The organism is Streptomyces sp. NBC_01465, from assembly GCF_036227325.1.
Classification (GTDB): Bacteria; Actinomycetota; Actinomycetes; order Streptomycetales; family Streptomycetaceae; genus Streptomyces.
Genome location: NZ_CP109467.1, coordinates 1534080 through 1643916, shown reverse-complemented (window position 1 = coordinate 1643916; position 109837 = coordinate 1534080). Strand labels below are relative to the sequence as shown.

Here is a 109837-nt window from a genome sequence, read left to right as displayed (position 1 = left end):
GATCAAGGAAGCCGGCATCTGGACCGTGGTCTGGATCGCCCTGGCCGTGCTCTTCGGCGTCGGGCTGCTGATCTTCGGGAACAGTCAGGCGTCCGGCGAGTTCTTTGCGGGCTTCATCACCGAGAAGTCACTGAGCGTCGACAACCTCTTCGTCTTCATCCTGATCATGGCGAAGTTCTCGGTCCCGAGCCATCTCCAGCAGCGCGTCCTGCTCTTCGGCGTACTGATCGCCCTGGTCCTGCGCGCGATCTTCATCGCCGCCGGCGCCGCGGTCATCGCCAACTTCTCCTGGGTCTTCTACATCTTCGGCGCGTTCCTGATCTACACCGCCTGGAAGCTCATCCAGGAGGCTCGATCGGACGACGAGGAAGAGGAGTTCGAGGAGAACCGCCTCCTGAAGTCCGTCGAGAAGAAGTTCGGCGTCGCCGACCGGTACCACGGCACGAAGCTCTTCATCCAGGAAAACGGCAAGAAGATCATGACGCCGCTCCTGGTCGTGATGCTCGCCATCGGTATGACCGACATCCTGTTCGCGATGGACTCGATCCCCGCGATCTTCGGCCTCACCCAGGACCCGTACATCGTCTTCACCGCCAACGCCTTCGCCCTGATGGGTCTGCGCCAGCTGTACTTCCTGATCGGCGGCCTGCTCAAGAAGCTGGTCCACCTCAGTTACGGACTGTCGGTGATCCTCGGCTTCATCGGCGTGAAGCTCGTCCTGCACGCACTCCACGAGTCCGGAGTGCACGTCCCCGAGATCTCCATCCCCGTCTCCCTCGCGGTGATCTGCGGCGTCCTGATCGTCACGACGATCACCAGCCTCATGGCCTCCAAGAAGCAGGCGGAGGCCGAGGCGGCCCCGAAGGACAGCATCGACGTCTGACGCGGGTGACGGTGCTACGGCGTAGGTCGTAGGGATGTTCAGCACCGGCCGGAGTGAGCGGAGCATTGCCGCCCACTCCGGCCGGTGCTTGCTTGTACGGTGAGCGCTCCCGGACGGCGGGCGTGCCGCGAGCGGGGGAGGACCCCATGAAGTTCGCGCAGATCATCGAATTCGAGACCGAGCGCATCGATGAGATCCGCTCCGTGATCGCGCAGTTCGAGCAGCAGAACCAGGGCAAGCAGGGCCACCCCGTCCACCGGACCGTCCTGCAGGACCGCGCCCACCCGAAGCGCTTCCTCGTCGTGATCGAGTTCAACTCCTACGAAGAGGCCATGATCAACAGCCGGAACCCGGAAGTCGACAAGCTCTCGCAGAAGCTCGCCTCGATGGCGACGAAGAAGCCGACCTTCACCGACTGCGACATCCGCGAACAGGCCGACATCAAGTAACCGCGTCTGACACCTCGACGACCCCGAGCTCCAGGAGGAGCCGCGTGCGGAGCGCGGCGAATTCCGGGGAGGTGCGCGACCGGCCGGCCGGCAGTTCGACGGGCACGTCGAGCGACAGCCGGCCGCCGGTCAGTACCAGCGCCCGGTCCGCCAGGGCGAGCGCCTCGTCCACGTCGTGCGTCACCAGCAGTACGGCGGGCCGGTGGCGCTCGCACAACTGCCGCAGCAGCCCGTGCATCCGCAGCCGCGTCAGCGCGTCGAGCGCCCCGAACGGCTCGTCGAGCAGCAGCAGTTCCGGCGAGCGCACCAGCGCCCTCGCGAGTGCGACCCGCTGCGCCTCGCCGCCCGACAGCGTCCCCGGCCAGGCCCGCTCCTTCTCCGCGAGCCCGACCTCCGCCAGTGCCTCCCGCGCCCGTACGGCAGCATCGCCGCCGCGCAGTCCGAGCGTCACGTTCTCCAGCACCCGCGCCCACGGCAGCAGTCGCGGATCCTGGAAGACCACCGACCGCGCCTCGGGTACGTCGACCGTCCCCGTGACCCCCTGGTCCAGCCGCGCGGCGGCCCGCAGCAGCGTCGACTTGCCCGACCCGCTGTGCCCGAGCAGGGCCACGAACTCCCCGGGGCGCAGCGACAGTTCGACCCCGTCGAGCACGGCCCGCCCGTCGAAGACCCGCTGCAGCCCCTCGATCCGTACGCTCAGCCCAGTGTCGTACGCCATGCCAGCACCCTCCGCTCCACCAGCCGCACCAGCGTGTCCGAGGCCAGCCCCAGCACCCCGTAGACGACCAGGCCGACCACGATCACATCCGTACGGGCGAACGTCCGCGCCTGCGTCATCAGATATCCGATCCCACTGGACGCGTTGATCTGCTCGCTCACCACCAGCACCAGCCATGACACGGTCACCGAGATCCGCAGCCCCGTGAAGAACCCGGGAGCCGCCCCCGGCAGCACGATCCGCCGCAGGAACGCCGTGCGCGAGAGCCCCAGCGTCTGCGCCAGCTCCGCGTACCGCACATCGAGCCCGGTCAGCGCGGCGTGCGTATTGATGTAGACGGGGAAGAGCGTGCCGAGCGCCACGAGAATGACCTTGACCTCCTCGCCGATCCCGAACCACAGGATCGCGAGCGGCACCAGCGCCAGGATCGGCAGCGACCGCAGTAGCTGCAGCGTCCCGTCGAGGAGCGCCTCGCCGACCCGGGACAGTCCGGCCGCGAGCGCGAGCAGCACACCCGCCGACACCCCGAACGCAAGCCCCAGCGCGGCCCGTTGGAGCGACACCAGCAGATGCTTCTGCAGCTCACCGCCGGCGATCAGATCCCCGGTGGTGGTGGCGACATCCGACGGCGAGGCGAGCGTCTGCGGATCGAGCCACCCGGCCGCCGACGCCACCCACCACACGGCGAGCAGCACCAGCGGCCCCACGGCCCGGGCGAACGGCACCCGCCGCCCGAGCCGCCCCACCGGCCGCCGTACCCGCGCAGCCTTCGCGGGTACGGCGGCCGGTACCTCGACCGGGGCGGTCTGGACCGACGCGGTCACGCCGCCCCGCCCAGCCGCTCGCGCTCCAGCTCCTCGGCCGGTACGAGACCCGGAACCCGCGGCGCCACGGACGGCTCCACCAGCCGCGAGCGGAACCCGTCGACCCCCTGCGGAACATCCCCGTCGAGCGTGATCCGCCGTACCACGCGCGGCAGTTCGTCGTAGTCGGCGACCGCGTAGTGCTGCGTGGCCCTGTTGTCCCAGATCGCCACGTCGCCGACCTGCCACTGCCAGCGCACCAGGTTCTCGGGGCGCTCGATGTAGCGCTGGAAGAGATCGATCAGCGCCCGGCTGTCGGAGGACGGCAGCCCCGCGATCCGCTGCACAAAATTGCCCAGCAGCAGCGACCGCTCCCCGGTCACCGGATGCACCCGTACCACCGGGTGCTCGGTCTGGAACTTCGTCGACACGAACACCTGCCGGAAGAGCTTGGCGACCTCCTCGCCCAGCTCCGGACGCAGATGCACGCGCTCCGCGTAGTCGTAGTCGTTGCTGTGCACGGCATGCAGCGAGTCCGCCAACACCCGCAAGGGCTCGGGCAGTTCGGCGTACGCGGCCGCCGTATTGGCCCAGATCGTGTGCCCGCCGCGCTCGGGAATCTCCAGCGCCCGCAGGATCGACGCCTTCGGATAGGCGGGCACGAACGTCACATCGGTGTGCCACTGATTGGCGCGCACGCCCTTGGTGGCGTCCAGCTCGAAGACGTACCGCCCGTCGGCGGAGGGAACGGTCGGATGCGAGACCGGGTGCCCGAGGCGGCGCGCGAACGCCTCGTGCGCCGCGTCGTCCAGATGCTGCTGCCCCCGGAAGAACACCACCTTGTGGGCGTACAGCGCCTCTTCGATGGCGGCGACGGTCGCGTCCGGCAGCTCCCCGGACAGCTCCACGCCGTCGACGACAGCGCCGATCCGGCCCGAAATCCGGGTCACATCAAGGGCCTTGGCAGTAGTGGTCATGATGAATCTCCTCGTCCTGGTACGGGGTGGGTTACTTCGCGGCTTCCTGCTGCGCCGCCTCGAAGCGGTGGTCGAACTCGCTGCTCACATCCAGCGGACCTGGCACCGCCCCCGCCTCGATCAGCAGATCGGCCACCTCCTGCTGGGCCTTGGCCGCCTCGTCGTACGTGGGGAAAGTCGCCGTCCCCGTAGCCTTGTTGATCAGCAGGCCGGCCTTCTCGGGGAGCTTCTGGGCATCGACGTAGTACGCCTTGACCCACTCCTGCGGGTGCGCGTTCGCCCACTTCGACGCCTTGGTCCAGCGCGCGGTGAGATCCCGCAGCGCCGCCGCCTTCGCCTTGTCGTCGACGGCCTTGCCCGGGGAGATCAGCAGCTGCAACCCGCTGGTCAAGTCCGTTGCGTCGTCGAGGAGATGGGCGCCCTTCGCCGCGTACGGCACCAGGTACTTGGACCGCAGCGGCTCGGTCAGAACCGCCGCATCGACCTGCTTGGTCTGCAGCGCGGCAGGGATGTCCAGGATCTGCAGATTGACGAGCTGTACGTCGTCCTTCTTCAGCCCCGCGTTCTTCAGCGCCTTGAGCACGGCGGGCTGGAAGGTCGTCCCCTCCGTATAGGCGATCTTCTTGCCCTTGAGGTCGGCGACCGACTTCGCGCTGGATCCGACGGCGGTCACCAGCCGGGACGCGTTACGGCTGCCCTGCTGCACCCCCACCACTGCGACGTCCTGCTTCGACGCCTGCGCGAAGATCGCCGGGGTTTCGGCCACGATCCCGGCGTCCAGCGCACCGCCCCGGAACGCCTCCAGGATCGAGGGCCCGCCCTGGAAGGAGCTGAACTCCAGCTTGTACGGGGTCCCTTGGTCCTGCCCGGACGCCTTCAGCAGCGTCTGCAGTGCCTCGTTCTGGTCCCCGATCCGCAGCACCGTCCCCTTCGGTACGGTGGCGGCCAGGGCTGCGGTGCGCTTCTTCCCTGCCCCCACCGCGTCCTGCGCTGCGGAGGAGCCGCCACAGCCGGTCAGCGCCAGTGTCGACACGGCGATGAGAGCGGTGGCCCACCTGAGCGGGCGTACAGACGCGGACACGGGTCCTCCAGGACTCGGGACGTAACGGTGAAGTGGTGTGTGCGCGGCACCGGTTCGGGCCGCGCACACCATCGTTGCGTCCGGGCATTGCCGCATTGTGGCTGCGGCATGAAACGCCAGGAGGGCCCGTAAAGCTCCCTAATACGTGACGGTGATCCGCCGCCCCGGACCGTCCACGCGGACGGTCCCGCCGTACGGAATGACCTGCTGCGGGTCGGTGTGCCCGAGCGGTACGTCGAAGACGGTCAGCATCTCCGGGGCGTACGCCGCCAGCGCGCGCTCGACCGCCGCGCGCTGCTCGGCCGCGTACCGCGCACCGTCCTCGGGGGAGAGCGGCTGCTCGAACGACCAGGTCTTGGGCCGCGCCATCAGCAGCGCCGAGAATCGCTGGAGCAGCCCCCGCTCGCCCATGTTGCGCAGGATCCGGAAGACTTCCTCGCCGCTCGGCATCTCCTCGGAGGTCTCCAGGAAGAGCACCCCGCCGTCGTACACCGACAGATCGTGCGACACCTCGCGGTCGGCCATCAGCAGCCAGGCGACGATCTCCACGCACCCGCCCCAACTGCGCCCCTCGACGACCCGGTCGGCGTTCACCCAGGACCAGCCGTCGGCGGGCAGGGTCTCGGGCTCGCGGGTGAAGGTCGCCGGGTCCTCCCACCGGCCGCCGCCCGTCGCGAAGCGCTCGGCCGGCCGCAGTTCGTACGGCCCCGACGTGAAGAGCGCCGCGCGCAGCGAGTCGGCGGTCAGCGGATTCATCGCGACGGGGCGGCCGAGCTCCACCATGACCGAGCCGCCGTGGTAGCCGACGATCCCGGTGCTCGACAGGAAGGCCAGCAGATTGGTGTTGTCGCTGTAGCCGAAGAAGGGCTTCGGGTTCGCCCGGATCAACTCCCGGTCCAGGAACGGCAGTACGGTGATCTGGTCGTCCCCGCCGATCGAGGCGATGACCGCCTTGATCTCCGGATCGGCGAACGCCGCGTGGATGTCGTCGGCCCGTTCCTGCGGCGTGGACCCCATCGTCCGGGTCGCCGCGTACTCGACGGGAACGAGCCCGAAGTCCTTCTCCAGCCGCTCAAGGCCGAGTTCGTACGGCAGCGGAAGGACCCCCGGCAGCCCGGCGCCGGGCGAGACGACGGCGACGCGGTCACCGGGACGGGGCTTGGGCGGATACACGGGAGGGGTCATGACGGGACCCTAAGGGCGGTCTCCGCCCTCGGGCACCCGCATTTACCAGCCGCGCTCGCGCCACTCCGCGAGGTGCGGCCGCTCGTCGCCGAGCGTCGTGTCGTCGCCGTGCCCCGGGTAGACCCAGCTCTCGTCCGGCAGGACGGCGAAGAGCTTGGCCTCGACGTCGCCGATCAGCGAGGCGAAGGCCGCCGGGTCGTCCCAGGTGTTGCCGACGCCGCCCGGGAAGAGGCAGTCGCCGGTGAAGACGTGCGGGTGGCCGTGCGGGTCGTCGTACACCAGGGCGATCGACCCCGGCGTGTGGCCGACCAGATGCCGCGCGGTCAGCTCGACGCGCCCCACCCGGACCGTGTCGCCGTCCTCGACGGGCACATCGGTGGCGACGGGGATGCCCTCGGCGTCGTACCGCCCGGCGAAGGTCCGCGCACCGGTCGCCGCGACCACCGCCTCAAGGGCCTGCCAGTGGTCGCCGTGCCGGTGGGTGGTGACGACGGACGCGATGCCGTCGTCACCGATCAGCTGGAGCAGGGTCGCGGCGTCGTTGGCCGCGTCGATCAGCAGCTGCTCGCCGGTGGCCCGGCAGCGCAGCAGATACGCGTTGTTGTTCATCGGGCCGACCGCGACCTTGGAGATCATCAGGTCCGTCAGCTCGTGCACGTCCGCCCCGCCGCCGACCTTCACCGCTCCGCTGTACGTCATACCCGCCAGCCTATAGCGGGGGCAGTACGGGGAGCGGGCCCCCTTCGGCGACCAGTGCTGCCCCGTCGCCCCGCCCCGCGAGCCAGCCGAGCAGCTCCACGGCCGACCCCTTCACGGCGACAGGACCGCCCTCGGCGCCGCCGCCCGTGGTCCACGTGCCGCTGCCGTCGGCAGCCAGCGCGGTCGGCGGAACGTCCTTGTGCCCGGCGAACCGCGCCGTCAGAAAATCGATCTCGCGCTCCACGAATTCCGCCGGCAGATCCTCCAGCTCGTACCCGACCCCCAGATCGACATGGTGCAGCTCGACCTCGATCCACCGCCGGAACGGGATCCGCGCCGCCTCGTCGGTGACGCCGTTCCGCAGCTCCACGTTCCGCGACCAGTCGGCCGCCACACGCCCCCGCTCCTGGAAGCGCTCGGCGCTGGACCGCAGGTCGGCGAGTTGTACGGCGAGATCGCGGCCCGCGTCCCGCGCGATGTCCGCGTCACGGGTCTCGCCGCTCTCGTACATCGGCAGACCGGTGAGGACATTCACCAGGGCGTCGGCATTGCGGGAGAGATGCGCGAGCACATGGCCGCGCGTCCACCCCGGAAGCCGTGACGGCTCGGCCAGTGCCGCGTTGTCCATAGGTGCGACTGCGGCGAGGAGCCGGTCGGTCGCTTCACGTACAGAGTCCAGGTCGCGCGCATGATCCAACATGCTGCCGACGATAGGCCCGCCACTCCTTCGGGTGAAGCTGTCCGGCGATGACCGTAAATCGAATGTGCGTGCTATAGGCTCGTGAGAGACATCCAACAGGTCTTCCCAAGACATCGCTGAGGCGCCCCCCATACCCTGGGAAGGGGGCTCCGCCCCTGCTCCTCCTCTTCAGAAAGGTGCGGACCGGCGTGGCCGACCGTCTCATCGTTCGTGGCGCTCGCGAGCACAACCTCAAGAACGTCTCGCTCGACCTCCCGCGCGACTCCCTCATCGTCTTCACCGGGCTCTCGGGATCGGGCAAGTCCTCCCTCGCGTTCGACACGATCTTCGCCGAGGGGCAGCGCCGCTACGTCGAGTCGCTCTCCTCCTACGCCCGGCAGTTCCTCGGTCAGATGGACAAGCCGGACGTCGACTTCATCGAGGGCCTCTCCCCGGCCGTCTCGATCGACCAGAAGTCGACCTCGCGCAACCCGCGCTCGACGGTCGGCACGATCACCGAGGTCTACGACTACCTCCGTCTGCTCTTCGCGCGCATCGGCAAGCCGCACTGCCCCCAGTGCAGCCGCCCCATCTCGCGCCAGTCGCCGCAGGCCATCGTCGACAAGGTCCTCGAGCTCCCCGAGGGCAGCCGCTTCCAGGTCCTGTCCCCGCTCGTGCGCGAGCGCAAGGGCGAGTTCGTCGACCTCTTCGCCGATCTCCAGACCAAGGGGTACAGCCGGGCGCGCGTCGACGGCGAGACGATCCAGCTCTCCGACCCGCCCAAGCTGAAGAAGCAGGAGAAGCACACCATCGAGGTGGTCATCGACCGCCTCACGGTGAAGGACGGCGCCAAGCGCCGCCTCACCGACTCCGTCGAGACGGCACTCGGTCTCGCCGGCGGCATGGTCGTCCTGGACTTCGTCGACCTGGCGGCGGACGACCCCGAGCGTGAGCGGATGTACTCCGAGCACCTCTACTGCCCGTACGACGACCTCTCCTTCGAAGAGCTGGAGCCCCGCTCCTTCTCCTTCAACTCGCCCTTCGGCGCCTGCCCCGACTGCACCGGTATCGGTACGCGCATGGAGGTCGACCCCGAGCTGATCGTCCCCGACGAGGACAAGTCCCTCGAAGAGGGCGCGGTCTCCCCGTGGTCGCTCGGCCACACCAAGGAGTACTTCAACCGCCTGGTCAACGCCCTGGCCGAAGAGCTCGGATTCCGTACGGACATCCCCTGGGCCGGACTCCCGCAGCGCGCCAAGAAGGCCCTCCTCTACGGTCACAAGACCCAGATCGAGGTCCGCTACCGCAACCGGTACGGCCGCGAGCGCGCCTACACGACCTCCTTCGAAGGCGCGGTCCCCTTCGTCAAGCGCCGGCACGCGGAGTCCGAGAGCGACTCCAGCCGAGAGCGCTTCGAGGGCTATATGCGCGAGGTGCCCTGCCCGACGTGTGACGGCACCCGCCTCAAGCCGATCGTCCTCGCGGTCACGGTGATGGAGAAGTCCATCGCCCAGGTCGCCGCGATGTCGATCAGCGAGTGCGCGGAGTTCCTGGGCGTACTGAAGCTCAACGCCCGCGACAAGAAGATCGCCGAGCGGGTCCTGAAGGAGGTCAACGAGCGCCTGAAGTTCCTGGTGGACGTGGGCCTCGACTACCTCTCCCTGAACCGTGCCGCGGGCACGCTCTCCGGCGGCGAGGCCCAGCGCATCCGTCTCGCCACGCAGATCGGTTCCGGCCTGGTCGGCGTGCTGTACGTACTGGACGAGCCGTCCATCGGCCTGCACCAGCGCGACAACCACCGCCTCATCGAGACCCTGGTGCGGCTGCGCGACATGGGCAACACGCTCATCGTCGTCGAGCACGACGAGGACACCATCAAGGTGGCCGACTGGGTCGTCGACATCGGCCCGGGCGCCGGTGAGCACGGCGGGAAGGTCGTGCACAGCGGCTCGCTCAAGGAGCTGCTGACCAACAAGGAGTCGATCACCGGTCAGTACCTGTCCGGAAAGAGGGCCATCCCGACCCCGGACATCCGCCGCCCGATCGACCCGAACCGCCGGCTCACGGTCCACGGTGCGCGCGAGAACAACCTCCAGGACATCGACGTCGCCTTCCCGCTGGGCGTGCTGACGGCGGTCACGGGTGTCTCGGGGTCCGGCAAGTCGACACTGGTCAACGACATCCTCTACACGCACCTGGCAAGGGAGTTGAACGGCGCCCGCGCCGTCCCCGGCCGGCACACGCGGGTCGACGGCGACGACCTGGTCGACAAGGTGGTCCACGTCGACCAGTCGCCCATCGGCCGCACACCCCGGTCCAACCCGGCGACGTACACCGGAGTCTTCGACCACGTTCGCAAGCTGTTCGCGGAGACGATGGAGGCGAAGGTCCGCGGGTACCTCCCCGGCCGCTTCTCCTTCAACGTCAAGGGCGGCCGCTGCGAGAACTGCTCCGGCGACGGCACCATCAAGATCGAGATGAACTTCCTGCCGGACGTGTACGTCCCGTGCGAGGTCTGCCACGGCGCGCGCTACAACCGGGAGACCCTGGAGGTCCACTACAAGGGCAAGTCCATCGCCGAGGTCCTGGACATGCCGATCGAGGAGGGCCTGGACTTCTTCGAGGCCGTCCCGACGATCGCCCGCCATCTGCGGACGCTCAATGAAGTCGGTCTGGGATACGTACGGTTGGGGCAGTCCGCGCCGACGCTCTCCGGCGGCGAGGCGCAGCGTGTGAAGCTCGCCTCCGAGCTGCAGAAGCGCTCCACGGGCCGCACCGTCTACGTACTGGACGAGCCGACGACCGGTCTGCACTTCGAGGACATCAGCAAGCTCATCAAGGTGCTCTCGGGTCTGGTCGACAAGGGCAACTCGGTGGTCGTCATCGAGCACAACCTGGACGTCATCAAGACGGCGGACTGGGTCATCGACATGGGCCCCGAGGGCGGCAGCGGCGGCGGCCTGGTCATCGCCGAGGGCACACCCGAGCAGGTCGCGGGCGTCCCGGCGAGCCACACGGGCAAGTTCCTGCGGGAGATCCTGGACGCGGACCGGATCAGCGACGCGGGAACGCCTGCGGCGCGCAAGCCGGCGAAGAAGGCGGCGGCCAAGAAGTCGGTGGCCGCGAAGAAGACGGTGGCGGCCAAGTCGACCCCCGCGAAGAAGACGGTGCGCGCCCGCAAGGCGTAGCCAAGCAGGTCCAACTCCCCGCCGCCGCTCCGGATTCCGTCCGGAGCGGCGGCGGTCGTCTGTGGCCAACACGCCTGGTCCCATCTGCAATTGCACGCGGCCAAACGTTTCCGCAGGCAGACTGGCGCCATGAACGACACTGCGGTGACGACCGACGACGGCGCCGGACTCTGGGCCGTACAGGACGGTGAAGGGCCGCCGGTGATCCTCTGCCACGGCGGCCCCGGCCTCTGGGACACCCTCGACGACGTGGCCCAACTCCTCCCCGGCCACACCGTGTTCCGCTGGGACCAGCGCGGCTGCGGCCGCTCCGCACCCTCCGCAGGCCCCTACACCCTGGCCGGCGCGGTCGCGGACCTCGACGCCGTACGCCGCCATTTCGGCCTGGAGCAGGTCGTGCTGCTCGGCCACTCCTGGGGCGCTCAACTCGCCCTGGCCTACGCCCTGGAGCACCCGGACCGCGTCAGCCGCATCGTGTACGTGTCGGGCATGGGCATCGACCCGGTCACCTCCTGGCACCCGCAGTACTCCAAGGCCTTCCGCAAGGCGCTCGGCAAGAACCTGGACCGCTGGCAGGAGGCGACGGGCCGCGAACGCGCCGTACTGCAGTGGTCGGTGGAGTTCCAGGACCGGTCCCGCGCCATGGACCTCGCCGAGCAGATGGCCACCCCTTGGTTCCCGATCAACCAGGCGGCGAACACCGCCCTCAACACCGAGAACAAGCGCAGCTGGGGCCGCCCCCTCCTCCGCAACCGCTGCGAGGTGCTGAAGGTCCCCGTGCTGATCGTCGACGGCGCGAAGGACATCCGCGCCCGCCGCGTCGTGGACTCGCTGGAGGAGGCGCTCCCCGACGTACGCCGCGTCACCCTGCGCGGCGCCGGACATCTGCCCTGGACCGAGGACCCGGACGGCTTCCGTACCGCCGTCGCCGACTTCCTCTGAGCCCTGCGCGGGTCGCGTTGATCTCCACCGGTATCGTCGCTTCTGTCACCGACGCCTCTGACCAGTGGAGACTCCATGTCAGGCCTGCCTGCCGCCCGCCGCTCCGTGCTGAAGGGCGCCGCGCTCGCGGGCGTCGCAGGCGTAGGGCTCACCGCCTGCTCGACCGAGTCCAAGGGCAGCACGTCGGCCACCCCGACCGCCCCGGTCGACCTGGGCGCGGCGGACGCGGTGCCGGTCGGCGGAGCGATGCTCTACCGCGACCAGAAGCTCGTCGTCAGCTGCCCGGCCAAGGGCGAGTACAAGGCCTTCAGCGCGGTCTGCACCCACGCGGGCTGCGTCCTGTCCTCGGTCGAGAAGACCGAGGGCGACTGCACCTGCCACGGCAGCCGCTTCGACGTGACCACGGGCAAGGTCCTCCAGGGCCCGGCCACCAAGCCGCTCCCCGCGGTCCCGGTGAAGGTCACGGACGGCAAGCTCGTCGCCGGCCCGGACAAGTAGAAGCTCACTCCCAGTCCCACCCGATCCCGAGGATCCCGGGCCGTACCCCCTGCTCCACCAGATGTACGGTCCGGTGCAGTCCGCTCAGCGTCAGATCCGCCCGCGCGCCCCGCGCCGCGCCCGCCGACGCCTGAGCGAACCTGCGGCACCGCACCGGCAACGCCCGCTCGTCGAACCGCACTTGCAGGACGTACTGCCCGCCGCCGAAGCTGAACCCCCGCACGTACTCGCCGCTCTCGCCCCCGGTCCCGTCCTCGAACCCGTACCCGAAGAGATACGTCTCCCCGGCGCGCAGCCGCGCGTCGAAGAGCAGTTCGGCGACCAGCACCCCGCTCTCGCGGTCCCAGCGCACCCGCCCGGTGCGGCAGTTCTCCCCGGCGCGCACGACCACCCGGGCGGGATCGCATCCCGGATCGCCGCGGTGGACGGCCAGATAGCGGTCGATCCCGTCGCGATGGGCGCGTACGACATGCTCGGCGTCGCGCCCCCGCAGCTCACGCGCCGCCCCGATTCGTACGCGCTCGTGCTGCCCCACCGTGTGCAGCCCGCCGTCCTTCGGCAGCTCCAGCTCGGCGAGCAGCCGCTCGACGGCCCCGGACGACTCGACCAGCGACCGGTAGGAGCGGGCGGCGGGCCGCTCCACCTCCGCCCGCGCGCCGTCCGCGTCGAGCAGCCGCAGCAGTGACTCGCCCGGCAGCTCCAGTACGTCCTCCAGCGCGCGCACGGCGCGCAGCGACTCGGGCCGCTGCGGGCGGCGCGCACCCTGCTGCCAGTAACTCAGGCTGGTCACACCGACCTTGATGCCACGGCTGGCGAGCCGGTGCTGGACCCGCTGCAGCGGCAGCCCGCGCACCGCGATCGCCGCACGCAGGGCCAGATGGAAAGGCCCGGTGTGCAGCATCTGCGCGAGATCGGCCTCGGGGTGTCCCATACGGGCTCCTCGGGTGAACGTTCACAACGGGGGCGGGGCGGCGGCGCCGGGCGACCGACCGTACCGGCAAGGGCCGTTCACACTCCACCCTCGCCATTCACAGCGCCGACTCACCCCGCATTGAAGCGTGTTGACCTGAACCCGACAACCGCAGATGCTCATCGACAGCGTCCGGACGCGCTCCTCCAATCCACCCCCCGCCTCGGGAGGAACGCGATGCGCAACAAGAAGAGATGGCTGTCCGCAGCCGCCCTGCTGGCCGCGGCGGTCTTCGCCGCACCGGCGACGGCGGCCTCGGCCGACCAGAGCGCTCCGACGGCCGCAGTCGCTGCCGCCAAACGACTGAACATCACCATGCAGTCCCAGCAGAAGACCAACTGGTGCTGGGCCGCGAGCGGCAACACCATCGCCACCTGGTTCGGCCGGAACTACACCCAGAACCAGTTCTGCAACGCCGCCTTCGGCCGGCAGCAGGGCTACGACTGCCCCAATTCCCAGGCCAGCCTGGGCGACGTCCAGAACGGACTCGACTGGGCGGGCATCAACTCCGGTTCGTACGTGACCGGATGGCTCCGCTACACCACCGTCCAGTCCGAGATCGACGCCAACCGCCCGGTCGAGACCCGCATCCAGTGGTCGAGCGGCGGCGGCCACATGCACGTCCTGTACGGCTACGACACCGCCAACAGCTGGGTCTACTGGGGCGACCCGTGGCCCTCCAACGACCGCTACAACTGGGCCTCGCACGCCTGGTACGTGAACAACAACGAGTTCTCCTGGACCCACTCGCTCTACCGGATCGGGGCGTGACACCCATGACCGCACGCCTCACCGCCGCAGCCCTCGCCGGCACCGCGACCACGCTGCTCCTGCTCGCCGCCCCGCACGCCCAGGCCGACACCCCCGCCCAGGACGCGAAGGCGGCCCACGAAGCGGCGACCGCCCCCGCCACCCTCACCACGCTCTCCCGCTTCTTCGCCCGCGACGGCAAGGTGACCATGGCCGCGGCGGCCCCGCACATTCAGGGCAGCTCCGTGCCCGTCTACACCCTCGCCCCGGAATTCGTCGCGGGCCGCCCCGGCGCCGCGGTCGCCCACCTGGACTTCATGGCCAGTACGGCGGTCTCCTCCGACGGCCAGAAGGCCTCCCTGTGGACCGCCCGCCAGGGCTCCGGCTGGCAGGTGGTGAACATCGCCTCCGGCGACGACGAGACGCGCTACAGTGCGGCCGGCGCCCGCAGCCTCCCCGGCGGCACCGTCTTCCGCGAGCCCCAGATCGACGCCTGGTACGTGACGAAGGGCGCCAAGGTCCTGCCCCTGGACGAGGACGCGACCCGCGCGATCGGCGCCAACGGCACGACGCTGACCGCCTACCGGCACCACGTCCAGCAGGCGTACGGCGACAAGCTCCCGGGCTCCGCCTACGCCAAGTCCGGCAAGGCGGGCGGCTACGGCCCGCAGAAGGCCCAGGCGGCCCCGCCCACCAGGGACGGCTCCGCTCTCAACCCCGCCGCCGCGGGCGCGGCCGGAGCCGCCGTACTGGCGCTCGGCACCGTGGCCGTACGCCTGCGCCGCCGCTGATCCACCGGGGCCCGCCCGCCTCCCCGGGCGGGCCTCACTGTCAGCCCCCGCCAGTAGGCTGTCCACCATGGCCGACCCCTCCAGTTACCGCCCGAAGCCGGGACAGATCCCCGACTCGCCGGGGGTCTACAAATTCCGCGACGAACACCGCCGGGTGATCTACGTGGGCAAGGCGAAGAGCCTCCGCCCGCGTCTCTCCTCGTACTTCCAGGACCTGGCCAACCTGCACCCGCGCACGCGCACGATGGTCACGACGGCCGCCTCCGTCGAGTGGACGGTCGTCTCCACCGAAGTCGAGGCGCTCCAGCTCGAATACTCCTGGATCAAGGAGTTCGACCCGCGGTTCAACGTCAAGTACCGCGACGACAAGAGCTATCCGTCGCTCGCGGTCACCCTCAACGAGGAGTTCCCCCGCGTCCAGGTGATGCGCGGCCCCAAGAAGAAGGGCGTGCGCTACTTCGGTCCGTACGGCCACGCCTGGGCGATCCGCGAGACCGTCGACCTGATGCTCCGCGTGTTCCCCGTCCGCACCTGCTCGGCAGGGGTCTTCAAGCGTTCCGCCCAGATCGGCCGCCCCTGCCTCCTCGGCTACATCGGCAAGTGCTCGGCCCCCTGCGTCGGCCGCGTCACCCCCGAGGAGCACCGCGAACTGGCCGAGGAATTCTGCGACTTCATGGCCGGCCGCACGGGGACGTACATCCGCCGCCTGGAGCAGCAGATGCACGAGGCGGCCGAGGAGATGGAGTACGAGAAGGCCGGCCGCCTGCGCGACGACATCGAGGCCCTGCGCCGCGCCCTGGAGAAGAACGCGATCGTCTTCAACGACGCGACCGACGCCGACCTGATCGCGGTCGCCGAGGACGAACTGGAAGCCGCCGTCCAGATCTTCCACGTACGCGGCGGCCGGGTCCGCGGCCAGCGCGGCTGGGTCACCGACAAGGTCGAGGCGGTCGACACCTCCGGCCTGGTCGAGCACGCGCTGCAGCAGTTGTACGGCGAGGAGAAGGGCGACGCCGTCCCCAAGGAGGTCCTCGTCCCGGCCCTCCCCGAGGACGAGAAGTCCGTCGCCGCCTGGCTCGCGGAGCGCCGCGGCTCGAACGTGTCGCTCCGCATCCCGCAGCGCGGCGACAAGAAGGACCTGATGGCGACGGTCCAGCGCAACGCCCAGCAGGCCCTGGTCCTGCACAAGACGAAGCGCGCCTCCGACCTCACGACGCGCTCCCGCGCCCTGGAGGAGATCGCCGAGGCGCTCGATCTGGACTCGGCGCCGCTCCGTATCGAGTGCTACGACATCTCCCACCTCCAGGGCGACGACGTCGTGGCCTCGATGGTGGTCTTCGAGGACGGCCTGGCCCGCAAGAGCGAGTACCGCCGCTTCCAGATCAAGACCTTCGAGGGCCAGGACGACGTCCGCTCGATGCACGAGGTCATCACCCGCCGCTTCAGGCGCTACCTCGCGGACAAGGCGGAGACGGGGGAGTGGGCGGAATCCGACGCCAACCCCGAGGTCCCCGAGACCGCGCCCGAGGAGGACGGCCGCCCCAAGCGCTTCGCCTACCCGCCGCAGCTCCTGGTCGTCGACGGCGGCCAGCCCCAGGTCGCCGCCGCCCAGCGCGCCCTGGACGAGCTCGGTATCGACGACATCGCCGTCTGCGGCCTCGCCAAGCGCCTCGAAGAGGTCTGGCTCCCCGGCGACGACGACCCCGTCGTCCTGCCGCGCTCGAGCGAGGGCCTCTACCTTCTTCAGCGGGTACGTGACGAGGCTCACCGCTTCGCCATCACCTACCAGCGCGCCAAGCGGGCCAAGCGCTTCAAGTCGGGCCCGCTCGACGCGGTGCCCGGCCTCGGCGAGACCCGCAAACAGGCCCTCATCAAGCACTTCGGCTCGGTGAAGAAGCTGAAGCAGGCCACAATTGACCAGATCTGCGAAGTTCCCGGGATAGGCCGCAAGACGGCCGAGACCGTGGCCGCGGCGCTCGCCCAGGCGGCACCGGCCGCACCCGCCGTGAACACGGCAACAGGAGAGATCATGGAAGACGACGGGGGCAGCACACATGAGCAGTGAAGAGCAGGCACAGGACGGAGCAGACGTGAGTACGGGCAGCACGGGCAACGGCGCACCGGCCGAGGCCACCGAAGCAGCCGAGCCGGCCATCCCCGAGCTGGTGATCATCTCCGGGATGTCGGGTGCGGGCCGCTCCACGGCGGCCAAGTGTCTGGAGGACCTCGGCTGGTTCGTCGTCGACAACCTGCCGCCCGCCCTGATCCCCACCATGGTCGAGCTCGGCGCCCGCTCGCAGGGCAATGTGGCCCGTATCGCCGTCGTCGTCGACGTCCGAGGCCGCCGCTTCTTCGACAACCTGCGCGAATCCCTCGCCGACCTGGCGGCCAAGCACGTCACCCGCAGGATCGTCTTCCTCGAGTCCTCCGACGACGCGCTGGTCCGCCGCTTCGAGTCCGTACGCCGCCCGCACCCCCTCCAGGGCGACGGCCGCATCGTCGACGGCATCGCCGCCGAGCGGGACCTGCTGCGCGAGCTGCGCGGCGACGCCGACCTGGTGATCGACACCTCCTCGCTCAACGTCCACGAGCTGCGCGCCAAGATGGACGCCCAGTTCGCGGGCGACGAGGAGCCCGAGCTGCGGGCCACGGTCATGTCGTTCGGCTTCAAGTACGGGCTGCCCGTCGACGCCGACCTCGTCGTCGACATGCGCTTCCTGCCCAACCCGCACTGGGTCCCGGAGCTGCGCCCCTTCACCGGACTCAACGAAGAGGTCTCCAACTACGTCTTCAACCAGCCCGGCGCCAAGGAGTTCCTCGACCGCTACACGGAGCTGCTCCAGCTGATCGCCGCGGGCTACCGCCGCGAGGGCAAGCGGTACGTGACGATCGCGGTCGGCTGCACCGGCGGCAAGCACCGCTCCGTCGCCACCTCCGAGAAGCTCGCCAAGCGGCTCGCCGCCGCCGGGGTGGAGACCGTCATCGTCCACCGGGACATGGGGCGCGAGTGAAGTCGTCCCTGCGGCTGAACCGGCTCAACCGCCTGAACCGCAAGCGCGGCGCCCAGCCCAAGACCGTCGCCCTCGGCGGCGGCATGGGCCTCTCCGCGTCGCTCGCCGCGCTGCGCCGCATCACCGGTGACCTCACCGCGGTGGTCACCGTCGCCGACGACGGCGGCTCCAGCGGCCGGCTCCGCGAGGAGCTGGGCGTCCTGCCGCCCGGCGACCTCCGCAAGGCCCTCGCGGCGCTCTGCGGCGACGACGACTGGGGCCAGACCTGGGCCCGCGTCATCCAGCACCGCTTCGAGTCCAAGGGCGACCTGCACGAACACGCGGTCGGCAATCTCCTCATCGTCGCCCTCTGGGAGCAGCTGGGCGACCATGTCCAGGCCCTGGACCTGGTCGGCAAGCTGCTCGGCGCGCACGGCCGGGTGCTGCCCATGTCGGCGGTCCCCCTGGATCTGGAGGCTCTCGTACGGGGCCACGACCCGGCCCGCCCCGACGACGTGGACACCGTCCGCGGCCAGGCCACGGTCGCCCTCACCCCGGGCGAGGTCCAGTCCGTACACCTCGTGCCGAACGACCCGCCGGCCGTCCCCGAGGCGGTCGCGGCGGTGCTCGACGCGGACTGGGTGGTGCTCGGTCCGGGCTCCTGGTTCTCCTCCGTGATCCCGCACCTTCTCGTGCCGGAACTGCTCGACGCGCTCACCGTCACGAAGGCCCGGAAGGTCCTTTCGCTGAACCTCGCGCCACAACCCGGAGAAACCGATGGCTTCTCACCGCAGCGTCATTTGGAGGTTTTGGCCCGACACGCCCCTAAACTCGCCTTCGACGTGGTGCTGGCCGACGAGGCCGCCGTGCGAGACCGGGAGAGCCTGACCGAAGCCGCCAAGCGGCTCGGGGCGACGGTCGAACTGGCGCCCGTGGCCTCGCCCGACAGCTCGGCAAAGCACGACCCCGAGCTGCTGGCCGCCGCGTACGACCGTATTTTTCGGATGCATGGAAGGATCGGCCCATGGCGATGACGGCAGCGGTGAAGGACGAAATTTCCCGGCTCCCCGTCACCCGGACCTGCTGCAGGAAGGCGGAGGTCTCGGCGATTCTTCGGTTTGCCGGCGGTCTCCACCTGGTGAGTGGCCGGATTGTGATCGAGGCGGAGCTGGACACCGCGATGGCGGCGCGCAGGCTCAAGCGGGACATTCTGGAGATCTTCGGGCACAGCTCGGAGCTGATTGTGATGGCCCCCGGCGGACTGCGCCGAGGTTCGCGTTTTGTTGTACGGGTAGTGGCGGGCGGCGACCAGCTCGCGCGCCAGACCGGGCTCGTGGACGGCCGTGGCCGTCCGATCCGCGGTCTGCCCCCACAGGTGGTCTCGGGGGCCACCTGTGACGCCGAGGCGGCCTGGCGCGGGGCCTTCCTGGCCCACGGCTCGCTCACCGAGCCCGGCCGCTCCTCCTCCCTGGAGGTGACCTGCCCGGGCCCGGAGGCGGCCCTGGCCCTGGTCGGCGCGGCCCGCAGGCTGCAGATCGCGTCCAAGGCGCGCGAGGTGCGCGGCGTGGACCGCGTGGTCGTACGGGACGGAGACGCGATCGGCGCCCTGCTGACCCGGCTCGGCGCGCACGAGTCGGTACTGGCCTGGGAGGAGCGGCGGATGCGCCGCGAGGTCCGCGCCACCGCCAACCGCCTCGCCAACTTCGACGACGCCAACCTGCGCCGCTCGGCGCGCGCCGCGGTCGCCGCGGGCGCCCGGGTCCAGCGCGCGCTGGAGATCCTGGCGGACGAGGTGCCCGAGCACCTGGCCGCCGCGGGCCGGCTGCGCATGGAGCACAAGCAGGCGTCGCTGGAGGAACTGGGCGCGCTCGCCGACCCGCCGCTGACCAAGGACGCGGTCGCGGGCCGTATCCGCCGCCTGCTGGCGATGGCCGACAAGCGGGCCCAGGACCTGGGCATCCCGGGCACGGAGTCCAACCTCAGCGAGGAGCTGGACGACAGCCTCGTCGGCTGAACCGAATCCTCCCCTTTTCCACCGGCCGCTGCCGGGCCCCGCTGGGGCCCGGCAGCGGCTTTCTCGATTCCTGGCGGATACGCCCTTGCGCTCTTGACATGATCATGAGGCGTCACGAGCCTGGCGTCTGTCCACGTACGTGGCAGACAACAGCAAGGGGGGCTCATGAGACGCAGAGCGAGATCGATCCTCGCCGCGGCTTCACTGCTGGTAGCCGGTCTGGCGGCCGCACCCGTCGCCCAGGCCAGTGGCGCGAAGACACCCGATCCGGGGTCCGACGCCATCAAGGTTTTCCATGCTCAGGTCACCAAGGAACAGATACCCCTGCTGCTCGCGGCCGGCCAGGACGGCCAGGAACTGAGTCAGCAGGCACCGAAGCAGGGCAAGGCCGAGGTCGAGGTCTACCTCACCGACAAACAGGCCGGGCAGCTCGAGAAGAAGGGCGTCGACCTCACCGAGCACAAGGTCTCGGCGAAGGCGCTCGGTGCCCAGGAGGCCGCCAGCGACGGTGTGTTCCGCCCGTACAGCGGAAAGGGCAATCTCCAGGAGGAGATCGTCAAGACCGGCCAGGCCAACCCGAACCTCACCAAGGTCGTCTCCATCGGCAAGACCGTCCAGGGCCAGGACATCCTCGCGCTCAAGCTCTCCAAGAACGCAAAGAAGACCAAGGACGGCTCGAAACCCTCCGTGCTGTACATGTCGAACCAGCACGCGCGTGAGTGGATCACCCCGGAGATGACCCGGCGGCTGATGCACTACTACCTGGACAACTACGGCAAGAACAAGCAGATCACGAAGCTCGTCGACTCCACCGAACTCTGGTTCGTGCTCTCCGCCAACCCCGACGGCTACGACTACACCTTCAAGGCCGACGGCGACCGGGAGTGGCGCAAGAACCTGCACGACAACAACGGCGACGGCGTGATCGCCACCGGTGACGGTGTCGACCTCAACCGCAACTTCGCCTACAAGTGGGGCTACGACGACGAGGGTTCGTCCCCCAGCCCCGCCAACGAGACCTACCGCGGCACGGCACCGGGCTCCGAGCCCGAGACCAAGGCGCTCGACGCCTTCGAGAAGCGCGTCGGCTTCAAGTACGCGATCAACTACCACTCCGCCGCAGAGCTGTTGCTGTACGGAGTCGGCTGGCAGGTGGCCACCCCCACCCCCGACGACGTGCTCTACAAGGCGCTCGCCGGCACCCCCGAGAACTCGGCGATCCCCGGCTACCACCCGCAGGTCTCCTCCGAGCTCTACACCACCAACGGCGAGGCCGACGGACACGCGGGCAACGTCAACGGCGTGGCGATGTTCACCCCCGAGATGAGCACCTGCCAGACGGCGTCGGCGATCGACCCCAATGACGCCTGGAAGCCCGAGGACTGCGGGTCCGTCTTCGACTACCCCGACGACGAGAAGCTGATCCAGGACGAGTTCGCCAAGAACATCCCCTTCGCCCTCTCCGTCGCCGAGACCGCGTCCCACCCCGACCAGCCGTCGTCCTCGGTCGGCCTGAGCGCCGCAGACTTCACCCCGGCCACCTTCACCACGTCCTACGCGCGCGGCGGCGACCAGCAGGTCAACGTCGTCGCCCGCAAGTCCGTACGGGACAAGGAGCTCAACTACCGCATCAACGGCGGCCGTACGCACGACGAGGACCTCAAGACCTGGAAGGGCGGTGAGACCTACGGCGGCAAGGACAACCTCTACTTCAACGACTACCGCGCCACCGTCGAGGACGCCGACCCGGGCGACAAGGTCGAGGTCTGGTACACCGGCCGCACCGCACACGGAAAGCGCACCTCCAGCGAGCACTTCACCTACACCGTGGCCTCGATTCCCCGCGCCGACACCCTCGTCGTGGCCGAGGAGGGTGCGACCGCCCAGCAGTCCCAGGCGTACGTCGACGCCCTGAAGGCCAACGGCAAGAAGCCCCTGGTCTGGGACGTCGCCACCCAGGGCGCGCCCGACGCGCTCGCGGTGCTCGACCACTTCCGCACCGTCGTGCACTACACCGGCGCCCCGCGCCCCGGTCTCGCCACCCAACTCGCCCTGCGCGACTACCTCAACGAGGGCGGCAAGCTGATCGAGGCGGGTGAACAGGCGGGCGGATCCGTCAACATCGGCGACACCCGCACCGACGACTTCAGCCAGTACTACCTCGGCGCCTACTCGCGTACGTCCTCGGCGGGAGCCACCGGCTTCACCGGCTCCGGTGCGCTGAACGGCTACACCGGTGCACTCGCCGGCGCGCCCGGCAACCCGCTGGACGCGGCAGGGTCGTACAGCATCACCTCCGACAACCTGCCCGTCGCCACCTATCCGCAGTTCGCGAGCGCGGGAGCGGGCCAGTTCGCCGGGACGATCAACCCCTACGGCCCCTACGAGGGCACCGGGATGGCGGCCGCGATCCACACGGACGACGCCTGGAAGCGCCTCACCCACACCGTCGACCTCACCAACGTCACCGCCGCCGACGCACCCAAGCTCAACTTCCAGCTGCTGTGGGACACCGAGCCCGGCTACGACAACGCGGTGCTCGAAGCCCACACGGCAGGGGCCGAGGACTGGACCACCCTGCCCGACACGGGTGGCGCCACCAGCAACGCCGTTCCCGCCGAGTGCGGGGCCGGCTTCTACATCAAGGAGCACCCCGCCCTCAAGCGCTATCTGACGCAGACCTCCACCGGCTGCACGGCGTCCGGCACCAGCGGCGCCTGGAACAGCTTCACCGGCGCCTCCGCGGGCTGGCAGCCGGTCTCCTTCGACCTCAGCGCCTACGCGGGCAAGAAGGTCGAGGTGTCCCTGAGCTACATCACCGACCCGGGCACCGGCGGCCACGGAGTCCTCGCGGACAACGCCTCGGTCGTCGTCGGCGGCCAGGCCACCGAGACCGAGGGCTTCGAGACCTCCCTCGGCGCCTGGACCGTCCCGGGCCCGCCCGCGGGCAGCCCGCCCGTCACCAACGACTGGGTGCGCACCGGTGAGCTCTTCAAGACGTACGGAGCAGTCACCACCCGCGACACCGTGCTCCTCGGCTTCGGCCTGGAGCACGTACCGAGCGCGGCGGACCGCGCGAAGCTCGTCGGGAAGGCGCTGACGAGCCTGCGCTGACAAAGAGGGGACCTAAGTCCCGGAAGGCCGCGGCGGCCCGTGACCCTACTGATGGGTACGGGTCGCCGTGCCGTGCACGGTCCCCCCGTACGGCCCGCTCGATGTCACCTTGGGGGCTTTGGGGAGGTAGGGTCAGTGGCGGTCGGGGACATCCCTATACAACTCGCCGGCAGTCAAAATCCGGCGTACCAACGAGGAGATCGGTTCGTGACGATCCGCGTAGGCATCAACGGCTTTGGCCGCATCGGGCGCAACTACTTCCGCGCGCTCCTTGAGCAGGGTGCGGACATCGAGATCGTGGCTGTCAACGACCTGGGTGACACTGCGACCACGGCGCACCTGCTCAAGTACGACACCATCCTGGGCCGTCTCAAGGCCGAGGTGACGCACACCGCCGACACCATCACGGTCGACGGCCACACCATCAAGGTGCTCTCGGAGCGCAACCCGGCCGACATCCCCTGGGGTCAGCTGGGCGTCGACATCGTCATCGAGTCGACCGGCATCTTCACCAAGAAGGCCGACGCCGAGAAGCACATCGCGGGTGGCGCCAAGAAGGTCCTCATCTCGGCTCCGGCCAAGGACGAGGACATCACCATCGTGATGGGCGTCAACCAGGACAAGTACGACGCGGCCAACCACCACGTCATCTCCAACGCCTCCTGCACCACCAACTGTGTGGCGCCGATGGCCAAGGTTCTCGACGAGAACTTCGGCATCGTCAAGGGCCTGATGACGACGGTCCACGCGTACACCAACGACCAGCGCATCCTGGACTTCCCGCACTCGGACCTGCGTCGCGCCCGCGCCGCCGCCGAGAACATCATCCCGACCACGACGGGTGCCGCCAAGGCCACCGCCCTGGTCCTCCCGCAGCTGGCGGGCAAGCTCGACGGCATCGCCATGCGCGTGCCGGTCCCGACGGGCTCGGCGACCGACCTGGTCGTCACGCTGCAGCGCGAGGTCACCAAGGACGAGGTCAACGCCGCGTTCAAGAAGGCCGCCGACGACGGCGACCTCAAGGGCTTCCTCACCTACACCGAGGACCCGATCGTCTCCTCGGACATCGTGAGCGACCCGTCGTCCTGCACCTTCGACTCCTCCCTGACCATGGTTCAGGAAGGCACGACGGTGAAGATCCTCGGCTGGTACGACAACGAGTGGGGCTACTCGAACCGCCTGGTCGACCTGACCGTCTTCGTCGGCGGCCAGCTCTAAGCACCACCAAGCAGTGAGCAGCAGGGCTCGGGTCTGGCGCAACGTCGCGCCGTCCGGGCCCTGTTGTATGTGTTGATTAACGTGATCAGGCCTCACGAGGAGGCTCCCTTTTGCGGCTAAACCGCCGCCGCTCTCGCGGATGTGGTTGCTCGCCGTAGGGGTTACTCAATTGACGGTTGCTGTGCGCTTCGCCGAAAGTCGCGCAGCCCTCTAGGAGTCGAAATATGAAGACGATCGACCAACTCCTCAGTGAAGGGGTCGCCGGGAAGCGGGTATTCGTCCGCGCCGACCTCAACGTGCCTCTCGACGGCACCACCATCACCGACGACGGCCGTATCCGCGCCGTCCTCCCGACGGTCAAGGCGCTGCTGGCCGCCGACGCGAAGGTCGTCGTGGCCTCGCACCTCGGCCGCCCCAAGGGCGCCCCGGACCCGGCGTTCTCCCTCCTCCCGGCCGCCGAGCGCCTCGGTGAACTCCTGGGCGCCCCGGTCGCGTTCGCACAGGACACGGTCGGCCCCGCCGCGCACGACGCGGTGAACGGACTCGAGCCCGGCCAGGTCGCCGTCATCGAGAACCTGCGGTTCAACGCCGGCGAGACGTCGAAGGACGACACCGAGCGCGGCGAGTTCGCGGACCAGCTGGCCGCCCTCGCGGACGTGTACGTCGGCGACGGCTTCGGCGCCGTGCACCGCAAGCACGCCTCCGTCTTCGACCTCCCGGCGCGGCTGCCCCACTACGCGGGCTACCTCATCGCCACCGAGGTCGGCGTCCTCAAGAAGCTCACCTCGGACGTCAAGCGCCCGTACGCGGTCGTCCTCGGCGGCGCCAAGGTCTCCGACAAGCTCGGGGTCATCGACCACCTCCTGGAGAAGGCCGACCGGATCCTGATCGGCGGCGGCATGGCGTACACCTTCCTCAAGGCCCTGGGCCACGAGGTCGGCATCTCGCTGCTGCAGGAGGACCAGGTCCCCGTCGTCCTGGAGTACCTGGAGCGCGCCAAGGCCAAGGGTGTGGAGTTCGTGCTCCCCGTCGACGTCCTGGTCTCCACGGAGTTCCCCGACCTCAAGGGCAAGACCCCGGCCAACCCCACCACGGTCGCCGCGGACGCCATCCCGGCCGACCAGGAGGGTCTGGACATCGGTCCCGAGACCCGCAAGCTGTACGCATCGAAGCTCGCCGACGCGGAAACCGTCTTCTGGAACGGTCCGATGGGCGTCTTCGAGCACCCCGACTACGCCGAGGGCACCAAGGCAGTCGCCCAGGCGCTCCTCGACTCCCCGGCGTTCACCGTCGTCGGCGGTGGCGACTCCGCCGCCGCGGTCCGCATCCTGGGCTTCGACGAGAACGCTTTCGGCCACATCTCGACCGGTGGCGGCGCAAGCCTCGAGTACCTCGAGGGCAAGACGCTCCCCGGCCTCGCCGCCCTGGAGGGCTGACTTTCCATGAGCACCACCCGCACCCCGCTGATGGCGGGCAACTGGAAGATGAACCTCAACCACCTCGAGGCCATCGCCCACGTCCAGAAGCTCGCGTTCGCGCTCGCCGACAAGGACTACGACGCCGTAGAGGTCGCGGTCCTGCCGCCCTTCACCGACCTGCGCTCCGTGCAGACCCTGGTCGACGGCGACAAGCTCAAGATCAAGTACGGCGCCCAGGACATCTCGGCGCAGGACTCCGGTGCGTACACCGGTGAGATCTCGGGCCCGATGCTGGCCAAGCTGAAGTGCACGTACGTGGCCGTCGGCCACAGCGAGCGCCGCCAGTACCACGCCGAGAACGACGAGGTCTGCAACGCCAAGGTGAAGGCCGCGTACAAGCACGGCCTGACCCCGATCCTCTGCGTCGGCGAGGGCCTGGACATCCGCAAGGCCGGAAACCAGGTCGCCTACACCCTCGCGCAGCTCGACGGCGGCCTGAAGGACATCCCGGCCGAGCAGGCCGAGTCCATCGTCATCGCCTACGAGCCGGTCTGGGCGATCGGCACCGGCGAGGTCGCCACCCCCGAGGACGCTCAGGAGGTCTGCGGGGCGATCCGCGTCCGTCTTGCCGAGCTGTACTCGCAGGAGCTGGCCGACGCGGTCCGTATCCAGTACGGCGGCAGCGTCAAGTCCGGCAACGTCGCGGCGATCATGGCGCAGCCCGACGTGGACGGCGCCCTGATCGGCGGCGCGGCGCTCGACGCCGAAGAGTTCGTCAAGATCGTCCGCTTCCGCGACCAGTGAGTATGCGGTAGCGCGGATCCGTCGTACCCTTGCGGGGGCCGAGCAGGCTGGACAACAGCCGCCCGGCCCCCGCAGTATTTTTCAGGCACCTGTTACAGCACCTGTCCGAGTCCGAGGAAGTTGGTTCAGCCGTGGTTATGGGCTTCTCGATCGCCCTGATTGTCTTCAGCCTGCTGCTGATGCTGCTCGTGCTGATGCACAAGGGGAAGGGCGGCGGTCTTTCCGACATGTTCGGTGGCGGAATGCAGTCGTCCGTCGGCGGCTCCTCGGTCGCCGAGCGCAACCTCGACCGCATCACCGTGGTGGTGGGTCTGCTCTGGTTCGCGTGCATTGTCGTACTGGGTCTGGTCATGAAGCTCGACAGCTGATGAGCTGCGAGTAACTCCAATCGCTGGACGTGCGTTGGGCCTTACGTAGACTGGGGCATCTTCGAGCACCATCACGCAGGGAGTTACACCGTGGCAAGTGGCAACGCGATCCGGGGCAGCCGGGTCGGCGCGGGGCCGATGGGTGAGGCCGAGCGGGGCGAGTCCGCGCCGCGTCTCCGCATCTCCTTCTGGTGCTCGAACGGGCACGAGACGCAGCCGAGCTTCGCCAGCGACGCACAGGTTCCGGAGACTTGGGACTGCCCGCGCTGCGGGTTCCCGGCCGGCCAGGACCGCGACAACCCGCCGGACCCGCCGCGCACCGAGCCGTACAAGACGCACCTCGCGTACGTACGGGAGCGGCGCAGCGATGCGGACGGCGAGGCGATCCTCGCCGAGGCACTCGCGAAGCTGCGGGGCGAGATCTAACGACGTACCGGTCCGGCCGGACACCTCAAGGGGTGTCCGGCCGGACCGCGTTGAAGGCCGCGTTGTCAGTGGCACCCCTTACGGTCGTGAAGAAGCGGACCGGGAGGGGAAGTTGTGACAACAGCGGTTGCAGAGGTGAGGGCGCCGGCCTGGCGCGGGGGGTTCGGGCGGCTGTGGAGCGCGGCCGTCGTCTCCAAGTTCGGCGACTCGCTGCGCACCGCCGCGATGCCGCTGCTCGCCGCCTCGTTGACGCGCGACCCGGTTCTGGTGTCGTTGGTGACGGTCTGCGGCTATCTGCCCTGGCTGCTGTTCGGGCTGCTCGGCGGTGCGATCGCCGACCGGGTGGACCAGCGGCGGGCCATGTGGTCCGTCGACCTGGTGCGGGGCGCGCTGATGGCCGGCTTCGCGGTGGCGGTGGGTCTGGGCCATGCGTCGATCGCCCTGCTGATCGCGCTGGCCTTCGCGCTCACCACCCTCCAGACGCTCTTCGACAACGCCGCGACCGCCCTGCTGCCCTCCCTGGTGCCCACGGACGCACTGGGCAGCGCCAATGCCCGGCTGATGACCGCACAGCAGATCGTGGGCGGCTTCGTGGCCGCACCGCTGGTGCCGGTGCTCCTGGTGGCGGGCGCGGCCGTGCCGTACGCCGTCGACGCCTCCTCGTACGTCCTGGCGGCCGCCCTGGTCGCCTCCCTGCGCCTCGCGGCCCCCGAGCGGCCGCCCAGGGCCGCGGGAGCCACCCTGCGCGGGGACATCGCCGAGGGGATACGGGTGCTGTGGCACGACAGGACGCTGCGCGCGCTCTGTGTCGCGACCACGCTCTGCAACATCGGCATGGGCGCCCTCATCGCCACGCTGGTCCTCCAGGTCACGGGGTGGCTCGGGGCCGCACAGGCCGGTTATGCGGCGGCCATCACCGGATACGGGGCGGGCAGCCTGCTCGGCGGGCTCCTGGCGCGCAGGCTCGCGGAGCGCATCGGGCGGATGCGGAGCGTCTTCGCCGCAGGGACGGTCCAGTGCTGCTGCCTGGCGGCCATGGGAACCGTCCGCGAGCTCTGGGTAACGATCGCGGCCATGGCGGTGTTCGGAATATGCGGGATGGTGTGGAACGTGAACCAGGTGACGCTGATGCAGCAGCGCAGCCCGGAGGCGATGGTCGGCCGGATCAGCTCGGCCTTTCGTACGCTCTCGACGGGCGGAGCCCCGGTCGGTGCGCTGATCGGCGGCTTCGTGGCCGCCGCCTGGGGACTGAACACACCCGCCCTCATGGCGGCCGGCCTCTTCGTGGCTGCCGTCGCGTCACTTGCACGTCAGATCCTTTAGGTTGGATGTGCAGCGGGGCATGTACGCAGGTTCGAGAAGAATGGACTGATGTCCGAGATGAACGCAGAAGGCCGCACCAAGCTCAACCAGATGCCCGAGTGGACTGCCTTGGGCAAGCACCGGGAGCAGCTGGGCGAGACCCATCTGCGGGAGCTGTTCGACGCCGATCCGGGCCGCGGCAGCGGCTGGACCCTGCAGGTCGGCGACCTGTATCTCGACTACTCCAAGCACCTGGTGACCGACGAGACGCTCGGCCTGCTCCGTGAGCTGGCCGCGGCGACCGGGGTCGCGGAGCTGCGGGACGCCATGTTCCGCGGCGAGAAGATCAACACCACCGAGGACCGTGCCGTCCTGCACACCGCGCTGCGCGCCCCGCGCGGTGCCGTGGTCGAGGTGGACGGGGAGAACGTCGTCCCGGGCGTGCACGCCGTGCTCGACAAGATGGCCGGCTTCTCGGAGCGGGTCAGGTCGGGGGAGTGGACCGGGCACACCGGCAAGCGCATCAAGAACGTCGTCAACATCGGCATCGGGGGCTCCGACCTCGGTCCCGCGATGGCGTACGAGGCGCTGCGCTCCTTCACCGACCGCGGGCTCACGGTCCGCTTCGTCTCCAACGTCGACGGCGCCGATCTCCACGAGGCCGTACGGGACTTGGACGCGGCCGAGACGCTGTTCATCATCGCGTCCAAGACCTTCACCACCATCGAGACCATCACCAACGCCACCTCCGCGCGCAATTGGCTCCTCACCGAGCTGAAGGCCGATCAGGACGCCGTCGCCAAGCACTTCGTGGCGCTGTCGACCAACGCCGAGAAGGTCTCCGACTTCGGCATCGACACGGCGAACATGTTCGAGTTCTGGGACTGGGTCGGCGGGCGGTACTCCTTCGACTCCGCCATCGGCCTCTCGCTGATGATCGCCATCGGCCCGGAGGCCTTCCGCGAGATGCTCGACGGCTTCCACCTCGTCGACGAGCACTTCCGCACCGCCCCCGCCGAGGAGAACGTGCCGCTGCTGCTCGGCCTGCTGGGCGTCTGGTACGGGGCGTTCTTCGACGCCCAGTCGCACGCGGTCCTGCCGTACTCGCACTACCTCTCCAAGTTCACGGCCTACCTCCAGCAGCTCGACATGGAGTCCAACGGCAAGTCCGTCGACCGCGACGGCAACCCGGTCCAGTGGCAGACCGGGCCGGTCGTCTGGGGCACGCCGGGCACCAACGGGCAGCATGCGTACTACCAGTTGATCCACCAGGGCACCAAGGTGATCCCGGCGGACTTCATCGCCTTCGCCCGCCCGGTCGCCGACCTCCAGCCCGGACTGGTCGCCCAGCACGACCTGCTGATGGCCAACTTCTTCGCCCAGACGCAGGCCCTGGCCTTCGGCAAGACGCCCGAGGAGGTACGGGCCGAGGGCGTGGCCGAGGAGCTCGTGCCGCACAAGACGTTCAAGGGCAACCACCCGACGACCACGATCCTGGCGGAGAACCTCACCCCGTCCGTGCTCGGCCAGCTGATCGCACTGTACGAGCACAAGGTGTTCGTCCAGGGCGCCATCTGGAACATCGACTCCTTCGACCAGTGGGGAGTCGAGCTCGGCAAGGTCCTCGCCAAGAAGGTCGAGCCGGTCCTGGTCGAGGGCACCGGCGGCGAGCAGCTGGACAGTTCCACCGCGGCGCTTGTCTCGAAGTACCGCGCTCTGCGCGGCCGTTGACAGGTCCCGCAAACAGAAGACCGGCCCGCACTCCCCTCGGGGAGTGCGGGCCGGTCCGCGTTGCAGCGACCGCTAGGCGGTCGGCGGGTAGAGCTGCGGCGGCAGTTCGGAAGCCGCTGCCGAGTCCAGCAGCCACAGCGTCCTGCTGCGGCCGTACGCACCCGCTGCGGGCGCCTGGATCTCCCCGGCGCCGGACAGGGCGACAGCTGCCGCCCCCGCCTTGTCCGCACCCGCCGCCAGCAGCCATACCTCACGCGCCGCCCGGATGGCGGGCAGCGTCAGCGAGATGCGGACGGGCGGCGGCTTCGGGGCGCCGTGCACACCGACCACGGTGCGCTCGGTCTCCCGTACGGCAGGGAGCTCGGGGAAGAGCGAGGCCACATGCGTGTCCGGGCCGACCCCCAGCATCAGAACATCGAACGTCGGGACCGGACCATGGTCTTCCGGGCCCGCCGCGGCGGCCAGTTCGGCGGCGTACGCGGCGGCCGCGGCCTCCACGTCGTTGCCGAACTCGCCGTCGGAGGCCGCCATCGCGTGCACCCGCTTCGGGTCGAGCGGAACGGCGTCCAGCAGGGCCTCACGGGCCTGCGTGACATTGCGCTCCGGATCGCCCTCGGGCAGGAACCGCTCGTCGCCCCACCACAGGTCCAGGCGCGACCAGTCGATCGCGTCCCGGGCCGGCGAGGAGGCCAGGGCGGCCAGCAGACCGTTGCCGTTGCGGCCGCCCGTGAGGACCACGGACGCCGAGCCGCGCGAAGCCTGGGCGTCCAGGATCTTCGTGATCAGCCGGGCCGCCGTGGCCTGCGCCATCAGCTCCTTGTCGCGGTGGACGACAAGTTGCGGAACAGCACTCACTTCGACGCCGCCCTCTTGGCCGGAGCAGCCTTCTTCGCGGCGGTCTTCTTCGCCGCGACGGACTGGGCCTCGGAGACGACAGGCTTCTCGTCGGACTCGGCCGGCACCGCCGCGGCACTGGTCTCGCCCAGCCGGTCGACGCCGTACGCCAGCGCGGCCGCATAGGTGTCGTCCGGGTCGAGCCGGCGCAGCTCCTCGGCGAGCAGCTCCGAGGTCTCGCGCCGCTTCAGCGCCACCGCACGGTCCGGCTGGCCCTGCATGGAGAGCGTGGCCAGCGAGCCGTCGGCACGGTCGAGGACGATCGGGCCGTGGTCCGACTCCAGCCGTACGGCCGTGAGTCCGGGGCCCGCCGAGATCGTGCGGCGTACCGGAACGCCGAGGCGCTCGGCCAGCCACATGGCGAGCAGCTCGCAGCTCGGATTGAACTCCTCGCCCTCCACCTCGACCGCGGTGATCTTCGCGGCCACCTGGTCAAGGGCAGCGGCGAGCATCGAACGCCACGGGGTGATGCGCGACCACGACAGGTCGGTGTCGCCCGGGGTGTACGTCGCGGCGCGCGCGGTCAGCTCGTGGATCGGCTGCTCGGCGGCGTACGAGTCGGTGACACGGCGCTGGGCCAGTGCACCGAGCGGGTCCTTCGCCGGGTCCAGCGGTGCGTTCACCGGCCACCAGACGACCACGGGGGCATCGGGCAGCAGCAGCGGCAGGACCACCGACTGGGCGTGGTGCAGGACTTCGCCGTACAGCCGCAGGACGACCGTCTCACCGGTGCCCGCGTCCGAGCCCACCCGCACCTCGGCGTCGAGGCGCGCCTTGGCGCGGTCGCGCGGCGAGCGCGAGACCCGCTTGATGACGACCAGGGTGCGCGAAGGGTGCTCGCGCGAGGCGTCGTTGGCGGCCTTGAGCGCGTCGTAGGCGTTCTCCTCGTCGGTGACGATGACGAGGGTCAGCACCATGCCGACGGCCGGGGTGCCGATCGCGCGGCGCCCCTGCACGAGGGCCTTGTTGACCTTGCTGGCCGTGGTTTCGGTCAGGTCGATTTTCATGGGCGCCGCCAGCTCCGTCCGTCTCGTGCGAGCATTTCGTCCGCCTCGACAGGTCCCCAGGTGCCCGACTCGTACTGCGCGGGCTTGCCGTGGGCGTCCCAGTACTCCTCGATCGGGTCGAGGATGCGCCAGGAGGTCTCGACCTCCTCCAGCCGCGGGAAGAGGTTGGAGTCGCCGAGGAGCACATCGAGGATGAGCCGCTCGTACGCCTCGGGGCTGGACTCGGTGAAGGACTCGCCGTACGCGAAGTCCATCGACACGTCCCGGATCTCCATCGCGGTGCCGGGCACCTTGGAGCCGAAGCGCATCGTGATGCCCTCGTCGGGCTGGACGCGGATGACGATCGCGTTCTGGCCCAGCTCCTCCGTCGCCGTGTGGTCGAAGGGGGAGTGCGGGGCGCGCTGGAAGACGACCGCGATCTCGGTGACGCGGCGGCCGAGGCGCTTGCCCGTACGGAGATAGAACGGGACGCCCGCCCAGCGACGGTTGTCGATCTCCAGCTTGACCGCGGCGTAGGTGTCGGTCTTCGACTTGGGGTCGATGCCGTCTTCCTGGAGGTAGCCGACGGCCTTCTCGCCGCCCTGCCAGCCGGCCGCGTACTGGCCGCGCACCGTCTCCTTGCCGAGGTCCTTGGGCAGCTTCACAGCGCCGAGGACCTTGGTCTTCTCCGCGACCAGCGCGTCGGCGTCGAAGGAGGCGGGCTCCTCCATCGCGGTCAGCGCGAGCAGTTGGAGGAGGTGGTTCTGGATGACGTCACGGGCTGCGCCGATGCCGTCGTAGTACCCGGCACGGCCGCCGATGCCGATGTCCTCCGCCATGGTGATCTGGACGTGGTCGACGTACGACCTGTTCCAGATCGGCTCGAACAGGGTGTTGGCGAAGCGGAGCGCCAGGATGTTCTGGACGGTCTCCTTGCCGAGGTAGTGGTCGATACGGAAGACCTCGTGCGGCGGGAAGACCTCGTGCACGACCTTGTTGAGCTCCTGGGCGCTCTCGAGGTTGTGACCGAAGGGCTTCTCGATGACCGCGCGGCGCCAGGAGCCTTCCTTCTGGTCGGCCAGCCCGTGCTTCTTCAGCTGCTGGACGACGGAGGGGAAGAACTTCGGCGGGACGGACAGGTAGAAGGCGAAGTTGCCGCCCGTGCCCTGCGCCTTGTCGAGCTCCTGGATGGTCGCCTTGAGCTGCTCGAACGCGTTGTCGTCGTCGAACGTGCCCTGGACGAAGCGCATCCCCTGGATGAGCTGCTGCCAGACCTCCTCGCGGAAGGGGGTGCGCGCGTGCTCCTTGACGGAGTCGTGCACCTCCTGCGCGAAGTCCTCGTCCTGCCACTCGCGGCGGGCGAACCCGATGAGCGAGAAGCCCGGCGGGAGCAGCCCGCGGTTGGCGAGGTCGTAGACGGCGGGCATCAACTTTTTACGGGACAAATCGCCCGTGACGCCAAAGATCACCAGGCCCGACGGCCCCGCGATACGCGGGAGCCGTCGGTCCGCGGCGTCACGCAGCGGATTGCTGCTTGACAAGGTTTCAGCCCTCCGAGGGGGCGAGGCGCTTGAGCTCTGCCTCGGTCGACTTGAGCAGGTCAATCCAGGCCGCCTCGAACTTCTCGACGCCCTCGTCCTCCAGGAGCTGTACGACGTCGTCGTAACTGATCCCGAGCTTCTCGACGGCGTCGAGCTCGGCGCGGGCCTGCTCGTACGTGCCGGCGATGGTGTTGCCGGTGATCTGGCCGTGGTCGGCGGTGGCCTCGAGGGTCGCCTCCGGCATGGTGTTCACCGTGTTGGGCGCGACGAGGTCGTCGACGTACAGCGTGTCCTTGTACGACGGGTCCTTGACGCCGGTCGAGGCCCACAGCGGACGCTGCTTGTTGGCCTGCGCCTTGTCCAGGGCCGCCCAGCGCACGGAGGCGAAGACCTCTTCGTACGCCTCGTACGCGAGCCGCGCGTTGGCCAGCGCCGCCTTGCCCTTGAGGCCCTTGGCCTCGTCGGTGCCCAGGCCGTCGAGGCGCTTGTCGATCTCGGTGTCCACACGGGACACGAAGAAGGAGGCCACCGAGTGGATCTTGGAGAGGTCGAGGCCCGCGGCCTTCGCCTTCTCCAGGCCCGCCAGGTAGGCGTCCATGACCTCGCGGTAGCGCTCCAGCGAGAAGATCAGCGTGACGTTGACGCTGATGCCCTTGCCGATGACCTCGGTGATCGCCGGCAGGCCGGCCTTCGTCGCCGGGATCTTGATGAGCGTGTTCGGGCGGTCCACCAGCCAGGCCAGCTGCTTGGCCTCGGCGACCGTGGCCGCCGTGTTGTGGGCCAGGCGCGGGTCGACCTCGATGGAGACCCGGCCGTCCTGGCCGGCCGAGGAGTCGAAGACCGGGCGCAGGATGTCGGCGGCGTCCCTCACGTCAGCCGTCGTGATCATGCGGATGGCTTCTTCGACGGTGACCTTGCGGGCGGCGAGGTCGGTGAGCTGCTGCTCGTAACCGTCACCGCTCGAGATCGCCTTCTGGAAGATCGACGGGTTGGTGGTGACACCCACCACGTGGCTCTCGTCGATCAGCTCGGCCAGATTGCCGGACGTGATGCGCTTGCGCGACAGGTCGTCGAGCCAGATCGCGACGCCTTCGTCGGAGAGGCGCTTGAGTGCGTCTGTCATGAGAGTTGCATCTCCTGTTTGATCGTGTACTGGCGTCAGCGCTGGGCTGCGGCGATCGATTCCCGGGCAGCGGAGGCAACCGCGTCCGCGGTGAAACCGAACTCGCGGAAGAGGACCTTGGCGTCGGCCGAGGCACCGAAGTGCTCCAGCGAGACGATCCGGCCCGCGTCACCGACGAAGCGGTGCCAGGTCAGACCGATACCGGCCTCGACCGCGACGCGCGCCTTGACGGACGGCGGGATGACCGAGTCCCGGTACCCCTGGTCCTGCGCGTCGAACCACTCGACGCACGGCATCGAGACGACCCGGGTCGGAACCCCTGCCGCCTGGAGCTGCTCGCGCGCCTCGACGGCGAGCTGCACCTCGGAGCCGGTGCCGATCAGGACGACCTGCGGCTCGCCGCCGTCGGCGTCGAAGAGGACGTAACCGCCCTTGGCGGCATCCTCGTTGGCGTCGTACGTCGGAACGCCCTGGCGGGTCAGCGCGAGGCCGTGCGGGGCGCTCTTGCCGAAGTCCTTCTTGCCGCGGCGCAGGATCTCGCGCCAGGCGATCGCCGTCTCGTTGGCGTCCGCGGGGCGGACGACGTTGAGGCCCGGGATGGCGCGCAGCGAGGCGATGTGCTCGACCGGCTGGTGCGTCGGGCCGTCCTCGCCGAGACCGATGGAGTCGTGCGTCCAGACGTACGTCACCGGAAGGTGCATCAGCGCCGAGAGACGGACCGCGTTGCGCATGTAGTCGGAGAACACCAGGAAGGTGCCGCCGTAGATGCGCGTGTGGCCGTGCAGGGCGATGCCGTTCATCTCCGCGGCCATGGAGTGCTCGCGGATGCCGAAGTGGATCGTCCGGCCGTACGGGTCGGCCTCGGGGAGCGGGTTGCCCGCGGGGAGGAACGACGACGTCTTGTCGATGGTGGTGTTGTTCGAGCCCGCGAGGTCGGCGGAGCCGCCCCACAGCTCGGGGATGACCGCACCGAGCGCCTGCAGGATCTTGCCGGACGCGGCACGCGTCGCGACGGCCTTGCCGGTCTCGAAGGAGGGGAGCTTCTCCTCCCAGCCCGCCGGGAGCTCGCCCGCGTTGATGCGGTCGAACTCGGCTGCGCGCTCCGGGTTGGCGGTGCGCCAGGCGGCGAAGGACTTCTCCCACTCGGCCTTGGCCTCGCGGCCGCGGTCGAGCGCCTCACGGGTGTGGCCGATGACCGCCTCGGAGACCTCGAAGGTCTTCTCCGGGTCGAAGCCGAGCACGCGCTTCGTGGCCGCGACTTCGTCGTCGCCGAGCGCCGAGCCGTGCGCGGCCTCGGTGTTCTGGGCGTTCGGGGCGGGCCAGGCGATGATCGAGCGCATCGCGATGAAGGACGGCTTGTCCGTCACCGCCTTCGCGGCCTCGATCGCGTTGTACAGGGCCTCGGGGTCGAGGTCGCCGTCCGGCTTGGGCGCCACGCGCTGGACGTGCCAGCCGTACGCCTCGTAGCGCTTCACGGTGTCCTCGGAGACCGCGGTCTCCGTGTCGCCCTCGATCGAGATGTGGTTGTCGTCCCAGAGAAGGACGAGGTTGCCGAGCTTCTGGTGCCCGGCCATCGAGGACGCCTCCGCGGAGATGCCCTCCTGGAGGCAGCCGTCACCGGCGATGGCGTAGACGAAGTGGTCGAACGGGGAGGTGCCCTGGGCGGCCTCCGGGTCGAACAGGCCGCGCTCGTAGCGGGCGGCCATCGCCATGCCCACGGCGTTGGCGACACCCTGGCCGAGCGGCCCGGTGGTCGTCTCGACGCCCGTGGTGTGGCCGTACTCCGGGTGACCGGGGGTCTTGGAGCCCCAGGTGCGGAAGGCCTTCAGGTCGTCCAGCTCCAGGCCGAAACCGGCCAGGTACAGCTGGGTGTAGAGGGTCAGGGACGAGTGTCCCGCAGAGAGGACGAACCGGTCGCGGCCGGTCCAGTCGGCGTCCGCCGGGTCGTGCCGCATCACCTTCTGGAAGAGGGTGTAGGCGGCCGGGGCCAGGCTCATGGCCGTACCGGGATGGCCGTTGCCGACCTTCTGTACGGCGTCCGCGGCCAGGACGCGTGCCGTGTCAACGGCCCGCTGGTCCAATTCGGTCCACTCGAGGTCTGTGGTGGTCGGCTTGGTGCTCACCCTGGGTCAGGGCTCCTCTCCACATGTTTTTAGTGTCCCGGTGACTGAGGGCGCACCGGGCGCTGTCGAGCCTACCCCCGCCGGAACGCGCAAAATTTCGAGTGCCTGTCGGGAAAAGACAGTCACAGCCAGGGTGCGGGCAACGGGCGCACTTCGCCTGTCGGCGAGCGATTCGTCCCGTGCCGAGCGCGCTCCAACACGAGCCCACCCCCGCGAAGAACGGCGTATGGGCAACGTCTAGAGTGGCGTGGTAAGCGCAAGTCTTTACCGGGCCTTCACGCCCGGAAACTACGGGGACTTGCTGGGAATTCTCTGTCAGGGGTGTGCGTGACGGCGCTCGAGTCCCGACCCGCAGGGGTCGTCTTGACTCCCAGCCCGGGGGCCCATCGGCCATTCGGGGCCCGCGTCAAGGCATTCGTGGCGCTGACCAAGCCGCGGATCATCGAACTGCTGCTGATCACCACGGTGCCGGTGATGTTCCTGGCAGAGCAGGGTGTGCCCCAGCTCTGGCTGGTTCTGGCGACCTGCATCGGCGGCTATCTGTCGGCGGGCGGCGCCAACGCGCTGAACATGTACATCGACCGCGACATCGACGCGCTGATGGACCGCACCTCGCAGCGTCCGCTGGTCACCGGGATGGTGTCACCGCGTGAATGTCTGGCCTTCGGCTTCGCACTCGCAGTGATCTCGACCCTCTGGTTCGGGCTGCTGGTCAACTGGCTCTCGGCGGCGCTCGCGCTGGGCGCGCTGCTCTTCTACGTCGTCGTGTACACGATGATCCTGAAGCGCCGCACCTCGCAGAACATCGTCTGGGGCGGCATCGCCGGCTGTCTGCCGGTGCTCATCGGCTGGTCCGCGGTGACCAATTCGATGTCGTGGGCCCCGGTCATCCTCTTCATGGTGATGTTCTTCTGGACGCCGCCGCACTACTGGCCGCTCTCCATGAAGGTCAAGGAGGACTACGCGCGTGTGGGCGTTCCCATGCTGCCCGTCGTCGCCTCCAACCGGGTCGTGGCCCGTCAGATCGTCATCTACAGCTGGGTGATGGTCGCCGTCTCGCTGCTGCTGACCCCGCTCGGCTACACCGGCTGGTTCTACACGTCGGTCGCCCTGCTCGCCGGAGGCTTCTGGCTCTGGGAGGCGCACGGGCTGCAGTCCCGCGCCAAGGGCGGAGTGACGGGCGCGAAGCTCAAGGAGATGCGGCTGTTCCACTGGTCGATCACCTATGTGTCGCTGCTGTTCATCGCCGTGGCCGTGGACCCCTTCCTGCGCTGATCACTACTCGCGAGTAGCATGCCGTCATGGCTGAGACCCAGGTAGACGAGAAGGCCGAGAAGCAGGCCGCCAAGGACGAGCGCAGGGCCGCCAGGCTCGCGAAGCAGATCCAGGCGTTCTCTGCGTCGCACGGCGGCGCCGAGGCGCAGGTCGCGTACATCGGGCAGAAGGGCGCGCGCATCGTGCTCGTCGGCGAGGACGGGGAGTGGGGCGACCTGGTCGCACCCACCTACGCCCTCGCGCAGAGCGCCACCGAGAAGGCCGGAGTCACCGTTCACGAGGACTTCGACGGGGAGTTCGCGGCCAAGGTGCGCACCGGTCCGTACGAGTGGACGCGTATGGCCGGCATTCAGGTCGGCGGCCCGAGCAACACCTGAGGCGCCCTCACCCGTTAGGACTGTGGAAGCACAGTCCACTACGGGAGTCCGGATGATCGAAACGCCGTCCCTGGTGGACCAGTACTGCCACGGCGTCCTCCGTACGGAGCTCGGGCTCGGCACCTTCGAGTCGTATCTCGGCAGGACCACGGGCCCGCCCGCCCCGGGCACCACCTACTTCGACACCCAGACCGGGTTCGCGGTGCGGCGCTGGTGCCCGCCGCTGCTCGGCCTCGAACCGCACTGCCCGCCGGCCCGCTATCTCGCGCGCCGCAGGGAGCTCGGGGTCGTGGAGTCGGGGCGGCGGCTGTTGCGCGGCACGGGCGTCTCCACCTATCTCGTCGACACCGGGATGCCGGGGGACCTCACCGGGCCCGGTGAGATGGCGGCGGCCGGGGGCGCGGACGCGCGCGAGATCGTACGGCTCGAATTACTGGCCGAGCAGGTCGCCGACACCTCCGGCACCGTCGAGTCCTTCCTCGCCAACCTCGCCGAGGCGGTGCACGCGGCGTCCTGCACCGCGGTCGCCTTCACCTCCGTCGCCTGTGTACGGCATGGTCCCGCCCTGGCGCCCGAACCGCCGGGACCCGGTGAGGTGCGCGGTGCGGCGGGGCGCTGGCTGGCCGGGCGGCAGGTCGGGGGGCGACTCAAGGACCCCGTACTGCTGCGGCATCTGCTCTGGAACGCCGTCGCCTCGGGGCTGCCGCTGCAGCTGCAGGTGGGGGTCGGCGATCCGCTGCTGCTCACCGATTTCGCCGCGGCCGCGACCGGACTCGGCACCGATCTGGTGCTGCTGCACGGCTATCCGTACCACCGCCAGGCCGCGCATCTGGCGAGCATTTACCCGCATGTGTACGCCGATCTGGGCCCCGCCCTCGCGCACACCGGGGCGCGGGCCGCCGCCGTGCTCGCGGAGATCCTGGAGCTCGCGCCGTTCGGGAAACTGCTCTTCTCCAGCGGCGGCTACGGGGTCCCCGAGCTGCACGTGGTGGGCGCGCGGATCTTCCGGGAGGCGCTGGAGCGGGTCCTCGGGGACTGGGTGCGGGACGGGGCCTGGTCGCGTACGGACGCCGTACGCGTCGCCGGGATGATCGCCGCGGGCAATGCCCGGCGGGTCTACGGGCTCGAGTCGTGAGGGACGCGTGTCGGTGGAATCATGGATTCCGGTCAGCTGCCGTCTTCAGGAAGGAAGCGGGATGTCCTCCAAACGACGTCGTAAGAAGAGGGCCCGGCGCAAGCACCGTGCGAACCACGGCAGCCGCCCCCAGAGCTGAGAAGAGCCCCGCCTTCCACTCGGAGGGCGGGGCTTCTTGCGTGCTGCGGGTCCTCAGACGGAGGAGAGCGCCGAGCTGTCCGACTGGGACGGGATCTCGGTGTCCGCCGTCGGCCGCTCGCGCAGCGACAGCAGGACGCGCACCACACCGATCCAGACCAGGCAGGCGCCGAACATGTGCAGCCCGACCAGGACTTCGGGGGTCTTGGTGAAGTACTGGATGTAGCCGAGGACACCCTGGAACATCAGGATCAGGAAGAGGTCGCGGGCGCGCCTGCGCGGGCCGATCGGTGCGTCGACCGCCTTCAGTACGAACCAGAGCGCGACCGACAGGGCCACCACGAGCCAGGCGAGGTCGGCGTGCAGCTGGGCGATCATCGTCCAGTCGAGCGGGATGCGCTTCACGTCGCTGGAGTCGCCCGCGTGGCGGCCGGCGCCCGTGACGACCGTACCGACCGCGATGAGCGCGCCCGCCGCGGCGGTGAGCAGCCAGGTGAGCTGGACGACCGCCTTGCCCACCAGGGGGCGGGGTGCCGCGGAGCCCTCGCGGGTGCGCTGCCAGGTGACGACGGCGATCGCGATCAGGGCCGTGGAGAGCAGGAAGTGCGCGGCCACGGTGTACGGGTTGAGACCGACCAGCACCACGATGCCGCCGAGCACCGCATTGCCCATGACGACCCAGAACTGGGTCCAGCCGAGGCGGGTCAGGTCGCGCCGCCAGGGCTCGGCCGCGCGGGCCGCGATGATCGCCCAGCCGACGGCCGCGCACAGGACGTACGTGAGCATCCGGTTGGAGAACTCGATGATCCCGTGGAAGCCCATCTCACTGGTCGTGGTGAGCGACTGGTCGGTGCACTTGGGCCAGGTCGGGCAGCCGAGGCCGGAGCCCGTCAGGCGCACCGCGCCGCCCGTGACGACGATCGCGACAGCCATCACGAGGGCTGCCATGGCGGCCCGCTGGACGGTCCGGGGATCGGGGGTCCAGCGGTCGGCGATGAAGGCGAGCGGGTTTCGCACGGCTTGAGCGACTTCGGCTCGGGTCAGCTTTGGCACGGGGACATCGTAGGCGGAACGCTTGTGCACGCTTTCACTAGGGGTACTTACTTACTCCCAGCGGAAGAATCGGGCAGCCGCGCCCAGGCCGAGAACCGCCCAGACGGCGAGGATGCCGAGGTCGCCCCAGGGCATCGACGCCCCGTGCTGCAGCACGTCGCGCAGGCCGTCGGAGAGCGCCGAGATCGGCAGCAGATTCAGTACGGACTGGACGCCGCCGGGGAACTTGTCCATCGGGACGATCACCCCGCCCGCCACCAGGAGCAGCAGGAAGACCAGGTTGGCCGCTGCGAGGGTGGCCTCCGCCTTGAGGGTGCCGGCCATGAGGAGACCCAGGCCGGAGAAGGCCGCCGTACCGAGGACCAGGAGGAGGACGACCGCGGCCGGGTTGCCGTGCGGGGACCAGCCGAGCGCGAAGGCGATCACGGTGAGAAGGGCGATCTGCAGGACCTCGGTGACCAGGACGGCCAGGGTCTTGGCGGTCATCAGCGCCCAGCGGGGGAGCGGGGAGGCGCCGAGCCTCTTGAGGACTCCGTAGCGGCGCTCGAATCCGGTCGCGATCGCCTGGCCGGTGAAGGCGGTGGACATCACGGCGAGGGCGAGGATGCCGGGGGCCAGGAAGTCGACGGACTTGCCTGCCCCTCCCGCTGTTTGAGTAGGCACAGTGATGATGTCGACGGAGGAGAAGAGGACCAGGAGGAGCGACGGGATGATCACCGTCAGCAGCAGCTGCTCGCCGTTGCGCAGGAGCATCTTCGTCTCGAAGGACGCCTGGGCCGCGATCATGCGGGGGAGCGGGGCAGCTCCGGGCTGCGGGGTGTAGATACCGGCGCTCATGCGCGCAGCTCCTTGCCGGTCAGTTCCAGGAAGACGTCTTCGAGGGTGTGGCGTTCGACCGCGATCCCGTCCGGCATCACACCGTGCTGGGCGCACCACGACGTGACCGTCGCGAGGAGCTGCGGGTCGACCTGGCCGGTGATCCGGTAGGCGCCGGGGGTGAGTTCGGCGGCGGCCGTGCCGTCGGGGAGTGCCTTCAGCAGCGAGCCGAGGTCGAGACCGGGGCGGCCGGTGAAGCGCAGGGTGTTCTCCGCGCCGCCGCGGCACAGCGCCTCGGGGGAGCCCTGGGCGATGACCCGGCCCGCGTCGAAGATCGCCACGTCGTCGGCGAGCTGCTCGGCCTCGTCCATGAAGTGGGTGGTGAGGACGGTGGTGACACCGTCAGTACGCAGTTCCCGTACGAGATCCCAGGTCGAGCGGCGGGCCTGCGGGTCCAGGCCCGCGGTCGGCTCGTCCAGGAAGACCAGTTCGGGGCGGCCGACCACGGCCATCGCGAGGGCGAGGCGCTGCTGCTGGCCGCCGGAGAGGCGGCGGTAGGTGGTGCGGCCGCAGCTCTCCAGGCCCAGGCGCTCGATCAGCGCGTCCACGTCGAGGGGGTGCGCGTGCAGTTTCGCCATGTGGCGGAGCATCTCGTCGGCGCGGGCGCCGGAGTAGACGCCGCCGGACTGGAGCATCACGCCGATCCGCGGGCGGAGCTTCGCCGCGTCGGCGACCGGGTCGAGTCCGAGGACGCGGACCGTGCCCGCGTCCGCGCGGCGGTAGCCCTCGCAGGTCTCGACGGTGGTGGTCTTGCCGGCGCCGTTGGGGCCGAGGACGGCGGTCACGGTGCCGGTGGCGACGCTGAGGTCGAGGCCGTTCACCGCGGTCTTCGTTCCGTACCGCTTGACGAGGCCGCGGACCTCGACGGCGGGGTCTGTGCTCATGCCTGCGAGTCTACGAACCTTCCGGGGCCCGCTTGCACGCGGTACGGCTCCGGGACGGAGGTCCCGGGAAAGAGGGGGCCCGAGACTCTGAGGGTGGTGTCGTTCCCCGTACTTCACACCGCTCCTACGGCCGTAGCGTCGAAGGGTGATCACCATCGCGGAGAGCATCGAGGCGACCGTCGGGCAGGCCGAGCACAAGGCCCACGACCTGAGGAAACCGCCGCGCTACTTCGTCTCGGCGATGCTCGCGGGCGCGTACATCGGCGTCGGCGAGATCCTGCTCCTGGTGGCGATATCGCCGTTCGTCGCCGAGCACTCGGCCGCCGCGAGGCTGTTGGAGGGTGCGGTCTTCCCGGTCGCGCTGACCCTGGTGATGTTCGCCGGCGCCCAGCTCTTCACCAGCAATGTGATGGTGATGCTCGTCGGCGCACTCTCCGGACGCACCGGGCTCAGGGATCTGGTCCTCAGCTGGTCCGTCTCGCTGGCCGGGAATCTGGCCGGCGCCCTGGCCTTCGGTGCCATGGTGCACGCCTCGGGTGTGACCGCCGCCCCGTCCGCCCGCGCGATGCTCGCCGAGATGGTCTCCGCCAAGAACGCGCTGACCGGCGGTCAGATCTTCTGGCGCGCGGTCCTCTGCAACATGCTGGTCTGCCTCGCCGTGTGGATGTTCTCCCGGGCGAAGGGTGACGGCGCCAAGATCTTCGTGCTCTGGCTGCCGGTGCTGGTCTTCGTCGCCGTCGGCTTCGAGCACTGCGTCGCCAACATGGCCGTCTACAGCCTGGCGATCCTCGACGGCAGCGCGGGCTGGGGCGACCTCTTCCGCAATCTGAGCTTCGCCGTGCCGGGCAACATCGTGGGCGGAGGTCTGCTGGTCGGGGCCGTCTACTGGTTCACCAGCGGCGTCCGCCGGACCGTGGACCGCTAGGCGTCTAGACGTCGCCCGGCCGGTGCACGGGCAGCCACTTCTCCGCGTACGCGACCGCATCGGCCAGCGGGAACAGTCTCACCGTGGCCGCGCCGACCGTGCCCCGCACCACCGGCCGGTCCCGCTCGTAGTCCGCGCCCAGCTCGTCGAAGCGATCGCTGGAGACCGACGTCTCGCGCACGGTCACCCAGCGGCGGCCCTGCGGTGTCATCACCGCGCGCCCGTTCTCCGCCACGGGCGACGGAATCCGGTACTCGGCCAGGTGGAAGGCCGTACACGAGTCGAAACCCGCACCGAGCAGCAGCACGCGCGCGTCCGCCTTCTCCAGCCGCGCCAGCGGACTGCGCTCGCCGAGCATGCAGTCCTGCGCATGGCCCGCCGTGAGGACCGCGGCCGCCGGTCCCACCGCGGCGAAGGAGGTCTGCGGGTGCGCACTGCGCAGGGCGCCGGGCCAGCTGCGTACGGCCTCGGGGATCACGCCGATGCCGCTGGTGGGGGTGGTGAGCGGGTCGTACGCGGGCGTCGCCTCGCGGACGGCGGGCCACCACTCCTCGGGGACCGGCGGATTGCCCCAGTCCTTGGGGTCGGAGTTGTCGCCCGTGTGTGCCGGGACGACCAGGGTTCCGTCGGGGCCGAGCGCGTCCAGCAGGGCCTGTACGACGGCGACGCGCCCGCCGCAGACCCAGCCGAGCGAGCTCAGGGAGGAGTGGACGAGCAGCGTTTCGCCGGGCTCGACGCCGAGGGCGCGCAGGTCGGAGGCGAGGGTCGCGCGGGTGCACAAAGGGCCGGTCGGGGGTGGTGTCGGCATGGTCGGAAAGTCTCCTCCGACCGGCCGGGACGCGCCACCGATTTGATCGAGCAGTGATCGTTTTCGCAGGTCAGGTTAGGTATCCCTAAGTGATGCACGGCATCGGGCATGATCCGGACGAGGGTTGCCAGGGTCTGGAGAATTACGCAACAATGGTGTTGTGAAAAACGTTGGCGAGGCACCCCGGGAAGCGGGGCAGGAGGAACTCGCGACCGGTGAGCGGTCCACCCGCAACCGCGTCGCGCGCTCCATCCTGGACCACGGCCCGTCCACCGTGGCCGACCTCGCCACCCGACTCGGGCTGACCCAGGCGGCCGTCCGCCGCCACCTCGACGCCCTGGTCGCGGACGACGTGATCGCCGCCCGCGAGCAGCGTGTGTACGGGGCGCGGACCCGTGGCCGCCCGGCCAAGGTCTTCGCGCTCACCGACTGCGGCCGGGACGCCTTCGACCAGAGCTACGACAAGCTCGCGGCCGACGCCCTGCGCTGGATCGCGGAGCAGGCCGGCAGCGACGAGGCCGTCATGGACTTCGCCCGCGCCCGTTTCGCCACGCAGGCCGAGACGTACCGGGCGGCGATCGACGCCGCGGCGCCCGAGAGCCGCGCAGAGGCCCTTGCCAAGGCATTGACCGCAGACGGGTACGCTGCTACGGCGCGCAGCGCACCGGTCGGCGAACAGCTCTGCCAGCACCACTGCCCGGTCGCCCATGTCGCCGAGCAGTTCCCGCAGCTGTGCGAGGCGGAGACCGAGGTCTTCTCCCGCCTGCTCGGGACTCATGTGCAGCGTCTGGCCACCATCGCCCACGGCGACGGAGTGTGCACGACGTTCATTCCCAAGATCGTTTCACAGACCGAAGTTTCAGCATCCGCCAGCACGGCCGGGAGGAACCCCGCATGACTCTCCCCACGGAGACTGCCCACCCCGAACTCGAGGGTCTGGGCACGTACGAATTCGGCTGGGCCGACTCCGACGCGGCAGGCGCCACGGCCAAGCGCGGCCTCAACGAGGACGTCGTGCGCGACATCTCGTCGAAGAAGAACGAGCCCGAGTGGATGCTGAAGCTCCGCCTCAAGGGCCTGAAGCTCTTCGGCAAGAAGCCCATGCCGTCCTGGGGTTCCGACCTCTCCGGCATCGACTTCGACAACATCAAGTACTTCGTGCGTTCCACGGAGAAGCAGGCGGAGTCCTGGGAGGACCTGCCCGAGGACATCAAGAACACGTACGACAAGCTCGGCATCCCCGAGGCGGAGAAGCAGCGCCTCGTCGCCGGTGTCGCGGCCCAGTACGAGTCCGAGGTCGTCTACCACCAGATCCGTGAGGACCTGGAGGAGCAGGGCGTCATCTTCCTCGACACCGACACGGCGCTGAAGGAGCACCCGGAGCTCTTCCAGGAGTACTTCGGCACCGTCATCCCGGTCGGCGACAACAAGTTCGCGTCGCTCAACTCGGCCGTGTGGTCGGGCGGTTCGTTCATCTACGTGCCCAAGGGCGTGAAGGTCGACATCCCGCTGCAGGCCTACTTCCGTATCAACACGGAGAACATGGGCCAGTTCGAGCGGACGCTGATCATCGTCGACGAGGACGCCTACGTCCACTACGTCGAGGGCTGCACCGCCCCGATCTACTCCTCCGACTCGCTGCACTCCGCGGTCGTCGAGATCATCGTGAAGAAGGGCGGCCGCTGCCGCTACACGACGATCCAGAACTGGTCGAACAACGTCTACAACCTGGTCACCAAGCGCGCCGTGGCCTACGAGGGCGCGACCATGGAGTGGGTCGACGGCAACATCGGCTCCAAGGTGACGATGAAGTACCCCGCCGTCTACCTCATGGGCGAGCACGCCAAGGGCGAGACGCTCTCCATCGCCTTCGCGGGCGAGGGCCAGCACCAGGACGCCGGCGCCAAGATGGTCCACATGGCACCGAACACCTCCTCCAACATCGTCTCCAAGTCGGTGGCGCGAGGCGGCGGCCGCACCTCCTACCGCGGTCTCATCGAGATCGGCGAGGGTGCGCCCGGCTCCAAGTCCAACGTGCTCTGCGACGCGCTGCTCGTCGACACGATCTCCCGCTCCGACACGTACCCGTACGTGGACGTGCGCGAGGACGACGTGTCCATGGGCCACGAGGCGACCGTCTCCAAGGTCTCCGACGACCAGCTCTTCTACCTGATGAGCCGCGGCATGACGGAGTTCGAGGCCATGGCGATGATCGTCCGCGGCTTCGTCGAGCCGATCGCCAAGGAGCTGCCCATGGAGTACGCCCTGGAGCTCAACCGGCTGATCGAGCTGCAGATGGAGGGTTCGGTCGGCTAAGGCCCCGTACCCCAGCAGCGACCGTTTTACTTTGACCCAGAAAGTGAGCACTACGACAGCCATGGCTGAGGCTCAGAACATTCCGGCGGGTTCCACCACTGCCGGGTCCATCGCGGTGGCCGCCGAGTCCACCAGCGCCACCCGTATGAGCGCGCCGCCGTCCTTCGACGTGGCCGACTTCCCGGTCCCGCACGGCCGCGAGGAGGAGTGGCGGTTCACCCCGCTCGAGCGCCTCCGCGGTCTGCACGACGGCACCGCCGCCGCGACCGGTGGCGGCGTACGGGTCGAGGTCACCGCCCCCGACGGTGTCACCGTCGAGACGGTCGGCCGCGACGACGCGCGCGTCGGCAAGGCCGGCACCCCGGTGGACCGGGTCGCCGCCCAGGCGTTCACCTCCTTCGAGAAGGCCTCGGTCGTCTCGGTGCCCAAGGAGGCCGTCCTCACCGAGCCGATCCGTATCGCCGTGCACGGCATCGGCGGCGTGGCCTACGGCCACCAGGTCATCGAGCTCGGCGCCTTCGCCGAGGCCGTCGTGGTCATCGACCACACCGGCGACGCGGTGCTCGCCGCCAACGTCGACTACCTGCTCGGCGACGGCGCGAAGCTCACCGTCGTCTCCGTCCAGGACTGGGACGACAAGGCCGTCCACGTCGCCCAGCACAACGCGCTGGTCGGCCGCGACGCCACCTTCAAGTCCGTCGTGGTCACCTTCGGCGGCGACGTCGTACGCCTCCACCCGCGCATCAGCTACGCGGGCCCCGGCGGCGACGCCGAGCTCTTCGGTCTGTACTTCACCGACCAGGGCCAGCACCAGGAGCACCGCCTCCTGGTCGACCACAACGTGCCCCACTGCAAGTCCAACGTGGCCTACAAGGGCGCGCTGCAGGGCCAGGACGCGCACGCGGTGTGGATCGGCGACGTGCTGATCCAGGCCGCCGCCGAGGGCACCGATTCGTACGAGCTCAACCGCAACCTCGTCCTCACCGACGGCGCGCGCGTCGACTCCGTACCGAACCTGGAGATCGAGACCGGCGAGATCGCGGGTGCGGGCCACGCCTCGGCGACCGGCCGCTTCGACGACAGCCAGCTCTTCTACCTCCAGTCGCGCGGTATCCCGGAGGCCGAGGCCCGCCGCCTCGTCGTCCGCGGCTTCTTCGCCGAGCTCGTCCAGCAGATCGGTCTGCCGGACGTCGAGGAGCGCCTCCTCGCCAAGATCGACGCGGAGCTGGAGGCCTCGGTCTGATGGCTTTCGTCAAGGTGGCCGCGCTCAGCGAGCTGGAGGAGGACACCCCGAAGCGGGTGGAACTCGACGGCACGCCGGTGTCGCTGGTCCGCACGGAGGGGGAGGTGTTCGCGATCAACGACATCTGCTCGCACGCGAACGTCTCGCTCTCCGAGGGCGAGGTCGAGGACTGTTCGATCGAGTGCTGGCTGCACGGCTCGTCGTTCGACCTCCGCACCGGCAAGCCGTCCGGCCTTCCCGCGACGCGCCCCGTCCCCGTATACCCCGTAAAGATCGAAGGGGACGATGTGCTCGTCTCCGTATCCCAGGAGTCCTGAGTCACCCATGGCAACGCTTGAAATCCGCGACCTGCACGTCTCCGTCGAAACCGAGAACGGTACGAAGGAGATCCTCAAGGGCGTCGACCTGACCGTGAAGCAGGGCGAGACCCACGCCATCATGGGCCCCAACGGCTCCGGCAAGTCGACCCTGGCGTACTCCATCGCGGGTCACCCCAAGTACACGATCACGTCCGGCACCGTCACCCTCGACGGCGAGGACGTCCTCGAGATGACCGTCGACGAGCGCGCCCGCGCCGGCATGTTCCTCGCCATGCAGTACCCGGTCGAGGTCCCCGGCGTCTCGGTCTCCAACTTCCTGCGTACGTCGGCGACGGCGATCCGCGGCGAGGCCCCCAAGCTCCGCACCTGGGTGAAGGAGGTCAAGTCCGCCATGGAGACCCTCCAGATGGACCCGGCCTTCGCCGAGCGCAACGTCAACGAGGGCTTCTCCGGCGGCGAGAAGAAGCGCCACGAGATCCTCCAGATGGAGCTCCTCAAGCCGAAGATCGCGATCCTCGACGAGACCGACTCCGGCCTCGACGTCGACGCCCTGCGCCAGGTCTCCGAGGGCGTCAACCGCGTCCGCGACACCGGCGAGGTCGGCACGCTCCTCATCACGCACTACACGCGCATCCTGCGCTACATCAAGCCCGACTTCGTGCACGTCTTCTCGGCGGGCAAGATCGTCGAGTCCGGCGGCCCCGAGCTCGCCGACAAGCTCGAGAACGAGGGCTACGAGGCCTACACGACGAAGGGTGGCGCTTCAGCGTGACGACACTGCCGGGCCTCCTCACTGTGCCCGATTACAACGTCGAGGCGATCCGCAAGGACTTCCCCTTGCTGGACCGAGTGGTCCACGACGGGAAGAAGATCGTTTACCTGGACAACGCGGCCACTTCGCAGAAGCCGCGCCAGGTTCTCGACGCGCTGACCGACTATTACGAGCAGCACAACGCCAACGTCCACCGCGGCGTGCACGTGCTTGCCGAGGAGGCCACGGCACTGTACGAGGGCGCCCGCGACAAGGTCGCCGCCTTCATCAACGCGCCCAGCCGCGACGAGGTGATCTTCACCAAGAACGCCTCGGAGTCGCTCAACCTCGTGGCCAACATGCTCGGTTGGGCCGATGAGCCCTACCGCGTGGACCGCGAGACCGAGATCGTCATCACGGAGATGGAGCACCACTCCAACATCGTGCCGTGGCAGCTGCTCTCGCAGCGCACGGGCGCGAAGCTGAAGTGGTTCGGCCTCACCGACGACGGCCGTCTCGACCTGTCCAACATCGAAGAGATCATCACGGAGAAGACGAAGATCGTCTCCTTCACGCTGGTCTCCAACCTGATGGGCACGATCAACCCGGTCGAGACGATCATCCGCCGTGCCCAGCAGGTCGGCGCGCTCGTCTGCATCGACGCCTCGCAGGCCGCCCCGCACATGGTGCTCGACGTGCAGGCGCTGCAGGCCGACTTCGTGGCCTTCACCGGCCACAAGATGGTCGGTCCGACGGGCATCGGCGTCCTCTGGGGCCGCCAGGAGCTCCTCGAGGACCTGCCGCCGTTCCTCGGCGGCGGCGAGATGATCGAAACCGTCTCGATGCACTCCTCGACGTACGCTCCCGCGCCGCACAAGTTCGAGGCGGGTACGCCCCCGATCGCCCAGGCCGTCGGCCTCGGCGCGGCCGTGGACTACCTCTCCGCGATCGGCATGGACAAGATCGCCGCGCATGAGCACGCGATCACCGAGTACGCGATGAAGCGCCTCGGCGAGATCCCGGACCTGCGCTTCATCGGCCCCCCGACGGCCGAGATGCGCGGCGCCGCGATCTCCTTCACGCTCGGCGACATCCACCCGCACGACGTGGGCCAGGTCCTCGACGAGCAGGGCATCGCGGTCCGGGTCGGCCACCACTGCGCCCGCCCCGTCTGCCTGCGGTACGGAATTCCTGCGACCACGCGAGCGTCGTTCTATCTGTACTCCACGCCCGCCGAGGTCGACGCCCTGGTGGACGGTCTGGAGCACGTACGGAACTTCTTCGGTTAAGGACTGGGGATCGTGAAGCTGGATTCGATGTACCAGGAAGTCATCCTGGACCACTACAAGCACCCGCACGGGCGCGGTCTCCGGGACGGCGACGCCGAGGTGCACCACGTCAACCCGACGTGCGGCGACGAGATCACGCTGCGCGTGCGGTACGAGGGCGACACCATCGCCGACATCAGTTACGAGGGCCAGGGCTGCTCCATCAGCCAGGCCAGCGCCTCCGTCCTCAACGACCTGCTGGTCGGCAAGGAGCTCGAGGACGCGCAGAAGATCCAGGACGCGTTCCTGGAGCTGATGCAGTCCAAGGGCAAGCTGGAGCCCGACGACGCGATGGAGGAGATCCTGGAGGACGCGGTCGCGTTCGCCGGAGTCTCCAAGTACCCCGCCCGTGTGAAGTGCGCGCTGCTCAGCTGGATGGCGTGGAAGGACGCGACCGCTCAGGCGCTGGGCGAGTCCGAAAGGAAGACAGCATGAGCGAGAACGAGACTCTGACGACCAAGCCGGCCTCCGAAGAAGAGGTCCGCGAGGCGCTGTACGACGTGGTCGACCCCGAGCTGGGCATCGACGTCGTCAACCTCGGCCTGATCTACGGCATCCACATCGACGACGCCAACATCGCCACCCTCGACATGACCCTGACGTCCGCGGCCTGCCCGCTGACCGATGTCATCGAGGACCAGGCGAAGTCGGCGACCGAGGGCATCGTCAACGAGCTGAAGATCAACTGGGTCTGGATGCCGCCGTGGGGCCCGGACAAGATCACCGATGACGGCCGCGAGCAGCTGCGCGCGCTCGGCTTCAACGTCTGATCGGTACCGCCTTCGCAAGGGCCGGCCGGGTGTACGCACCCGGCCGGCCCTTCCGCGTCCCTACGCCTCCGTCGCCGCCCGGGCGAGTACGGGGGCCAGGTCCTCCTTGCGGAAGCGCTGGTCGACGTAGAGCATGCCGGTCATCAGCTGGGGGACCGTGACCGTGATGATCTGGCTGACCAGCTGGCCGACCAGTACGGCGGCGAGGTAGCCGGAGAAGACGGCGACGATCTGGGCGGTGCCCGGGTCGTCGCCGAGTGTCGCCGTGGGGAAGCTGCCCAGCAGGCTGAAGGGCAGCTGGATGAGGTAGCCCGCCGCCGCGGCCATCGCGAAGGCGAGGAGCGAGATCCCGAAGATGCGCCACCAGGAGCCCTTCACCAGCTCCGAGGAGCGGCGCAGGGCGGCCACGGGGCGCCGGCCCTCGAAGACCACGGCGGAGGGGGCCAGGCTGAACTTCACCCAGAGCCAGGCCGCGAGCGGGATCACCGTCAGGACCAGCAGGGGGATCAGCGCGAACAGTGCGGGTGAGCTGTCGTTGTTCACCACCGCCACGATCAGGGCGGTGAATACGGCCGCGATCAGGAGGATCGGCACGACGGTCGCGAGCCCCGACAGCAGGACGGCTCCGAGCACGGCGGGCACGCGCGAAAGGGCGCTCCACCAGACGGACTTGTAGGTGGCGGGCCTGCCGAGGACGGCCTGCTGGAGGACGACCGCGCAGGTCGCGTACATCATCGCCGTACAGAAGACGACCAGCAGCATGGCGACCACCCACAGGGCGATGAAGCCGAACACCAGCGAGCGCACGTCGGACCAGCCGAGGTCGTCGTCGGTCGTGTGGAAGACGGTGTCGACGGTGTCGGAGAACGTGGCGTAGAGGATGCCGATGAACGCCCCGACCAGGATGGCGGCCCCTCCGTAGAGGGTCACGGCTATGCCGATCAGGGGCTTCCAGTAGCGCCCGATCGTCGTCATCGTCCCGTTGAGCATGTCGCCGACGGCCAGCGGCCGCAGCGGTATCACTCCCGGCTTGGGTGCCTGCGGCGGTGGCTGCCAGCCGCCCCAGCCCGGAGCGCCGCCGTAACCGGGCGGGCCTCCGTATGCGCCGCCCCACCCAGAGTTCTGTGCCACTGCCTGCTCCCGTTGCCCGTGCTGTGTCGTGTCATGTCTTGGACGGGACACCGTAGCCGGTCAGGGCGGTGGTGGCCTGTGCGAAGTAGCGGAAGAGGGTCTGGAGTTCGGTCTCGGTGAAGGAGTCGAAGACCTCGGCCATACGGCGGCGGGTCTCGCCGAAGGCCGCTTCGTCCTGGGCGCGGGTCAGCGGGACGGCCTCGACCAGGACGCGGCGGCGGTCGGCGGGGTCGGGGCCGCGGCGGGCCCAGCCGCTGCGTTCCAGGCGGTCGACGAGGCGGGTGGTGGCGCTCTGGGTGAGGCCGGTGCGCTCGGCGAGGGCGCCGGTCGTCAACGGGCCCGCGAGTTCGAGGATGTTGAGGGCGTACAGGTCGGTGGAGCTCTGGCCGAGGGTGTCGGCCGCCGACTGGCCGTGCAGGACGACGGCGGTGAGATAGGCGCGGTAGGTGGCGGTGTGGGTGCGCAGCAGCTCCGTGCGGTCCTGGTCGGCCATGGATGTTCGCCTCTCCTGGGATGCCTCTTGCCCAATGCATGCACGCGTGCATATATTGCATGTGTGCAAGTAATCTTAGCCGAAGCGAGCAAGGGGAAGCCATGACAGTCACCGGGAACATCGTCAGTGAGTCGGTCCGCGACGTGTGCGCCGCCTTCGAGGAGCACCGCGCGGCGTGGGGCGACACGGACGCGTACGCCCGCACCTTCACCGAGGACGCGGACTACGTCACCTTCTTCGGTGGGCGGATGGTGGGGCGCGACGGTGTCGCCGAAGGGCATCGAGGGCTCTTCGAGGGAGTGCTCAAGGGGTCCCGGCTCTGGGCCGAGATCGACGACGTCGTCCTGCTCGGCCCCGACACCGCGCTGGTGCACTCGCACGGCGGCGTGATCAAGGGCAAGGGCGAGAGGCCCGGGAAGCGGGCTCTCTCCGTACAGACCTATCTGATGGTGCGCGGGGCCGGCGGCGAGTGGCTGATCCGGACCTTCCAGAACACTCGCAGCCGGCCGCGCGTCGAGGCCTTCAGCAACTGGCTCGCGGTGAAGTTCGCCCCGAAGGCCGGTTAGCCCACGTACGCAGCGAGATGCTCGCCCGTGAGCGTCGAGCGGCCGGCGACGAGATCGGCGGGGGTGCCCTCGAAGACGATCTTGCCGCCGTCGTGGCCCGCGCCGGGGCCGAGGTCGATGATCCAGTCGGCGTGCGCCATGACCGCCTGGTGGTGCTCGACGACGATGACCGACTTGCCGGAGTCGACGAGCCGGTCGAGCAGCCCCAACAGCTGCTCCACATCGGCGAGATGGAGACCGGCGGTCGGCTCGTCGAGGACGTAGATGCCGCCCTTCTCGCCCATGTGCGTGGCCAGCTTCAGCCGCTGCCGTTCGCCGCCCGACAGGGTGGGGAGCGGCTGGCCGAGCGTGAGATAGCCGAGCCCGACGTCCGCGAGCCGCTCCAGGATCTTGTGTGCGGCCGGGGTGCGCGCCTCACCCGCGCCGAAGAACTCCTCGGCCTCGCTCACCGACATCGTGAGCACCTCGCTGATGTCGCGGCCGCCCAGAAGGTATTCCAGTACGGATGCCTGGAAACGCTTCCCGTCGCACTCCTCGCAGGTCGTGGCGACGCCCGCCATGATCGCCAGGTCGGTGTAGACGACGCCGTTCCCCTTGCAAGTGGGGCAGGCGCCCTCGGAGTTGGCGCTGAACAGCGCGGGCTTCACACCGTTGGCCTTGGCGAACGCCTTGCGGATCGGCTCCAGCAGACCCGTGTACGTCGCCGGGTTGCTGCGCCGCGAACCGCGGATCGCGCCCTGGTCGACGGAGACCACGTTCTCCCCGGCGGGCAGCGAGCCGTGGACGAGCGAGCTCTTCCCGGACCCGGCGACACCCGTCACGACGGCCAGCACCCCGAGCGGGATGTCGACGTCGACCTTCTTCAGGTTGTTCGCCGAGGCGCCGCGGATCTCCAGCGCGCCCGTGGGCTCCCGGACCTCGTCCTTCACCGCCGCCCGGTCGTCGAAGTGCCGGCCGGTCACGGTCTTCGTCGCCCGCAGCCCGTCGACCGTGCCCTCGAAGCAGACGGTGCCGCCGCCCGAACCCGCGCCGGGACCCAGGTCGACGACATGGTCGGCGATCTGGATCGTCTCCGGCTTGTGCTCCACGACGAGCACGGTGTTGCCCTTGTCGCGCAGCCGCAGCAGCAGGTCGTTCATCCGCTGGATGTCGTGCGGGTGCAGCCCCGTCGTCGGCTCGTCGAAGACGTACGTGACGTCGGTGAGCGAGGAGCCGAGGTGGCGGATCATCTTGACGCGCTGCGCCTCGCCGCCCGACAGGGTGCCGGAGGGCCGGTCGAGCGAGAGATAGCCGAGGCCGATCTCCACGAACGACTCGAGGGTCTGCTGAAGCGTCTCCAGGAGCGGCGCGACCGACGGCTCCTTGAGGCCGCGCACCCACTCGGCGAGGTCCCTGATCTCCATCGCGCACGCGTCGGCGATGCTGATCCGTTTGATCTTCGAGGACCTGGCGCCCTCGTTGAGCCGGGTGCCCTCGCAGTCGGGGCAGGTGGTGAAGGTGACCGCGCGCTCCACGAACGCCCGGATGTGGGGCTGCAGCGAGTCGACGTCCTTGGACAGCATCGACTTCTGGATCTTCGGGATCAGGCCCTCGTACGTGAGGTTGATGCCGTCGACCTTGATCTTGGTCGGCTCCTTGTGGAGGAGGTCGTTCAGCTCCCGCTTGGTGAACTTGCGGATCGGCTTGTCCGGGTCGAAGAAGCCGCAGCCGCCGAAGATCCGCCCGTACCAGCCGTCCATGGTGTAGCCGGGGATCGTGAGCGCGCCCTCGTTCAGCGACTTGCTGTCGTCGTACAGCGCGGTCAGATCGATGTCGCTGACCGAGCCGCGGCCCTCGCAGCGCGGGCACATGCCGCCCGTGATGCTGAAGCTGCGCCGCTCCTTCACGGTCTCGCCGCCGCGCTTCATGGTGACCGCGCCCGCGCCGCTGATCGAGGCGACGTTGAAGGAGAACGCCTTGGGCGAGCCGATGTGCGGTTTGCCGAGCCGGCTGAAGAGGATCCGCAGCATCGCGTTGGCGTCGGTGGCGGTGCCGACCGTGGAGCGGGGGTCGGCGCCCAGGCGCTGCTGGTCCACGGTGATCACCGTGGTCAGCCCGTCGAGTACGTCGACCTCGGGGCGCGCCAGGGTCGGCATGAAGCCCTGCACGAAGGTGCTGTACGTCTCGTTGATCAGCCGCTGCGACTCGGCCGCGATCGTGCCGAAGACGAGGGAGCTCTTGCCCGAGCCCGAGACCCCCGTGAACACGGTCAGCCGCCGCTTCGGGATCTCGATGCTGACGTCCTTGAGGTTGTTCACGCGTGCGCCGAGCACGCGGATCAGGTCGTGACTGTCGGCGGCGTGCGGCTCGGCTGCCCGCGTGCTCTTCCTCGTGGCCATGCTGATCGTGTTCTCCCTGTGCTGGGGCGGGGGCGGTCGGCGGGCTCAGCTGTCCTGGAGGAGCCCGAGGAGGTTGCCGTCGGGGTCGGTGACGGTGGCCACCAGGCGGCCGTTGCCGACGTCGCGCGTGGGCTCCTTGATGGTGGCACCCGCGGCGGTCACTTCGGCGAGCTTTGCCTCGATGTCCGGGACGTGCCAGTACGCCACGGACTGCGTCGGCCCCTGCGGGCCGCTGGGCACCAGGCCGATGTGCTGGCCCGCGGCGTCGAAGCCGACGTAGTACTCCGAGTCGACCGTCGGCTCCGTGCCGAGCAGCGCGGAGTAGACCGCCTTCGCCGCCGCCAGGTCGGAGACGGGGTGCAGCACGGTCTTGATGCCCTGGGTGGCCGAGTCGCTCATGATCGCTCCTGAATCCGTGGATCGTGCCGGTCCCCGGCGGGACCGGACGCCATCCACGCTAATTCGGGGTCGGCGGCCGCGCTTCTTGATTCCTGATCGGTCGCGTGACTTGCTTGGCCACGCACGACGGCATCCCCGCGGGTGTGCGGTCCGGATCGCGCTTGTAGGCGCTGGGCGGCACGCCGACCAGTTCGGTGAAGCGGGTGCTGAAGGTGCCGAGCGAGGAGCAGCCCACCGTGAAGCAGACCTCCGTGACGCTGAGGTCGCCGCGGCGCAGCAGGGCCATCGCGCGCTCGATGCGGCGCGTCATGAGATAGCCGTACGGGGATTCGCCGTAGGCGGTCTTGAACGCGCGGCTGAGGTGGCCCGCGGACATGTGCTCTCCGCGGGCGAGCGCCTCGACGTCCAGCGGCTGCGCGTACTCCCGGTCGATCCGGTCGCGGATGCGGCGCAGCCGGGCGAGGTCGCTCCGGCGCTGTTCCTCGGTGGGTCTGCTGGTCACCTCAGCAGCGTGCCACGCCGCGCCGGATGCCGACTAGCCGATCGCCGAAGGCCAGCGCAGCAGCGTCTCGGTGAAGTGGGCGCTGAAGTTGCGCGGACCCTTGCCGAGCGCGACGCGACCCGTGTGGCGGGCGCGGTCCTTGATGGTGTCGCTGTACGCGTAGGTGCGGGCCTCGCCGGCCGGGAGGAAGACCGTCTGGCCCCGGGTCAGTTCGCTGCCGCACTCCACCACGACCGTGCCCTCGGCCGCCGTGACGAACGATTCGTCGGCGGCCACGCCCACCGCGAGGGGGTCGTGCAGGGGGCAGTCGGGCTCGCCCGCGTTCGTGTCGTACGACTTGAGGTAGTGGCGCATCAGGTTGGCGGTGAGCTCCATGCCGGGGCCCGCCTCGACGAGGGTGTCCAGGTCGCCCTGGGTGAAGCGCCAGGCGTGCGTCGCGTCGAGGCCGACCATCGTGTACGGGGCTCCCGAGCTGACCACGATGTCGGTGGCCTCGGGGTCGGCCCAGACGTTGAACTCGGCGACGGGCGTGATGTTTCCGGTGCGTACGGCACCACCCATGAAGACCAGCTTCTTGAGGCGGTGGGCGAGGGCGGGGTCCTCGATGAGGGCCGCGGCGACGTTCGTCAGCGGGCCCGTGGCGACGAGGGTGAGCTCGCCCTCGTACTGCTTGGAGAGGCGCAGGATCGCCTGGACCGCGGACTCGGTCTGGTGGGGCGCCGTGGAGTCGGGGATGATCTCGTCGCCGAGGCCGTTCTCGCCGTGGAAGCCGCCGGAGTCGGGGCTGATGCGGCTGAAGGTGCGGCCGACGCCGCGGTGCACGGGGACGTCGCCGTCGATGCGCAGGGCGCGGGCCAGGGCGCGGGCGTTGCGGTACGTGTGGTCCAGAGGGACGTTGCCGGCGACCGCGGTGAAGGCCTTGAGGTCCCACAGTCCCGTGCCCAGGAGGTACTGCAGAGCGACGGCGTCGTCGAGACCCGGGTCGCTGTCCAGGATGATCGGGGAGCGGTCCACCGGGGGTACCTCCAGGTTGCGAATGTCGTGTTTCCGCATGGTACGGGGCCTGCCGATAACTGGTTGCCGCAGGTGGAGGCGGGTGCTGGAGTGGCCGGATGAACAGTGATGAGGTACGTGCGGTCTTCGACCGGCAGATGCGCAGGGAGACTGCGGGCGACGGCCCCGGTGTACGGGTGGAGTACACGGACGGTGTCGTACGGCAGACGGGTGGGGACGGCGACTGGAACGGCGTCCTCTGGTCGGAGCTGACCGAGGACGGCGCGGACGCGGTCATCGCGGCCCAGGTGAAGCACTTCGGGGCGCTCGGCCTGGAGTTCGAGTGGAAGCTCTACTCGCACGACACCCCCCATGACCTGGGGGCGCGGCTCGCGGCGGCCGGGTTCGTGCCGGAGCCCGAGGAGGCGCTGATGGTGGCGGAGGTGGTGGAGCAGCCGACGGAGGTCCGACTGCCGGACGGCGTACGGCTGTTGACCGTCACGGACGCGGAGGGCGTACGGCTCATGGGCGAGGCCCACGACCAGGCCTTCGACTCCGACAGCGCGAAGCTCCGGCACCAGGTGCTGACCCAGCTGGAGACCGACCCGGAGGGGATCGTCGTGGTGGTGGCCATGGCGGGTGACCGACCGGTGTGCGCGGCGCGGATCGAGTTCCAGGAGGGGACGGACTTCGCGAGCCTGTGGGGCGGCGGGACGGCCCCGGAGTGGCGGGGCAAGGGGATCTACAAGGCGCTGGTCGCGCACCGGGCCGGGATCGCCGCCGAGCGCGGCTACCGCTATCTGCAGGTCGACGCCTCCGACGACAGCCGCCCGATCCTGCAGCGCCTTGGCTTCACCCGGCTCAGCACGACCACGCCCTACGTGCACGGGGCATAGCCGCCGGTCAGGGTGGTGTCGCCCCGTCGTAGGCGACGGCCATCCGCTCCAGAAAGCCCGCCACCGCGGCCCGCTCCTCGGGGGTCATCGCCGCGGTGGCTTCGGCGACCCCCTTGATCAGGGGTTCCACGTACTGGTACGCCTCCTCCTCCCAGTGCCCGGCGGGAGTGACGACCACCTTCCTGCGGTCGGTGGGGTGCGGCTCCCTGCTCACATGGCCGCCCGCCGCGAGCCGGTCGATCACCAGGGTCATGGCCGCGGTCGACGCGGAGAGATGGCGGGCGAGCTCGCTGGGTGTCGCCGGTCCGACGTTGACCAGGTGGTCCATCACCGCGAGCCCTGCGGGGTCGACCCCCAGCCGCCGGCCCAGATACCGCTCGAACCGCTGCTGCCTGAGCGTCAGTTGACGCAGCCGGTCGCGGATCGTGGCCGCTTCCACTGCGGGCTCTTGGACATCCATGCGGCTCACGATACTCTCGATATTGCTAAGAATATTGGTAATCAATGATCTGAGGTAAAGTGAGCAGCGAACAGACCACCGAGGCCCCCTACCGGTGGCGATGGCTGATCCTTGTGGTGATGCTCGTCGCGGAGATCATGGATCTGCTGGACGCGTCGATCGTCAATGTGGCGGGCCCGGCCCTGGAGGAGTCCCTCGGCGCGAGCTCCGTCGGCCTGCAGTGGGTGATCGGCGGGTACGCCCTCACGCTGGGCGCAGGCCTGATCCTGGGCGGCCGGCTCGGCGACCGTTACGGGCGGCGCCGGATGTTCCTCGCCGGGCTGTTCTCCTTCACCGCGACCTCCCTCCTCTGCGCGCTCGCGCCGAACATCGAGTGGCTGATCGTCTTCCGGCTGCTGCAGGGCACCGCCGGTGCGATGCTCCTGCCGCAGGGACTCGGTCTGCTGCGCGAGAACTTCTCCGGACCCGAACTCACCAAGGTCTTCGGCATCTTCGGGCCCGTGCTCGGCCTCGGCGGAATCGTGGGCCCCGTCCTGGGCGGCGGTCTGATCTCGGGCGACTTCTTCGGGCTCGGCTGGCGGCTGGTCTTCCTGGTCAACCTGCCCATCGGAGTGGCCGCGCTGGTCCTCGCGTGGATCTTCGTACCGAAGAGGCCGGGCGACCGCACCGTCGTCGTCGACACCATGGGCGCCGCCCTCGTCGCCGTCTCCTGCGGACTGCTGGTCCTGCCCCTCAACCAGGGGCAGGAGGCGGGCTGGCCGCTGTGGACCTGGCTCTGCATGGCCGCCTCGTGCGCCGGCTTCGCGGCCTTCGCCGTACAGCAGCGGCGCACCGCGGCGCGCGGCCGCGAGCCCCTGGTGACGCCCGCGCTGCTGCGCAAGCCCGCCTTCACCGTCGGGCTCGGCGGCATCGCCCTCTTCTTCGGCGGTCTGGTCGGCAGCCAGCTCGTCCTCACCCTCTTCCTGCAGATCGGCCAGCACTTCACCGCAGGTGAGGCGGGTCTTGGCAATCTGCCGCTGGCCGTCGGCACCGCGATCGGCGGTGCGGTCAGCGGGGCGTTCCTGGCCGAGCGGATCGGCCGGGCGGTGCTGCAGGTCGGGCCGCTCGTCCAGCTCGTGGGCGCCTGGCTGCTCTGGTACGAACTCGACCACCTCGGCACGTCGTTCACGATCTGGGACATCGCCCCCGGTGTGACCGTGGCCGGAATCGGCGCGGGCATGGTGATCGCGGCGCTCTTCAGCTTCATCCTGGCCGCCGTCGACGACAACGAGATCGGCTCCGCCTCCGGGGTGCTCTCCGCGGTGCAGTCCATCGGCGGCTCGGTCGGAGTGGCCGTCTTCGGCTCCGTCTTCTTCGCCCGCGCCAAGACCGGCGACTTCACGGGCGGCTTCCACCGGGCGCTGCTCGTGCAGTCGGCCCTGCTGCTGGTCTTCCTTGCGCTCACCGTGCTGCTGCCGAAGAAGGCGCGGCCCGAGGAGACGATGCACGCCGGTGCGGGCGAGGCGGAGAAGGCGGGTGCGGCGGTCTGAGCGACGATGTTGCGGACGGCGTTGTGTACGGTAGTACACATGCCATACGTACTGCTGGCCGCGGCCATCGCGGCAGAGGTCGGCGGGACCACCGCCATGAAGTACAGCGAGGGCTTCAGCAAGCTGTGGCCCTCGCTGATCACCGTCGGGGGCTACGTCCTCGCCTTCGCGCTCCTCGCCCAGGTCCTCAAGTCCATGTCCGTGGGCACCGCCTACGCGATCTGGGCCGGAATCGGCACCGCCGCCATCGCCGCCATCGGCATGGTCTTCATGGGGGAGTCGGCGAGCGCCGCCAAGCTCGCGGGCATCGCGCTCGTCATCGGCGGGGTGGTCCTGCTCAATCTCGGCGGCTCCCACTGATGGCCCGCCGCTTCGACCCCGACCGCCGTCAGCGCATCATCGACGCCGCGATCCGCGTCGTGGGCGAGAAGGGGATCGCCGGGCTGAGTCATCGCTCCGCCGCCGCCGAGGCCGATGTGCCGCTCGGCTCGACGACGTACCACTTCAAGACCCTCGACGAGCTGATGGTGGCTGCTCTGCGGCAGGTCAACGGCGAGCCGCAGACCGCCGTCGAGGGCTGGGAGCGGATCCTCGGCGAGGACGACGGGCCGCTCGCCGACCGGATCACCCGGCTGCTCGGCCGCCTCGTCGGGGGCGACCGCAGCCGGATGCTCCTGGAGTACGAGCTCTACCTCGCGGGCCTGCGCCGCGAGGCCCTGCGGCCGGTCGCGGCGGAGTGGCTGGACGGGCTCGTCGAGGTGATCGGCGCGTACGTCGACTCACCCGCCACCGCCCGTGCGCTCGTTGCGCTCATCGACGGGCTGCTCATCCAACTCCTGCTCACCGGGCGGGAGTTCGACGCCGACGAGACCCGCGAGATGCTCGCCCGCGTCATCGCCTGACGGCGGCGAGGGCGGCCTGGACGCTCGCCTCGATGTCGGTGATCGGGTAGATCGCCTCGCGGATCGTACGGTCGCGGTCCACCACCAGCGTGAGGCGCTTGAGCCGGCTCACCCCGGACGCCCGGAACGTCGGCAGGCGCAGCGCCGCGGCCAGCGTGAGGTCCGCGTCCGACAGGAGCGGGAAGCGCAGCTGCTCCTTGTCGGCGAACGCCCGCTGCTCGTCCGGGCGTTGGGTGGAGACGCCGTGGACGCTCGCGCCCGCCGCCGTGAACTCCGCGAGCTGGTCGCGGTACGTGCACGATTCGAGCGTGCACCCCGAGGCGCCCGGGATCCCGGCCCAGCCGGGCGGGTAGGCGTCGCGGCGGGCGTACGCGCTGGGGAAGCAGTACAGCACCGTGTGTGCGGTGTCCTGCGACACCGGGTCGCGCAACTCGCCGTCGTAGTCGAGGAGTTGGATCTCCGGTACGCGTGTGCCGATCAGTGCGTGCACCCGTGCGGCCTCCTGCGAGGCCTCCGTCGTCGTCGCCATCGTCTCTCCCTCTCCCAGCACCCAGGCGTCTCCCCAGTCCTGGAGTGCGATCAGTACAGGCAGCAGGGCGCGGCCGCGCGGAGTGAGCCGGTACTCGTGGCGCGGCGGGCGCTCCTGGTACGGCTCGCGGAGGAGCACGCCCGCGTCGACCAGGAGCTTCAGCCGCTCGGTGAGCACCTTGCGCGACATGCCCAGCTCCCGCTGGAGCGCGTCGAAGCGGTGCACCCCGCGCGCCGTGTCGCGCACGATCAGCAGCGTCCACCAGTCGCCGACGACGTCCAGGGCCTGGGCGATCGCGCAGTCGGCGTCGTTGAGGCTGGTGCGTTGCGGCATGGCGGGCTCCTTCGGTACGCAGCCGTTGACCTGCGAAACATATGCTGCCATAGTCCGTTCCCTAAAGGAACTTACTCGACCGGGGGTGGGTAGTGCTGAAGACCGTGCGGGAGATACCGAGAACCGTCCGGCTGCTGGCCTTCGGTCTCTTCTTCAACGCAGCCGTCGCCTTCACCTTCATCTACCTCTTCGTCTATCTGACCGGGGAGCGCGGCCTGCCGGTCGCCCGCGCGGGCGTGCTCAGCGGCATCGGCGGCATCGGGATGATCGCGGGCAACTTCACCGGGGGCTGGTACGGCGACCGGTGGGGCCACCGCCGCGTCCTCCTCGCCGCCTCCGCATGCAGCGGGGCCGGCCTCATCGCGCTGCCCGCCCTGCCGACCCCCGCGCTCTTCGCCGTCCTCCCGCTCTGTCAGTACGCCTCGGGCGTGGTCCGCGCCGCCAACTCCGCGCTCGTCGCGGTCTCCGTCCCCGAGGGGAGCCGCCGCCAGGGCTTCGCGGTGATGCGGCTCGCGAGCAACGCGGGGTTCACCGTCGGGGCGCCGCTCGGGGCGCTGGTCGCCGCCTCGCTCTCGTACACCTGGCTCTTCGTCCTCGACGGCATCGGCAGTCTGCTCTTCGCCGCGTACGCCTCCCGCGTGCTGCCCGCGCAAGGGGCCCACCGGACCCGCGCCGCACACGACCCCCAAGCACCGGGCGTCTGGCGGGAGTTGAAGGCGCGGCCCACCGTCCTGCTCCTCCTCGTCACCATCTTCTGCGCGGACATCGTCTACCGGCAGCTCTTCTCCACCGTGCCCGTCTTCCTCGGCGACCACGGCGTCTCCACCGCCGTCTACGGCTGGGTGATCGCGATCAACGGCGGACTGATCCTCTGCCTGGAACTCCCGGCCACCGTCGCCCTGCGCAAACGCGCCCCGCTCGCCGTCGTCGGCTCCGGCCTGATGCTGGTCGGCCTCGGCTACGCCGCACTGATCCTGGGGGCGACCGTGGCGGTGGCCGTCGCCATGATGGTGCTGCTCACCGCGGGCGAGATCCTCTACAAGACCCCGGCCACCGCGTACGTCGCCGACCAGGCGCCCGACCACGCCCAGGGCCGCTTCCAGTCCCTGTACGCGGGAGTCTCGGTCAGCGGTGTCGTCCTCGCCCCGCCGCTCGGCGGCGCGCTGTACTCGGCCGCGCCCGGTGCGCTGTGGCCGCTGAGCGCCGTGATCGCCGGGGCGGCGGGCGCGGTCCTGGTCGTCGCGGGACGGTCGGCGGGCCGGAGGGCCGTACCGGCGCGACCGGCCGTCGAGACCGGTTCGCCTCGGCAGCCCGCCTCCGGTTAGCGTTCGGGCATGACCGAATCGATTTCTCAGGTTCCCTCCCGCTCCACCGGCGCCGTCGCCGCCGGCCTCGCCACCCTCACCTCCGACGGCACTGTCCTCGACACCTGGTACCCCGCGCCCGAGCTCACCGCAGAGCCCGGACCGGCCGGCACCGAGCGGCTGAGCGCCGAGCAGGCCGTCGAGCTGCTGGGTGCGGGCGCCGCAAAGGCGATCGGTGCCGACGCCCGTCGTGGTGTCGAGGTCGTCGCCGTCCGTACGGTCATCGCCTCGGTCGACGACAAGCCCCTGGACGCGCACGACGTGTACCTGCGTCTGCACCTGCTCTCCCACCGCCTGGTCAAGCCGCACGGCGTGAACCTGGACGGCCAGTTCGGCTTCCTCGCCAACGTCGCCTGGACCTCGCTCGGCCCGGTCGCCGTCGACGACGTCGAGACCGTACGGCTCAACGCGCGCGCCGAGGGCCTCCACCTCCAGGTGACGTCCATCGACAAGTTCCCGCGGATGACGGACTACGTCGCCCCCAAGGGCGTCCGCATCGCCGACGCCGACCGCGTCCGCCTCGGCGCGCACCTCGCCGAGGGCACCACCGTCATGCACGAGGGCTTCGTCAACTTCAACGCCGGCACGCTCGGCACCTCCATGGTCGAGGGCCGCATCTCCGCCGGGGTCGTCGTCGGCAACGGCTCAGACATCGGCGGCGGCGCCTCCACCATGGGCACGCTCTCGGGCGGCGGCAACGTCCGGATCGTCATCGGCGAGCGCTGCCTCGTCGGCGCGGAGGCGGGTGTCGGGATCGCGCTCGGCGACGAGTGCGTCGTCGAGGCCGGTCTGTACGTCACCGCCGGTACGCGCGTCACGCTGCCCGACGGCCAGATCGTCAAGGCCCGCGAGCTCAACGGCGCATCGAACATCCTCTTCCGCCGCAACTCGGTGACCGGCAAGGTCGAGGCCCGCCCGAACAACGCGGTCTGGGGCGGCCTCAACGAGGTGCTCCACAGCCACAACTGACCTCACGGTCAACCGCCGAACGGCCCGCGCAGCTGCATCGCTGCGCGGGCCGTTCGCGTATTTTCTGGGGCACAGGCATAGCGGGGGGCGGCCGCGCACGTCACAAGGGGCAGCGAGAACCGCCCGATGAGTGAAGGTGACGATGAATGCCGAAGGCCAGGAGAGTTTCCGCGAGTTCGTGGCGGCGCGGTCCGGTGCGCTGCTGAAGACCGCCGTCCTGCTCAGCGGCGGCGACCGGCACGCCGCCGAGGACCTCCTGCAGACCGCGCTGGTGAAGGCCGCGGGGCGCTGGGAGCGGATCGAGGAGCCGGAGGCGTACGTACGGCAGATCCTCTACCGGCTGCAGGTCGGCCGGTGGCGACTGCGCTGGCCCCGAAGGGAGCTGACGGTCGCGGAGCCGCCCGAGCGGGCGCACGGGGACGGCGCCGAAGCCGCCGTCGACCTGCGCATCGTCATGCGGCGCGCGCTCGCACGGCTGACGCCGCGCCAGCGCGCGGTGCTGGTGCTGCGGTACTTCGAGGATCTGCCCGAGGCGGACGTGGCCCGGCTGCTCGGGTGTTCCGTCGGCACCGTACGCAGCACCACCCACCGCTCGCTGGCCCGGCTGCGGGCCGTCGCGCCGGAGCTCGCCCCGTCCGTCGCGCGTGACTGGAAGCCTGTGGAGGTACGCCCGTGAACAACATCGAGAATCTGGTGCGGGACACCCTGTACGACCTGGAGCAGGAGCGTGCCGAGCCCCCTGCCGACCTCGCCGACCGTGTGCTGCGCGTACGCAGGCGCAGGCCCGCCCGGGTGGCGGCCGCGGTGTGCGCCGCCGTGGTCGCGGCCCTGCTGATCGGGACGCAGGTGGTGAGCGGCGGTGGTCATACGGCGTCCGTGTCCACCCAACCGCCGTCGTACGTTATGGAGTTGGGGAGCGCCCGGAGCGTTCTGCTGAACGCCGCGGACACGGTGTCCGGGGAACCGGGGGGACTCCTGGCCCGGCCGTGGACGTACCAGAAGCTGCTCGAGGTGCGCCCCCAGCAGGAGGGGCCCGGCGAGGAGCACGGCGGGCCGCAGGTGACGGAGGAGTGGACGCGGTTCGCGGATCCGGCCTTCGAGAACGGCAGGTCGGGCGACGACCACTCGCCCCGGGAGCGGTATGAGTTCCTCGGGCGGCTGCCTGCCGACCCGGCGCAGGCGAAGGCGGCCGCACGCGCCTTCTACCCCTACCCCGGTGAACCCCGTGCCGAGCACGACTTCCGGGCGCTCTGGCTGCTGGCTTCCTCCTATCCGGTCGACTCCCGCGGGCTGGCCAGGGTCTACCGGGCGATGGCCACGATTCCCGGACTGCGGGCCGTCCAGACCAAGGACGCGGCGGGGCGGGATGCGATCGGCATCTGCCTTCCCAGTGTGCGGACGAATCAGTTGTCCGGGATGTACGACCTCCTCCTGCTCGACCCGGTGACGTACCACTACAGCGGCTTCGAGCCGATGAAGAAGACCGGTGGTGCGTGGATGACCGTCCCGGAAGGTTCCACTGCCGTACTGAGGACGGGGATGGTCGGGGCGAAGGGAGTCAGGCCCTGAGCAGTTCCTCGTACGCCGCCCGCAGCCCGTCGGACGCCTCGCGCCCGGCGGGCTGCAGCGGTTCGCGGACCGGGCCCGCGTCGACGAGCGCCTTGGCCGTGACCGTGCCGGGCAGGCCGCTCGCCATCATCAACTCCGTGAGGGGGAACAGGAGTTGGTTGAGGCGGGTGGCCTCCGCCGTGTCGCCCTTGTCGTACGCGTCGAGCACGGCGCGCACCTGCCGCGGGGCCGCGTTCGCGACCGTACTCACACAGCCCGCGCCGCCCACCGCGTACAGGGGCAGGTTCATTTCCTCGCAGCCCGAGTAATAGGCGAGCTCCGTACGGGAGATGACCTTCGTGGATCCGAGGAGGTCGTACGCGCAGTCCTTGACCGCCGCGATCCGCGGGTGGTCCGCGAGGCGCAGCATCGTCTCCGGCTCGATGCGCGTGCCCGTGCGGCCCGGGATGTCGTACAGCATCAGCGGGACGCCGGTCGCGTCCGCGACCCTGCGGAAGTGGGCCTCCAGCGCGGGCTGGGGCGGGCGGCTGTAGTACGGGGTGACCACCAACAGGCCGTCCGCGCCCGCCTCTTCGGCCGCCTGCGCCAGCTCCACCGTGTGGCGCGTGTCCGAGCTGCCCACCCCGGCCACGACGTGCGCCGTCGCGCCCACCGCCTCGCGCACCGCCCGCACCAGCGCCGTCTTCTCGGCGTCGCTCGTCGTCGGGGACTCGCCCGTCGTGCCGTTCAGGACCAGGCCGTCGCAGCCCTCGGACATCAGGCGGGCGGCCAGCTTCTGCGCGGCCGGCAGGTCCAGGTCACCCGTTGCGGTGAAGGGCGTGATCATGGCGCAGAGTGCGCGGCCGAAGGGGCGGGGTGTGGTCATGGATGCAGTGTCCGACGGTCGGAGTGTGAAGGTCCACTTAGATTTGCTTGGGGTGAAGCATGAGCAACGCTGAACAGTCGGGCCGGGAGGCGCTCTTGGCGGGGCGGCCCGGGTGCGTCACCATGGCGCCATCGGTGTCGTACGTCCACAGCGCAGCATGCGGAGGTCGCCATGAGGCTCGGCAAGGCACTCGCCAAGGGGATTGCGGAGGAGCGGCCGACGGAGGCCGAAGTGGCAGACGGGTTCCCGGAGTTGGAGGACGTCACCGTCCCCGAGTCCGAGCCCGTCGAGGTGACGGCCGCGCGATGAGGCTGCGGCTCCCCGAGGAACGTCCGACGGAGCCGCCCACCGGCTACAAGATCGCCCACCCGGTGCTGTCGCAGGACGGCAGCCGGGCGGGGTTCCTCGGCATCTCGATCGGTTCGGGTCTGCCGTACGGCGTACTGGACAACGCGCGCTGCGCCTACGGCCGCCGTCACCGCTCGCCCTCGCGCCTCTGCGACTGCGGCTTCCACTGTCTGCACGAGCGGTGCGAGGCGCAGGCGCTGCTCTGCGCCGCCGAGTACCGCAAGGCGGTCCTCCTCGACGTGGCGGTGCTCGGGGCGTACGTCCGCTACGAGCTGGGAATGCGCTACGCCCGCCAGCGCGTCCGTACCGCGACCGTCGGCCCCTGCGCCTGCCGGCGCACCGCGACCGGCTTCGCCGACGCAGGGTGGGGGCGGCCCGGCTGGCAGGCATTGGAGCCGGTGTGCGGGGCATGCGCAGGGAGTCGTACGCCGCTCTCGCTCGCCGACTTCGCACGCCTCGGCGGCGAGGGACTGCGGGTGATCGCCTCGCCCGAGGCGGAGGTGGAGTCCGCGGTCACCACCGCCGAACTCGTCGCGGAGGTGGCGCTGCTGCAGGCCCGGCTCGACTGGTTCCAGGGGCAGTTGGCGCGGCTGACCGGAGGAGAACATGGCAAGTAAGAAGCGGAAGATGAGCCTGTGCTACCGCCCCGTGGGCATGGTCCTCGGGATCGGCGGCGGCATGATCGCCGGTGCGCTCTTCGGGCGGGCCTGGAAGGTCGTCGGGGACGGACGCGAGGCGCCCGACCCCCTCGACGACGAGCGCGCCTGGCGCGAGGTGCTGACCGCGGCCGCCCTCCACGGGGCGATCTTCGCCGTGGTGAAGGCGGCCGTCGACCGGGGCGGGGCCGAGGGGGTGCGGCGGATCACGGGGCGCTGGCCCGCGTAGAGAAGATCACCAGAGGTTCTCGCGGGACCAGGTGGGGTCGCCCGCGTACGGATGGAAGTGGTCCAGGTTGTCGTGGGCCGGGTGCGTGTGCGCCGCCGGGCCCGCCGCGAAGGCGTGCAGCAGATTCTCCGTGACCTTCGAAGTGAACTTCGCCGTACGGGCGTTGATGCCGTGCCCGCCGTCCCCGTTGATCGACCCGACCCAGCGCATCGTCCCCGTGTTGAAGACGCCCGCGCCGCTCTTGGCCGTGTAATAGGCCGAGTTGGCGAAGGAGTTGATCCCTCGGCAGGTCAGCGGCGAGTGCGAGATCACCTCGATGGGGCGGGGCGTGGACTCCGATCCGTTGGCCCGGTCGTACTCCGTGCCGACCAGACCCGGGAACTTCTCGCCCTGCCGCACCCCCGTCCCCGCGAAGAGCCAGTGGCCCGGTGAGGTGACGACATAGTCGGCGGTCGTCGGATTCGACTCGTACAGCGTCCCCGTGAGCGAGTTCTCCGGCTGGGCGTGCGGCGGCTCGCGGAAATTGGTGGTCGGGTAGCCGCCCTCGGGACGGCCCGGGTCCTGCGGCCAGTCGTTCTTGTAGCAGACGACCAGGCGGTGCGCTCCGAGCGCGGTCGGCTCCAGGCGGGTGCGCCGGAAGCAGGCGTTGGCGCCGAGGAAGGCGAGGTTGGTGCCCCGGTCGCGGGCCGCCGTGATCCGGTCGCGCATGGGCTGCGTCCAGTACTCGTCGTGTCCCAGGCTGATCACCGCGGTCGCGCCCTTGAGGATCTCCGGGTCGCGCTCGATGTCCATGTTGGTGACGTACGCGGGCGAGAGCCCGATCCGCTCGGCGAGCGCGACGACGGGCTGCTCGTACGTGAGGAACAGGCCGTCCCCGTCCCGGTGGTAGGGCCGGTCGCAGCTGACCGCGCGCGAGCGGTGCGCGTCGTCGCCTTTCCCGTCGGGGCCGTTGTAGAGGCTGTGGCCGCCCCAGGTGTTGTACGCCTGCCAGGTCGCGACGGCGTTCACCAGGACGACGCGCCCGTGCGTGGAGGCGGACCGCACGGTGATCGGCACATAGCGCTGGCCGCCGCTCGCCGCGGTCAGCCGGATCAGATACGAACCCTCCGGCCAGTCCTTCGTGGGCACCTCGGCGTCCGCGTCCCACTTGGTGGTGACGGTGTACGTCGCCGGGTGGACGGAGGCGGGAGGCTGCTGTCGGCCCTTGACCGACGGCGACTCCCAGACCTTGCGGGCCAGCGCACCCCCGTACCAGCCCATCCGGAACGCCTCGGCCCGGAACGTCTTCGCGGTCGTGTGCACATGCAGCCGGAACGGCTCGCCCCGGGCCACGCTCACCCGGTCCGCGTACCCCTCGATCTCGCGCTGCCCGCCGCGCCCCTTGAGCCGCCAGTCCGCGTCACCGCTCCGGTCGTTCTCCAGGCCCGACGCCTTCGCGGCGGGCGAGACCGGATGCCCCGAAGCGCTCTGGCCGGCGCCGCCCGTCCCTTCCGTACTGCATCCCGCGGCACCTGCGGCGGCGACCGCCCCGAGGAAGACCCTGCGACTCCATGCCGCCCGTTCCATGCGCTGCTCCGCTTCTCCGCACCCTGCGACTGCCGGGGGCAGTCTGCCGTCTGGAATGATCTACGGCGGGCCCGACAGGCTTACTGGGAGGGAAGAGCGCATGAGCGAGCAAAGCGTTGCTCTGGTCACAGGGTCGTCTTCGGGCATCGGCGAGGCGGTGGCGCGGCGGCTGGCCGCGGCCGGGATGAGGATCGTCGTCAACTCCGCGCACTCCGTCGACGCGGGCCGCAAGCTGGCCGCGGAGCTGCCGGACGCCGTCTATGTGCAGGCGGACATCGCGGACCAGGCGGAGGCGGAGCGGCTCGTCGAGGAGGCGGTCGCCGCGTACGGACGGCTCGACGTGCTGGTCAACTGCGCGGGCACGACCCGCTTCATCCCGCACGACGACCTCGCGGCGGCGTCACCCGACGTGTGGCGCGACATCTTCGACGTCAATGTCATCGGCGTCTGGCAGACCATCACCGCGGCCGTCCCGCACCTGCGGGCGAGCGGGTCAGGGGCCGTCGTCACCATCTCCTCGCAGGCGGGCGTGCGCCCGGGCGGCAGCTCGATCCCGTACGCGGTGAGCAAGGCGGCGGTGAACCACATGACCCTGCTCCTCGCCAAGACGCTGGGCCCCGAGATCCGCGTCAACGCGGTCGCCCCGGGCTTCATCGACACCCCGTGGTTCGACGGGGTCGAGGGCGCGGAGGAGTCGAAGGCCCATGTGGCGGCGGCCGTTCCGATGCGGCGCGTGGGACGGGCCGAGGACGTCGCCGAGGCGGTCCACGATCTGGCGCGGGCGGCGTACATCACCGGCGAGGTGCTGCTGGTGGACGGCGGCGGGCACCTGCTCTGAGGGGTCAGAGGCTCAGCTTGAATCCGTCGTGGCTGCGCGCGAAGCCCAACTGCGCGTAGAAGCGGTGCGCTTCGGTGCGCTCCTTGTTGCTGGTCAGCTGGACCAGCGCGCAGCCACGCGCCCGGGCACGGTCGATCGCCTCCCGCATGAGGGTGCCGCCCAGACCGTGCCCGCGGCGGTCGGCCCGGACGCGTACGGCCTCGAACAGGGCGCGTTCGGTGCCGTGCTTTCCCAGGCCGGGGATGTACGTCGCCTGGAGGCAGCCCAGGACCGTGCCGTCCTCGTCGGCCAGGACCAGCATCTCGTTGCGCGGGTCGCTCTCGATGGCGGCGAAGGCGGCTTCGTACGCCGTGTCCACGGCCTCCGCGCCGTCGGTGATCAGGGCGACGACCGCGGGCAGGTCCTGGTGGGTGGCGGTACGGAAGATCATGGCGGGAGTCTGTCAGAGGCGCGGAACGCCGTGCACCGCACCCGGGGTGTACGGCAGGAGCGTCGCCGCCGTCTTCTCCCAGCTGCGCCGCATCGCCGTGACCCGGTCCGGTTCGTCCGCCGCCTTGTCCGCGATCTCGCGTACGTCCGACGTCAGGTCGAAGAGCTTGTCGCGGCCGCCTGGACCCCGGTAGTACTTCCAGCGTCCCTCGCGCAGGGCGCGCTCGTGCTCCGTGCGCCAGAACAGCGGGCGGTCGCCCAGCTTCTCGCCGCGCAGGAGCCAGCCCGCCAGACTGTCGCCGTCCAGCGGATGCGAGGCAGGCTCGCGCGCCCCGGCGACATCGATGAACGTGGCCGTCCAGTCCATGGTCACCACCGGTTCGTGGCTGACCTGCCCGCTGTCGACCCGCTCCGGCCAGCGCAGCACGGCCGGCACCCGCAGCCCGCCCTCCTGGAGCTGGTGCTTGCCGCCGTTCAGCGGCCACCGGTAGCTGTACGCCTCACCGCCGTTGTCGCTGGTGAACAGCACGAGGGTGTTGCGCTCGGCGCCGCTCGCGCGCAGCGCCGCTAGGACCTTGCCGACCGCCCGGTCCAGGGACTCGACCATCTTCGCGTACGTCTCGACCGAGCCCGTGTCGCGCGTGGTGAGCACCTCGTTCCTCCCCGCATCGAACTCGGCGTCGAGCCGCGCGCTCAGCGCCGCGTCGTCCTCCGTCTCCCAAGGCCAGTGCGGGGTCGTGTAGTTGAGGTTCAGCAGCCAGGGGCGGCTCTCGTCCTTGCGGGCGCCGATCCAGTCGACCGCGCGCTCGGTCAGGACGGTCGTGTAGTACCGCAGGTCCTTGTACGGGGTCTCGCCCTCGTACAGATCGTGCTTGCCGTCCAGGCCGCGCTTGGAGAAGTAGTCGAGCGCACCGCCCATGTTCCCGAAGAAGGTCTCCCAGCCCGAGCGGGTGGGGCTGTAGTCGGGCAGATAGCCGCAGTGCCACTTGCCGAACATCGCCGTGCGGTATCCGGCCGCCTTCAGCTGTGTGGCCAGCGTGGGCCTGCCCGGCTCCAGGCCCACCGTGCCGCGACGGCCGATCGGCTCGGCGAGACCGCCCGGCGTACGGCCGGGGAACTGGCCCGTGTAGAGCCCGAAGCGGGTCGGCGAACAGCTGGAGGAGGCCGCGTAGTTGTCCGTGAAACGGACCCCTTCGCGGGCGAGCCTGTCGATGTTCGGCGTGGAGATGTGCGGGGCGCCGTACGAGGAGAGATCCGCCCACCCCAGGTCGTCCGCGAGGATCATCAGGATGTTGGGGCGGTCCGTGACGGCCGCGGGCTTGGCGGAGAAGGGCTTCTCGTTCGCCGGGGCCGGCTTCTTCTCGCCGCCGTACGCGGCCACCGCCGCCACGCCGAGACCGAGCCCCGCGGCGCCCACGGCCCCGCCCAGGGCACGGCGGCTGATGCCGTTGCCTGTCAAAACGCCTCACTTCGGGTCAGTCCGGTCCCGTCGGTGGCGCAGATTAGCCGTTCAACCTGTGAGAGCCGCGCCCCCGGACCGGGCTATGCTGCGGTGAGGACGTCCCAGACCCCGGCGACTCGTACGCCCGGACTGGCGGCACCCGAGTGGTGCTGTCCGGCGGGTCTTATGAACCGAGGCGTCATGTCCCTGCCACAGCTCAATGTCTATCGGCACGACCGGAAGACGCAGGCGCTGGTCACCCTGTCCGGCGAGCTCGATCTGGAAACGGCGGACCTGGTCCGGGAGTCGCTGCAGCGGTGTCTGCGGGACGGCATCCTGACCGTCGACGTCGACCTCACCCCGCTGGTCTTCTGCGACTGCAGCGGACTCAATGTCTTCCTCCAGGCGTGGCAGGAAGCCGAGAACACCGGGGCGACCCTTCAACTGCACTGGCCGCCGCCGATTCTGGAGCGGCTGCTCGCACTGACCGAATGCGACTTCCTGGTCTCCGGAGCCGCAGCCGTCCCGGTGACGCTTGCCGCCACCGGCTGATGTCCGGCGGGCGGCGGTCGGCCCGGATCCTGGTGCTGGTCGCGGAGCAGGCCGCGCGGCGCGGGGCCAGGATCGGCGTGGTCGACGTGTGTACGGCGGCGGTCGCGGCGCTGCCGGTGCGCGGGGCGGGGGTCTCGGCGATGTCGCGTACCCGTGAGAGCAGCCCGGTGTGCAGCACGGACGACGTCAGCGAACAGCTGGAGGAGCTGCAGCTGGCTCTGGGCGAGGGTCCCTGCGTGGACGCCTTCGCCCTCGGGGAGGCGGTTCTCGCACCCGATATCCGGGGCGGTGAAGTGCGGGACCGCTGGCCGGTGTTCGCCGCGGCCGCCGCCGAGGCCGGGGCGGGCGCGGTCTTCGCGATACCGCTGCAGATCGGGGCGATCAGCCCGGGCGTCCTCGATCTGTACGCCGCCGCGCCTGTGGAACTGGGCGCCGACGAACTGGCCGACGCCATGGCCTTCGCCGACACCGCCACCCTCGTCCTTCTCGACGGGGGCCAGGCCGAACTCGGCGGCTACCGGGCCGAGATCGACCAGGCCACCGGAATGCTCACCGAACAGCTCGGAGTGGGGGCCGAGGAAGCGTTCGTACGGCTGCGTGCCCATACGTACGCCGAAGGGCGGCGCCTCGCCGAGGTGGCCGCCGACGTCGTGGCACACCGGCTGCGTCTTCCTCCCGATCAGGACCCGGACTAGTCTCGAAGGACAGAGGGTGAGCCGATGAATCAACAGCTGCTGGCCAAGACATTCGTGGAGCTCGCGGACAATCTCGTCGCCGACTTCGACCTGATCGACTTCCTGCGCCTGCTCACCGACCGCTGCGTCGGAATGCTCGACGTGAACGCCGCCGGAGTGCTCCTCGCCGACCGCGACGGCGAGCTGCGCGTGATGGCCGCCTCCAGCGAGCAGGTGCGCCTCCTGGAGCTCTTCCAGCTCCAGAACGACGAAGGCCCCTGCCTGGAGTGCTTCCGCACCGGTGCGCCGGTGACCGTCCCCGATCTGCTGACGGAGGCCGCGCGCTGGCCGCGCTTCGTCGCCCAGACCCACCACCGCGGTTTCCGCTCGGTGCAGGCGCTGCCGATGCGGCTGCGCGACGAGGTGGTCGGCGCGCTGAACCTCTTCCGGATCGACGCAGGGCCCTTCGACCCCGCGGGCACGCCCGTCGCGCAGGCCCTGGCCGACGTCGCCACCATCAGCCTGCTCCAGCAGCGCTCCAGCCGGCGCAGCACCGTGCTCAACGAGCAGTTGCAGACCGCCCTGAACAGCCGGGTGCTGATCGAGCAGGCGAAGGGGAAGTACGCGGAGCGGCGGGGTGTCGACATGGAGCAGGCCTTCAGTGCACTGCGCGGATACGCCCGTTCGCACAACCGCCGTCTCTCCGATGTCGCCCGCGCCTTCATCGACGGCAGTGAATCCTTCGACGGACTGGGAGCCTGACCGCCATGGACGCTGTGCGACTGCGCCGGCTCAACCGCTGGCAGGCCGAGGGGATGCGGGAGGACCTCGCCGATCTGTACGTGGAATCCACCCAGGCCGTCGCCGGCGAGGAATACCACAGCAGGCAGGCCTTCCTGGGCCGTCTGGCGGACGACGTACGGCAGCCGGGCTTCGACATGCTGGTCGCCGAGGCGGAGACCGTGTCGGGGTGCGTCTTCGGATTCCCCGTGCCGCGCGACGGCTCCTGGTGGGAGGGGTTCGACGGCCCGCTGCCGCAGAACATCGAGCAACTCACCGCCTCCGGCCATGTCTTCGCGATCACCGAGACGCTCGTCCACCCGCACGAACACCCCCGCGGACTCGCCCGCCGGCTTCAGGAGCAGCTGCTCGCCGAGCACGAGGCTTCGCTCGGTGCGGCGCTGGTGGAGCGGTCCGAGCGCAATGCCGCGGCCGCGCTGCGGTCCTGGGGGTGGCAGGAGGTGGGGCGGCTCGACCGGCCCGCGGGCCCGGACGGCCTCAGGGTGCTGGTGCTTCCCCTCGGCGAGCGGACTGCCGAGCATCCGGACGGGCTCGCGCACAACGACCAGACGCAGCGGCCCGAATAGGGGTCCGTGCGGGGAGTGTTCAGCTGCGGGTTCAGCGGCGGGCGAGGCGGCGCACCGCGTCCTTGCCCGTCTCGTAGGGCAGCCCGTAGTGCTGGAAGACGGCCTCCTCGTCCTCCGCGGGCAGGATGTCGTCCGTCCCGATCGAAGGGGCGGACTGTACGAGCGCCTTGGCGTACGCGACCTTGAGGTAGTCCGGGCCGAGTGTCGCGTCCTGGAGCGGGACGAAGCGGAGCCGGTGGCGGGTGGGCAGGCCTGTCCGTACCGTCGCCATGGCGGGTTCGTCGGTCGCGATGTCCACGTAGATTGCTTCGAGCATCCCGATCCGGTGCCCCGCCTCGTCGACGACGTCGCGGCCCCGCCACTCGCGGGGGTCGGCGGCGCGCATCACGGCCGCCGGTACGGGTGTTGGTGGTGGACGGTCGTGGTGCGATCCATGTACGGCCTCCGGGACGCTTGCGGGTCACTGCTGCCGGGGGCTCGGGCCGCACCGAACAGCGTAGTCCTGCCCAGAGGTTGGCGACCCCGTACGACGTCACCGGGTACTCCCGTGCGCAGACGGCCGGTTGCCACCTGTCCAGGGTGCGGCCGGAGGGCTAGCGTGCGGATGCGGCCCCGGCCCCCGGCAGCGACGAACACCGCTCGCGCCCTTCGGGGGCGCATCCCGCGGGCCGGCCCAGCCGCCCGCCGCGTCGCACGCAGCCCACCATTGCAGGCGGTACACATGTACGCGCTGGTCGCACTCGTTCCCTTCGTCCTGCTCGGCACGGTGATGGGGCTCTCCTGGTGGGAGGACCGCATTCTGCCGCGGCCCGATCCCGCCGAAGCCCTCACCGAGGCTCCATTTGCCCCGGCCGACCCGGCTCCGCCTCCTGAACTCCCCAGCAACACAACGCTGTTGACAGACCAGACAGTCGGGCGTTGACTGCGGATTACGGCGTAGGACCATGCCGTCCGGTACGCAAGGGCGAAGCATTCCTCCTTACCGATTCGCCAGGACCTCGCGGACACCAGGAACGATTCCCGCGAACCGGAGGCCCGGCCATGCTGTTCTGGATTCTTCTCATTGTGCTGATCCTGGTGGTGCTCGGCGTGGTCGGACGCGGCCGGAGCCGCGGACGCAGCCGCGGAGGACGCAGGTCCTCCCGCAGTCGCCGGTGAACCGGCAGACCCCCACCGCAACCCTCACAGAGGACAGCCATGAGCGTTGGAAGCACCATGAAGCACAAGGCCCAGGAACTCCAGGGCCGGATCACCGAACGCCTCGGCCGCAGGACCCGTAACCGGAGTCTGCAGCGGCAGGGCAGGAACGACCGGGTGGCCGGCGGCCTGAAGCAGTCCGGCGACAAGGCGAAGCGCGCCTTCAAGCGCTGACCACGACCGCCCCGGGCCGTGTCCACGTCGCATGGGCGCTGCCCGGCCGGCACCGGAAGGAAGGCACCACCATGTTCGCCATCGTCATCATCGCCGTGGTCGTCGTCATCGTCGCCGCCGGGCTCTACGTGGGGCTCAGCAGGCGCGGCGGCGGGCACGGGCTGAAGCAGCGCTTCGGCCCCGAGTACGACCGTACGGTCACCCGTCACGACGGGGACACCAAGGCAGCCGACGAGGAACTGCACGAGCGTGTGAAGCAGCACGGCGCCCTCGAGAGGCAGCCGATCTCGGCCGAGAGCCGGGCGACGTACCAGGCCCAATGGGCCGACATCCAGGAGCAGTTCGTCGAGTCCCCGCAGAAGGCGGTCGCCGAGGCCGACGCTCTGCTCGCGCGGCTGGCGAAGGAGCGCGGCTTCCCGGACGGCGAACAGTTCGGCACGCACCTCGACGCGCTCTCCGTCCACCACGCCGATCAGGTCGAGGGATACCGCATGCTGCACACGGCGGTACGCGGCCAGAGCGGCACCGAGGAGATGCGGGAGGCCATGGTCGAGGCCAAGGGCCTGTTCGGCGCACTCCTCTTCGACGACGACGGCAACGACGAGCCGGCCGACCCGGGCCGGCGCCATGCGAAGGAAAGCGGCACACGATGATGTACGACGCCGAACGCGCCCAGCAGCCCGCGGAGAGGGAGACCCCGGCCTCCCCCCAGCAGTCCGCAGCGAAGCGGGCCCCCGTCTCCGCCCAGCAGCCCGCGCAGGGCCAGCCGCCCGCCCAGCCCGCGCCTGCGGTCGCGCCCGCGCCCGTGCGCGAGCAGATCGGCGGCAGCGACGGACACGACCACATCAAAGCCTCGGAACCGCTGCTCACCCAGAGCGAACGCGACAAGCTGACGCTGCGCCTGACGCAGGCCCTCAACACCTTCGTGGACAGCCCGCGCCAGGCGGTTTCGGAGGCCGACAGCGCCTTCGACGAGATCGTCACCCATCTCACCGAGACCCTCGACGAACGGCGCCGTATGCTCCGTGCGAGCTGGCAGGGCCAGGGCGCCGGGGCCGAGACGGAGGAGCTGAGGCTCGCTCTGCGCCAGTACCGGGAGATCACCGGCAAGCTGCTGACGCTGTAGCCCCGTACACCCTCCCCGCACCTCCGCCCCGGCGGACGCGACTACGGCCTGAAGTGGATCACCTGAGGGTCGTGGTCGCTGTTCTGCGCCGCGAACTCCGAGTTGATGTGCACGCTGTCGAAGAAGAAGCCCTCCTTGCGGATCGACGGCGACACCAGGATCTGGTCCAGGACCTGCGAGTTGCCCTGGTAGTCGTAGGTGTAGCGCTCGCTCTTCGGCAGGGACCTGATGCCCGAGTAGAGCGCCCCGCCGTCCTCGATCAGCTTCGTCGTGTCGGAGAAGTCGAAGTCGTTGATGTCACCGAGCGCGAGCACACTCGCGTGCTTGTCGGCCTTCAGGATCTCCTTCGTGAACGCGTTCACGGCCTGCGCCTGCAGATGACGCTGGGTCTCGGAGGAGCGCGGCACCGGCTGGTACTGCGAGGTCAGGGCGTAGTCGCCGCCCTTCGAGGAGAAGTGGTTGGCGATGACGAAGACCTTCTGGCCGCGGAAGGAGAACTGGCCCACCAGCGGCACCCGGCTGGCGTTCCAGGCCGCGTTGGCCGGGTCGATCCGGCCGGGGGAGGCCGACAGGTTCACCTTCCCGTTGCCGCCCACCACCGTCGTCGCCGTGGTGGCGTCGCCGCCCGGGATGTCGGTGAAGGAGACCCGGTCCGGGTTGAAGAGGAACACCTGGCGGATGTTGCCGCCGGGCTCGCCGCCGCTCTTGCCGTCCACCGGGTCGATCGTGCGCGCCTCGTAGGAGGGGCCGCCCGCGGCGACGACCGCGTCGATGAACTTCTGCACGGTGACGGACGAGTCGACCGTGCCGTCGTTCTTCGCGCCGTTGTTGTCCTGGATCTCCTCCAGGGCGACGATGTCCGGCGAGGCGAGATTGTTGACGACGGCCGCCGCGAGGTTGTCGAACTTCGACTGCGGGTCGGTCGGGTCGAGGTTCTCCACGTTGTACGTGGCGACCGCCAGCTCGCTCTTCTTCTGCTTGCGGGTGACCTCGGGCTTCAGCCCGTTGTCCTTCACCGTCAGCGAGTTGTTGGCCAGCAGCGTGTAGCCGCCGAAGGAGTTGAAGTCGAGCGGGCCCTGCGCGCCACTGGTCACGACATCGCCGACATTGGCGGTCGGGAAGGCCTCGGTGGCGGTCGGGATCAACGACTGGATCTGCAGTCGGCCGGTGTTCTGGTCGTCGTACGAGGCGTAGAGCGAGCCGCCCCGGTGGGTGGCGTTCTCGTGCGGCTTGACCGTGACCCACAGCTCCGAGTAGGCGTCGGTGGCCGTCGTCACCCGGGAGGAGCCGATCTTGACGTTCATACCCTCCAGCGACTCGTAGAAGTCGAGGGCGTACTTCTTCGGCTGCAGGGTGAGGCCGTTGATGCTGTTCGACGCGGCGGTGTCGCCGTCCGGGGAGTAACGGCCGGGCACCGAACGGCTGTTGAGGACCGTCGCCGCCGGGACGGGGTTGCCCGAGGAGACCACCGTCACCGTCGGCTTGCTGAGCTCGGTGAGGGACTGGTTGCCGCTGGACGCGCCGCCGGGGACGTACTCGCTGACCGTGGCGGAGACGGTGACGGAGTCGCCGACCGCGACCGTGGGGTTCGAGCTGGTGAAGACGAATATGCCCTCGCTGGTCGCGGCGTTGTCGTCCGGCGCCGCGTCCTGGAACCAGAAGCCCTTGGACGACCCGTAGGTACGGATGCCGGTCACGATCCCCGGCACGCCCTCGACCTTCTGGCCGGCGAGCGGGGAGATCCGGGTCGCGCCCTGGATGTCGTGGATACGGACCTCGGCGGCCGAGGCGGAGGACGTACCGGCCAGCAGGCCGGCGCCCAGTGCGGCGGCGATCACGGCCGCGACCGCGGCAGATCTGGGGAGGCTGGAGGAACGGGCGGCAGGCATCAGGGAACTCCGGAGGTGAGAGGGTCAGGAGGGGTGAGGGGGTGGCGGCGCTCTCAGTGTTCTACGCGCGTAAATCTCTTGTGTGAGCAGGGGAGTTGTCAAGGGTTCCTCGGTGGACGACAGCTGACGGGTACATGAACCGGGTGGCATGGGGTGAAATGCGTCTACGCTGGGGCGCTGCCGACTCGTAACCCCCCAAGGAGAACCACCGATGTCCGGAGACCGCCCGACCCTGCCGCCGGTGCGGCTGAACTCCGACGCGGAGCTCGCGCGCGACGCGCTCGCCTCGCCGCTGTTCGCGCGGGCCGTGCTGCTCGCCCGCTGGGCCGGGCCCGGCACGCGGGTCGCCGCCGGCGGCGAACTCGTCGAGGCGCAGCTGCCCGGCGCGGCCGAGGCGCTCGGGCTCGCCGCGGACGAGGACGGGGCGGCGTACGCGAGCGAGGCGTGGCGCCTGGCCGTCGACATCGGCCTCCTCGACGTCGAGGACCCGGAAGAGGAGGACGGCGAGGGCACGGTCACCGCCGGGGACAACCTCGCGCTGGTCACCTCCGGCAGCCCGCAGGAGATCCTCGCGCTCTGGCTGGACGGCCTGGAGGCCGTGTACGGCGACGCGATCGCCCCTCTCTTCGACGACTTCGCGGACCTCGTGGGCGAGGACGGCGAGATCGACTTCGAGAAGCTGGAGTGGGACCCGGAGATCGAGTCGGAGTTCCTCGACGGCGTACTCGGCAATCTGTACCTGCTGACCGTGGCCGGCGACGGACCCGAGGGCGAGCCGGTGCCGCTGCCCGCGCTGGCCGCCTCCGTGATCGTCCCCGAGGACATGGGGGAGCCGACCGACGACGTACTGGAGCAGGTGTCGGAGGCGATGATGCGCCTCGACGACCAGTTCAGGGTCCTGGAGCCGATCGGGCTCGTCGCGTACCAGCCCGTCGACGAGGCGCTGATGGTCGAGGAGGGCGAGGAGCCCGCCGAGCCCCTCGACGACGAGGACGTGTCGCGCTACGGCATGGTCCGCCTCACCCCGCTCGGCCTGTACGGCATCCGGGCGCGGATGCTGGATGCGGGCGTGGAGGCGCCGGCGGTCGGGGACCTCGCCGACAAGGGGGCCGACGTCCTGCTCGACGCACTGGCGTACTTCCCCGAGTCCTCGGCCCGCGCCGAGACGCTGGGCTGGCTGGAGGGCCGCGAACCGGCCGCCGCCGTACGGGAGTTGCTCGCCGCGGCCCGCGGCGGCGACGAGGGCGCGCCGCTGCGCAGGCTCTACTGCCAGCAGGCGCTGTCGCTGGTGGCGGCGGACGAGGCGGAGCCCGAGGTCCGGGGCGTACTGGACGACGCGGAACTCGGCGGCCTGGCCCGGGTCTGGCTGGTCGAGCGGGGGGCCGCGGACGTGCCCGCCCCGCCGGAGTCGATGATCTTCTGGCTGGCGATCGACACGATCGCCGCGCAGCTGGACGCGGACGGCGAACTGGAGGAGCTCCAGGGCCTGGTGGAGGGCCTGGTCGGACAGCACGCGGGCTTCTTCGAGGCGGCGTGGCGGGTCGACCACCCGGCGACGGCGGACGTACTGGAGGCGATGGGCCGCCTCCACTCCGACAAGAGGGCGGCGAAGGACGCCCGCAAGGCGGCGTTCAAGGCGAGGTCGCGCAACTAAGCCCGTCCGGCGATTGAGGACACGCGGCCGAAGGTCGCGTACAGGAGCTCGCCCCAGCACGGGAAAGGGCGGGACCGGGGGTTGCCCCCCGACCCGCCCCACCCGGCTAACCCGTCAGCACTCGTACTTGGTCGTGTGCTTGAACGACGACGAAGCCCCGTCGAACCCGTACGTGCCCCGGTACGCCGGAGGATTCTGGTACTCCCCGACGATCGTGACCGTATTCGCGCTCGACCCCTGCCCCGTCCTCTTCGCGTCCAGCCTCAGCTGCTCGCCGATGTAACCGCCCGTGATCTCCCACGGCGCACCGCTGATGCCGCTGGTGATCTTTCCGCCGGTCACCACGTGCGGGTACGTGTTCGGGTTGTACTTCACCTCGATGCCGAAGGTGATCGACCCGTTGTGGAGCTCCAGCTTCGCGCTCGTCTGGACCGCGTCCGCCGTCACGTCCTGCTGCGTGGCGAATGCCTCGTCACGCGTCTTGACCTCCGCACCCTGCGGATTGAGGTAGCGGTGCTCGGAGCGGGACGACTGTCCCTTGGACGACTTGCGTGCCTGAGTGGTCATGGTGCCTCCTCCCGTCAGGCCAGCTGCTCGGCGATTTCGACGCGCAGCAGCGCACGGACGTTCTCGATGTGGTTGACCACGGTCACCACGGTCGAACCCGCGAAGAGCAGGCCGAGCGCGACGTTGTCGGGGGAGGTCACCAGCGAACCGGAGTCGCCGCCCGCCGAGATGTTCGTGGTCAGGATCTGGTCCTTGAAGCGGGCCGTGCCCGCCGTACCGTAGTTGACGTCGATCGTCGCGTCGGTCGCGATGATGCGGCCGAAGCTGATGTTGGTCGTACGGCCGGTCTTCTTCACCGGGTCGCCGACCGCCACGTTGGACTTGCGGCGCCAGGCGCGCGGTGCGCCGCTGAAGTACTGCTCACGCGTCGCGTCCTGGAACTCGACCTTGCCGAGCGCCGCGTCGACGATGTTGTTCTGCCGCTCCAGCGGCATCTGCGGGGCGAACTGCACGGTGATGAACCGGTCCAGTGTCGCGATCCGGTCCGCCGGGTCCTGCCCGCCGTCGAAGACGCCGGGCTGCACGATCGCGCTGCCCTGGGGCGCGCGGTTGCAGTCCGCGAGCACGTGGTTGTTGGAGAGGATGTAGAACGCGGACGGGGTGCCGAGACCGGGCCCGGGCGGGTCCGTCGTGGCGCCCGGCAGGAAGTCGTAGACCACGCTGCCGAGCGTGCCGGCCGTCACCCGTACGTTCCCGACGGAGATGCCCGAAGGGGCGGGCCGCATACGGCGCTTGAGGAGCTGCGGCTCCAGGGAACCCAGCTCACGGAGCTCTTCCAGCATCGGCTGCGAGAGCTGTGCGAGCTGCTCGGAGACGTTGCCGTCGCCGCGGTAGGACCCTTCCTGAGCAGGCACGCCACGCTGGCCGCGCTGCTGCTGGTGGCGCTGTGCGGAGACATGACCCACCGCGATCACGTCGGTCGGGGTGCCGTCGTCCATCTGCTGCGGGACGACGTCCCGCTCGGGCAGCATGGACTCGGGAACCTTCTGGGTGACGAACACGACGACGGCCTGTTCGCCGGTCGGCCGTCCGTCGGTCCACTTCATGCCGTGGCCGAAGCCGACCACATTGGCCAGCGGCGACTGCGGCCGCAAGAAGTCGGACGTTGCTTGCTGTCGGGAACTGTCACTGATCTGCCCGCCTGTCGGGCCGCGCATCATCTCGGGCTGGCTCACGCCAGACCACCTTCTTCTGCTAGATCGGTGTGCAGGGTTCCGTTACGACTCGTCGTGCTGGGCGTCGACGTTCCCGATCGCGATCACGCGCACAGGTATGCCGTCGAGCTCGTCCGGAACCACGTCTTCCTGCCGGAGCCGGTCACGGGGCACTGTCCGGGTCACGAAGACGACAATGACGTCTTCTCCCGAGTGCTCGTCCCTCCCGATGCCCACCCCGGTCACGTTGGCCAGCTGCAAGAGCCGGCTCTCGTGGAGGGTGCGAACCTGTTTTGCGTCCACTGGCTCGCCTCCCCAACGGGTGAAGCAGGTAAGGCCATGTCTAATCGTGACCGGCACCTAGGGTCAAGGCATTCTGCACTAAATCTTCAGATTGGAGGTGATTCTTTCTACTTGACCTTGTTTATGAAGATTCATCAAGTACGAAGGTGGGAAGCCCCGTTGAAATCGAGCACCGCGCCCGACGACCACTGAGCCATCGGCGACGCCAGCCACAGCACCGCCTCCGCCACCTCCTCCGCCGAAGCCACCCGCCCGAAGGGCGACTGTGCCCGGATCGCCTCGCCCTCCGCCCCGCTGAGCCGCCCGGCGACTCGCTCCGTCTCGAAGAATCCGGGCGCCACGGAGGCCACCCCGATCCCGTACGGAGCGAGCGAGACCGCCAGGGACTGGCCCAGCGCGTGCACCGCCGCCTTCGTCGCCCCGTACGCCGGGTGGTCGGGCTCGCCCCGGAAGGCGCCCCGCGAACCGATGTTGACGATCCGCCCGCCCCTGCCCTGCTCGATCATGCGGCGCGCGGCGAGATGACTCAGGTTCGCCGTGGCCAGCAGATTCACCGACACGTGGCTCTGCCAGATCGCCGCCCACTCCTCGTACGAGGTCTCGGCGAGCGGATGGCGTACGTTGACGGCCGCGTTGTTGACCAGCACGTCGATCCCGCCCAGACCTTCGGCCGCCGCGTCCGCGACCGCGGCTGCTCCGGCGGGGTCCGACAGATCGCCGCCGACGAGCACATGCCCTTTCCCCGTAAGGGAGTTGAGCGTCGCCTCAGCATCCTCGCGCCGCGACCCGTAGTGCACCGCGACTCGGTCGCCGTTGGCCGCGAAGGCCTGCCCGACCGCACGGCCCAGACCCCGGGACGCCCCGCTGATGAGAACCCGGCGACCCGTAGTTGGGAGATTCATGGGGAAAGGCCTCTCGATGTCGTGTGCTGTTCAACCTCCGTTTATACGCGGGCGGGACGGTGAGCCCGCAATCGCCCGAGCCCGTACGAGTCCTTCAGGAGACCCGCGATGCCGCTCAGCCGCAGGGAGTTCACCAGACAGTCCGCACTCACCGGTGCGGGGGTCGCCCTCACCGGCGCCGTGGGAGCCCTGGCCACCGCGCCCGGCGCCCTCGCCGCCGAGGAGCACAGCTCCGGACACGGGCACGACCACGGTCATGGCCACGGGCACCACCACACCCCGGGGTACGGCGCCCTGATCTCCGACCCCAAGGGCATACTCGCGCTGCCCAAGGGCTTCTCGTACCGGATCATCACCCGCACCGGCGTCACCAAGCTGGAGTCGGGTGAGTCCACCCCCTCCAACCACGACGGCACCGCCACCTTCGCGGGCTCGCGCGGCACCACGCTCCTGGTCAACAACCACGAGCTGGCCGGCGCCCGCGCCGACTGGCCGCACCCCGTCCCGCTCACCGAGGGCCTCGTCTACGACCCGGCCGCCGCCGGCGGCTGCACGGTCGTCGAGGTGCACCGCGGCGGCGAGGTCGCCGAGTGGGTCGGCATCGCCGGCACCGCCACCAACTGCGCCGGCGGTTCCACCCCTTGGGGCACCTGGCTGACCTGCGAGGAGACCGAGGACAAGGCCGGCAAGAACGGCTTCACCAAGGACCACGGCTACGTCTTCGAGGTCGACCCCCACGACCGGCGCGCCAACCGCGCCCCCAAGCCCATCAAGGCGCTGGGCCGTTACGCCCACGAGGCCGTCGTCGTCGACCCGAAGCGCGGCCACCTCTACCTCACGGAGGACGCGTCGGGCCCCAACGGCCTGCTCTACCGTTGGACCCCGCCGGAGGGCTTCAAGCACGGCCGCGGCAAGCTCCGCACGCTCGCCGACGACGCGGGCGTCCTCCAGGCCACCAAGGTCTTCGACAAGCACGGCAACTTCGTCGACGACCTCTCGCGCGCCACGAAGATCGGCACGGTCTACGGCGTGGACTGGGTCGACGTCCCCGACCGCGACGCCAAGTCGGTCTCCGTGCGCAAGCAGTTCACCGACACCCAGGTCACCCGGGCGCGCAAGCTCGAAGGCATGTGGTGGGGCGACGGCGGCACGTACATCGTCTCCTCGTTCGCCCGCGCCGAGAGCCCCGTCCAGCACGACGGCCAGGTCTGGTTCTACGACCCGAAGCGCCGCACGCTGACCCTGAAGGTGCTCCTCGGCGTCAACCCCGACCCCTCGGTCGACGGCGCCTTCGACGGCCCCGACAACATCACCGTCTCCCCGTACGGCGGCCTGGTCATCGCCGAGGACGGCGAGGGTGTCTCGCACCTCTTCGGCGCGACCGAGAGCGGCGTCACGTACCCGATCGCCCGCAACGAGCTCAACATCGGCACGGCGGACGACCCCGAGTGGAGCGAGTTCACCGGCGTGACGTTCTCGCCCGACGGCGACACCCTCTTCGCCAACATCCAGGTGCCGGGCATCATGCTCGCCATCACAGGCCCGTGGAAGCGCCAGCCCCGCTAAATCCGTCGTCCACACCGTCGCCGAACTCGCCGTCCATCGCGGCGAGTTCGGCGAGGTACTCCTGCTCGCTCGCGATCATCCCGGCCAGCGGCTCCCGGTCCCACCACGGCTCCTCGCCCGCCCGCGCGGCACACCACCGCGCCAGCTCCGGTACGGAGGGACGGTCCGCGGGGTACTTGGCGAGGCAGCGCGCGAGGAAGCCCGGCCACTCCGTGCCCGGTACGCCCACCAGGTCGGGCCCCGAGTGCCGCGTCCGGTACAGCACCTGCTGCGCACCGCCCGCACCGTGCGGATTGCGCCCGGTGGCGGCCAGCGCGAGCAGCGCACCCAGGGCGAACACATCGGCGGCGGGCCCCGAACCGCCCTCGCCGCTGAGGAGTTCGGGCGCGATGAACCCGGGCGAGCCACCGCTCCCGCACCCGCCGAAGCCGGTGACCACGGGGCCGCCGCGGGTGACGACCACCGTGGCCGGCTTGAGCCCGTAGTGCAGAATCCCCGCCGAATGGATCCGGTGCAGGCCCTCGGCCGCCATCACACCCAGCGAACCGAGATCACCGGGACCCAGCGGCCCCAGCGTCGCGACCGACTCCGAGAGCGAGACGCCCGCGAAGTGCTCGGCGGCGACCCACGGGCGCGGCGCGTCCGCGTCGGCGCCCACGACATTGGCGGTGTACGGGCCGGTCACGGCCCGCGCGGCGGTGGTCTCGCGGCGGAAGTGCTCGCGGAACTCCGGGTCGGCGGCGAGGCGTTCACTGACGGTCCGTACGACGACATAACGCCCGTCGGGCGCGATCCCGAGCTGATCCCCGGCCCCGCCGAGCGGTGCGACGATCCGGTACCCCGCGACCTGTGCCATGCGGTGGCCCCCTTCGGGCTGGTGATGATCTGTGCGACGCGTCCGGGGGCGCACTTGGTTGCGCCGTCCCCTAAAACCCTTGGCGCGTGCGTCGGCCGCGCTCCTACAGTGAATCTCGTCCAGGTGCGCAGGCAGGACCTACTTCCACTCATAATGGGGCGGTCACGGGTTCGAGTCCCGTCGCCGGCATTCGCGCCGGTGTAGCTCAGGGGTTAGAGCACCTTGTCGGTTCCGCCGACCTCGATCTCTGGACACCCAGTTTTTCATGAACCTCCCGATGCTTCGATCTCGGGAGGCACGGGGGGAATCCACATGACGCGCTACAACACCCGTGCGGCCCGCGCCGCCGGTCCCACCTCGCCCGTGCTCACCACCGGGCAGACCGTCCGCACCCACCAGGGCGGCCGCGGCCACGTCCGCGACGCACGCTCCGAGCTCTTCCTTCTCTCGGTCGCCAACTTCGTTTCCCAGCAGACCTTTTACGAGTCCGCAGGCACCCGCGACGACCGCTTCACCGCGCTCGTTCACCAGCTCGCCGTCGAGGACCCCGCGTGGACCGCAGGCCTGCTCGGCTGGCTGCGCGGCGACGGCAACATGCGGACGGCTGCCCTCGTCGGCGCCGCCGAATACGTACGGGCGCGCCTCGCCGCCGGAGCCGAGGACGGCCCGTCCAACCGGCAGGTCGTCGCCTCCGTGCTGCTGCGCCCCGACGAGCCCGGCGAGCTCCTCGCGTACTGGACCGCCACCCACGGACGCGCCGTCCCCAAGCCCGTCAAGCGCGGCCTCGCGGACGCCGTCCAGCGCCTCTACAGCGGCAAGGCGCTCCTGAAGTACGACACCGCCTCCAAGGGCTACCGCTTCGGCGACGTCCTCAACCTGGTGCACGCCTCGCCCGACCCCGCCAAGCCCTGGCAGGGCGAGCTGTTCCGGTACGCCCTCGACCGCCGGCACCACCCCGACACCGCGCTCCCGCCCGCCTCGAACCGGACCCTGACCGCCCACGCGGCGCTCATGGCGATCCCGGTCACGGAGCGTCGCGACGTCGTCACCGCGCCCGACGGGGCTTCCCGTCTCGCCGCCGCGGGGATGACGTGGGAGTCCCTCGCGGGCTGGCTGCAGGGGCCGATGGACGCGGCCGCCTGGGGGGCGGTCATCCCGTCCATGGGGGCCATGGCTCTTGTCCGTAATCTCCGCAATTTCGACGAGGCCGGAGTCTCCGACACCGTCGCCGCGCAGGTCGCAGCCAAGATCTCCGACCCGGAAGTGGTCGCGAAGTCGCGGCAGTTCCCCTTCCGCTATCTCGCCGCGTATCAGCACGCTCCGTCACTGCGCTGGGCCTATCCGCTGGAGCAGGCACTCCGGCACTCGCTCGGCAATGTGCCGGCGCTGGCGGGCCGCACCCTGATCCTGGTCGACCGCTCCGGCTCGATGTGGTCCCCGCTGTCGGACCGTTCGCAGCTCAACCGGGCCGATGCCGCGGCGATTTTCGGCACCGCGATGGCGATCCGGGCGCGCGCCGCTGACCTGGTGGAGTTCGGTACGAGCAGTGCGCCCGTGAAGTACCGGAAGGGGGAATCCGTCCTCAATGTCCTCAAGCGTTTCGGTGACCTCGGCGGCACCAACACCGCCGAGGCCGTTCGCAAGCACTACCGAAACCACGACCGAGTCCTGATTGTTACGGACGAGCAGGCGGCATGGAGTCACCACGGAGATGTGGCCTCCGGCGTACCCGCGAACGTGCCCGTCTACACCTGGAACCTGGCGGGCTACCGGGCCGGTCACGCCCCGTCGGGCAAGGCCGGACGGCATGTCTTCGGGGGTCTGACGGACAGCGCTTTCCGCATGGTCCAGCTGCTGGAGTCGGGGCGTGACGCGCACTGGCCCTGGGTCCGCTGATCAAGGTTCCGCGGAAGGACGGACATGGCGTGAGGGGTCCGGTGGGCGCATACTGAGAGCAATGACTAAGTCAGCCGGATCCCGGCGCCACCTGCCCTCCAGTCCCTTCAACCGCCCGGCCCAAGCAGCCGCACCCATCGAGATCTTCGATGTGGGGGACCGGGTTTCGCATGACCAGTTCGGACTCGGTCGAGTCATTGGAATCGAGGGCGACAACGACGCCGTGCTCATCGATTTCTCCGGGCGTCAGGGGAGGATCCTCAGCCCCTACGCCAAGCTGACCAAGCTCTGATTCAGTTACGGACCGTTCGCCTGCCCTTGATCGCGAGGGCGGCGACCGGAACCGTGCAGAGCGTGATCAGCGTGCCCGCCAGGAAAGCACTGGTCGCGCCGTGCGTCAGTACGGCCTCGGGCGAACCGGTGGCATGCCGCGTCGCAGCCCCGTAGACCGTCACCTGCACCGAGAGCCCCAGCGTCCCGCCGAGCCACTGCAGCGTCTGCAGCAGGCCCGAGGCGGAGCCCGCGTCCCGCGTGCCCACCCCCGCGAGGATCGTCGCGTTGAGCGGCATGAAGCTCATCCCCACCCCGAGTCCCAGCAGCGCCATGGGACCGAGCAGCCCGGCCGCGTAGCTCCCGGTCGGGCTCAGTTGTGTCAGCCAGAGCGCGGAGCCCGAGATCAGCAGGGCGCCGGTGACCAGGACGGGCTTGGGGCCGTAGCGCTGCAGCAGGCGCGGTACGAAGCGCAGCACGGTGAACATCGCCAGGGTCAGCGGCAGGAACGACACGCCCGCCCGCAGGGGTCCGTATCCCAGGACTTTCTGGATGTACTGGGTGAGGTAGAAGAAGGCGCCGAACATCCCCGCCGGAATCAGCAGGACGTTGATGTACGCGGCCGCGCGGTTGCGGTTCGCGAAGAGGCGCAGGGGTGCGATGGGCTGGGCGGCGCGGTTCTCCACGTACGTGAAGAGGACCAGCAGCGCGAGGGCCGCGGTGAACGCGACCAGGCCCCCGCTGTCGCTCCAGCCGCCGTCGGAGACGCGGATGAAGCCGTAGACGAGCGCGGTCATGCCTGCGGTGCCGGTGAGGGCGCCCGCGACGTCGAAATGTCCGGTATGGCGCGGGGGTTCCCTGACGAGGCGGGGGAGTGAGAGGGCGACGGCCGCGCCGATCGGGACGTTGATCAGCAGGGCCCAGCGCCAGGAGGCCCAGGAGGTGAGCATGCCGCCGACGACCAGGCCGAGCGAGGCGCCGATGCTGGCCATCGAGGTGTAGATCGAGAGCGCGTGGTTGCGCTTGGGGCCCTCGGCGAAGTTGGTGGTGATCAGGGCGAGCGTGGAGGGCGCGATGAGCGCGGAGCCGACGCCCTGGAGGGCGCGGGCGGCGAGCAGCCAGCCCGAGTCGGTGGCGAGGCCGCCGAGGAGGGAGGCGAGGGCGAAGAGGGCGGCGCCGGCGGTGAGGGTGCGGCGGCGGCCCGCGATGTCGCCGACGCGGCTGCCGAGCAGCAGTAATCCGCCGAAGGTGAGGGTGTAGGCGTTGAGGACCCAGGAGAGCCCGGACGGGCTGAAGCGGAGGTCATGCTGGATGTCGGGCAGCGCTACATTGACCACAGTCGAATCGACGCCGACCATGAGATAGGCGGTGACGATGACGGCGAGGACGACTCCGGGCCGCTGCAGGGGTCCTTCGGATGTCTGCGGTGGTGAGGCGACGGACGAGGTGGACATCTTCAACTCCCGGTCTGAGGGCAGCACTTACTGCCCGCGAGGAAAGCGGGGACTGTCTCCGTTTAATACTCGACAAGATACGGAGACAGTCCCCGCTTCGCAAGGAGTGCCAGGAGTATGAGGAGTTCGCCGATGCCCAAGCCGATGCGTGCCGATGCGCGCCGCAACTACGACCGCCTGCTGGAAGTGGCCTCGGTCGCCTTCGCCGAGCGCGGTGCGGACGCCTCGCTCGACGACATCGCCAAGCGTGCGGGCGTCGGATCCGGCACGCTCTACCGGCACTTCCCGACGCGGCGCGATCTGCTCGAAGCGGTCTACCTCGAAAGCATCGACGAACTCACCGACCGGGCTGTGAAGTTCACTGTGTCCGAACAGCCGGCGGGTGAGGCGCTGGTCGAGTGGCTCCAGCTGCTCGCCGAGCAGATGATCCGGCTCAGCGGCCTCAAGGCGCTGCTCGGCGAGGCGATGACCGACGGCAGCTCGCCGGTGATCTCGGTCTGCAGCGGCCGCCTGAAAAGCGCGGCGTCCGACCTGCTGGCCGACGCGCAGAAGGCCGGCGCGGTACGGGCCGACCTGGAGCCCACCGAACTCCTCCGCCTCACGCATGCGGTGGCCACCGCGACGGAGCTCGGGGCGGGGGCGCCGCAGGAGATCGGCCGCTATCTCACCCTGATGCTGGAGGGGATCAACGGCTAGTCGGGAGATCCCTTGAGTCACACTGGCGGGGTGACCCAGGATTCCGAACCCCTGCCCGATTCCGCACCGGAGGGCGTACGCCGCCCGGTGCGGTGCCGTATGTGCGGCCGCCCCCTGAAGGGAAAGGCCTCGCGGAAGACGGGACTGGGCCCCGCGTGCGACGCGAAACTGCATCCGGGGGCGGGGCCGGAGATCAGGACCCGGCGCCACGAGGTGACACAGGATCCCTTGCCGGGGGTGGAAGGCTAGGCTGCGGGCTCGATGCCGCTCGCACGGATCGCCGCCGCCCACTCGACCAGCAGGACCTCGTAGTCCTCGGCCGGCCATTCGCCGTCCGCCGACTGGGCGTCGACGAACCGCCGGATGGCGTCGTTCGCCTCGGAGGCGGAAGGGGTGGTGGGCATACGAACAAGGTTACGGCCTGCCACGGACAGTTAACCCCATTCGGGGCGTGGGATCCGTCACGCGTTCGTGGCGCAACCCAAACGCTCGAACACCGCATCCTCCAAACGGAGTTCAAGAGAGCCCAGACTCTCCTCCAGCTGCGTCACACTGCTCGCTCCGACCACAGGGAGCACGGCGGGCGCACCCCGCATCAGCCACGCCATCACCACCTGGTTGACGGTCGCGCCCAGCTCCCCGGCCACCTCGCGCAGCAGGGCGAGGCGCGCGGCCGAGTCAGGGTGGTCGTACTCGGCGGGGATCGCCTTCGCCGGGTTGGCGTACGCGCCGCCGAGCTGGGGCGAGTAGGCGATCAGCGTCAGATCCGGCTCGTTGCGTACGTAGTCGAGCAGCTCGTCGGTGGCGAACGGATTGGCGCCGCCGTCCGCGCCGGGCCGCGGCCGCAGATAGGTCAGCCGCTGCTGGATCGCGCTGTACGGCGTCGCCCCGAGCTCGCGTGCGGCCGCCTGCGACTTCTCGATCCGCCAGGTCGCCAGATTGCTGCAGCCCAGCGCCCGTACCTTCCCCGCGTCGACCAACTCCCCGAAGGCGCCCATGGTTTCGGCCACCGGGGTCCGCCGGTCATCGATGTGCGCGTAGTACAGGTCGATGCGGTCGGTGCCCAGCCTCCGCAGGCTCGCCTCGGCCTGCTTGCGGATCACCGGCGCGGAGAGCCCCTCCGCGTTCCCCGGCCACTCGTCCACGGGGCCGGTCGCGAGCCCGCCGACCTTCGTGGCCAGGACGACCCGGTCGCGCACCCCGCGACTGGCGAGCCACCGCCCCAGCAGCCGCTCGCTCTCGCCCCCGTCGGCGCCGTCCACCCAGAACGCGTAGCAGTCCGCCGTGTCGATGAAGGTGCCGCCCGCCTCCAGGAAGCGGTCCAGAACCGCGAACGAGGTCTTCTCGTCCACCCAGGTCCCGAACCCCATCGCCCCCAGGCAGAGCCCGCTGACCTTCCCCGCCCCGCCGATCACTCGCTGCTGCATGTCCCGCACCCCTCCGACAAGTGGCCCTGTTGGCTACGTGTCGGAGTCTGCACGTTCGTGTGCACGCGAAGGCAACAGGAACTTCTCGGCGGGGAGTTCACCGTCGACGACGGCGAGGCATGCGGCGGCGTCCATCGCCAGGACGGCGTCGGGGGCCACGGGTGCGGGGCCGTCGCCGTACAGGGGCTCGCCGTCTCCGATGCGTACGTGGAAGACGCCCTCGTCGAGCCGTACCTCCACCACGCCCTCGGCGACCCCCTCCAGCCTGCGCGCCAGCGGCACCGCGAACCAGTGCGCCCGCACCGCGTCCGTGGGCCGCCGCTCGGCCAGCGCGGGCGCGCCCCACTCCGCCAGGGCGGTCAGTACGGGCAGCAACTCCCGCCCCCGTGCGGTCAGTTCGTAGACGAATGCCGATGCCGGGGCCGGAAGCTTCCGCCGCGTCGAGAGCCCCTCGCGCTCCATGTCCTTCAGCCGCGAGGCCAGTACGTCCGTGCTGACGCCCGGCAGATCGGCGTGCAGGTCGGTGTAGCGGCGCGGGCCGGCCAGGAGCTCGCGGACGATCAGCAGGGTCCAGCGGTCTCCGACGGCATCGAGAGCCCGGGCGGCGGCGCAGTACTGGTCGTAGCTTCGGCGTGACATGGCACGCAGTCTAAACAAGAAGTTGGACTTTCCAAGCTCGGACTTGGTAAAACCAAGTGACGCAAGTGAGACCTGGGAGGGCCACGGCATGGAGTTCCGCCAGTCGAGCAAGTTGAGCGAGGTCTGCTACGAGATCCGCGGCCCGGTGATCGAGCACGCGAACGCGCTGGAGGAGGCGGGCCACAGCGTCCTGCGCCTCAACACCGGCAACCCCGCGCTCTTCGGCTTCGAGGCGCCTGAGGAGATCGTCCAGGACATGATCCGGATGCTCCCGCAGGCCCACGGCTACACCGACTCCCGCGGCATCCTCTCGGCCCGCCGTGCGGTCGTCCAGCGCTACCAGGCGATCGGTCTCACCGACGTCACCGTCGACGACGTCTTCCTCGGCAACGGTGTCTCCGAGCTGATCTCCATGGCGATGCAGGCCCTGATCGAGGACGGCGACGAAGTCCTCATCCCCGCCCCGGACTTCCCGCTCTGGACGGCCGTGACGACCCTCGCCGGCGGCAAGGCGGTCCACTACCTCTGCGACGAGCAGGCGGAGTGGTACCCGGACCTCGACGACATGGCGTCGAAGATCACCGACCGCACCAAGGCCATGGTGATCATCAACCCCAACAACCCCACCGGCGCCGTCTATCCGCGCGAGATCGTCGAGGGCATGCTCGACCTGGCGCGCCGCCACGGCCTGATGGTCTTCGCCGACGAGATCTACGACCAGATCCTCTACGACGACGCCGTCCACCACAGCGCCGCGGCCCTCGCCCCCGACCTGGTGGTCCTCACCTTCTGCGGCCTCTCCAAGACGTACCGCGTGGCCGGATTCCGCTCGGGCTGGCTGCTGATCACGGGTCCCAAGCAGCACGCGAAGAGCTACGTGGAGGGCCTGACGATGCTCGCCTCCATGCGCCTGTGCGCCAACGCCCCCGCGCAGTACGCCATCCAGGCCGCGCTCGGCGGCCGCCAGTCGATCCACGAACTCACCGCGCCGGGCGGCCGGTTGCACGAGCAGCGCAATACGGCGTGGGAGAAACTGAACGAGATCCCCGGCGTCTCCTGCGTCAAGCCGAAGGGCTCGCTGTACGCCTTCCCGCGGCTCGACCCCAAGGTGCACAAGATCCACGACGACGAGAAGTTCGTCCTGGACCTGCTGCTGCGGGAGAAGATCCAGGTGGTCCAGGGGACGGGCTTCAACTGGCCCACCCCGGACCACTTCCGGATCCTCACGCTCCCGTACGCGGACGACCTGGACGCGGCGATCAGCCGCATCGGCCGCTTCCTGAACGGCTACCGGCAGTAGTCAGGCAGCCACCTGCTCCGGCTCCTGCACCCGCTCCTGCGGATAGAAGATGTCGATGTCGACCTCTTCGCCGCCGACGATCTGGGTGTCCCAGGGGCCGCTCCGGCGGAGCGTGTAGAGCGTTTCGCTGCGCAGGGTCTCCAGGTGCGCCTGGAGCCGTTCGTCGTCGGGCAGTCCGGGGAGTCGAGGAGCCAACCGGTCGCGGATGGAGCGGAGTTGCTCCATCAGCGCTTCGATGTCGGCCTCCCGGTCGAGGGTCCGTTCCGCGGCCTCGGCGATGCTCTGCCCGATCTTCTCCTTGATGGCCTGGGTCTCGCCGTTCTCGTCCGTGGTGATCATCGAGTTCCAGGCGCGGCTCTTGTGCCGGTACTGGAGCATCGACATGGCCGCCTCGTGCCGTACGAAGTCCGCGTCACGGAACGGCTTTCCGCGCCACATCCCGCTGAGGGAGCGGGCGAGCGAAATGGCCGACCCCAGACCGCTGTTGAGGCCACGCCCCGGCCAGAAGTGGATCGCGTTGGCGGCATCGCCGAGCAGGAAGCCGTACGTCCCGGGGCCGGCGGCCGTGGCGGGGTACAGCCGCGCGGTGAACCGGGGTCGCTGCACCATGTCCAGGCGGAAGGCGGTGACCGCGGACAGATCGCCCTCGGCCACGCCGAACAGGGCCAGCCCCTCGCGCACCCGCTTCCACAGCGCCGACCCCTTGATGAGCGCGGGCAGGAACAGCGTGCTGTGGGTGTCGCAGAGGAAGTCCCCGTCCTCGCTGCGGTTCATCACACAGGGGCGGGAGGCGATGCACTCCTCGAAGACCTGCTTGACGGGGTCGATGCCGACGACTTCGCGCGCCTCGCTGTCGGTGAGCCGCATGTTGAGGAAGCCCTCGCCGCGCAGGGAGTTGAGCAGGAAGCGGTTCTGCGCGACGGTCAGCAGCACGGACATGGGATCGGGGAGCGAGGACTTCACCCGCAGCCCCAGTACGACGTCCTGGAGGTGCTCGCCTTCCAGAGAGTAGATCGAAGGATCGGCCTGCCCGAACTTCTCGGCGAAGTGCTCCCTGGTCCGCGAACGCCCGCCCTCACAGATGGCGAGGACGTGCCCCGCGGCTGCGACGGCCCGGTGCGCCACGGGGTCGAACCGCTCGGAGATGAGCCGGATGCGGTCCCGCTTCTCATTGGCGAGCTCGAGCAGCGCGTCCTCGACGTAGGCGATCCGTATGTTGCGCGGATTGTGCCCGCGGACGGAGTCGGGACCGGCGGGCCACATCTCGCTGTAGCTGTCCTCCCGGAAGAGCCGCTGCTGAACCTCTTCCGGCAGCCCCAGGTACTGCCTGCTCTGCACGGTGACGACCTGCTGGCGCCGGACGTTGCCCTGCTTCTCGTCCTTCCAGACGACCTGATCGCCGTCCCGGGTCCACCGCCCGTCGTACACGGTGACGCAGACGCCCGCCCCCAGCAGCGATTCAAGATGCAGAGCGAAGGCGAGCCCGACGGGCCCGCCGCCCGAGACGGTCACCCGGAGCACGGGAGCCTGGACCTCGGCGGGCGGCGGGGTGAGCATCTCCAGTACGGAGAGATCCATGATCGTCTCCAGCGGATCGGCCGCCTCGAAGGAGAAGGTCTCCTCGCCGATCGTGAACAGATCGCCGGGCTGCAGGACGCGCGAGGTCACGCGCTCGCCGTTCACCTCGGTCCCGTTGACGCTCCCCATGTCGTACAGGACGAACCCGTGCCCTTCACGCCGCACCTCGGCATGCAGCCGCGAGGCGCTCACATCGGAGAGCACGATGCTGTTCGCGCTCCTGCGGCCGAAGGTGAGCGGCCGGCTCCCGATGGCGAACTTCCTTCCAGCCATGGCACCTTGACGACCGACGATCTCTGGAGGCATGTGTCCTCTCCCGTCCCCACGTGTCTTGTCCGACGAACGCCTGTACGGGTGTACGGACCGGGGCGGGCGAGCGTTCAGCGACTCAAGAATTCCTTGGCGCGGCTGGGAGTTGGGCAGATAGCGTCCCGGTCTCGATGGCTGAAACCTGGGACACCATCGCCGACTGGTACGCGGAACGACTCCGTGCCGCATCCGCTCTGCACGACTTCGCGCGCGACAACCTCCTCGACCGTCTTCCCCCTGAACTCACGGGAGTTCGGGTCCTGGACGTCGGTTGCGGCGAGGGAATCCTCACGCGCGCGCTCGCCCTGCGCGGGGCGTCCGTCAGCGGCATCGACCCGGCGCCGCGGATGATCGCCCACGCCCGGGCCGCCGAGACGGACACCGCGACCGGGGCGACGTACACCCTGGATGACGGATGCACGCTGTCGACGGTCGCTGCGGGCTCCGTTGACTGGGTCACCGCAGGTCTCGCGCTGAACAACGTGCCCGATCTGGCGGCTGCCCTGGCCGCTGCCCGCCGCGTGCTGGTGCCGGGCGGGCGGCTCGTGTTCATCATTCCGCACCCGTGCTTCGAGGCGCCGAGAGCGAGCTGGGTCCGGGGCGAGGCGGGGCGTGAACACCGTCTGGTGGGCGACTACTTGGCTGAGGGGTTCTGGCGTTCCGACAATCCCGAGGGCGCGCGCCGTGCAGGGAACCAGCACCGGACGCTGTCCACGTACGTCGCCGAACTGATCGCCCACGGCTTCACGATCGAGGTGCTGGCGGAACCCGCTCCTGATGGCGCGGTCGCTGCAGAACAGCCGCGCCGTGCCTCCCTTCCGCCCTTCCTGCTCGTCCAGGCGCGGGCTTCCGACCGACGCGAATAATGGCGCGACTGCGGAGTGGCTTCACGGTTACGGTGAGCGTGCATCGGGGTGCCCGGTGCGACGGCAACGGATACTTCTTGGAGCTGCCACTTCCTTCGGGCGGGGCGGCATTGAAGAGACGAGCTCTACTCCCGTTGCCGACCTGATCTCGGGCACCACCTCACCGCTAGGAGCCCGCCGCGGCCAGGACGGCTTCGACTCGCTTCAGGATGCCGGGCCAGCCTCGGCCCATGCCCTCGAGTGCGGACTTACCCAGGGGGGAGTCGAGGTCGAACCCCGCGTGCTCGAGGAACAGGCGCGTGCCAGTGCCCTCGGGGCGGAGCTCCCAGGTGATGGTGGAGTCCAGCGTGCCGGGCGCGAAGCTGTAGCGGAGCAATTTCTCGGGCTCCACGGCGAGCACCTCGCACCCCTGATGCCCCCAGGCCCCCATGTCGAGCGTGAAGCTATGCCCCACGACGGGCCGCACGTCCCCGGCCGCCCACCACTTCGCATGCAGCTCCGGATCGGTCAGGACCTTCCAGACCGCGGCCGGGGGATGGGCGATGAACTGGTCGCAGTGGATCGCGGCCGGGTCGGTGGTGCTCATGGGTTCTCCTCGTCGATCAGGTCGCTCAGCGCGCTCATCCGGGTGCGCCAGTAGTGCTCGAAGGGATGCAGCCACGCGCCGACTTCCGCCAGTGGAGCTGCTTCCAGGTGGTAGAAGCGATGCCGCCCTCGCGGCTCCTCGCGCACCAGCCGGGCGTTCTTGAGCACGGCCAGGTGCTCGGAGACCGCAGGCCGGCTCAGCGCGAACTCCCCGGCGAGATCACCCGCCGCGCGCGGACCGTCCTGGAGCGACTCCAGCAGCCTGCGGCGTACGGGATTGGCCAGCGCACTGAACACGTCTACTGCTGCCATGACCCTCACTATGCGTCGGAAACTTCCGACGTGTCAACTTTCTCCGACGCTTCACGGTGCCCGAGAGGAGTGGTGTGATTGCTCACTGTTGACCGTTATTGCCCCATTCTGAGTGTTCTTGCTACGGTCTCCTGACCCCGTCCAGACCTTCCCAGGGAGACCCATGCGCCGAATACATCCCGCCGCAGCCGCCGGTGGTGCGGTGGCAGTAGGCGCAGGCGGTCTCTATCTCGCTGGGCTCCTCCTCGCCGGTGACGGCATAGCCGACGGCACCCAGGTACGCGGCGTGGACATCGGCGGGCTCAGCCTCGCCGACGCCCGCGACAAGCTGGAGAAGGAGCACGGCGCCGCCGCGTCCGAGCCGCTCCAGGTGAGCGTCGGAGGCCGTACGGCCGAGATCGACCCCGCCGAGGCAGGACTCCGCTTCGACGCGCGCCAGACCGCCGAGCAGGCCGCCCGGCCCAGCAGCGCGAACCCCGTGACCGTGATCGGGAACCTCTTCGGCTCCGGCAGCGACACCGAACCGGTCGTCCGCTACGACGAGGCCAAGGCCCGCACCGCCCTGCAGGAGCTGGCCGACAAGTACAACCAGAAGGTTCGCGACGGCGGAGTCACCTTCAAGGCAGGCCAGGCCAAGGAGGTCGAGGCCCGCAGCGGCCAGGCGCTCGACGTCGACAGCGCGGTCAAGACCCTGCGCACGTCGTACCTCAACGCGGACAAGGCGGCCGACCTCCCCACCAAGGAGACCAAGCCCACCATCTCCGCCGACGAGGCGCAGCGCGCCCTGCGCGAGTTCGGGAAGCCCGCGATGTCGGCCCCGGTCACGCTGGACGCCGGCGGCCGGCAGATCGTCATCAGCCCGGAGATCCTCGGCAAGCACCTCACCATGGCTCCCGACGCCGCAGGCCGTCTGCAGCCCAAGCTGGACGCGAAGGCGCTCCTCGCCGACCCCGCCGCACCGCTCGCCCAGATCTCCGCGAAGGCCACCAACGCCAAGCTGAGCCTCGACGGCGACAAGGCCGTGGTCGTCGCCGACGGCAGTGCGGGCCGAGAGATCACCTCCAAGGCCCTCGGCAAGGCGGTACTGCCCGCACTGACCAAGGCCGGTGCCACAGCCCGCACGACCACGGTGGCGACCGAGAAGACCGAGCCGACCGTCACCCGCGAGAACGCCGCGCAGCTCGGCCTGAAGGAGAAGATGTCCTCCTTCACGGTCAACTTCGAGCAGGCTCCGTACCGTACGACCAACATCGGCCGCGCCGCCGAACTCATCAACGGCTCCGTCGTGAAGCCCGGCGAGACGTGGAGCTACAACAAGACGGTCGGCGAACGCACCAAGGCCAACGGTTTCGTCGACGGCACGATGATCCTCGACGGCCAGTACGCGAAGGCTCCCGGCGGCGGGGTCTCGGCCGTGGCGACGACCATGTTCAACGCGATGTTCTTCGCGGGCGTCAAGCCCGTCGAGTACGGCGCGCACTCCTTCTACATCGAGCGCTACCCCGAGGGCCGCGAGGCCACTGTCGCCTGGGGCAGCCTGGACCTGAAGTTCAAGAACGACTCGGGCAACGCGATCTATGTGCAGGCCGGCGCGACCGACACCTCGGTGACGATCAGCTTCATCGGCACGAAGAAGTACGACGCGATCGAATCGGAGAAGGGCCCGCGCACCAACATCAAGCAGCCCGCGGAGCGCACCGGTTCGACCGCACAGTGCGAGCCGCAGTCCCCGGCCGAGGGCTTCGACGTCACGGTCCAGCGGATCTTCAAGCAGGGCGGCGAAGAAGTGAAGCGGGAGCCGTTCCACACGCACTACACGCCGCGCGACCAGGTCACTTGCGACTCCTAGGTTCCGGCCTGTGCTTCATCCCGAGGCGTCGATACCGGTGATGGCCGCTTCGCCGAGGGGGGCGTCCTGTTCGCTGAAGCCAGCCACCCGCAGGGCGTCGGCCGCGATACGGCGCGCCTCGTTCTCAGCGCCCGCCGTGTCGTCGGCCTCCACCTCCAGGCGGAGGCTGAACGTCTTGGTGCCGCTGTAGAGCGTGAGAAGGTCCAGGTCCTCCGACTCGCCGAAGGACGTCGTCTGCGGATCGGCCGGCCGCAGCCTGCTCAGGAGCGTCTGGCGCGCGGCCGGGGTGAGGTCGGCGAGGAACGTACCGGGGATCGTCACGACGAAGGTGGTCATGGTGGCAGAGGGTGCCCTGTTTCGGCCCGACAATGCCCGAGTTCACCCGACAGGACGGCGGGCCCCACGGACGTACGTCCATGAGGCCCGCCCGCCGTGCGGTGGCTAGTCCTTCTTCTTGTCGCCCGTCAGCGAGTCCTTGGCGCCCGCAAGGGTGTCCTTGGCACTCTCGACCAGGTTCTTGGCCTTGCCCTTCACCTGGTCGGTCTTGCCCTCGCCGGCCATGCGGTCGTCGCCCGTGGCCTTGCCGACCGCTTCCTTCGCCTTGCCCTTGAGCTGGTCGAAGGTTCCGTTGTCGTCGCCCATCGCTGCGCCTTTCGTCTACGGCCCCCGCTACACGGTGCCGCAGATGACAGGGGCGCGCACCTGGAGGCACCTGGGCGGCGGTCCAGACAGGGGCTCGGTTCACGATCGGCGGCCCATTTCGGCACCTGGCGTATCCACCGTGCCTTGCACGAATCGCCGTAGGTGCGCACGCACGGCGTCGGGCTGCTCCAGCCAGGGCTCGTGCCCAGCGCCCTCGATTCGTGTCAGAGGAAGAGCGAGCCGTAGCGCGAGTGATTCAAGAGCCGACACAGGGCGGGGATCGTCGGCCCCGCCGAGGAGCTCAGTCCGTGCGGGCAGGCACGTGCGCAGCTCGGCAAGGTGTCCATCGAGCGGGTCCGCACGTCTTTCCTTGCCAAGTTCGTCGTTCATGGCCCAGTTGATGGGACGACGCCGCCGGGCACCCTGCGCGGCCCAGTGCCACCCGCGTTCGGGATCGGCATGGTCGGTGAACCAGGCCAGCGTGAGCAACTCGACTTCCTGTTCCTCTGTGCGGCGCGGCAACTCTTCCAACTCGCGGAGCCGCTTCTGTTGACCTGCGGACATGCGGTGGTCACGTTCTGCTCGGTCCCCGGTACGCCAATCGCCAACGAACGGCCCGCACATCAGCAGCATCGCGGCAACCCGGTCAGCGTGCGCCAGGCAGAATCGGCTCGCCAGATCGGTGCCGTAGGAATGCCCGATCAGAATGGCTTTGGGCACGTTCCATGCGTCGAGCAGATCGGCGAGATCGTCGGCATGCCGGGCGAAGGAATGGCAGCCCTGCCACAGGGATCGGCCTGTGCCACGCTGGTCGTACCGGTACACGGACGCGAGGTCCGCGACCATCAGGGCGACATCGCCCAGATAGTCCGGCAGACCCGGACCGCCATGGAGCATGACCACGGGCATCTGCCGAGTCGTGTCCCCGAGCGCCGTCCAATGCAGCTGCGCCCCGTCGGTCATCGATGCGAGGCCCTGCGTCTCCATCAAGGTCACCGCGGAGAACCTATCGGTGTCACTGAGGCTCCGCCAGAGGTCACAGATGCCTTCCCTGCACGTACTCGACGAGCAGATCGGGGCGGTAGCGGTTGCGGTAGTTGTCCAGTTGACGCCGGAGCATCCGACCCCCGCTCGGAACGTGTTCCAGGAGCGAGTCCCAGCCGAGGAAACGCACATGACCGGGGATCTCAACCAGGCCGGTGACGGCATCCCAGAACGCGTCCCAGTTCCCGCCGTAGAAGGACGGAAAGTCGAACTCCCGCTGCAGCAGGCCGTGCAGTTCGTCTTCCGAGACGACAGAGGAGACGTCGATGGTCAGCATGACTGCTCACCCTAGAGCTGGGACACCAACAGCCGTAGTGCCATGGCAATACGATGCCCACCATGATTCATGCGGTCGTATTCGACGTCGGTGAGTGCCTCGTAGATGAGACGAGGGAGTACGGCACCTGGGCCGACTGGCTCGGCGTGCCCCGCCACACCTTCGCCGCGATGTTCGGCGCCGTCATCGCCCAGGGCCGCGACTACCGCGACACCTTCCAGGAGTTCAGGCCCGGCTTCGACCTCTACGAGCAGCGGGAAGCGCGCGCCGCGGCTGGGCAACCCGAGCACTTTGACGAGACCGACCTCTACCCCGACGTCCGCCCCGCCCTCGCGCAACTGCGGGCCGACGGTCTGTGGCTGGGCATTGCCGGTAATCAGACCGTGCGCGCCGGCGGCATCCTGCGTCGGCTCTTCACCGACGAAGTCGATCTGATCGGCACCTCTGACGACTGGGGCGCCAGCAAACCCGACCCTGAGTTCTTTGTCCGAGTCGCCGACGCCGTGCCGTTCGAGCCTGCGGAGATCCTCTACGTCGGTGACCGTGTCGACAACGACCTGCGCCCCGCCACGGCCGCCGGAATGCCGACCGCGCTCATTCGCCGGGGTCCGTGGGCGACGATCCAGTGGAACACCGCGGAAGCCCGCGAGCTCCCCACCTTCCGGGTGGTGTCGCTCATTGAACTCCCGGAGCAGATCGCCAAGTTCAACGCGCGAGCGCACTGACCGTCGTACCCCAGCCGTACAGCCGGTCGTCGAGGTCGCGCACGCACTGTTCGTGCTGGTGCGGGGTGAGCGAACGTCGGACCTCGCGGACCCGGTCCATGCCCGTTGCGTACCAGGTGATCGCCAGTTGGTCGAGCGCCAGGAGCGCGTACCGGCAGGCCTCCTCAGGGTTTGATGTGGCCGCCTCGACGGCCGCCAAGTCGCCGTAGATCACGGTGCGTTGCTTGTCGGACTCCGGACCGAGTTCATCGAGGACCTGGAGGAGCGTGGTGCGGGCCTGCGGGAAGTGGCCTGCGCGCAGTTGGGTGTTGCCCTTGAACGCGGCCAGTCGTACGGGCGAGAACCAGTCCATCCACACCGGGTTTTCGTGTTCGCCGCCTGCCGCGAGGATGTCCTCGCCGTGCCCGATCAGATGCAGGGCCGTCCTCGTGTTTCCGCACCGCGTTTCGCACTCCGCTTCGACCGCGTCCAGCCACGCCCACAACTCGGCGCTTGCGCTGCCGCGGCGGGCGTAGGTGCGGGCGGCGACCATCCGTTCCGCCGCTCTGTCCCGTTCACCTGCCCAACCGGGGATGAATGCCGTGTGCGCGAGGATCGCGCTTCCCAGCAGTGCGTCGTCGGCCTCGCCCGCTGCTTGCAGGGCGCGAAGCCAGGTTTCCTGCGCGCGATCCGGCTCGCGGAGGTCGAAGAACTCGATGCGTCCGGCAAGGAGGTAGGTCTCGGCCAGGGAAGCAGCGAGAAGGCTGCGGGTGGCCCCTGCGGTCTCCGGCAGCAGCGCGCAGCCGAGCGTGGCGTGTGCGAGCGCCGCAGGGTGGAGGGTGGCCGGAGCGACCGACCAGTACAGACGCCGGTGCGAGCACGTCACCGCCTCGAAGTCCGAGGCGACCGAGGCGGGTTGCCTGGCCGCGACGGCTTGAGACGGAACTGTGGCGAGGCCGACGGCCGCGATGGCAGCCGTGGCGACGAAGCGGCGGCGTATCGGGTCGGGGCGCTGTCCGTCTCTGCCGTCGGGTGCGGTGAACCCTAGGGCCTCGATGTCCTGGCTGAGCAGCTGGGTGAGAACTACCTGGCAATCCGGGTGCGGCCAGGGCGGGTTGGTGGATTCCCAGCGACGTACCTGCCGCACTCCCACGGACAAGCCCTGCGCGGTCATCGCCGTGGCCAGCGCCTGCTGTGAGTTGTAACCGGCCGCCATGCGTGCGGCCTTGAGCTTGATGTTGCCCGCGAGTCGAGGCACGCGTCACCTCCGGTGTCGTTGAACGTCCAGTGTCGTCAAAAGTCCGCTCACTGGCTACACATCACCCGAAAGGTCTTATACAGGTCCGCAGTTGGGCACAGAAAAGCCCTGTGGAAGTCCTCGAAAAGGCCGCGCGTGGGAGTCAAGCTGACTCCAGCAGCTGACGGCACCCCGAGGAGTCCATCGCCATGACGACACGTACCGGTCCGCAGTACTCCGGCCGCTGCGGCTTACTGCCCGCAGGTGCCGACTGGGACGCGATCCGCGTTCCCCGCACCATCGGTCTCACCACGCTGGAGATCCTGGGATCCCGCTCGGGCGCCGTCGTCGACGACGCCCGTGAGCCCGCCCTGTACTGGTTCGTGGCCCCCGGCACGGCCGCCGGGTGGGAAGTCGAGCAGACGCACCCTCTCGGTGTGGGCGACTACCTCGCAGTTCCGCCTCCGCGCCGAGTGAAGGGCCCCGGCCCTTGCTGGCGAATTAGTCCCGGAGACAGGTCCTGGTTCACCGACGCCGACGACCTGCGTGCCGCTGTCGAGGACGCCCTGAACCCCGGGACGGAGCGCACCGCATGAGCCCCCGCAGCGTCATCAAGCACGCGGACTGGATGCTCGGAGCCGACCTCGGCGACGGTGTGTCTCCGCCCATCCGCGAGATCGAGTGCACCAGCTGCTCGGAGCGCTCAGAGGCGTCCACCACTCAGCTCGGCCCTGACAGTTGGGCGCTTCGTCACGCCGGAGGAACTCGGCACACCGGCTTCCGGGAGATCGTCACAGCGTTCATCCGCGCGACCCCTGCCCCCGGCAACCCGCTGCACAGGGAGGAGGCGTGAGTGCTCCCGTGCGGAGGTGAAGGCGAGTCCGGCTTTTTCATGGTGACCAGTTCCCCTGTGGCCTGGTCGGTGACACGGCGATCGGCGAGTGGGGACTGGAGCACCACGCTGATGTGGCCGACCCTGAGGTAGTTCGGGCAGGCTTCGCCCTTCTTCTGCCGTGTGATCACCGACTAGGCCAGGGAGACCGTGGTGCCGGTCTCGCGTGCGGTGAGGCTCCCGGTCTGGCAGCCGCCGAGCTCGATGACCGCGGTGACGGTTCGGTTGTCCGGCGCGAGGACAGCTGATTCTTGGGGGATGGCGCGCAGCCGGGTGGCCACCTTCTTGGGCCCGTCGTCCTCGCCCGCGCTTCCGCATGCGGTGAGCGTTAATGCGCCGCAGAGACTGAGTACCAGTAGCAGCGGACGGCGCACACGTTGGCTCATGCGGCTGGGACGGGACGTGGAAGGACTTGGTTCCGGACCGTGGTCCGTGGTTGGTACGCCGAAGGGCGGTCGCGGCAGCCAACTCCTGCCGCGACCGCCCTTCGCTGCAACCTGCTACAGCGCGCCTGCCGCCGGCTTGACCATGCCTCGGACCGTGCGGGACTTCACGAAGTCGCCTACCGCCGTCATCTCCCACTCGCCCGAGAACTGGCGGATGAGCTTTGCCATGATCACGCCCGTCTGGGCCTCCGTGTTCGTCAGGTCGAAGCGGACCAGTTCCTCGCCCGTCGCCGCGTCCAGCAGGCGGCAGTACGCCTTCGCCACCTCCGTGAACTTCTGGCCCGTGAAGGAGTTCACCGTGAAGACCAGGCCCGTCGCCTCCGCGGGGATGCGGCCCAGGTCGACCACGATCACCTCGTCGTCGCCCGCGCCCTCGCCCGTGAGGTTGTCGCCGGAGTGCTTGATGGCGCCGTTCAGGATCGAGAGCTTGCCGAAGTAGCAGCTGTCGAGGTGGTTGCGCTGGGGGCCGTACGCGATGACCGAGGCGTCCAGGTCGATGTCCTTGCCGCGGAACGCGGGCTCCCAGCCCAGGCCCATCTTGACCTGGGTGAGGAGGGGCTGGCCGCCCTTGACCAGCGAAACCGTCTGGTTCTTCTGGAGGTTCACCCGGCCCTTGTCCAGGTTGATCTTGCCCGAGGCGGCGGGGGCGGGCGGTGCCGGGGGCGCTGGAGGCGCCGGAGGTGCGGGGAGCGTTGCTGCCGGCACGGGCGGGGCCGTCTGCGGTACCGGGGGTGCCATCGGGGCCGGGGCCGCCGCGGGGGTCGGCTCCTCCACCGAGACGCCGAAGTCCGTGGCGATTCCGGCCAGGCCGTTCGCGTAACCCTGGCCGACCGCCCTGGCCTTCCATGCGCCGTTACGGAGGTACACCTCGACGATCACCAGCGCCGTCTCCGTGCCCAGCTGGGGCGGGGTGAACGTCGCGATCTGGGCGTTGTCGTCCGCCGACCTGATCGTGGCCGTGGGCTCGATGCCCTGGAAGGTCTGGCCTTCCGCGTCGGGGCTCGCGGTGACGACGATCTTCTCGATGCCCGGCGGGACCGCGGCCGTGTCGATCACGATCGCGTCGGGGGCCGCGCCGCCGCCGGAGCGGTAGGTGACACCGGGGCCCGTGGGCTGGTTGTAGAAGATGAAGTCGTCGTCGTTGCGCACCTTGCCGTCGGCGGTGAGCAGCAGGCCCGACACGTCGAGCCGCACCGGTGCCGACACGTCCACGGCGACGCGCGTGGTCGGGAGCGGGATGTTCGAGCCTGGGGTCATTGCGGTCATGCCGGGAACAACGAGCGGGTCGGCTTTACAGTTCCTTGAAGGTCAGCCGCGGTTTCTGGGGTGGTTGCGGGCCGTGCGCTCGTTGCCGTGTTTGTACGCGCCGGTCCACCGCGCCATCACCAGCTGGGCGTCCCCCGACTCCACCTCCGCCAGGAACTCCTCCGCCCGCGGGCCGCGCAGCGTGCCTGCCGCGCGGCCCTGGTGGGTGATCAGTACTGTGCCGTCGGCTCGCTGGGTGTAGGTGAATCCGTGGGGGCTCGGCATGACATGAAGGTAGCGGGAATCAGTACGGCCAGATCGGCGGGTCCGTGAGGAACGGGCCGCCGAGGTGGGTGTGGGCCGCGTTGGTGCGGTCGAGTTCGCCCTGTTCGGCGACGATCTTCTCGGCGAACTGCTCGGAGTCGTCCTGGGGTTCGTAGCCCAGCGCCTTCGCCGAGGTGAGGTCCCACCACAGGCGGGTGTTGGCGGAGGACCCGTAGACGACCGAGTGCTGTACGTCCTCGGCGGTCAGCGCGGCGTGGAAGAGGCGTGCGCCGTCGCCCGGGCTCATCCAGACCGAGAGCATCCGCACCGACGACGGCTCCATGAAGCAGGAGCCGATCCGCACCGAGACAGTCTCCTGGCCGTACTTGTCCCAGTAGAGCTGGGCGAGGTCCTCGCCGAAGCACTTGGAGAGGCCGTAGTACGTGTCCGGGCGGCGCGGGGTGTCGATCGGGATCAGCGGCTCGCCGTCGAGCGGGGCGTCGGTGTAGCCGACCGCGTGGTTGGACGAGGCGTTGATGATGCGCGCGACGCCCTCCTCGCGGGCCGCCTCGTAGAGGTTGTACGTGCCTTCGATGTTCGCCCTGAGGATTTTGTCGAAGGTCGATTCCAGCGAGATTCCGGCGAGGTGGATGATGGCGTCCACACCGCGGACCGCCTCGCGCAGCGCCGCCTTGTCGGCCAGGTCGGCGCAGATCGCGTCCGGCTCGCCCTCGATCGGGGTGACGTCGAAGAGCCGGAGCTCGTATCCGTACGCGGGAAGCAGCCCCCGCATCAGGGTGCCGAGGCCGCCGGCGGCTCCGGTGAGCAGGATGGTGCGGGGAGCGGGCATGGGCGGAACTCTCCTCGGTGACGCGCGACGGAATCTCGTAACAGAGTGGATGTGTCCATGGACGCTATTCACATCCATGGACAAACTAAGGAGCCCCACCGAGCCCCGTCAAGTGTCGCGCGGAGCAGCGGATTCCACCTCTGTCTCGGCGTTTCTCGTCTTGACCGGCCGTGTGCTGCTGGCTTAGCGTGGTCGCGTTCAAGAATATAAACACCGATCAGAACTGTGCACGACTGGATGCCCCAGGGAGCGCCCGTGTCCTCAGCCCTCGCCGGCCGTCTTGATGGCCTGCTGTTCTTTCCCGTCACCGCGTACGGGCCGGACGGCTCCATCGACCTCGACGCCTTCCGTGCGCATGTGAGGAGCGGAGTCGACGCCGGCGCGGCCGCGGTCTTCGCCTGCTGCGGCACCGGCGAGTTCCACGCGCTGACCCAGGCCGAGTTCGGCGCGCTCGTCGCGGCCGCCGTCGAGGAGGCTGCGGGCCGTGTGCCCGTCGTTGCCGGTGCGGGCTACGGTACGGCGCTCGCCGTCCAGTACGCCAAGACCGCGGAGGCCGCCGGGGCCGACGGACTGCTCGCCATGCCGCCCTACCTCGTCGTCGCCGACCAGGCCGGGCTGCTGCGCCACTACACCGAACTCGCCGGCGCCACGTCCCTGGACACCATCGTCTACCAGCGCGACAACGCTGTCTTCACCCCGGAGACCGTCGTCGCGCTCGCCCAGGTCGACGGCATCATCGGCCTCAAGGACGGTCACGGCGACCTCGATCTGATGCAGCGCATCGTGAGCGCCGTACGGACCGAGCTGCCCGGCCAGGAGTTCCTCTACTTCAACGGGCTGCCCACCGCCGAACTCACCGGCCTCGCCTACCGTTCCCTGGGCATCACCCTCTACTCCTCGGCCGTCTTCTGCTTCGCCCCCGACATCGCGCTCGCCTTCCACAAGGCGCTCAACTCCTACGACGACGACACGGTCAACGCCCTCCTGGACGGCTTCTACCGGCCGCTCGTCGAGCTGCGCAACCAGGGCCGCGGATACGCGGTCGCGCTCGTCAAGGCGGGTGTGCGGCTCGGCGGACTCGATGTCGGCGAGGTACGGCCGCCGCTGAGCGAGCCCACCGCCGCCCACGTCGAGCAGCTCGTCGCGATCATCGCGCGCGGGCGCGCCGTGCTCGGTTCGGGGGCCTCCGCATGAAGACCTCGGCCTTCGTCTACCCCTGGGACGTCGTCGGCGACCCGGATGCCGCCGCCCGCATCGCGGACCTCGGCGTCCAGCAGGTCACCCTCGCCTCCGCGTACCACTCCACGCGGGCCCTGACCCCGCGCCACCCCCGGCACCGGATCGTCACCGCCGAGCACGCCTCCGTCCTGTACCCCACGGACACCCGGTGGGAAGGGCGTGAGCTGAAGCCGTACGCGGCAGGCTCCTGGGCCCCCACCGCCGACCCGTACGGCGAGGCGGCCGCCGCCCTCGCCGACGCCGGGCTCGACGTGCACACCTGGGTCGTCCTGGCGCACAACTCCCGCCTGGGCGCCGAGCATCCGGCCACCTCCGTGGTCAACGCCTACGGCGACCGCTACCCCTGGGCCCCGTGCATCGCCCAGCCCGCCACCCGCGCCTACCTCGTCGACCTCGCGGCGGAGGCGGCCGTACGTCCCGGGGCGGGCGGCACCGAGTTGGAGTCGCTCGGCTGGTACGGACTCGCCCACCTGCACGCCCACGACAAGATCGCGGGCGTCGGTCTCGGGGACGCGGCCCAGTACCTGATGTCGCTCTGCTTCTGCGGATCCTGCACGGCCGGATACGAAGAACTGGGCGTCGCCGCCGACGACTTGAAGATCGCCGTCCGTTGCGCTCTCGCCCCCGCCTGGTCGGCCGGCAGCTCCGACGCCGGATGGCCCGCGATCGAGAAGCTGCTGGGCGCCGAGCTGGCCGCCGTCACGCTCGACTGGCGGACGCGGACAGCCCGTTCGCTCCAGGAGGAGGCCGTGGCGGCCGTCCGTACCGCCGCTGCCCCCGGCTTCCAGGTCCTGCTGCACGCGGACCCCGTCCCGTACCACTGCGGCGCCAACGCCGGGGTGGACGCGGCGCACATCCTGTCCGTCGCCGACGGCGTGGTCGTGCCCTGCGCGGGCGGCACGCAGATCCTCACCCCGTTCGCCGAGCACGCCACCGAGAGGACGGTCCTGGCGGCCAACTTCACGGTCGTCTCCGGCATGGGCGGCAGTCCTGGCACCCTCGCCGCCGACGCGGAACGCGCGGCGGAGCTCGGCGCTACTGAACTCCGGCTGTATCACGCGGGGTTGGCGTCCGAGTCGGACCTGGCGATCGTACGGTCGGCCCTGGCCTGACCTCCGGCAAGGAGCTGCAGGGCGGCCTGCGAAGGGGTGCCCGGATCGGCGAAGTACATCAGGACGCGCTGGCCGGAGTCCTCCGGAACCAGCAGGCTCTCGTACCGCAGTTCCAGTGTGCCGACCTCCGGGTGCCGGAAGCGTTTGACGCCCGCCCCATGGCCGGCCACCGCGTGCCGGGACCAGAGTGCGGCGAACTCGGGGCTGTTCAGCGAGAGCCGGCCGATCAGCCCGGCCAGCTCCGGGTCGCCCCGGTGGCGCCCCGCGACCACCCTGAGCGCCGCCACCGCGCACCGGGCCTCGTCGTGCCAGCGCTCGTACAAGTCCCGTGTGTGCGGGTCGAGGAAGAGCATCGTGGTGAGGTTCGGCCGGTCCGCGGGCCGGGAGGGCGCGGCGGCGTCGAGATGTCCGGCCAGGAGCAGATGCCCCAGGGAGTTCCAGGCCAGCACCTCGTGCCGTAGTCCCAGAACGACC

119 protein-coding genes (2 of these 119 only partly in view) are annotated in these 109837 nt (G+C 69.8%); 66 read left to right on the top strand and 53 right to left on the bottom strand.

The features are described from left to right. Positions 1-883 carry the 3' portion of a TerC family protein gene (locus OG707_RS07540; protein WP_329115685.1) on the top strand. 98 nt of this gene lie to the left of the window's left edge, so 883 of the gene's 981 nt are visible here — the last part of the coding sequence; its start codon lies beyond the left edge, outside the window; it ends in the stop codon at positions 881-883. A gap of 146 nt (positions 884-1029) precedes the next feature. Continuing rightward, positions 1030-1332 (top strand): hypothetical protein, encoded by a 303-nt coding sequence (locus OG707_RS07535; RefSeq protein WP_329115683.1) that lies wholly within the window; start codon positions 1030-1032, stop codon positions 1330-1332. Here the strand turns inward: OG707_RS07535 and OG707_RS07530 are convergent. The 7 genes from OG707_RS07530 to OG707_RS07500 all read right to left on the bottom strand — a co-directional run bounded on the left by OG707_RS07530 (position 1325) and on the right by OG707_RS07500 (position 7495). Further along, positions 1325-2050, bottom strand: coding sequence for an ABC transporter ATP-binding protein (locus OG707_RS07530; RefSeq protein ID WP_329115681.1), 726 nt, complete (start codon positions 2048-2050; stop codon positions 1325-1327). The two genes, OG707_RS07535 and OG707_RS07530, sit on opposite strands and share 8 nt — an antisense overlap. Then, positions 2029-2874, bottom strand: a complete 846-nt coding sequence (locus OG707_RS07525; protein ID WP_329115679.1) for an ABC transporter permease — start codon at positions 2872-2874, stop codon at positions 2029-2031. The genes OG707_RS07530 and OG707_RS07525 overlap by 22 nt, the downstream gene beginning before the upstream one ends. Beyond that, positions 2871-3830 (bottom strand): TauD/TfdA dioxygenase family protein, encoded by a 960-nt coding sequence (locus tag OG707_RS07520; protein WP_329115677.1) that lies wholly within the window; start codon positions 3828-3830, stop codon positions 2871-2873. Before OG707_RS07520 ends, OG707_RS07525 begins: the two co-directional genes overlap by 4 nt. A 31-nt stretch (positions 3831-3861) precedes the next feature. Beyond that, a complete protein-coding gene (locus OG707_RS07515) occupies positions 3862-4911 on the bottom strand; it encodes an aliphatic sulfonate ABC transporter substrate-binding protein (RefSeq protein WP_329115674.1) in 1050 nt (349 codons plus the stop codon). A 138-nt stretch (positions 4912-5049) separates the two neighbouring features. Continuing rightward, complete coding sequence (locus OG707_RS07510; protein WP_329115671.1) at positions 5050-6096, bottom strand: S66 family peptidase; 1047 nt, start codon at positions 6094-6096, stop codon at positions 5050-5052. A 42-nt stretch (positions 6097-6138) separates the two neighbouring features. After that, on the bottom strand, positions 6139-6795 hold the full coding sequence (locus tag OG707_RS07505) for an MBL fold metallo-hydrolase (protein ID WP_329115669.1): 657 nt from the start codon (positions 6793-6795) through the stop codon (positions 6139-6141). A gap of 10 nt (positions 6796-6805) precedes the next feature. Further along, complete coding sequence (locus OG707_RS07500; RefSeq protein WP_329115667.1) at positions 6806-7495, bottom strand: maleylpyruvate isomerase family mycothiol-dependent enzyme; 690 nt, start codon at positions 7493-7495, stop codon at positions 6806-6808. 188 nt (positions 7496-7683) lie between these two features. On the opposite strand from OG707_RS07500, the gene uvrA reads away from it, so the two are divergent. The 3 genes from uvrA to OG707_RS07485 all read left to right on the top strand — a co-directional run bounded on the left by uvrA (position 7684) and on the right by OG707_RS07485 (position 12102). Further along, the gene (gene uvrA, locus OG707_RS07495) at positions 7684-10662 is read left to right on the top strand and encodes an excinuclease ABC subunit UvrA (protein ID WP_329115665.1); all 2979 of its coding nucleotides are present in this window, start codon (positions 7684-7686) and stop codon (positions 10660-10662) included. Between the two features lie 129 nt (positions 10663-10791). Continuing rightward, positions 10792-11604: an alpha/beta fold hydrolase gene (locus tag OG707_RS07490; RefSeq protein ID WP_329115663.1), complete on the top strand. Its 813-nt coding sequence runs from the start codon at positions 10792-10794 to the stop codon at positions 11602-11604. A 75-nt stretch (positions 11605-11679) separates the two neighbouring features. Further along, on the top strand, positions 11680-12102 hold the full coding sequence (locus tag OG707_RS07485; RefSeq protein ID WP_329115661.1) for a QcrA and Rieske domain-containing protein: 423 nt from the start codon (positions 11680-11682) through the stop codon (positions 12100-12102). A 4-nt stretch (positions 12103-12106) separates the two neighbouring features. Here OG707_RS07485 and OG707_RS07480 read toward each other — a convergent pair whose 3' ends face one another. Further along, positions 12107-13033, bottom strand: a complete 927-nt coding sequence (locus tag OG707_RS07480) for a hypothetical protein (RefSeq protein WP_329115658.1) — start codon at positions 13031-13033, stop codon at positions 12107-12109. 216 nt (positions 13034-13249) lie between these two features. On the opposite strand from OG707_RS07480, the gene OG707_RS07475 reads away from it, so the two are divergent. The 14 genes from OG707_RS07475 (at position 13250) to pgi (ending at position 29998) form a co-directional block, all read left to right on the top strand. Further along, entirely contained in the window at positions 13250-13843 is a 594-nt protein-coding gene (locus OG707_RS07475) for a papain-like cysteine protease family protein (RefSeq protein ID WP_329115656.1), read from the top strand. A 5-nt stretch (positions 13844-13848) separates the two neighbouring features. Then, the gene (locus OG707_RS07470) at positions 13849-14613 is read left to right on the top strand and encodes a hypothetical protein (RefSeq protein ID WP_329115654.1); all 765 of its coding nucleotides are present in this window, start codon (positions 13849-13851) and stop codon (positions 14611-14613) included. A 67-nt stretch (positions 14614-14680) separates the two neighbouring features. Next, on the top strand, positions 14681-16678 hold the full coding sequence (gene uvrC, locus OG707_RS07465; RefSeq protein ID WP_329115652.1) for an excinuclease ABC subunit UvrC: 1998 nt from the start codon (positions 14681-14683) through the stop codon (positions 16676-16678). After that, complete coding sequence (rapZ, locus tag OG707_RS07460; RefSeq protein WP_329115651.1) at positions 16668-17624, top strand: RNase adapter RapZ; 957 nt, start codon at positions 16668-16670, stop codon at positions 17622-17624. Before uvrC ends, rapZ begins: the two co-directional genes overlap by 11 nt. Further along, entirely contained in the window at positions 17621-18637 is a 1017-nt protein-coding gene (locus tag OG707_RS07455; RefSeq protein WP_329115649.1) for a gluconeogenesis factor YvcK family protein, read from the top strand. Before rapZ ends, OG707_RS07455 begins: the two co-directional genes overlap by 4 nt. Continuing rightward, on the top strand, positions 18628-19617 hold the full coding sequence (gene whiA, locus OG707_RS07450) for a DNA-binding protein WhiA (RefSeq protein WP_329115647.1): 990 nt from the start codon (positions 18628-18630) through the stop codon (positions 19615-19617). Before OG707_RS07455 ends, whiA begins: the two co-directional genes overlap by 10 nt. Positions 19618-19782: 165 nt before the next feature. Then, entirely contained in the window at positions 19783-22731 is a 2949-nt protein-coding gene (locus tag OG707_RS07445) for a M14 family metallopeptidase (protein WP_329115645.1), read from the top strand. A 207-nt stretch (positions 22732-22938) separates the two neighbouring features. Further along, the gene (gene gap / locus OG707_RS07440; RefSeq protein ID WP_329115643.1) at positions 22939-23949 is read left to right on the top strand and encodes a type I glyceraldehyde-3-phosphate dehydrogenase; all 1011 of its coding nucleotides are present in this window, start codon (positions 22939-22941) and stop codon (positions 23947-23949) included. A gap of 224 nt (positions 23950-24173) precedes the next feature. After that, a complete protein-coding gene (locus OG707_RS07435) occupies positions 24174-25385 on the top strand; it encodes a phosphoglycerate kinase (protein ID WP_329115641.1) in 1212 nt (403 codons plus the stop codon). 6 nt (positions 25386-25391) lie between these two features. Then, a complete protein-coding gene (gene tpiA, locus OG707_RS07430) occupies positions 25392-26171 on the top strand; it encodes a triose-phosphate isomerase (protein WP_329115639.1) in 780 nt (259 codons plus the stop codon). Between the two features lie 137 nt (positions 26172-26308). After that, positions 26309-26539 carry a preprotein translocase subunit SecG gene (gene secG, locus OG707_RS07425; protein WP_329127665.1) on the top strand — a complete coding sequence of 77 codons (231 nt, stop codon included), beginning with the start codon at positions 26309-26311 and terminating at the stop codon, positions 26537-26539. 138 nt (positions 26540-26677) lie between these two features. After that, positions 26678-26965 (top strand): RNA polymerase-binding protein RbpA, encoded by a 288-nt coding sequence (locus OG707_RS07420; RefSeq protein ID WP_007448238.1) that lies wholly within the window; start codon positions 26678-26680, stop codon positions 26963-26965. Positions 26966-27079: 114 nt separating this feature from the next. Continuing rightward, positions 27080-28288 carry an MFS transporter gene (locus tag OG707_RS07415; RefSeq protein WP_329115637.1) on the top strand — a complete coding sequence of 403 codons (1209 nt, stop codon included), beginning with the start codon at positions 27080-27082 and terminating at the stop codon, positions 28286-28288. Positions 28289-28345: 57 nt separating this feature from the next. Further along, positions 28346-29998 (top strand): glucose-6-phosphate isomerase, encoded by a 1653-nt coding sequence (gene pgi / locus OG707_RS07410; protein WP_329127650.1) that lies wholly within the window; start codon positions 28346-28348, stop codon positions 29996-29998. Positions 29999-30070: 72 nt separating this feature from the next. Here the strand turns inward: pgi and pgl are convergent, their stop codons facing one another. Genes pgl through tkt form a run of 5 tightly spaced genes read right to left on the bottom strand, consistent with a single transcriptional unit; the run spans position 30071 to position 36665 of the window. Next, positions 30071-30853: a 6-phosphogluconolactonase gene (gene pgl, locus OG707_RS07405; protein ID WP_329115636.1), complete on the bottom strand. Its 783-nt coding sequence runs from the start codon at positions 30851-30853 to the stop codon at positions 30071-30073. Then, entirely contained in the window at positions 30850-31899 is a 1050-nt protein-coding gene (gene opcA, locus OG707_RS07400) for a glucose-6-phosphate dehydrogenase assembly protein OpcA (protein WP_329115634.1), read from the bottom strand. The genes pgl and opcA overlap by 4 nt, the downstream gene beginning before the upstream one ends. Continuing rightward, positions 31896-33419 carry a glucose-6-phosphate dehydrogenase gene (gene zwf, locus OG707_RS07395; protein WP_329115632.1) on the bottom strand — a complete coding sequence of 508 codons (1524 nt, stop codon included), beginning with the start codon at positions 33417-33419 and terminating at the stop codon, positions 31896-31898. The genes opcA and zwf overlap by 4 nt, the downstream gene beginning before the upstream one ends. A 4-nt stretch (positions 33420-33423) precedes the next feature. Further along, on the bottom strand, positions 33424-34542 hold the full coding sequence (gene tal, locus OG707_RS07390) for a transaldolase (RefSeq protein ID WP_329115630.1): 1119 nt from the start codon (positions 34540-34542) through the stop codon (positions 33424-33426). A 35-nt stretch (positions 34543-34577) separates the two neighbouring features. After that, entirely contained in the window at positions 34578-36665 is a 2088-nt protein-coding gene (gene tkt / locus OG707_RS07385; RefSeq protein ID WP_329115628.1) for a transketolase, read from the bottom strand. A gap of 321 nt (positions 36666-36986) precedes the next feature. Between tkt and OG707_RS07380 the strand changes: the two genes are divergently transcribed. Genes OG707_RS07380 through OG707_RS07370 form a run of 3 tightly spaced genes read left to right on the top strand, consistent with a single transcriptional unit; the run spans position 36987 to position 39452 of the window. Next, entirely contained in the window at positions 36987-37940 is a 954-nt protein-coding gene (locus OG707_RS07380; RefSeq protein ID WP_329115626.1) for a heme o synthase, read from the top strand. A 26-nt stretch (positions 37941-37966) separates the two neighbouring features. Beyond that, positions 37967-38317 carry a hypothetical protein gene (locus OG707_RS07375; RefSeq protein WP_329115624.1) on the top strand — a complete coding sequence of 117 codons (351 nt, stop codon included), beginning with the start codon at positions 37967-37969 and terminating at the stop codon, positions 38315-38317. 52 nt (positions 38318-38369) lie between these two features. Beyond that, entirely contained in the window at positions 38370-39452 is a 1083-nt protein-coding gene (locus OG707_RS07370; RefSeq protein WP_329115622.1) for an amidohydrolase family protein, read from the top strand. Positions 39453-39644: 192 nt separating this feature from the next. Here the strand turns inward: OG707_RS07370 and OG707_RS07365 are convergent, their stop codons facing one another. From OG707_RS07365 to OG707_RS07355, 3 genes are read right to left on the bottom strand one after another with little or no spacing between them, the layout of a single operon-like run. After that, positions 39645-40643, bottom strand: a complete 999-nt coding sequence (locus tag OG707_RS07365) for a COX15/CtaA family protein (RefSeq protein ID WP_329115620.1) — start codon at positions 40641-40643, stop codon at positions 39645-39647. A 51-nt stretch (positions 40644-40694) separates the two neighbouring features. After that, the gene (locus OG707_RS07360; protein ID WP_329115618.1) at positions 40695-41480 is read right to left on the bottom strand and encodes an ABC transporter permease; all 786 of its coding nucleotides are present in this window, start codon (positions 41478-41480) and stop codon (positions 40695-40697) included. After that, positions 41477-42403 carry an ABC transporter ATP-binding protein gene (locus tag OG707_RS07355; protein ID WP_329115616.1) on the bottom strand — a complete coding sequence of 309 codons (927 nt, stop codon included), beginning with the start codon at positions 42401-42403 and terminating at the stop codon, positions 41477-41479. The genes OG707_RS07360 and OG707_RS07355 overlap by 4 nt, the downstream gene beginning before the upstream one ends. Before the next feature lie 145 nt (positions 42404-42548). Between OG707_RS07355 and OG707_RS07350 the strand changes: the two genes are divergently transcribed. Then, positions 42549-43328: a formate/nitrite transporter family protein gene (locus tag OG707_RS07350; RefSeq protein WP_329115614.1), complete on the top strand. Its 780-nt coding sequence runs from the start codon at positions 42549-42551 to the stop codon at positions 43326-43328. Between the two features lie 4 nt (positions 43329-43332). Here the strand turns inward: OG707_RS07350 and OG707_RS07345 are convergent, their stop codons facing one another. Continuing rightward, positions 43333-44136 carry an aminoglycoside N(3)-acetyltransferase gene (locus OG707_RS07345; protein ID WP_329115612.1) on the bottom strand — a complete coding sequence of 268 codons (804 nt, stop codon included), beginning with the start codon at positions 44134-44136 and terminating at the stop codon, positions 43333-43335. 160 nt (positions 44137-44296) lie between these two features. On the opposite strand from OG707_RS07345, the gene OG707_RS07340 reads away from it, so the two are divergent. From OG707_RS07340 to OG707_RS07305, 8 genes are all read left to right on the top strand, one after another. Continuing rightward, on the top strand, positions 44297-45034 hold the full coding sequence (locus OG707_RS07340) for a helix-turn-helix transcriptional regulator (protein WP_329115610.1): 738 nt from the start codon (positions 44297-44299) through the stop codon (positions 45032-45034). Next, a complete protein-coding gene (gene sufB, locus OG707_RS07335) occupies positions 45031-46452 on the top strand; it encodes a Fe-S cluster assembly protein SufB (RefSeq protein WP_329115608.1) in 1422 nt (473 codons plus the stop codon). Before OG707_RS07340 ends, sufB begins: the two co-directional genes overlap by 4 nt. A gap of 61 nt (positions 46453-46513) precedes the next feature. Continuing rightward, positions 46514-47695: a Fe-S cluster assembly protein SufD gene (gene sufD / locus OG707_RS07330; RefSeq protein ID WP_329115606.1), complete on the top strand. Its 1182-nt coding sequence runs from the start codon at positions 46514-46516 to the stop codon at positions 47693-47695. Further along, on the top strand, positions 47695-48012 hold the full coding sequence (locus tag OG707_RS07325; RefSeq protein WP_329115603.1) for a non-heme iron oxygenase ferredoxin subunit: 318 nt from the start codon (positions 47695-47697) through the stop codon (positions 48010-48012). The genes sufD and OG707_RS07325 overlap by 1 nt, the downstream gene beginning before the upstream one ends. 7 nt (positions 48013-48019) lie before the next feature. Further along, positions 48020-48787, top strand: a complete 768-nt coding sequence (sufC, locus tag OG707_RS07320) for a Fe-S cluster assembly ATPase SufC (protein WP_329115602.1) — start codon at positions 48020-48022, stop codon at positions 48785-48787. Beyond that, on the top strand, positions 48784-50055 hold the full coding sequence (locus tag OG707_RS07315; RefSeq protein WP_329115600.1) for a cysteine desulfurase: 1272 nt from the start codon (positions 48784-48786) through the stop codon (positions 50053-50055). Before sufC ends, OG707_RS07315 begins: the two co-directional genes overlap by 4 nt. A 12-nt stretch (positions 50056-50067) precedes the next feature. Then, positions 50068-50529, top strand: a complete 462-nt coding sequence (gene sufU / locus OG707_RS07310) for a Fe-S cluster assembly sulfur transfer protein SufU (RefSeq protein ID WP_329115598.1) — start codon at positions 50068-50070, stop codon at positions 50527-50529. Further along, positions 50526-50864: a metal-sulfur cluster assembly factor gene (locus tag OG707_RS07305; RefSeq protein WP_329115596.1), complete on the top strand. Its 339-nt coding sequence runs from the start codon at positions 50526-50528 to the stop codon at positions 50862-50864. The genes sufU and OG707_RS07305 overlap by 4 nt, the downstream gene beginning before the upstream one ends. Positions 50865-50924: 60 nt before the next feature. Here the strand turns inward: OG707_RS07305 and OG707_RS07300 are convergent, their stop codons facing one another. Next, entirely contained in the window at positions 50925-51995 is a 1071-nt protein-coding gene (locus OG707_RS07300; RefSeq protein ID WP_329115594.1) for a hypothetical protein, read from the bottom strand. Between the two features lie 31 nt (positions 51996-52026). Next, a complete protein-coding gene (locus OG707_RS07295; RefSeq protein WP_329115592.1) occupies positions 52027-52488 on the bottom strand; it encodes a MarR family winged helix-turn-helix transcriptional regulator in 462 nt (153 codons plus the stop codon). Between the two features lie 101 nt (positions 52489-52589). Between OG707_RS07295 and OG707_RS07290 the strand changes: the two genes are divergently transcribed. Beyond that, a complete protein-coding gene (locus tag OG707_RS07290) occupies positions 52590-53054 on the top strand; it encodes an SgcJ/EcaC family oxidoreductase (RefSeq protein WP_329115591.1) in 465 nt (154 codons plus the stop codon). Here the strand turns inward: OG707_RS07290 and OG707_RS07285 are convergent. Genes OG707_RS07285 through OG707_RS07270 form a run of 4 tightly spaced genes read right to left on the bottom strand, consistent with a single transcriptional unit; the run spans position 53051 to position 57347 of the window. Then, positions 53051-55432 (bottom strand): excinuclease ABC subunit UvrA, encoded by a 2382-nt coding sequence (locus OG707_RS07285; RefSeq protein WP_329115589.1) that lies wholly within the window; start codon positions 55430-55432, stop codon positions 53051-53053. The genes OG707_RS07290 and OG707_RS07285 overlap by 4 nt on opposite strands. 45 nt (positions 55433-55477) lie before the next feature. Beyond that, positions 55478-55831: a VOC family protein gene (locus tag OG707_RS07280; protein WP_329115587.1), complete on the bottom strand. Its 354-nt coding sequence runs from the start codon at positions 55829-55831 to the stop codon at positions 55478-55480. Between the two features lie 58 nt (positions 55832-55889). Continuing rightward, on the bottom strand, positions 55890-56333 hold the full coding sequence (locus OG707_RS07275) for a helix-turn-helix transcriptional regulator (RefSeq protein WP_329115585.1): 444 nt from the start codon (positions 56331-56333) through the stop codon (positions 55890-55892). Positions 56334-56366: 33 nt separating this feature from the next. After that, the gene (locus OG707_RS07270; protein WP_329115583.1) at positions 56367-57347 is read right to left on the bottom strand and encodes a nucleoside hydrolase; all 981 of its coding nucleotides are present in this window, start codon (positions 57345-57347) and stop codon (positions 56367-56369) included. A 98-nt stretch (positions 57348-57445) separates the two neighbouring features. On the opposite strand from OG707_RS07270, the gene OG707_RS07265 reads away from it, so the two are divergent. After that, positions 57446-58222 (top strand): GNAT family N-acetyltransferase, encoded by a 777-nt coding sequence (locus tag OG707_RS07265; RefSeq protein ID WP_329115582.1) that lies wholly within the window; start codon positions 57446-57448, stop codon positions 58220-58222. Positions 58223-58229: 7 nt separating this feature from the next. Here the strand turns inward: OG707_RS07265 and OG707_RS07260 are convergent, their stop codons facing one another. After that, entirely contained in the window at positions 58230-58682 is a 453-nt protein-coding gene (locus tag OG707_RS07260; protein WP_329115581.1) for a MarR family winged helix-turn-helix transcriptional regulator, read from the bottom strand. Between the two features lie 119 nt (positions 58683-58801). On the opposite strand from OG707_RS07260, the gene OG707_RS07255 reads away from it, so the two are divergent. The 3 genes from OG707_RS07255 to OG707_RS07245 are packed head-to-tail and all read left to right on the top strand — an operon-like array spanning position 58802 to position 61113. Further along, positions 58802-60211, top strand: coding sequence for an MFS transporter (locus OG707_RS07255; RefSeq protein WP_329127648.1), 1410 nt, complete (start codon positions 58802-58804; stop codon positions 60209-60211). Between the two features lie 39 nt (positions 60212-60250). Next, positions 60251-60571 (top strand): DMT family transporter, encoded by a 321-nt coding sequence (locus OG707_RS07250; protein WP_329115579.1) that lies wholly within the window; start codon positions 60251-60253, stop codon positions 60569-60571. Beyond that, the gene (locus OG707_RS07245; RefSeq protein WP_329115577.1) at positions 60571-61113 is read left to right on the top strand and encodes a TetR/AcrR family transcriptional regulator; all 543 of its coding nucleotides are present in this window, start codon (positions 60571-60573) and stop codon (positions 61111-61113) included. Before OG707_RS07250 ends, OG707_RS07245 begins: the two co-directional genes overlap by 1 nt. Here the strand turns inward: OG707_RS07245 and OG707_RS07240 are convergent. Beyond that, entirely contained in the window at positions 61103-61975 is an 873-nt protein-coding gene (locus tag OG707_RS07240) for a winged helix-turn-helix transcriptional regulator (RefSeq protein WP_329115575.1), read from the bottom strand. The two genes, OG707_RS07245 and OG707_RS07240, sit on opposite strands and share 11 nt — an antisense overlap. 95 nt (positions 61976-62070) lie before the next feature. Here OG707_RS07240 and OG707_RS07235 point away from each other — a divergent pair, with 95 nt between their 5' ends. The 4 genes from OG707_RS07235 to OG707_RS07220 all read left to right on the top strand — a co-directional run bounded on the left by OG707_RS07235 (position 62071) and on the right by OG707_RS07220 (position 65877). Continuing rightward, positions 62071-63300: an MFS transporter gene (locus OG707_RS07235; RefSeq protein ID WP_329127647.1), complete on the top strand. Its 1230-nt coding sequence runs from the start codon at positions 62071-62073 to the stop codon at positions 63298-63300. Positions 63301-63309: 9 nt separating this feature from the next. Beyond that, the gene (gene dapD / locus OG707_RS07230) at positions 63310-64308 is read left to right on the top strand and encodes a 2,3,4,5-tetrahydropyridine-2,6-dicarboxylate N-succinyltransferase (RefSeq protein ID WP_329115573.1); all 999 of its coding nucleotides are present in this window, start codon (positions 63310-63312) and stop codon (positions 64306-64308) included. Positions 64309-64450: 142 nt separating this feature from the next. After that, positions 64451-64984 carry a SigE family RNA polymerase sigma factor gene (locus tag OG707_RS07225; RefSeq protein ID WP_329127646.1) on the top strand — a complete coding sequence of 178 codons (534 nt, stop codon included), beginning with the start codon at positions 64451-64453 and terminating at the stop codon, positions 64982-64984. Further along, the gene (locus tag OG707_RS07220; protein ID WP_329115571.1) at positions 64981-65877 is read left to right on the top strand and encodes a hypothetical protein; all 897 of its coding nucleotides are present in this window, start codon (positions 64981-64983) and stop codon (positions 65875-65877) included. Before OG707_RS07225 ends, OG707_RS07220 begins: the two co-directional genes overlap by 4 nt. Here OG707_RS07220 and dapA read toward each other — a convergent pair. Next, positions 65867-66742, bottom strand: a complete 876-nt coding sequence (gene dapA, locus OG707_RS07215; protein WP_329115568.1) for a 4-hydroxy-tetrahydrodipicolinate synthase — start codon at positions 66740-66742, stop codon at positions 65867-65869. The genes OG707_RS07220 and dapA overlap by 11 nt on opposite strands. A 171-nt stretch (positions 66743-66913) precedes the next feature. Between dapA and OG707_RS07210 the strand changes: the two genes are divergently transcribed. The 3 genes from OG707_RS07210 to OG707_RS07200 are packed head-to-tail and all read left to right on the top strand — an operon-like array spanning position 66914 to position 67975. Then, positions 66914-67051 carry a hypothetical protein gene (locus OG707_RS07210; protein ID WP_329115565.1) on the top strand — a complete coding sequence of 46 codons (138 nt, stop codon included), beginning with the start codon at positions 66914-66916 and terminating at the stop codon, positions 67049-67051. Then, positions 67048-67707 carry a hypothetical protein gene (locus OG707_RS07205; protein WP_329115564.1) on the top strand — a complete coding sequence of 220 codons (660 nt, stop codon included), beginning with the start codon at positions 67048-67050 and terminating at the stop codon, positions 67705-67707. Before OG707_RS07210 ends, OG707_RS07205 begins: the two co-directional genes overlap by 4 nt. Further along, the gene (locus tag OG707_RS07200) at positions 67697-67975 is read left to right on the top strand and encodes a DUF4235 domain-containing protein (RefSeq protein WP_329115562.1); all 279 of its coding nucleotides are present in this window, start codon (positions 67697-67699) and stop codon (positions 67973-67975) included. The genes OG707_RS07205 and OG707_RS07200 overlap by 11 nt, the downstream gene beginning before the upstream one ends. A gap of 6 nt (positions 67976-67981) precedes the next feature. Here the strand turns inward: OG707_RS07200 and OG707_RS07195 are convergent, their stop codons facing one another. Then, positions 67982-69541: a N,N-dimethylformamidase beta subunit family domain-containing protein gene (locus OG707_RS07195; protein ID WP_329115560.1), complete on the bottom strand. Its 1560-nt coding sequence runs from the start codon at positions 69539-69541 to the stop codon at positions 67982-67984. A 100-nt stretch (positions 69542-69641) separates the two neighbouring features. On the opposite strand from OG707_RS07195, the gene OG707_RS07190 reads away from it, so the two are divergent. Continuing rightward, entirely contained in the window at positions 69642-70379 is a 738-nt protein-coding gene (locus OG707_RS07190) for an SDR family NAD(P)-dependent oxidoreductase (protein ID WP_329115558.1), read from the top strand. A 4-nt stretch (positions 70380-70383) separates the two neighbouring features. Here the strand turns inward: OG707_RS07190 and OG707_RS07185 are convergent, their stop codons facing one another. After that, entirely contained in the window at positions 70384-70809 is a 426-nt protein-coding gene (locus OG707_RS07185; RefSeq protein ID WP_329115556.1) for a GNAT family N-acetyltransferase, read from the bottom strand. A 12-nt stretch (positions 70810-70821) separates the two neighbouring features. Continuing rightward, complete coding sequence (locus OG707_RS07180; RefSeq protein ID WP_329115554.1) at positions 70822-72267, bottom strand: sulfatase family protein; 1446 nt, start codon at positions 72265-72267, stop codon at positions 70822-70824. A gap of 183 nt (positions 72268-72450) precedes the next feature. On the opposite strand from OG707_RS07180, the gene OG707_RS07175 reads away from it, so the two are divergent. The 4 genes from OG707_RS07175 to OG707_RS07160 are packed head-to-tail and all read left to right on the top strand — an operon-like array spanning position 72451 to position 74842. Next, positions 72451-72801 (top strand): STAS domain-containing protein, encoded by a 351-nt coding sequence (locus tag OG707_RS07175; RefSeq protein WP_329115552.1) that lies wholly within the window; start codon positions 72451-72453, stop codon positions 72799-72801. Further along, positions 72801-73496 (top strand): ANTAR domain-containing protein, encoded by a 696-nt coding sequence (locus tag OG707_RS07170; RefSeq protein ID WP_329115550.1) that lies wholly within the window; start codon positions 72801-72803, stop codon positions 73494-73496. The genes OG707_RS07175 and OG707_RS07170 overlap by 1 nt, the downstream gene beginning before the upstream one ends. Positions 73497-73520: 24 nt before the next feature. Then, a complete protein-coding gene (locus tag OG707_RS07165; protein ID WP_329115548.1) occupies positions 73521-74237 on the top strand; it encodes a GAF and ANTAR domain-containing protein in 717 nt (238 codons plus the stop codon). 5 nt (positions 74238-74242) lie between these two features. Continuing rightward, positions 74243-74842, top strand: coding sequence for a hypothetical protein (locus tag OG707_RS07160; RefSeq protein ID WP_329115546.1), 600 nt, complete (start codon positions 74243-74245; stop codon positions 74840-74842). 31 nt (positions 74843-74873) lie between these two features. Here OG707_RS07160 and OG707_RS07155 read toward each other — a convergent pair whose 3' ends face one another. After that, positions 74874-75230: a PRC-barrel domain-containing protein gene (locus OG707_RS07155; protein WP_329115544.1), complete on the bottom strand. Its 357-nt coding sequence runs from the start codon at positions 75228-75230 to the stop codon at positions 74874-74876. A 333-nt stretch (positions 75231-75563) separates the two neighbouring features. Here OG707_RS07155 and OG707_RS07150 point away from each other — a divergent pair, with 333 nt between their 5' ends. From OG707_RS07150 to OG707_RS07135, 4 genes are all read left to right on the top strand, one after another. Then, positions 75564-75764 (top strand): hypothetical protein, encoded by a 201-nt coding sequence (locus OG707_RS07150; protein WP_329115542.1) that lies wholly within the window; start codon positions 75564-75566, stop codon positions 75762-75764. A gap of 275 nt (positions 75765-76039) precedes the next feature. Then, complete coding sequence (locus tag OG707_RS07145; RefSeq protein WP_329115540.1) at positions 76040-76213, top strand: CsbD family protein; 174 nt, start codon at positions 76040-76042, stop codon at positions 76211-76213. Positions 76214-76284: 71 nt separating this feature from the next. Continuing rightward, on the top strand, positions 76285-76866 hold the full coding sequence (locus OG707_RS07140; protein WP_329115537.1) for a hypothetical protein: 582 nt from the start codon (positions 76285-76287) through the stop codon (positions 76864-76866). Beyond that, positions 76863-77339: a hypothetical protein gene (locus OG707_RS07135; RefSeq protein ID WP_329115535.1), complete on the top strand. Its 477-nt coding sequence runs from the start codon at positions 76863-76865 to the stop codon at positions 77337-77339. The genes OG707_RS07140 and OG707_RS07135 overlap by 4 nt, the downstream gene beginning before the upstream one ends. Positions 77340-77380: 41 nt before the next feature. On the opposite strand, the gene OG707_RS07130 is transcribed toward OG707_RS07135, so the two are convergent. Continuing rightward, the gene (locus tag OG707_RS07130; RefSeq protein ID WP_329115533.1) at positions 77381-79228 is read right to left on the bottom strand and encodes an endonuclease/exonuclease/phosphatase family protein; all 1848 of its coding nucleotides are present in this window, start codon (positions 79226-79228) and stop codon (positions 77381-77383) included. 211 nt (positions 79229-79439) lie between these two features. Here OG707_RS07130 and OG707_RS07125 point away from each other — a divergent pair, with 211 nt between their 5' ends. Then, on the top strand, positions 79440-80882 hold the full coding sequence (locus tag OG707_RS07125; RefSeq protein ID WP_329115530.1) for a hypothetical protein: 1443 nt from the start codon (positions 79440-79442) through the stop codon (positions 80880-80882). A gap of 114 nt (positions 80883-80996) precedes the next feature. On the opposite strand, the gene OG707_RS07120 is transcribed toward OG707_RS07125, so the two are convergent. From OG707_RS07120 to OG707_RS07105, 4 genes are all read right to left on the bottom strand, one after another. Continuing rightward, positions 80997-81449 (bottom strand): hypothetical protein, encoded by a 453-nt coding sequence (locus OG707_RS07120; protein ID WP_329115528.1) that lies wholly within the window; start codon positions 81447-81449, stop codon positions 80997-80999. Between the two features lie 14 nt (positions 81450-81463). Next, positions 81464-82624: a hypothetical protein gene (locus tag OG707_RS07115; protein ID WP_329115526.1), complete on the bottom strand. Its 1161-nt coding sequence runs from the start codon at positions 82622-82624 to the stop codon at positions 81464-81466. Between the two features lie 42 nt (positions 82625-82666). Beyond that, complete coding sequence (locus OG707_RS07110) at positions 82667-82906, bottom strand: hypothetical protein (protein ID WP_329115524.1); 240 nt, start codon at positions 82904-82906, stop codon at positions 82667-82669. A 134-nt stretch (positions 82907-83040) separates the two neighbouring features. Beyond that, complete coding sequence (locus OG707_RS07105) at positions 83041-83808, bottom strand: SDR family NAD(P)-dependent oxidoreductase (RefSeq protein WP_329115522.1); 768 nt, start codon at positions 83806-83808, stop codon at positions 83041-83043. Between the two features lie 108 nt (positions 83809-83916). On the opposite strand from OG707_RS07105, the gene OG707_RS07100 reads away from it, so the two are divergent. Beyond that, positions 83917-85374, top strand: a complete 1458-nt coding sequence (locus OG707_RS07100; protein ID WP_329115520.1) for an alkaline phosphatase PhoX — start codon at positions 83917-83919, stop codon at positions 85372-85374. On the opposite strand, the gene OG707_RS07095 is transcribed toward OG707_RS07100, so the two are convergent. Continuing rightward, positions 85343-86230, bottom strand: a complete 888-nt coding sequence (locus OG707_RS07095) for a protein kinase domain-containing protein (RefSeq protein ID WP_329115518.1) — start codon at positions 86228-86230, stop codon at positions 85343-85345. The genes OG707_RS07100 and OG707_RS07095 overlap by 32 nt on opposite strands. Positions 86231-86542: 312 nt before the next feature. On the opposite strand from OG707_RS07095, the gene OG707_RS07090 reads away from it, so the two are divergent. Both OG707_RS07090 and OG707_RS07085 read left to right on the top strand, forming a co-directional pair. Continuing rightward, entirely contained in the window at positions 86543-88126 is a 1584-nt protein-coding gene (locus OG707_RS07090; protein WP_329115516.1) for a TROVE domain-containing protein, read from the top strand. A 61-nt stretch (positions 88127-88187) separates the two neighbouring features. Beyond that, positions 88188-88418: a CarD family transcriptional regulator gene (locus tag OG707_RS07085; protein ID WP_164267523.1), complete on the top strand. Its 231-nt coding sequence runs from the start codon at positions 88188-88190 to the stop codon at positions 88416-88418. A gap of 1 nt (position 88419) precedes the next feature. On the opposite strand, the gene OG707_RS07080 is transcribed toward OG707_RS07085, so the two are convergent. Further along, positions 88420-89850: an MFS transporter gene (locus OG707_RS07080; protein WP_329115512.1), complete on the bottom strand. Its 1431-nt coding sequence runs from the start codon at positions 89848-89850 to the stop codon at positions 88420-88422. Between the two features lie 132 nt (positions 89851-89982). On the opposite strand from OG707_RS07080, the gene OG707_RS07075 reads away from it, so the two are divergent. Together OG707_RS07075 and OG707_RS07070 are read left to right on the top strand one after the other, a co-directional pair. Beyond that, a complete protein-coding gene (locus tag OG707_RS07075) occupies positions 89983-90546 on the top strand; it encodes a TetR/AcrR family transcriptional regulator (RefSeq protein ID WP_329115510.1) in 564 nt (187 codons plus the stop codon). Between the two features lie 30 nt (positions 90547-90576). Continuing rightward, positions 90577-90795, top strand: coding sequence for a DUF6011 domain-containing protein (locus OG707_RS07070; RefSeq protein ID WP_329115508.1), 219 nt, complete (start codon positions 90577-90579; stop codon positions 90793-90795). Here the strand turns inward: OG707_RS07070 and OG707_RS07065 are convergent. From OG707_RS07065 to OG707_RS07055, 3 genes are read right to left on the bottom strand one after another with little or no spacing between them, the layout of a single operon-like run. Then, the gene (locus OG707_RS07065) at positions 90792-90950 is read right to left on the bottom strand and encodes a hypothetical protein (RefSeq protein ID WP_329115506.1); all 159 of its coding nucleotides are present in this window, start codon (positions 90948-90950) and stop codon (positions 90792-90794) included. The two genes, OG707_RS07070 and OG707_RS07065, sit on opposite strands and share 4 nt — an antisense overlap. 57 nt (positions 90951-91007) lie before the next feature. Beyond that, positions 91008-91973 carry an aldo/keto reductase gene (locus OG707_RS07060; RefSeq protein ID WP_329115504.1) on the bottom strand — a complete coding sequence of 322 codons (966 nt, stop codon included), beginning with the start codon at positions 91971-91973 and terminating at the stop codon, positions 91008-91010. 33 nt (positions 91974-92006) lie between these two features. Continuing rightward, entirely contained in the window at positions 92007-92612 is a 606-nt protein-coding gene (locus OG707_RS07055; protein ID WP_329115502.1) for a winged helix-turn-helix transcriptional regulator, read from the bottom strand. An 88-nt stretch (positions 92613-92700) separates the two neighbouring features. On the opposite strand from OG707_RS07055, the gene OG707_RS07050 reads away from it, so the two are divergent. Continuing rightward, positions 92701-93912 carry a pyridoxal phosphate-dependent aminotransferase gene (locus tag OG707_RS07050; protein WP_329115499.1) on the top strand — a complete coding sequence of 404 codons (1212 nt, stop codon included), beginning with the start codon at positions 92701-92703 and terminating at the stop codon, positions 93910-93912. Here the strand turns inward: OG707_RS07050 and OG707_RS07045 are convergent, their stop codons facing one another. Next, the gene (locus OG707_RS07045; protein ID WP_329115497.1) at positions 93913-95763 is read right to left on the bottom strand and encodes an FHA domain-containing protein; all 1851 of its coding nucleotides are present in this window, start codon (positions 95761-95763) and stop codon (positions 93913-93915) included. 167 nt (positions 95764-95930) lie between these two features. On the opposite strand from OG707_RS07045, the gene OG707_RS07040 reads away from it, so the two are divergent. Beyond that, complete coding sequence (locus OG707_RS07040; protein ID WP_329115495.1) at positions 95931-96665, top strand: class I SAM-dependent methyltransferase; 735 nt, start codon at positions 95931-95933, stop codon at positions 96663-96665. A 166-nt stretch (positions 96666-96831) separates the two neighbouring features. Here OG707_RS07040 and OG707_RS07035 read toward each other — a convergent pair whose 3' ends face one another. Both OG707_RS07035 and OG707_RS07030 read right to left on the bottom strand, forming a co-directional pair. After that, positions 96832-97251: an SRPBCC family protein gene (locus OG707_RS07035; RefSeq protein WP_329115494.1), complete on the bottom strand. Its 420-nt coding sequence runs from the start codon at positions 97249-97251 to the stop codon at positions 96832-96834. Next, positions 97248-97562 carry an ArsR/SmtB family transcription factor gene (locus OG707_RS07030; protein WP_329115491.1) on the bottom strand — a complete coding sequence of 105 codons (315 nt, stop codon included), beginning with the start codon at positions 97560-97562 and terminating at the stop codon, positions 97248-97250. The genes OG707_RS07035 and OG707_RS07030 overlap by 4 nt, the downstream gene beginning before the upstream one ends. A 163-nt stretch (positions 97563-97725) precedes the next feature. Between OG707_RS07030 and OG707_RS07025 the strand changes: the two genes are divergently transcribed. Beyond that, positions 97726-99411: a VanW family protein gene (locus tag OG707_RS07025; RefSeq protein ID WP_329115489.1), complete on the top strand. Its 1686-nt coding sequence runs from the start codon at positions 97726-97728 to the stop codon at positions 99409-99411. A gap of 15 nt (positions 99412-99426) precedes the next feature. On the opposite strand, the gene OG707_RS07020 is transcribed toward OG707_RS07025, so the two are convergent. From OG707_RS07020 to OG707_RS07005, 4 genes are all read right to left on the bottom strand, one after another. Next, positions 99427-99747: a hypothetical protein gene (locus OG707_RS07020; RefSeq protein ID WP_329115487.1), complete on the bottom strand. Its 321-nt coding sequence runs from the start codon at positions 99745-99747 to the stop codon at positions 99427-99429. Between the two features lie 105 nt (positions 99748-99852). Next, positions 99853-100053, bottom strand: coding sequence for a CsbD family protein (locus OG707_RS07015; protein ID WP_329115485.1), 201 nt, complete (start codon positions 100051-100053; stop codon positions 99853-99855). 99 nt (positions 100054-100152) lie between these two features. Then, entirely contained in the window at positions 100153-101040 is an 888-nt protein-coding gene (locus OG707_RS07010; RefSeq protein ID WP_329127645.1) for an alpha/beta fold hydrolase, read from the bottom strand. Between the two features lie 49 nt (positions 101041-101089). Continuing rightward, entirely contained in the window at positions 101090-101374 is a 285-nt protein-coding gene (locus OG707_RS07005) for a barstar family protein (RefSeq protein ID WP_329115483.1), read from the bottom strand. Positions 101375-101436: 62 nt separating this feature from the next. On the opposite strand from OG707_RS07005, the gene OG707_RS07000 reads away from it, so the two are divergent. Then, on the top strand, positions 101437-102099 hold the full coding sequence (locus tag OG707_RS07000; protein ID WP_329115481.1) for an HAD family hydrolase: 663 nt from the start codon (positions 101437-101439) through the stop codon (positions 102097-102099). Here OG707_RS07000 and OG707_RS06995 read toward each other — a convergent pair. Further along, positions 102080-103336, bottom strand: a complete 1257-nt coding sequence (locus OG707_RS06995; RefSeq protein WP_329115479.1) for a transcriptional regulator — start codon at positions 103334-103336, stop codon at positions 102080-102082. The two genes, OG707_RS07000 and OG707_RS06995, sit on opposite strands and share 20 nt — an antisense overlap. 188 nt (positions 103337-103524) lie before the next feature. Between OG707_RS06995 and OG707_RS06990 the strand changes: the two genes are divergently transcribed. Continuing rightward, positions 103525-103911: a hypothetical protein gene (locus OG707_RS06990; RefSeq protein WP_329115477.1), complete on the top strand. Its 387-nt coding sequence runs from the start codon at positions 103525-103527 to the stop codon at positions 103909-103911. Further along, positions 103908-104168, top strand: a complete 261-nt coding sequence (locus tag OG707_RS06985) for a DUF7848 domain-containing protein (protein WP_329115476.1) — start codon at positions 103908-103910, stop codon at positions 104166-104168. The genes OG707_RS06990 and OG707_RS06985 overlap by 4 nt, the downstream gene beginning before the upstream one ends. A gap of 173 nt (positions 104169-104341) precedes the next feature. Here the strand turns inward: OG707_RS06985 and OG707_RS06980 are convergent, their stop codons facing one another. From OG707_RS06980 to OG707_RS06965, 4 genes are all read right to left on the bottom strand, one after another. Beyond that, positions 104342-104488: a hypothetical protein gene (locus OG707_RS06980; RefSeq protein ID WP_329115474.1), complete on the bottom strand. Its 147-nt coding sequence runs from the start codon at positions 104486-104488 to the stop codon at positions 104342-104344. Positions 104489-104707: 219 nt separating this feature from the next. Further along, positions 104708-105919 (bottom strand): TerD family protein, encoded by a 1212-nt coding sequence (locus tag OG707_RS06975; RefSeq protein WP_329115472.1) that lies wholly within the window; start codon positions 105917-105919, stop codon positions 104708-104710. Between the two features lie 42 nt (positions 105920-105961). Next, on the bottom strand, positions 105962-106183 hold the full coding sequence (locus OG707_RS06970) for a hypothetical protein (protein WP_329115471.1): 222 nt from the start codon (positions 106181-106183) through the stop codon (positions 105962-105964). A gap of 19 nt (positions 106184-106202) precedes the next feature. Then, positions 106203-107012 carry an NAD-dependent epimerase/dehydratase family protein gene (locus tag OG707_RS06965; RefSeq protein WP_329115468.1) on the bottom strand — a complete coding sequence of 270 codons (810 nt, stop codon included), beginning with the start codon at positions 107010-107012 and terminating at the stop codon, positions 106203-106205. A gap of 255 nt (positions 107013-107267) precedes the next feature. Here OG707_RS06965 and OG707_RS06960 point away from each other — a divergent pair, with 255 nt between their 5' ends. Continuing rightward, positions 107268-108206 carry a 5-dehydro-4-deoxyglucarate dehydratase gene (locus OG707_RS06960; RefSeq protein WP_329115467.1) on the top strand — a complete coding sequence of 313 codons (939 nt, stop codon included), beginning with the start codon at positions 107268-107270 and terminating at the stop codon, positions 108204-108206. After that, positions 108203-109363: a hypothetical protein gene (locus OG707_RS06955; protein ID WP_329115465.1), complete on the top strand. Its 1161-nt coding sequence runs from the start codon at positions 108203-108205 to the stop codon at positions 109361-109363. Before OG707_RS06960 ends, OG707_RS06955 begins: the two co-directional genes overlap by 4 nt. Here the strand turns inward: OG707_RS06955 and OG707_RS06950 are convergent. Continuing rightward, positions 109306-109837 carry the 3' portion of a helix-turn-helix transcriptional regulator gene (locus OG707_RS06950; protein WP_443071276.1) on the bottom strand. Its footprint extends 302 nt past the window's final position, so 532 of the gene's 834 nt are visible here — the last part of the coding sequence; the start codon falls outside the window, past its right edge — the gene reads right to left on this strand; it ends in the stop codon at positions 109306-109308. The two genes, OG707_RS06955 and OG707_RS06950, sit on opposite strands and share 58 nt — an antisense overlap.

Bases quoted from the DNA above. Each gene is read 5' to 3' on its own strand.
- OG707_RS07535 (WP_329115683.1), top strand. From the start codon at position 1,030: ATGAAGTTCGCGCAGATCATCGAATTCGAGACCGAGCGCATCGATGAG.
- OG707_RS07530 (WP_329115681.1), bottom strand. From the start codon at position 2,050: ATGGCGTACGACACTGGGCTGAGCGTACGGATCGAGGGGCTGCAGCGG.
- OG707_RS07520 (WP_329115677.1), bottom strand. From the start codon at position 3,830: ATGACCACTACTGCCAAGGCCCTTGATGTGACCCGGATTTCGGGCCGG.
- OG707_RS07510 (WP_329115671.1), bottom strand. From the start codon at position 6,096: ATGACCCCTCCCGTGTATCCGCCCAAGCCCCGTCCCGGTGACCGCGTC.
- OG707_RS07505 (WP_329115669.1), bottom strand. From the start codon at position 6,795: ATGACGTACAGCGGAGCGGTGAAGGTCGGCGGCGGGGCGGACGTGCAC.
- OG707_RS07500 (WP_329115667.1), bottom strand. From the start codon at position 7,495: ATGTTGGATCATGCGCGCGACCTGGACTCTGTACGTGAAGCGACCGAC.
- OG707_RS07490 (WP_329115663.1), top strand. From the start codon at position 10,792: ATGAACGACACTGCGGTGACGACCGACGACGGCGCCGGACTCTGGGCC.
- OG707_RS07485 (WP_329115661.1), top strand. From the start codon at position 11,680: ATGTCAGGCCTGCCTGCCGCCCGCCGCTCCGTGCTGAAGGGCGCCGCG.
- OG707_RS07480 (WP_329115658.1), bottom strand. From the start codon at position 13,033: ATGGGACACCCCGAGGCCGATCTCGCGCAGATGCTGCACACCGGGCCT.
- OG707_RS07475 (WP_329115656.1), top strand. From the start codon at position 13,250: ATGCGCAACAAGAAGAGATGGCTGTCCGCAGCCGCCCTGCTGGCCGCG.
- OG707_RS07470 (WP_329115654.1), top strand. From the start codon at position 13,849: ATGACCGCACGCCTCACCGCCGCAGCCCTCGCCGGCACCGCGACCACG.
- uvrC (WP_329115652.1), top strand. From the start codon at position 14,681: ATGGCCGACCCCTCCAGTTACCGCCCGAAGCCGGGACAGATCCCCGAC.
- rapZ (WP_329115651.1), top strand. From the start codon at position 16,668: ATGAGCAGTGAAGAGCAGGCACAGGACGGAGCAGACGTGAGTACGGGC.
- whiA (WP_329115647.1), top strand. From the start codon at position 18,628: ATGGCGATGACGGCAGCGGTGAAGGACGAAATTTCCCGGCTCCCCGTC.
- OG707_RS07445 (WP_329115645.1), top strand. From the start codon at position 19,783: ATGAGACGCAGAGCGAGATCGATCCTCGCCGCGGCTTCACTGCTGGTA.
- OG707_RS07435 (WP_329115641.1), top strand. From the start codon at position 24,174: ATGAAGACGATCGACCAACTCCTCAGTGAAGGGGTCGCCGGGAAGCGG.
- tpiA (WP_329115639.1), top strand. From the start codon at position 25,392: ATGAGCACCACCCGCACCCCGCTGATGGCGGGCAACTGGAAGATGAAC.
- secG (WP_329127665.1), top strand. From the start codon at position 26,309: ATGGGCTTCTCGATCGCCCTGATTGTCTTCAGCCTGCTGCTGATGCTG.
- OG707_RS07420 (WP_007448238.1), top strand. From the start codon at position 26,678: ATGGGTGAGGCCGAGCGGGGCGAGTCCGCGCCGCGTCTCCGCATCTCC.
- pgi (WP_329127650.1), top strand. From the start codon at position 28,346: ATGAACGCAGAAGGCCGCACCAAGCTCAACCAGATGCCCGAGTGGACT.
- opcA (WP_329115634.1), bottom strand. From the start codon at position 31,899: ATGAAAATCGACCTGACCGAAACCACGGCCAGCAAGGTCAACAAGGCC.
- tal (WP_329115630.1), bottom strand. From the start codon at position 34,542: ATGACAGACGCACTCAAGCGCCTCTCCGACGAAGGCGTCGCGATCTGG.
- OG707_RS07375 (WP_329115624.1), top strand. From the start codon at position 37,967: ATGGCTGAGACCCAGGTAGACGAGAAGGCCGAGAAGCAGGCCGCCAAG.
- OG707_RS07370 (WP_329115622.1), top strand. From the start codon at position 38,370: ATGATCGAAACGCCGTCCCTGGTGGACCAGTACTGCCACGGCGTCCTC.
- OG707_RS07360 (WP_329115618.1), bottom strand. From the start codon at position 41,480: ATGAGCGCCGGTATCTACACCCCGCAGCCCGGAGCTGCCCCGCTCCCC.
- OG707_RS07355 (WP_329115616.1), bottom strand. From the start codon at position 42,403: ATGAGCACAGACCCCGCCGTCGAGGTCCGCGGCCTCGTCAAGCGGTAC.
- OG707_RS07345 (WP_329115612.1), bottom strand. From the start codon at position 44,136: ATGCCGACACCACCCCCGACCGGCCCTTTGTGCACCCGCGCGACCCTC.
- sufB (WP_329115608.1), top strand. From the start codon at position 45,031: ATGACTCTCCCCACGGAGACTGCCCACCCCGAACTCGAGGGTCTGGGC.
- sufD (WP_329115606.1), top strand. From the start codon at position 46,514: ATGGCTGAGGCTCAGAACATTCCGGCGGGTTCCACCACTGCCGGGTCC.
- OG707_RS07325 (WP_329115603.1), top strand. From the start codon at position 47,695: ATGGCTTTCGTCAAGGTGGCCGCGCTCAGCGAGCTGGAGGAGGACACC.
- sufC (WP_329115602.1), top strand. From the start codon at position 48,020: ATGGCAACGCTTGAAATCCGCGACCTGCACGTCTCCGTCGAAACCGAG.
- OG707_RS07305 (WP_329115596.1), top strand. From the start codon at position 50,526: ATGAGCGAGAACGAGACTCTGACGACCAAGCCGGCCTCCGAAGAAGAG.
- OG707_RS07295 (WP_329115592.1), bottom strand. From the start codon at position 52,488: ATGGCCGACCAGGACCGCACGGAGCTGCTGCGCACCCACACCGCCACC.
- OG707_RS07290 (WP_329115591.1), top strand. From the start codon at position 52,590: ATGACAGTCACCGGGAACATCGTCAGTGAGTCGGTCCGCGACGTGTGC.
- OG707_RS07285 (WP_329115589.1), bottom strand. From the start codon at position 55,432: ATGGCCACGAGGAAGAGCACGCGGGCAGCCGAGCCGCACGCCGCCGAC.
- OG707_RS07280 (WP_329115587.1), bottom strand. From the start codon at position 55,831: ATGAGCGACTCGGCCACCCAGGGCATCAAGACCGTGCTGCACCCCGTC.
- OG707_RS07265 (WP_329115582.1), top strand. From the start codon at position 57,446: ATGAACAGTGATGAGGTACGTGCGGTCTTCGACCGGCAGATGCGCAGG.
- OG707_RS07260 (WP_329115581.1), bottom strand. From the start codon at position 58,682: ATGGATGTCCAAGAGCCCGCAGTGGAAGCGGCCACGATCCGCGACCGG.
- OG707_RS07255 (WP_329127648.1), top strand. From the start codon at position 58,802: ATGCTCGTCGCGGAGATCATGGATCTGCTGGACGCGTCGATCGTCAAT.
- OG707_RS07250 (WP_329115579.1), top strand. From the start codon at position 60,251: ATGCCATACGTACTGCTGGCCGCGGCCATCGCGGCAGAGGTCGGCGGG.
- OG707_RS07245 (WP_329115577.1), top strand. From the start codon at position 60,571: ATGGCCCGCCGCTTCGACCCCGACCGCCGTCAGCGCATCATCGACGCC.
- OG707_RS07240 (WP_329115575.1), bottom strand. From the start codon at position 61,975: ATGCCGCAACGCACCAGCCTCAACGACGCCGACTGCGCGATCGCCCAG.
- dapD (WP_329115573.1), top strand. From the start codon at position 63,310: ATGACCGAATCGATTTCTCAGGTTCCCTCCCGCTCCACCGGCGCCGTC.
- OG707_RS07225 (WP_329127646.1), top strand. From the start codon at position 64,451: ATGAATGCCGAAGGCCAGGAGAGTTTCCGCGAGTTCGTGGCGGCGCGG.
- dapA (WP_329115568.1), bottom strand. From the start codon at position 66,742: ATGACCACACCCCGCCCCTTCGGCCGCGCACTCTGCGCCATGATCACG.
- OG707_RS07210 (WP_329115565.1), top strand. From the start codon at position 66,914: ATGAGGCTCGGCAAGGCACTCGCCAAGGGGATTGCGGAGGAGCGGCCG.
- OG707_RS07205 (WP_329115564.1), top strand. From the start codon at position 67,048: ATGAGGCTGCGGCTCCCCGAGGAACGTCCGACGGAGCCGCCCACCGGC.
- OG707_RS07200 (WP_329115562.1), top strand. From the start codon at position 67,697: ATGGCAAGTAAGAAGCGGAAGATGAGCCTGTGCTACCGCCCCGTGGGC.
- OG707_RS07195 (WP_329115560.1), bottom strand. From the start codon at position 69,541: ATGGAACGGGCGGCATGGAGTCGCAGGGTCTTCCTCGGGGCGGTCGCC.
- OG707_RS07190 (WP_329115558.1), top strand. From the start codon at position 69,642: ATGAGCGAGCAAAGCGTTGCTCTGGTCACAGGGTCGTCTTCGGGCATC.
- OG707_RS07185 (WP_329115556.1), bottom strand. From the start codon at position 70,809: ATGATCTTCCGTACCGCCACCCACCAGGACCTGCCCGCGGTCGTCGCC.
- OG707_RS07175 (WP_329115552.1), top strand. From the start codon at position 72,451: ATGTCCCTGCCACAGCTCAATGTCTATCGGCACGACCGGAAGACGCAG.
- OG707_RS07170 (WP_329115550.1), top strand. From the start codon at position 72,801: ATGTCCGGCGGGCGGCGGTCGGCCCGGATCCTGGTGCTGGTCGCGGAG.
- OG707_RS07165 (WP_329115548.1), top strand. From the start codon at position 73,521: ATGAATCAACAGCTGCTGGCCAAGACATTCGTGGAGCTCGCGGACAAT.
- OG707_RS07160 (WP_329115546.1), top strand. From the start codon at position 74,243: ATGGACGCTGTGCGACTGCGCCGGCTCAACCGCTGGCAGGCCGAGGGG.
- OG707_RS07150 (WP_329115542.1), top strand. From the start codon at position 75,564: ATGTACGCGCTGGTCGCACTCGTTCCCTTCGTCCTGCTCGGCACGGTG.
- OG707_RS07145 (WP_329115540.1), top strand. From the start codon at position 76,040: ATGAGCGTTGGAAGCACCATGAAGCACAAGGCCCAGGAACTCCAGGGC.
- OG707_RS07140 (WP_329115537.1), top strand. From the start codon at position 76,285: ATGTTCGCCATCGTCATCATCGCCGTGGTCGTCGTCATCGTCGCCGCC.
- OG707_RS07135 (WP_329115535.1), top strand. From the start codon at position 76,863: ATGATGTACGACGCCGAACGCGCCCAGCAGCCCGCGGAGAGGGAGACC.
- OG707_RS07130 (WP_329115533.1), bottom strand. From the start codon at position 79,228: ATGCCTGCCGCCCGTTCCTCCAGCCTCCCCAGATCTGCCGCGGTCGCG.
- OG707_RS07125 (WP_329115530.1), top strand. From the start codon at position 79,440: ATGTCCGGAGACCGCCCGACCCTGCCGCCGGTGCGGCTGAACTCCGAC.
- OG707_RS07120 (WP_329115528.1), bottom strand. From the start codon at position 81,449: ATGACCACTCAGGCACGCAAGTCGTCCAAGGGACAGTCGTCCCGCTCC.
- OG707_RS07105 (WP_329115522.1), bottom strand. From the start codon at position 83,808: ATGAATCTCCCAACTACGGGTCGCCGGGTTCTCATCAGCGGGGCGTCC.
- OG707_RS07100 (WP_329115520.1), top strand. From the start codon at position 83,917: ATGCCGCTCAGCCGCAGGGAGTTCACCAGACAGTCCGCACTCACCGGT.
- OG707_RS07095 (WP_329115518.1), bottom strand. From the start codon at position 86,230: ATGGCACAGGTCGCGGGGTACCGGATCGTCGCACCGCTCGGCGGGGCC.
- OG707_RS07090 (WP_329115516.1), top strand. From the start codon at position 86,543: ATGACGCGCTACAACACCCGTGCGGCCCGCGCCGCCGGTCCCACCTCG.
- OG707_RS07085 (WP_164267523.1), top strand. From the start codon at position 88,188: ATGACTAAGTCAGCCGGATCCCGGCGCCACCTGCCCTCCAGTCCCTTC.
- OG707_RS07080 (WP_329115512.1), bottom strand. From the start codon at position 89,850: ATGTCCACCTCGTCCGTCGCCTCACCACCGCAGACATCCGAAGGACCC.
- OG707_RS07075 (WP_329115510.1), top strand. From the start codon at position 89,983: ATGCCCAAGCCGATGCGTGCCGATGCGCGCCGCAACTACGACCGCCTG.
- OG707_RS07065 (WP_329115506.1), bottom strand. From the start codon at position 90,950: ATGCCCACCACCCCTTCCGCCTCCGAGGCGAACGACGCCATCCGGCGG.
- OG707_RS07060 (WP_329115504.1), bottom strand. From the start codon at position 91,973: ATGCAGCAGCGAGTGATCGGCGGGGCGGGGAAGGTCAGCGGGCTCTGC.
- OG707_RS07055 (WP_329115502.1), bottom strand. From the start codon at position 92,612: ATGTCACGCCGAAGCTACGACCAGTACTGCGCCGCCGCCCGGGCTCTC.
- OG707_RS07050 (WP_329115499.1), top strand. From the start codon at position 92,701: ATGGAGTTCCGCCAGTCGAGCAAGTTGAGCGAGGTCTGCTACGAGATC.
- OG707_RS07045 (WP_329115497.1), bottom strand. From the start codon at position 95,763: ATGGCTGGAAGGAAGTTCGCCATCGGGAGCCGGCCGCTCACCTTCGGC.
- OG707_RS07040 (WP_329115495.1), top strand. From the start codon at position 95,931: ATGGCTGAAACCTGGGACACCATCGCCGACTGGTACGCGGAACGACTC.
- OG707_RS07035 (WP_329115494.1), bottom strand. From the start codon at position 97,251: ATGAGCACCACCGACCCGGCCGCGATCCACTGCGACCAGTTCATCGCC.
- OG707_RS07030 (WP_329115491.1), bottom strand. From the start codon at position 97,562: ATGGCAGCAGTAGACGTGTTCAGTGCGCTGGCCAATCCCGTACGCCGC.
- OG707_RS07025 (WP_329115489.1), top strand. From the start codon at position 97,726: ATGCGCCGAATACATCCCGCCGCAGCCGCCGGTGGTGCGGTGGCAGTA.
- OG707_RS07020 (WP_329115487.1), bottom strand. From the start codon at position 99,747: ATGACCACCTTCGTCGTGACGATCCCCGGTACGTTCCTCGCCGACCTC.
- OG707_RS07015 (WP_329115485.1), bottom strand. From the start codon at position 100,053: ATGGGCGACGACAACGGAACCTTCGACCAGCTCAAGGGCAAGGCGAAG.
- OG707_RS07010 (WP_329127645.1), bottom strand. From the start codon at position 101,040: ATGGAGACGCAGGGCCTCGCATCGATGACCGACGGGGCGCAGCTGCAT.
- OG707_RS07005 (WP_329115483.1), bottom strand. From the start codon at position 101,374: ATGCTGACCATCGACGTCTCCTCTGTCGTCTCGGAAGACGAACTGCAC.
- OG707_RS07000 (WP_329115481.1), top strand. From the start codon at position 101,437: ATGATTCATGCGGTCGTATTCGACGTCGGTGAGTGCCTCGTAGATGAG.
- OG707_RS06990 (WP_329115477.1), top strand. From the start codon at position 103,525: ATGACGACACGTACCGGTCCGCAGTACTCCGGCCGCTGCGGCTTACTG.
- OG707_RS06985 (WP_329115476.1), top strand. From the start codon at position 103,908: ATGAGCCCCCGCAGCGTCATCAAGCACGCGGACTGGATGCTCGGAGCC.
- OG707_RS06975 (WP_329115472.1), bottom strand. From the start codon at position 105,919: ATGACCGCAATGACCCCAGGCTCGAACATCCCGCTCCCGACCACGCGC.
- OG707_RS06970 (WP_329115471.1), bottom strand. From the start codon at position 106,183: ATGCCGAGCCCCCACGGATTCACCTACACCCAGCGAGCCGACGGCACA.
- OG707_RS06965 (WP_329115468.1), bottom strand. From the start codon at position 107,012: ATGCCCGCTCCCCGCACCATCCTGCTCACCGGAGCCGCCGGCGGCCTC.
- OG707_RS06955 (WP_329115465.1), top strand. From the start codon at position 108,203: ATGAAGACCTCGGCCTTCGTCTACCCCTGGGACGTCGTCGGCGACCCG.